This is a genomic window from Pseudoalteromonas sp. 1181_04, assembly GCF_052850545.1.
The window spans coordinates 1-84168 of record NZ_VXCS01000022.1; the positions used below are offsets into that span (position 1 = coordinate 1).

Genomic DNA, 84168 nt, shown 5'->3' on the forward strand with positions numbered 1-84168 from the left:
GTTGTATTTTTCACTTATCATTACAGCCAACTATAATTATCTTCTCGTAGTTTGTAGCTATTTGAAAAAATATTGATTCTCGTCAAACGGTGCTATAAGGAAATAGCCACTCAATACTCTCTATTTAAAACTTCTGTTTTTACAAAAAATGGACTATAGCTATTGTTATATATAGGAAAAGAAAAAACACAATTAACAGTGAGTTCTTATGAGTAATCCCACAAACGATCTCGAAGCGGAGATTGACCAGCTTAAAGTTCAGCTTGCAAACGCTAGAGCTGAAAATATAAAGTATAAGAAGTTGTTTGAAGTATCTGGGGACGCACTATCAATAATCGATCTGAAATCTGGTAAATTCACAGAATGTAACCAAGCTGCAATCAATATGCACGGCGTGGAAAGTAAAGACAACTTTATTAATTTAAAGCCTTCTGATATCTCACCTGAGTATCAACCATGTGGCAGACGTTCAGAGGAAATAGCCGCAGAACACATTGAAAATACTCTGACTAAAGGGCCACAGCTGTTTCAGTGGGTTCACTCTCGATTAGACGGCTCATCTTTTCCATGCCTTGTATCTCTGACTGTATTAAATGTGGATGGTGATGCTTTTATTTTAGCCATAGGTAGAGATATTAGTGAATTAGTTGAGACGCAAAACAAATTGCATAGTGCTTCAACAGACATAGAACGAATTAGCTACGCTTTCAATGAGGAAAAAGAAAAATTTGAACAGTTTTTTAGCTTAGCGCCGGTAGGCATTGCAATTAATAGGTTAGATAATGGTTTATTTGAGTATGTTAACAAGGAACTGAGTCGTTTTAGTGGTTATGACAAAGACGAACTAAATCAAATGGACTATTGGAAGTTGACACCAAAAAAGTACGAAGAACAAGAAAAAGAACAACTAAAATCCCTCTCAGAAACAGGCCGTTACGGACCTTACTATAAAGAATATATTCATAAAAAGGGTTATGAATACCCCGTACAATTGTCGGGCGTTATAATTAAGAGTGCAAATGGCGATGAGCTGATTTGCTCTGTCATCCAAGATACTTCCCATCAGAAACAGATAGAAACCGAATTACAAATAGCAAAAAACCAAGCTGAAACCAGTTCTCTGAGAATGAAATTGGCAAATGAATCAGCTCAAATTGGTGTGTGGGAGTGGGATGTCATTTCGGGAGAATTAATCTGGGATGAATGGATGTACAAGCTGTATGGCATTACAGAGAATTGTTTTTCTGGTGCTTATGAAGCTTGGACTCATAGTCTTCACCCTGATGATATGGAAGAGTCTAACAAACAATTAGAGGATGCCGTATCAGGTTTAGGTGCTTTTAATCCAGAGTTTAGAGTAGTACATCCAAACGGGCAGGTAAGAACAATCAAAGCTAGCGCAGAAGTTATTAGAGATAATGATGGCAACGCTCTAAAAGTCATCGGTGTAAATTACGACATTACAGATAAAATAAATGCGATAAATGAGCTAGAAGTAGCTAAGCAAAAAGCTGAGCAGGCAACCCAAACGAAAAGTGAATTTTTGTCAAATATGAGCCATGAGATACGTACGCCCATGAATGCAATTTTAGGCGGACTGCAGATGGTCAATACTGAGTATCTCGATGCCAAGTCCAAAGTAATGCTTAAAAATGCAGTATCGTCTTCTAAATCGCTGTTAACCATTATCAACGATATTTTGGATTACTCAAAGATAGAGAGCAATAAACTAAGCCTAGAGCAAGAGCCTTTCTCGATTAGCGATATAATTAAATCTGTGAAATTTGAAGTGGACAGCATAGTCAGTAATAAGGGTATTAAACTTGTCAGTAATATTGATGAAAATTTTAATGATCACTGGTTAGGAGACATTGTCCGTGTTAAGCAAATATTACTCAATCTTGTGTCGAATGCTGTTAAGTTTACTGAAAAGGGTAGCGTAAACATTCACTTGAGCGAAACTCTTTACCAAGAAAAGCAGGCTATTAGTCTTGAAGTGGCTGATACAGGAGTTGGAATGAGTGAGGAAGCTCAAGCTCGTATATTTGATCGTTTTTCACAGGCAGACAACTCAACAACACGTAAATTTGGTGGAACTGGGCTGGGTATGTCGATTACCCTCAGTCTTATTCTTATGATGAGAGGCACTATCGATGTAAAAAGCAATGTGGGTAGAGGCACCACTATAAGAGTCATATTACCATTAACTATAACCAATAAGAGTGTCAGCTCTTTCGTACAAAAATCTATGACTCCGCCGCCGTTGAGGGGAAAGAAAATACTGATTGCTGAGGATAACGAAATCAATCAAATTGTCATTCAGTCAATGCTCGAAGGCACTAATGCATCATTAACTATTGTAGATAACGGTAAACAGGCAGTAGAAGCAGCTAAAGAAAAGGACTTTGATTTGATACTTATGGATATACAAATGCCTGAAATGGATGGTGTTGAAGCAATGAAAAATATCATTAATTTCAATAAGCATATACCGATAATTGCACTAACCGCAAATGTAATGATTGATGACGTTGCTGATTATTTAAGCCAAGGATTTGATGCACATATAGCAAAACCAATTGATATTGCTACCCTATACGGTGTTCTGAGCTCATTTATAAAGTAAGTACTTGCTTTGTTTGTGCTTTATTGCCAGTTCGGCTTCGGCAAATCAACTTCCGCTCATAGCAAAAAGTAGACATAAGTCATTACAAATTATACTTATTAAAAAAGGCGCTTACCGTTATGGTAAGCGCCCTACTATTTTACTGATTACTTATTTTACGATTTTCATTTCGTCTAATAGGTTTTGTGCGTTATCTACTTTATCCATCACCCACAGCATGTAACGTGAATCAACGTGGATTGAACGATTAAGTGCTGGGTTATAATCCCAATCGCCAATAATACTTTCGTACACACCATCAAACAGTAAGCCTACCAGTTCGGCTTTACCGTTAAGTGTTGGTGAACCTGAGTTACCTCCAGTCGTGTCTACGTTTGATAAAAAGTTAACTGGTACGGTATTCATGCCACCGGTGTAATCACCAAATATTTTAGCCTTGATTTGCTGTTGCAGTTTTTCAGGCGCGTTAAATGGATCAACATCGGTGTTTTTTGCAAGTAGCCCTTCAAGTGATGTAAACGGTGTTGCTATCAAACCGTCTTGCGGTGAATAGCCTCCAACAGTGCCATACGTTACACGTAATGTGCTATTCGCATCTGCATACACAGGTTTATTTTGTGCTTCATTAAACGCTATGATAGCACTCATTAACTGTGGACGCGCCGCTTGTAGTTTACCGGCAAGTGCTTTGTCTTTGTCTTCTTCAGCTTTCATTACGGCAAAGATGGCCTTCGCGTATTGCATAAATGCATCTTGGCTTTGTTCAAGTTCAGCAAATGATTGCGTAGATAACGCGATACGAACGTCTTCATTATCTAGCGTTGAATTAGCATACATTTTTGCTAATAGTGCACTGTGCTTGGTTTTATCAAAGCCATTTTCTAATTCAAAAACTTTATCTACTTCTGCAAAACGCTCTTCTTTAGGTAACGCGGCATACAGCTCTAAAAAATGTAATAAAATGGCTTTATCAACGTTTGCATCAAAACGGCGACTCATGCGCTTTAAACCGGCTTCAAAGCGTGGTAAATCGCGTTCTTGATAGCCAGATTCACGTTCGCTATCAGGTTTTTGTTGCTCATACGCTAAGCGATATAAGCTACGTGCGGTACTGATCATTTGTGAGCGGTGTACATAGCCAAGCATACGATCACGATCATTGTGCTGTTGCGATTGAGCGACTAGCGCCGACAGTTCATTTAACACTTTACCGTATTGTTTTTTACGCTTACGGTCGCTGTTTATCCACGCAGTGAGATCTTGTTCAAATTGCTTTTTACGTTCATACATAGTGCCTTTATTAAAGCTTTCTATCATTGACCCGTAGTTTTTAATATAGTTATTGTAACCCGCAATAGTGCTTTCATAAGCAATACGCGCTTTGCTGCCATCTTCTGAATTCTCTTCAATTAAAGACACATATTTTGAATTATGCTCGCGTGATTTGGGATAGCTGGTATTAAATACATAATCAACTTCAGCAGCAATGCGGTAACGGTTAGTGCGTCCAGGATAACCAGCAACCATTACAAAGTCGCCATCTTGGACGCCTTTGGCGCTGACACTTAGATATGAATCAGGCACATAAGGTACATTTTCTTCGCTAAATTCTGCTGGCTTGCCGTCTTTACCAACATATGCACGATAAAATGAAAAGTCGCCGGTATGGCGCGGCCACATCCAGTTATCGATATCGCCACCGTACTTACCTACGCCCATGGCAGGCGCGTATGCTAAGCGTACATCTTTAATTTCTAGTGATTTGATTAAGTAAAACTCTAGACCACCGTGGAATGAATACACATTACAGCGATAATTATCGTCAGCTTCACATGCTGACACTAATGCTTTTTCGTTTTTCTCTAGCGCGTCGTAGCGCGCTTTGGCGCTGAGTTTTTCAGTGCCTTTTATTACTTTTTTGGTCACGTCGGTAACTGTTTCAGTTACATACACTCTAGAGCCGGGTGCCGCTGGTAAGTCTTCAGCCGGTGTTGTTGCTAAAAAACCATTTTCTAAAATATTGTTCTCTGGTGTTGAGTTATATTGAATCGAACCATAAGCACAGTGATGATTGGTAACCACCAGCCCTTTTGGCGATACAAATGATGCGGTACAGCCACCAAGGCTTATCACTGCATTCATTGGGAACTCGGTTAATTTAGAAATCGATTTTGCATCAATTTCTAATCCTTTGGCTTTCAGAATTGATTCTAGATCAGGAAGTTGGTGTGGTTGCCACATGCCTTCATCAGCAAATGTTGAGCCCGATACTACAATAGCAAGTGATGCTATGAGTGGTTTTAAACGCATTTTTTAATCCTTTTTATTGTTTCTATAACAGGTTACGCGTGCAGCCTTAGCAAGGTCAATATTTCTGCGACAAAATAGCCACACTATTGTGTAACAAAATACTGAAAACAAATATTTCATCGAGCTCTGTTAGCAATAAAAACAACACAACAATGCAATCATTTAGTCATTTTCAATCGTTAGGATTTAAATACTATTAGTAATGCACGGCCTAACTATGACTGCTATTTTTTTGATCAACCTCGCTCGCTCAACCGAGCGATTGGCAAACAGCCAGCGACAATTAACCGCACATGGGCTAAGTTTTGAGCGTATAGATGCAATTGATGGCGCCATGCTCACGCAAGCACAAAAAGAAATTAATTACAGTCCTAGCCTCAATACACAAGAATATCACTACCCGCTCAGTGCTGGGCAGATTGGCTGTTATTTGAGCCATCGCAAAGCGTGGCAAACCATTGTCGATAGAAAACTTGATTACGCAATTGTGCTCGAAGATGACTTTATCTTAGATTCAAGTATCGGTAGTGCAATTAAAAATATTGAGCAATTACCGCTTGCTTGGCAACTTATAAAACTCTCAGCTTATCAAAACCGTACTCGCAAAATCGCCTATCAGATACCGTTGCAGTTTGAGCAACGATTAGTGATCCATAAAAAGTTGATGACAGGATGTTGTGCTACTGCAATCAGTTATCAAGGTGCAAAACAATTATTAGCTGCCACTAAAACGTTTGCTCGCCCTGTTGATTGTGATCTACAACATATTTGGGAAACTCAAGTCGCTGGCTATTCATTACTACCGTATCCATTCTCCCAAGATTGTGAGCAGGTAAGTGATATCAAATCGCGTAGTAATGCGCGCGAAAAGAAATCGTTTTTAGCGCGTAAAGGTCAGCAACTCCGTAGTGCGGTAAACAATCACTTTGCAACGGCGGCATTTATTGCCCAAACTAAGCGTGCTTTACCCACTACTCCTAAATGCAAAAAAGGAGCCGCAGCTCCTTTTTACTCATAACCTAGCATCATTAAATAGTATTTATTTTTTAACGAGGTTTGGGTGCTCTACACCCATCCATGCTTTAAATAATGCCATTTGCTGTGCAGTTGCCTGTTTGTCAGCAACTAGCTTTTTATCTTTATCAAAGCTTTGTGCTAGCGTTATTGTGGTGCTTTGCAGTGCATCACGGCGGATAAAATCAATGGTTACTTTATCCCCTGCTTTAAATGTTTCTAAGCTTGATTTTAAATCTTTACCAACATGCTTTTTGTTAATTGCCACAATTTTGTCATCGCTGGTCAAACCCGCTTGCCATGCAGCGCCATCGCGACGCACATGAGTTAAAGTTAATAACTCACCGGTATTTTTTGCCATCGCATCAACACTGGCAACGGCTTTTGCATCTTTTGGACGCTCTAACATTAAGCCTACTTTTTTAAACAGTGCGTCAAAATCAATATCTGCTGGTGCATCAACATTATTTGCCCACCACTGGCTGTAATCGCGGCCCGTTAACTGTTTTAAAATAGTTTTCACGTCAGTTGCAGTAAAGCCATGCGGCATTTTATATTGATTGTAAAGTGCACGATGAATATCACGGTAGCTTTGCTTACCTTGGCTGTTCTCAAGTAAATCAATATCAAGGGCCATCGAAATCAATGAACCTTCTGAGTAAATATTAGTACTGTAGTTACGAGCATGGTCACCACCTTGATTTATCCATTTATCAAAACTGGTTTCGGTGGCGCTTTGTACCTCACGCCCAGGCGATGATAAATGACGGTTGACGGTTTTCGTTAACACGTTTAAAAATTCATCCGTCGTGGCAATCCCTGAGCGCACCATTAAATGATCTTCAAAATAACTGGTTGAACCTTCCGCTATCCATAATAGTTTATCGTAATTAATATGCGTGTAATCGTAAGGAACTAAACCTTCAGGTCTATATGCTTTTACGTTCCAAGTATGGATAAATTCATGTGCTGCGGTGCTAATAAATGCAAGATAGTCTTCACGCGAGCCAAAACGGTCACGCGGACGCTGAATAATCGTTGAGTTTAAATGCTCGGTGGCACCACCTGCCCCTGAGGTTGCATGTACCATAAATACATAACGTTGGTACGGGTAAGCATCCCAAATAATATTGCCTGTTGCTACCAGCTTCTTAAGATCTTCAAGCATTTGCTCAACATCATAGTTGCCCTTGCCCCAGATCACTAATTCATAATCGCGGCCATCTACGGCAAATTTATGGAGTTCATTAATACCCGTTTCAATCGGCGAATCAACTAATACATCGTAATCTGCGGCTTTAAAGCTATGTTTTGAGCCTGCATTATCCATACCCGATACTGAGCGCCATGCTTTCGGTACATCTAGCTTAACCGTCACTGGCTCTTGACGAAATGATTCACTAAACATAAAAAAGCCTGATGCATCTATAAATGCGTGGCTATCATCAATATGGCGCGCACGTTTACCTAACTCATTAGCATACACTTGATAATCAATTTTAACTTCTGTTGGTTTATCTAAATGTACCCGCCATGTACTGGCATCAATTTTTTCCCATTTTAATGCTTTACCATTATCGCCTGTTGCTTCAAAAAAACGCACACCGTTTGCAAGGTTCAAAATTTCGTAACGACCTGTTCGCCAAGCTGGCAACTTTACATCTAAATGTGCTTGTGCCGTTTGTGGAAATTCTACGCTAACGTTGCCTAAATGATGTTCAGGTTGAGTAACAGCAAGTGAATAATTAACATCGGCCCATGCCGAGTGAGATAAAGCGGCTAATACCGATAATGCTAAAAACTTTTTCATAGAGGCTCTTAATTCATATATCAAGTGATTTTATTATGCGTGAGCCTAACAATGATGATAGAAAATGTGAATTAAAAGCGATAAATACACGTGCAGATAGGTTCGATGAATAAAAATCATCAACAAATGCTAAGTTTTTGACTTACTGACTACATTTGTGCAATTTTTGTTGTAAACTTACAACCATGTAAGATTTAATCAATGGCGGTAACTATTAGTGTCACAACAGCTCGAAGTTTTAAATAAAAAACTTAAACAAGCCATTGATACTCGTATGGTAGTTGAACATGCACGTAAGCATCAAGTAGACACATTGACACACTTTGCAGCTAAGTTATCGTTAAGCTGTAAAGGTATGGACATTGAACTTGATAATCGCTTAGCTAAGTTTCGTAGTGCGCTGGCTAAAGGGGTCGATTTTGAATTATTCGCGCCACAGATCGATGAAATTCTTACACTGCTAAAAAATCAAGAAGCACAACAGGCCACACATCAGCGTGAACTTCATAACAGTGTGCTCGATGCTGGCAAGTTACTGCAGAAAACCAAAGGGTTACCAGATGATGCACGCAGAACATTGCGTCATTTACTGGATCATGAACTGAATAATGTGCAATCGACGCGGGATTTCATTCCACTCCTTAATCGTTTAGTGACGATTTATCATCAAGCCTTACAAGTAAAACTGACTATTCCTGAATGCCAGCAAACTGCTGTGCAACCTAATTTAGCAAAAGAGTTACTCAATTTAGCTAATGATTTAGTATTTGAAGATGAAGCTGCAGATCAAGTAAAAACCATCAAAAATAATATCTCTGAAACCGATTCAGTGGATGATTTATTGACCTCTGCAATCGATATTATTCGCATCATTGCCAACAATATCAGTAAAGAGCGTCAATCTGCACAAAGCTTTTTAGTGTCATTGAACCAAACGCTTGAAGAATTACACCACTCAATTGTTTCTACAAGTAAACATTCAGAAGCAATGGGGGCTGAATTTACTGCATTAAATAAGCGCATTGAAGATAAAATTAACAATCTGACAGCACAAACCCAAAATGCTACTTCAATTTCATCATTAAAAGCCTTAGTTGATAACGAATTAAAATCGTTAAGTGAAGACTTAATTGAAAAAGAGCGCCTCGAGCAGCAAGATCGCGATATGTTGCTAAACAGTTTTCAAGAGATCAATCAACGCATTGGCAGCCTTGAAACTAAATTATCTAAATATAAAAAACGCCTGCATGAGCAACGTTTTAAAAGTTTGCTTGATGGCCTTACCAAACTGCCAAACCGAGCCGCATTTGACGAACGCTTTCATCACGAATTTCATTTGTTTGCAGTACAAGAATCCGATGTCACCTTAGTGGTGATTGATGTTGATCACTTTAAGTCTATCAACGATAAATATGGTCACAGCGCGGGTGATAAAACGTTACAAGTGATTGCCAAAGCGCTGCAAATGTCAATTCGTAAATCTGATTTTATAGCCCGCTATGGCGGTGAAGAATTTGTTTTATTAATGCCAGGTATGCCCTTAGAGCATGCCAAAAAACCTCTTGAAAAACTAAGAAAAGCGGTGAAAGGGATTCCGTTTAAGTTCAGAGATAAACAAGTAGAGATAACAGTTTCCGTCGGTGCCACGCAGTTTAAAAAAGGTGATACCCCATTGGGCGCTTTTGACCGCGCCGATGATGCTCTCTACAAAGCAAAAAATACCGGTCGTGATCGCTTGTGTATCAATAAATAACAGCGACCGACCTAGTGCTTTTTATAGCAAGGAGAACGCCTATGTTAATACAGTTAAACCCGACAGGTGTGTTAGATTTACTGTCGCAGCTCGAAGTTGATTTATTAGAGCAATCGTCTACCAGTGAGCGTTATAAGTTATTTAGAAACTGTGCGCTAGCTGTTCTCAATGTTGGCAGTCATACTGACTCCAGCTCAGAGATTTACAATAAATATCAAGATTTTGATATTCGCTTATTAAGCCGTGAGCGAGGCATAAAAATTGAACTACTCAATCCTCCGACTACGGCTTTTGTTGATGGTGAAATAATCACTGGGATCCACGAACATATTTTCTCTGTTATTCGTGATATTTTATTTATTTGTCAAAAATACGAAAAAGATTTAACCGAACAAAAAGCCATTACTCATATGGTCTTTGATATGTTGCGTAATGCCGCAGCGCTTCGCGTTAATAGCGATCCAAGTATGATTGTCTGCTGGGGTGGTCATTCTATTAATGAAAACGAATATAAATACACTAAACAAGTAGGTTATGAGCTTGGTTTACGTGGCTTAAATATTTGTACTGGCTGTGGCCCCGGTGCCATGAAAGGTCCAATGAAAGGTGCAACCATTGGACATGCAAAACAACGCAACACCAATAACCGTTATTTGGGCTTAACAGAGCCAAGTATTATTGCCGCAGAGCCACCAAATCCGATCGTCAATGAACTGGTTATTTTACCAGATATTGAAAAGCGCCTTGAAGCCTTTGTACGCACCGCCCACGCTATAATTATTTTCCCTGGCGGCGCTGGCACTGCTGAAGAGTTATTGTATTTACTAGGCATTTTACTTCACCCTGATAATGCCAAACAGTCGTTACCGGTTATTTTAACTGGGCCGAAAGAAAGTGAAAATTACTTTAGCGAATTATGCCAGTTCATTGAAATGACGTTAGGTAAGGAGGCGCTTGATAAATTTGAAGTTATTATTGATAACCCCGAATTAGTTGGGATCAAACTCAAATCTGCAATGGCAAATGTTCGTGATTACCGCAAGAGTCAGGGCGATGCATATTACTTTAACTGGACGTTAAAAATTGAAAATGAATTTCAGCAACCTTTCGCGCCAACTCATGCCAATATGGCTGGGCTTGATTTACATTTAGACCAAGAAAAACAATTACTAGCCGCTAATTTGCGCCGTGCATTTTCAGGTATTGTTGCAGGGAATGTTAAAGACGAAGGCATACAAGCCATTAAACAACATGGCCGGTTTATCATTAGCGGTGAGCCGACTTTAATGAAAGCCATGGACAAACTGCTGCAAGCATTTGTTGAGCAAGGAAGGATGAAGCTCCCAGGCAGTCAATATGTTCCATGTTATGAAGTCAAAGCATAAGGGTTAATGTATTCGTGTCAGGTCAGTTACTTTTAATCGATGCGCTTAATTTAATTAGGCGCATTTATGCAGTTGATAGTAATCAAAACAAAGGCAGTGATGAGCAAATGATAAATACCTGCTGCGCGCGGGTAGCTCACGCTTGTGAAAAACTTATAAAGATCACCCAAGCAACGCATGCTATTGCTGTATTTGATGGTGATAAAAGCTGGCGGTATCATTATTACGCTCAATATAAAAGCAGCCGTGCCCCCATGCCTGAAACTCTGAAAAACTCATTAGATAAATTTAAACAGGCGATTGAGCAAACGGGTATTGTGGTGTTTGCCCCAGTAAATGATGAAGCAGATGATATTATTGCGACATTAGCCGATAAAATGGCGCAAAATCAGTTGCATAGTACAATTGTCTCCACTGATAAAGGGTTTTTACCTAGCTTAAATAATTATATTAATGTGTATGATTATTTTAAAAAAGAATATTTAGATCATCACTCTATCGTACAACGTTTTGGTGTTGAGCAAGCTCGATTAATTGATTTTTGGGCAATGGCTGGTGATAAAACCAATGATATTCCGGGTATTAAGGGAATTGGTACTAAAACAGCACAAGAGATTATTAGTAAGCACGCAGATATAACATTGGCGGTAGAAGATGAAACGCTCTCTACAGCAGTTCGTAAAAAGTTAGCGACAGGAATGGCTGACTATATTACCTCTAAACATTTGGTTGGTTTACGTACAGATATTAACCTAGGCTTTAGTTTAAAGCAGTTAAGGCTCAATTAATCGCATTCACGTAGCACTGGATTTGAACTATGCGTATACTAAATTTAAGTCTCAGCGTAAGAGTGCACAATGTTTAAGAAGGTTTTTCGCTATCTCATATTAGGTTTGGGTGTATACGCCTTGATCGCTACTTTGGTCATTACTTTTTATAAAGATGATCCACAGGCGATGATCTGGCAAGACCGAGAAGCGTTCAATAAACGTTATATCGCTAAATTAAGTGTCGAAACACCGACTAACTTAAACACAGTTTTAGAGTATTTAGGCAGTCCTGATCTAACATTCGCGAAACGTGATAAAGAGGAAGTATGGCAAATTATTTTTTACCGTACTCAACATATCAAATCAGATGGGATCACGACTATGGATGAGTGTACTGGTTTACTGTTTAAAAATGGCGAATTGATTTTGTGGGGCCCAAGTGCATTTGATGCATTTGAGCAACGCGGGTAATTAATTACTTATGGATGCACTCTGCGCACAAGATCTTGCCAGCCTATTTGAAAAAACTCACCAAATATTAAGGCGTTATAATAATAAAAGTCAGTGGCCACAAATTTATCCGCTGTTGACACAACTAGCTGAGCAATATTATAAACTCTATGATTCACATCCAAATGCACTACAAGCCCAGCTTACTCTATATGCAGAAACACAAGGTTATACAACCAACTTAGTGGTCAATCAATGTGTCATTGTCGCCGCATTTTGTCGCAGTTTAAGTTACGACAGTAAAATCAGCCAATTGCTTATTTGTGTGTGTTTAACTAACTATTTATGTGTGCAAACACAAACTAATAAGCTGGCCCTGCGCCAACCTCTTACCCAACAAGAAAAAAAGCAATGGCAGTCGCGTCATCAGCTAGCAGTAAAATTACTGCAATCAGCTAACGTTCCCACTGACCATATTGCGTGTATTTTAGCGCGCTTAAATAAGTATAAGCAGGCCTTGCTAAGCACACCAAAAATCATGATCTATGATGGACCAACGACGTTAGTTGCGTTAGCAAATATTATTGCGATGAACATTACCTATCGTACCCAAAATGATCATATTGATATCTATAAGGCAGTGGCTGATATTTATATCCGTACTCCTAACCTGTTTGCCCAACAAGCATTAAAAGCATTAATCGGTCATTTTGGCCCTTACCTGCCAGGCTCTTTAGTTAATTATAGCGATCAGCAGCTCACTTATATTGGTAAAAACCACCAGCAACGGGATTTATTAATTGCATTGCATGAGCAGCAAAAAACCAAATGGTATAGCGTTAAGGCAAAGCTAGAATCACATTCAAAACAACGCCCAAGTAAAGACAAGCGATTATTGTTTAGCGTATGGTTCAATGAGCACATAGCCCCCCCTGTTGAAATTGTAAACTTTGAAAAACAACAATTACTGATGCTGATAAGCCAAGTTAAAATACAACAAGAATACTCATACAGTGCCCTTGCTAAATTACTCAACAATCATCCAGCGACAATTGAGTTACTTCGTGAAGCAGTGAAGCCTTATAATAAAGAGCACCTAGCAGGCAAAGATTTACGCCATTGTTTATCAATGGTCGGCTTATACAATGCACCAGCGATCATTCAACGGGTGCTCTTTGAGCAATTAGTAAACTACCAAGCACATCCATTAATGCAACATATACAATTACGCTTACAGGCAATAATAAGTTTATTAAACCAGCTGGTAAGTCGTGATCAACACAACCAGTTCGAGCACCTCGCTTTGCCTATTTATGGTTACGTTAATTATTTGATTGAATACTGTAGCACCACAATTAGCCGTAAGACAGTGTATGAACACTCACCTAAAAGTGATGTAAGTATGCCGTTTGCGTGGCTATTTGGTGTCACGATTCATGATAGTGGGCATTTATCGGCTTATTTACTTGAATTGCTTGGTGACAATCCATGGACACAAGCGCTCTTAGATGCAGAGCAGCAAAAAAAACAACACTTATCTGCAGAGGCACAATTATGGGTTGCAATAAAACTCGTCGTTATTAAGGTGTATCAACCCAACGTAATACAAAGTAGTTGGCAAACACACACTTTTGAGCAAGTGTTAAAACGCTTAGATTGGCAGTCCAGCGAGGATTTTTATGCACAGCTACCAAGCCTAGGTTTAAGCAATAGCGTATGAATATTTATTAGACATAGTGACTAATTTAGTGCGTTTTCGTGGGTTTTACTGGCAAAAAGTTGAATAAATTGCTATAAAAGCCGCTTGTATTTTCAAACTCATTCACGTAAATAATCTAACAAGTAATCGCTTAATACCAATCGTGTTAAGTTACTAGCCATTTATAGCGACAGATAAATAGAGTGATAACAAGGCATAAATTTCGACATGTAGTTGTTCTACTTGAGAAATTCATAACGCAGTTAGCGCTTTATTTAGCACGCTAGAATGGTTAAATATTTAAGTCGATTGGTATAATAATGCGTCACATTTACGTGCATTTCTAACTCGTAATAGGAAAAGTTCATGGCCAAACAAACCATCACAGTGATCAAAGGCGACGGCATCGGTCCGAGTATTATTGATTCAGCCCTTGAGATCTTAACAGCCGCAGGGTGCGATTTTGATTATGAATTCGTTGATGCAGGTCTTGCAGCCCTAGAAAAGACCGGTGAATTATTACCACAAGATACCATTGATACTATTGCGCGTAATAAAATTACTCTTAAAGGCCCACTAACTACGCCAGTTGGTGAAGGTTTTACTTCAATCAATGTAACATTACGAAAGCAGTTTGGTTTATACGCCAATGTACGCCCAGTAAAGTCATTTGTTGGCACCAAAGCACGTTATGAAGACATTGATATCATCACGGTACGTGAAAATACGCAAGGTATGTATTCAGGTTTAGGCCAAGTGACATCAGAAGATGGCAACGAAGCACAAGCAATGTCTATGATCACCCGTGAAGGTGCTGAAAAAATCGTTACTTTTGCCTACGAACTAGCCGTGCGTGAAGGTCGTAAAAAAGTGACAGCGGTTCACAAAGCTAACATCTTAAAATCAACTTCAGGTTTATTCTTAAAAGTAGCTCGTGAAGTTGCTGAGCGTTATCCTGAAATTGAATCAACTGAAATGATTGTTGATGCAACCTGTATGAAACTGGTAATGAGCCCTGAAGAGTTTGACGTTATCGTTACTACAAACCTGTTTGGTGATATTTTATCTGATCTATGTGCTGGTCTAGTAGGCGGTTTGGGTATGGCACCTGGCGCTAACATCGGTGAAGATGCAGCAATCTTTGAAGCAGTTCATGGCAGCGCACCTGATATTGCTGGTAAAAACTTAGCAAATCCAACCTCTGTTATTTTGGCATCTATTCAAATGTTAGAGCATTTAGAAATGGGCGAAACTGCAGAGCGTATTCGCAGTGCTGTAGCTGACGTAATTAAATCGGGTGATCGTACCACTCGCGATTTAGGTGGCAGTCACGGTACTACTGACTTCACTCAAGCTGTTATCGACCGTTTATAAACCAAACCTAGATTATTAGCATTATAATAAAAGCCAGTATTTACTGGCTTTTTTGTCACTTAGTTTATGCTTGCCTCTTTGTTCGAAAACTGAGCGGTAGCAGTAACAATAACCAAAATATACTTCCGCCACTGGAGCCTGAACTGGCAACTTGTTTTTGCACTGTTACCATAAGCTTGCTAGACGGTAAGGTGTTTTTTATGCCTTTTGCAGAGGTATCAGTCACGATCAGTGTCACCGTATAACTTCCCGCTTGGCTATAAGTATGTGTAGGATTAGCACGTTGGCTTACAGCACTGTCATCTCCAAAATCCCAACTGTAAGTGTAATTATTAAACCCGCCTTTGGTATCACTGTTAAAATTAACCAGCAAATCTTTTGCACTGTAACTGGCCTGTGTTGTAAGTAATACATCTGCCGACACTTGGGTTGCAAAAGACTGCATAGCGCCATTTGCATCAGTTACAATAACGCTCAAGGTATAATCGCCACTGTATTCATAGCGGTAGTTAATGCTCTGCCCTTTCGCAGTTGAGCCATCACCTAATTGCCATGCATAGTCATAAGGTGCTTGACCACCTGATACAGTGACTTTTGCAGTAACATTGCCTTTCTCTATACTGGTATCCACACTAGAAATTGATAACGGCGCAGTAAGCACAAAAGTCATCGATTCTTGAAACTGCTGCCCTTGTTCATTAGTACGAGTAAAACCCACAGTGTAACTACCGTAATCGGCAAATTTATGATTTGGATTCAATTCATCACTACTTTGTCCATCACCAAACTGCCAGTTAAAACTATCGGTTGGGGTCAACGCCATTCCTTTAATTTCAAAACTCGCTTCGAGATCATTAGTAATTACATTGATCCCAGACTGTGGTGTATAGCCTAAATTCAATTCAATTGAGCTATTATTAATCGCTTGCTCAACAATAGAAAAATTAAAACCAAACGTTGAAACTTTTACACCAGAGGCCGGTTGCGTGGCAAAACTGTAATCATTATTATCATTAAACTCAGTGATTGCTGTTAACTGCGTATCGCCTAAACCTTGGCGCTGATCATAAAGACTAAAAGCAGCATCTCTTAACTGAATCGTAGTACTGGCAGGTGCGCTGCTATTACCTTTTGCAATGGCATTTTGATCGGCATCAACAACCAATATAAACCCTTCACCAATATGCTCAGGAGTATTATTATCTGTATACTGTTCATTAGCAGACCAAAGTAATAAACCCGGTGAATACTGCTCAACTTGTAAACCACTATCTATTCCTAAATAACTACGTAACTGTAAATAGTAATTGTGTGGTTTTGCATAGATGTGATCCCCCACTCGGCTAAAGCCATCAAGTTGTGCTTGTGTTGACTGCTCTGCATTATCTTGCCAAACGAAAGTATCACCTTGGCTAATGGTCATATCATCAACCACTAGACCAAAATAATGAGTATAAGTGTCCGTTTTATAGTTAAAACTAAGTGTGATTGTTTGACCAGCATAAGCTGATAAGTCAAAACGATGCCGTAAATAATTATTCGGCTGCTGAGCGTCATTTACTGAACTTGAAGACCCTGTTATATATGGACCAATGTCTCCATAAAATGGATTGACTGCTTGAGTATATTGCGAAGCAATAGGCTGTGCGTTTACTAATACTTGAGCATAATCATAATCCGTTTCAATGCTGTAATAGGCACTTAAATCAAGATAAGTAGGCTGCGTACTTGCTGGTAAATTAACTGTATATGTCATACTTTGTGAAACATTATCACCACTGCCAGAGTAGTATTGCAAGTGCCCTTCTACTGCTTGATAAAACGGTTGTAAGTTGGTTGGTAGGGTGATTTTTAACTGGTTTAATTCAGTTGATACCCCACTACTATGGCGAAGTATTTGCTGTTGATTGGTATCGATTTCGTCTAACGATATCGTCGTTTGATTAAGCCAGTTTCCTTGATAACGGTTTTGTAAGTACTCGAGTGCATAAGGACTGAACATCACCGGCTGTGAGCCACGAGGTGAGCCTGCCCAACTACCACCAGACATCACAGACCAAAGCGCAACTGGCTCCCCCAGCGCACTGCCGGTTAAATCATATTCATCAGGCAAACCTAAGTCGTGACCAAACTCATGTACCACCACGCCAATACCAGCATCGATAGGATTTATAGTATAACCAAATAAACGAATACTACTGCCATCAACCGCACTTGGCTGATTGTTTTGGTCGTACACATAAAAACGATGTGACCAAATTGCATCAGTACCCAGTACGCCACCACCGGCTTCCTCACCTATACTCGAGTGGAAAATCATAACATGGTCAATAATCCCATCAGGTTCATTGGTGATCCCATCACCATCACGATCATCCAAATCTGTTAAATCATAATCGGCTAAATTAATATTAAATTTTGCTACGGCTTTTTCTACCGCTTCATGCACTAAACTAGGGGCATCAATATCATTATTACCCCCTTGGCGAGCCCCATAACTTTTCGCATCATTATCGGCTGTTACCCAGCCATAAACTTGACCCGTAAATGCTAAGCTTTCCCCTGAGGCTTGCTGATAGTATTGATACGCTGTTTGCAACGGTTGCTGCTGTGGACCTGAGTAACCATCAGTAGCGAACAACATTTGTTGGTAATGCTGCTGACTATAGCTTGAGTAGTACATATCGCTATCAACTGCGGCTAAGCCATTATCATCATGAGGTAAGTCAGGAAAATCAACCAATATAGCCAACACTTTTACGGTATTGTGCGTCGAGTTAGGTAACTGCGAAGACACACTCGCTAAGCGCTGAGCCATTTTTCGTTGTTGGGTTAAAACTTGAGGGTTAAGCTGCCGACGTGAATGCATCGATTCACCACGGCCAATATAATCAGACAATAATTTGTCATGCGCTATTTTATCGTCAAGCTGCCCGCGTTTATCTAACCAATATAAAATTCGCTCTTTGTTAACGACCCCAATATCAGTTGGGCTACTATTTTGTGGTTTTGCCACACTCTGTTGACTTAACAATGCCAAAGTCAGGCCACATAACAATTGTGAGTATTTCACAGGATCACCTATCAACAACTCCATAACGATAATAATAGCGAATAATTTATATACTTACATTACATTTATAGATATACAGTGAATATTCCCACGCTTCACAAAAAGCATAATTTCTTTGCTTTTAACGGTTAAAAATGCAATTTAAAGCAACTTTTAAATATAAAAACAATTAATTTGGAATTTTAATGCAACATTGCCGTTTTGACTGTTGACATTAGCTGGCAAAACCTTTAAAAATAAGACTATTAAATTTGTAGACTAAATGAGTTATTCGGCTATCTCAGCGCAATAACTCATTTGAACTTATATAACAAATACCGAGAAGAAAAATAACGTTATGAAATATCAATTTCACCTAGTCACTGTACTCGTACTGGTCTTAGTTTTAAGCCCAGCGGGGATGTATTAGAAGGTGAGATAGCTTTTTAAAAACCCCCGCCCTAAGCGGGGGTTTTTTTATGCATTTAAATTATACGGTAATTGCACAGAATAAATGGGGAGTGCGTGCAATAGCACATTATTACTCATGATAATAATCAATCGGTAACAGGCACACAGAGGAATGAGGATGAGTACACAACAATATAATGGCTCCGAACTAGTTGTTCAGGCATTAAAGGCATTGAAGGTAAAATATATATTTGGCTACCCCGGTGGCTCAGTATTAGATCTTTATGACGCATTATTTCAGCAAGATGATGTAGAGCATATTTTAGTTCGTCATGAGCAAGCTGCAACCCATATGGCTGATGGTTATGCACGTGCCACAGGTGAAGTGGGCGTAGTATTAGCAACATCAGGTCCAGGTGCGACAAACTGTATCACGGGGATCGCTACAGCCTATATGGATTCTATTCCTATGGTAGTGCTATCCGGTCAAGTGCCGACTAACTTAATTGGTGATGATGCATTTCAAGAAACCGATATTGTTGGTTGCTCTCGGCCAATCGTAAAACACAGTTTTAACTGTCGTAGCGCAAAAGATATCCCTAAAATTTTGGCTAAAGCATTTTATATTGCAAGTACTGGACGCCCAGGTCCTGTGGTCGTAGAACTGCCAAAAGATATGTTAAACCCTGCACTTAAATTTGATTTTGAGTTTCCAGCAACCACAGAGCTGAGAACCTATAGCCCAAATACCAAAGGCCACCCAAAGCAAATTCGCAAAGCCGTTGCCGCTATTTTAGAAGCTAAAAAACTGGTCATTTACTCTGGTGGCGGGATTATTATTTCTAACACTTCAGAGCAACTGACTCATTTGGTTGAATCACTCAATGCACCAATCACTAATACCTTAATGGGATTGGGCGGTATTTCCGGGGTTCACCCTAATTTCGTTGGTATGCTAGGTATGCACGGGAGCCTTGAAGCAAATAAGGCGATGGCAAATGCCGATGTGATCTTAGCTCTAGGCGCCCGATTTGATGACAGGGTAACCAATAACGTGAAGAAATTTTGTCCCAATGCGACGATTGTTCATGTTGATGTTGATCCGACCTCTATTTCAAAAACGATAAAAGCCCACATTCCCGTCGTCGGTTGTTTATCAACCGTACTTGAGCAATTACAGACAGCCATAGATAAAAGTCCAATCAAAATTGATCGTAGTGCTCAAGAAGATTGGTGGCGTCAGATCATTAGCTGGCGTGAACAAAAATGTTTAAGCTACAGCACTGCGGGCGATAAAATAAAGCCTCAGGCCGTCATTGAAGCAATTTATCAAGCCACCAATGGTGATGCCTATATAAGCTCTGATGTAGGTCAGCATCAGATGTTTGCGGCGCAGTACTACCCGTTTAAAAACCCGCGCCAATGGATCAACTCAGGGGGTCTTGGCACTATGGGCTTTGGTCTGCCAGCGGCAATGGGTGTGAAACTTGCGTTCCCGGATAAAGAATCAGTGTGTGTCACCGGTGATGGTTCGATTCAAATGAACATTCAAGAACTTTCGACATGTTTACAATATAACTTGGCTGTAAAAGTGGTGTCACTGAATAACCGCTCTCTGGGTATGGTGCGTCAATGGCAAGATATGGTCTATGGCGGTCGTCACTCATCGTCGTATATGGAATCGTTACCTGATTTCGTCAAACTTGCTGAAAGTTATGGCCATGTCGGTATTCGCGTTAATACTCTTGATGAACTACAGCCCGCAATCGATAAAGCCATGTCGATCACTGACCGTTTAGTGTTTTTAGATATTCTTGTTGATGAAAATGAACATGTATACCCAATGCAAATTAAGCTTGGAGCAGTTGATGAAATGTGGTTACGTAAAGGAGTGAAAGCATAATGCGTCGTATATTATCTATTTTACTTGAGAATGAACCAGGCTCATTGTCGCGTATTGTTGGCCTATTCTCACAACGAGCTTATAACATCGATAGTTTAACCGTTGGCACAACAGACGATCATTCTTTATCACGTATTACTATCACTACCATGGGTGATGACCGTGTGGTTGAGCAAATCACTAAACAGGTTAATAAATTAGTAGATGTATTAAAGATTATTGATCTAACTGAAATGGCGCATATTGAACGTGAGCTGCTATTAGTAAAAGTATTCGCTCAAGATGAAGCTAAAAGAGCGGCAGTAACGCGAGTGGTCGATGTATTCCAAGGGACTATTTTAGACATGGGTCGCAACAGCTACACATTGCAGCTTGTTAGTAGCACAGATAAAATTGAATCGTTTTTAGATACCTTACGTCATGAGACAGACATAATTGAAGTTGTACGCTCTGGTGCGGTAGGTATTGGCCGCGGTGATAAAGCACTAAAAGCTTAAACCTTAGATTAATGAGTAGATACAAAAAAAGGGCTAATTAGCCCTTTTTTATTTAACCAATCTAATTGATTAAGGATTAACTTGATCTTTAAGACCTTTACCTGCTTTAAAGCTTGGGATAGTTGCCGCTGAAATTTGGATTTCGGCACCAGTTTGTGGGTTACGGCCAGTACGTGCAGCACGCTCTTTTACAGAGAAAGTACCAAAACCAACTAGTGCAACTGAATTACCTTCTTTTAAAGAAGAAGTAACAGCACCAGTGAATGCGTCAAGTGCACGTGTAGCTGCTGCTTTAGAGATTTCTGCATCAGTAGCGATTTTTTCAACTAATTGAGCTTTATTCATTTGTTAAATTCCTATTCGTTATTATTTTGCCTTCGCAAAACCTATCTTTATGCATTTTTTAAGTATTGGCAACAGCAAAATGCTTTTTTCGCGTAAATTCTTAAAAAATGAGTAAATTTTAAATAATTGCCGAAATAAATATTGATTTAAAGATTAACCAACAATGAATTTAAGCAGTATTTAATAAATCAATATGACAATTTGTTTATCATTCAACTTTTTCGATAACTAAGGTCACTTCCCCAACCTCAATGCCAAACTTATCAATAGCTGTACGGTTAATCAAGCGCGATTGTGTTACCAGATACATCCAATCATCTAAATTAACTTCAATGGTGTCATCTCCATAGGGTAATTTAAGGGTATATTGCCAATGAAATACACTGCCATTACTTTTTCCTTTCGCGATACCTATCACATCACCTGCAGTGCCAGTTAAAGTATTGTCAGCATTGAGTGTTATTTTCCACACTCGGCGTTGGGTTTCACCATCGTCGTAAACGAAATCTTCCTCTATAACGCCGTTATTGCCATCCCAACTCGCATTCATGTCAACGACCATCTTACGGGTTACTTCACCTTTAAAGTCTTGGACAACGCCATAGGCTTTCAATTTGCCATTAAAAAATTGTTTAAAATTAAATTCTGGCTGACTTCCTTGGTAATACTCAACATCTGGCGCAGCACAGCTACTTAATAAAAATGTGCAACTAAGTAAAAATAATATAGTAATTCGCTTCATGTTATTGCCCTATTAGTTGTTTTCGCATCTGTGGCTCAGAGGTATTAGCATCAAGCCAAATAGCTAAAAAGTCATCCGCAAAACCACTTTGCTCTATAGCCCCTAGCTTTTTATCATTAAAATAAAATGTGCCAATACCATTTTCATCCGTAATGAACGATAGCGATTCACCTTTTTTGATATCCGGCCAAAGCGCAGCTAACTGTGCATCGTATTTTTTAATGATCTCTTTTTTGCCCAAATGCTGCCATTGTTCGTTCGTCGCTTTGATTATGTCCTTGGCAGCAAAATCGCGTAAATAGGTCAATGTCAGTTTAGTGGGGTGATTGCCAAACTGATAGCTCCCCGATGGGGTTGCTAACTGCGCCTGATAAACATCCCAAAATAGATACTCAAAACGAGCCTCACCGACCACTTTAAAATCAGCAGCAAAGCTTCGGCTGCATACCAATACACTTAAAATAATTAGCCCTTTAGTTAATCTTGCTATCATTACCGGACTCCAAATTTCTAAGTTAAATAGTTACACCTGTATGTTCATTTATGTTCAGAAACTAACAGGTACTTTTTGCTGTATGTATTTATAATCCTGATAAAATTGAACATAAACGACCAAGCTAAACCATATATAAGCCAAAATTGCCAAACTACAGGATGAACCTCTAACGCCCCAAAGCGTGCACCAGCAATATAACTTGCGGGGGCAAAAACTGCACAGAGCAACAGCGCTAAATACCAAGGCGTGCGATGCAAAAATTGCATTGATGTATTGATGGTTAACAGTAAAGCACACCAAAGTAATACAAACCACAATGGAAAGGGCGATATACTAAAAGATAAAAAGCCAACCTCAACCATCAAATATTCAAAGCTTAACGAGATCATTAAGCCATAGCACAGTAACAGCATATCTTGTTGCTTTTGTTGCGACAGACATAACATCACTATGATGATTAATAAAATCGGTATGATAGCGCGCTGCTCAAGGAATAATGCTAAAAACCACACTCCTTGAAACAGCAAAAAATTAATAACTGAGCGCAATGTCATCACTTGAATGGTTAAAACGCGGTTTACGGGCAACTAAATGCACTGTACTGGTTACTCGCGCCCTAAATGCGCCTTCACAGTAAGCTAAGTAAAATAACCATAATCGATAAAAGCGCTGGTCAAACTTAACTTTGTCGATTTCTGGCCAGCTTGCGATAAACCGTGTGCGCCAATCAGCTAAGGTTCTTGCATAATGAACGCCGATATCGTTAATGCTGTGTACCACCATGTCTGATTGACTTTTTATTTGCTTATTCATTTCATCAATACACGGTAAACAACCACCAGGGAAGATATACTGCTGAATAAAATCAGAATTTTTCAGGTAATGTTGATAGCGTTGATCAGCAATTGTAATTGCTTGGATCAGCATTGCACCACTGTCTTTGAGTAAGTCATTACATTTTTTGAAAAAGCTGGGTAGGTATTCATGACCAACCGCTTCTATCATTTCTATTGACACTAGCTTATCGTAACTGCCTTCGAGTAAACGATAATCTTGTTTCAATAAGGTTATCTTATCTTCAAGCCCCAACTGGATAATTTTTTCTGCCACAAACGCATGTTGCTCATCAGAAATAGTTGTAGTAGTAACGTGGCAGTCATAATGTGTTGCAGCATGAATGGCAAACGCTCCCCACCCTGTGCCAATTTCAATAACCGTTTCACCGGGTTGTAAATCTACTTGTTGGCAGATTAAATCAAGCTTATGACTTTGTGCTTGCTCAAGAGAAGCATCTTTTGATGGGTAGACAGCGCTTGAGTAAAGCATTTCAGTGCTTAAAAATGATGAATACAACTCATTGCCTAAATCGTAATGAGCAACAATGTTTTTCTTTGAACCTTGCTCAGAATTTTTGTTTTTACGGTGATTTATTCGATTGTAAAGATTACTAATAAACGCAAACTTACGTTCAAATTGGTCCAGTTGAGCCTGATTAATGGCAAAAATTTCAATCAACTGAGTTAAGTTAGTACATTCCCACTGGCCTAAAATATAAGCTTCGCCAGCTCCGACACTGCCAGAGAGCGCAAATGCTTTATACATTGCCGGATTATTGACAACTACTTTAGCCTGTAAGTGACTTTGAGGATCACCAAAGTGTTGAACGTCGTTACCATCAACTAGGGTAATTGCGCCAACTTCAATGCTATCAAACGCACCAATAACTAACTTTTTATACAGCTTACTTAACAAGCTACTTGATGCGTTATCAGCTAAACTGGATACTTTTTCCATCTCATGACCTTCATTATTTTAGCTTATCAATTCTTGCCTGAGTGACCTAAAAAAGGCACTCGCTTACAAAATAGTTTAAACGCCTGTACGTAAATTCCTTTCATCACAGTGATGGTCATGGCAGGAAAACGTTTCAGTAACGCAGTAACCGCAGCACGACTGAGTGACTGGCGTTGTAAACGCAAACTGGCAGTAAATAATAGCGTATTATCTTTTTTATTTTCTATATGGATCATAGTATTGTGCTTTGTTAAACGCACTTTCCAGTGGTAATCCATATCTAAACTCATAAATGGTGATACGGAGAAAGCCTTTTTAAAGTTCACTTTCTTGTGTAAATCAACCAAGTAATAGTGTCGCTCGTTCCAGGGGGTATTACTCACTTCAGCAACCATATAGGGAAAATCGCCATCAGCCGTTTCATAGAAGAAAAAGTTAACTGGGCTAAAATACACCCCAAAACAGCGCAGCTGTCCGAGCATATAAACATTACTAAACGGAGCAGTAATCCCCAGCTCGACAATTTTATCAATTGCTCGTTGTTTGATTGGTTGTTGAGTATCTAAATCACGATTAAGATAATCGGATTGTTTAAATTTAAGTGCTTTAAAGCCTGTTGTTCCAAGCCAAGGGTGAACACCATCAAGTTGCTGAGGAGCATTAAGATCAACCCACATCATGTACAACTGATAATTAAAGCTATGCGCTTTAATTGCTAATCGGTGATGACGAACATCACCGATTAAAAGTGCACTATTCAAATTCAACCCCAAGTTTGCGAGCAACATCTACAGCGCTTTTCACGCCGTCTTCGTGAAATCCGTTATACCAATAAGCGCCACAAAAATAACTGTTATTGGCTCCATCAATAAGCTGTTTCTGTTGCTGAGCAGCAATAGACGTTTTATTGAATACTGGATGATGATACGTAAATTCTCGGAGTATTTTAGTTTTATCAATTCCCTCGCGGTGATTAAGCGTGACACAAAATTGCGTTTTACTTGTGATGCCTTGCAAAATATTCATTTGATAAGTTACAACAGCAGCTTTATCAAGATTATCGGTAAGTAGATAATTCCAACTTGCCCATGCGGCTTTACGTTTTGGCAGCAAAGCAGTGTCAGTATGCAAAATCACTGAATTTTCAGTGTAGGGAATGGCTGATAAAATTGCTTTTTCATCTGTGCTTGGGTTTTCAAGTAAAGCGAGAGCTTGATCAGAATGACAAGCAAAAATCACTTTATCAAATTGCTCAACAGTACCATTTTTCAATCGGATCAACACCTGCTCCGGGGTGCGAAAAATAGACTGTATATCCGTGTTCAATTTTATTTTATCTTTAAAACCACTGATCAATGGATTGATATATTCCCTTGAACCACCGGGAATAACATACCACTGCGGACGATTAGTAATATCTAATAAGCCATGATTGAAAAAGAATTTTACAAAAAACTCAACGCCAACATTACTCATTTCTTTAATACTTGTTGACCAGATAGCCGCGCCCATTGGCAAAATATAATGGTAACGAAAAAAATCATTAAAACCGTGTTGGTCGAGCAACTGACCTAGCATCTGCTCACTTTGGTAGTCGTTGTCATGATATAGTTTTTTACACAAGGTGTTAAAACGCACAATATCACTAAGTAACTTCCAAAAACGCGGACGAAATATATTGCGCTTTTGAGCAAACAAACTGGCAAAAGTGTGGCCATTGTATTCAAAACCAGTTTGCTGATTATGCACACTAAAACTCATTTCTGTCGGTTGTCGTTCAACGCCGATGCGCTTTAACAGCTTTTCAAAATAAGGGTAAGTGCGATCATTAAAAACAATAAAGCCAGTATCAATAGCACGCTTAACACCATCAACCTGTATATCTATCGTTGCGGTGTGCCCACCAATGTAGTTGTTTTTTTCAAATACCGTAATATCATACTTTTTGTGCAACAACTGCGCGCAGCTTAATCCTGCAATTCCAGAACCTATAATTGCTATTTTTTTCAACGACTTAATCCTTTTGCAAGCATGAGCCAAATTGGCAGCGGCAACATGCGTAAACATTTTAAAATAAGGGTAAAACGATAAGGAAAATGCACCTCTTTGCGGCGCTTAGCGACCCCTTTGATAATATAATTTGCCGCTTTTTCTGCAGTAACTGCCATTGGCATTGGAAAATCGTTTTTTTGAGTCAACGGTGTTTTAACAAAGCCTGGGTGCACTAAGGTTACGTCAATATCAGCTAAATCAATGGCTAAACTTTTTGCTAAGTAACTGACCCCAGCTTTTGATGCGCCATATGCTTGTGAGCGCGGTAACGGTAAATAAGTTACGCTTGAACTGACAATCACCAACTGACCACCGGACTTTATCCTCGGTAGTAAAGCCTCAAGACAATAACCCATGGAAAGCAAATTAGTAGTAACAACGCGGGTAAACAATGCACTGTCAAAATTATGCGCATCATCGATATACTCACAATTGCCAGCATTAAGAATAACGCGATCAAATTGCGTATAAGCAACAGTGCTACTTCGTATTTCTTGTAAATCAGTAGCGTCAAACTGACAACTTTCAATATTCGTTAGTTGCGCAAGTTCGTTTAGTTTTTCTTGGTTACGCCCACAAGCGATCACTGTATCCCCGGCTTGCGCATACAGTTTCGCAAGTTGTTCACCAATACCTGATGTTGCACCTGTTATAAGCGTGATCATTATTCCGCTGCCTTATTATCTATGTATTTAATAATTGAACCGAGAATAGGGATATGTCGATAAAGTAATGCACCAGCATCAAAGTAGTCTTTATGAAGGCTGATTTTGTCACCAGTGAATGTTAACTTGCTATGGCCTGCTACGGCTATTTGCTGGCCATTACTAAGCTTTGGATGGCGATAATACATAGTCCAGTAAACAAAAGCATTATCGCCTACACTAACAGCATCACTGATATCAAACGTGCATTCAATAACATTACTATAAAGTTTAGCAAAATATTGATGTAAGTCAGCTAAACCATCGACTTCATGCAATGGATCAGAAAAGTGAATGTCTGCAGCATAAATATCACTCAGTAAATGTAGATTTTCTTTACTTAGCTTTTGGTATATCGCGATAAATTTATCTGTTCTGTGGTTGCTCATATCATACCTTAAATGCATCAAGCGCTCGTAAGCGAGCCGTTTTATGATCAACGATTGCTGGCCAATAAACTGCTTTTGCTTTGCCGCTTTTCGCTAAATATTCATGTGGAAAATGAATTTGCTTATTCGGCACATTTTCCAACTCCGGTATATATTTACGAATAAAATCACCATCAGGATCAAATCGCTCACTTTGAGTAATCGGGTTGAATATTCTAAAGTATGGCTGGGCATCGCACCCGGTACTTGCAGCCCATTGCCAACCGCCGTTGTTAGACGCTAAATCGCCATCGATCAAATGCTGCATAAAGAAACGTTCACCTTTACGCCAATCAATTAACAAGTGTTTGGTAAGAAAACTGGCAACTACCATTCGTAAGCGATTATGCATCCAGCCAGTTTGAATAAGCTGTCTCATAGCGGCATCAACAAGCGGGTAGCCTGTTTTACCTTCACACCAAGCAGTGAAATCAGCCTCATCAGTTCGCCACTTTACTGGGTCATATTTCTCATTAAAATTGTTATATTTATTAAGTTTTGGATAAGCCACAATTAAATGACGATAAAACTCACGCCACACTAACTCGTTGACCCAAGTAAATAAATTGCTTTTAGAGCTACTTAAAACATCGACATATTGTTGCTGTACAAGAGCAATTAATTGCTGAACGCTGACAATGCCTAAAGCTAAATACGGACTTAAGCCTGATGTGCCTTTAATACTTGGAATATCTCGCTGATCTTTATAACTGAGTAATTTATCGCTGATAAAGCGGGCACAGATTTGACTTAATGACGCATCATCAACTGGCCACTTATGTGAGGAATCATCACCGGTAAGTAACGCTGAACCTTGCCAAGGTATTGGGCTAAACATTGTCGGGGGGGCTTGAAAATAAAAATGAGTATCTTGATATTGCTTTAGCCAGGCATTTTTAAAAGGGGTGAACACCTTAAACATCTCACCACTTTGATTCAGTACCGTTCCAGGCGGTGCAACCACGTCACCATCAAACAAGGTGACTGATACTTTAAGTTCATCAGTATGATGTAAAAATGCGTTATCGCGCTCAACTTCATTAATTTCATATTCTTTATTGGCAAATAACTGCGTTACTGAATGTCGCTGGCAGAATTCGCTTAACTGCTGCACACATCCTGCGTAATTACCCGCTTCAATGATATGCAAGGTGATGCCATTATCAGCTAGTAACTGACCTAAGAAGTTTAACCTTCGTTTTAGCAAATCAATTTGTATTGAAGCAACACCATGGCGTTGCCATTGTTGCTCAGTGATAAAAAATATAGCGTCTTTACAACCATTGTCGATTGCTTGATAAAGGGCATGATTATTAAAAAGGCGCAAATCGCGCCTAAACCAAAATACAGTGTTCATTAAATTCCGTAGCGTAATTTAAGTTCGTGAGGATAAGGGTTGAAGTAAACTTGCTTTGCTAAGTATTCGTTTGGATGTACTTTCAAATGATGTTTTAAGAGTGTCAGCGGTACATACAGCGGCACTAAACCTGAGCGATACTCATCAATTGCATCTCGTAACTCTTCTTTTTCAATTTTGGATAAATGTTTTTTAAAGTAGCCTTGTAAGTGCATTAAAGTATTGCTGTTATTTTTGCGTGAGGCAGGTCTTTTCAGCGCTGCCATTAAACCTGCAATATAATCGTCAGCAAGCTGCTCAAAATCATCGCCAACATAGGTGCCCAGTAAATTACCAAGATCTTTATATGCCTGATAATTGTGAGCCATTAACAAATACTTATATTGCGCATGAAACTGCGTTAACCTATGCAGGGTTGCTGGTTGTTGACGCAATAATTGCCAGTTTTTATAAGTAAACACTCGCATTACAAAGTTTTCACGCAAGTGCATATCATTTAAACGACCATTTTCTTCACACGGTAACAATGGGTTGTGAGCCATAATTTGCGCAGCAAAAAAACCCACGCCTTCTGATGTATTACCGGTGCCTGCTTCATTGTATATTTTGATCCGTTCCATGCCGCAGCTTGGACTTTTAGCACAAAAAACAAAGCCGCTTAATTGTGCAGCCTGCTCTGTGGCAACTTTTTTACCGTACTCTGTCAATTGTGGGCCAACATCACCACTGCCGTCAGGACGGCACACTTTAATAGTTGTGCCTACTTTAACCTGTCTAATTGTCGGTCTTGGGATCGGTAGACCTACCGCCACTTCAGGACAAAAACGCTTATATTCAACATGTTTAGCAAATTCATCCATGCAAAAATTTGATTTTTTATGGCCACTATCAAACCGAACTTTCTCACCTGCAAGGCATGCACTGATGCCTATTTGAATAGTCGATTGCTGCATATACACTCCTAGTAAATCAAATTGCCAATTGGATTGAGTAACTTACTCAGTCCTTTATTAAAGTGTAGAGCACTACTGACTACTGTGTAACATAAACAGCCTTTTTCTGTGATCGGAGTGTGTTGATGACGACCATCGAGCCACATAAAGTCGCCAGGCACATAATGATCGTCTTCATCACTAAACTCACCATCGAGTAATAAAGTCAGTTCAAAACCAGTGTGGGTATGTTCAGGGATTTCCCCACCAGCATCTATGTGTAGCAAACTCGAACGTAGCGCACCATCATCGAGAGCGATACGAGAACGTGATAACTTACCCATTTGCATAAACTTACTATGTGAAATACGGGCAAGAGCACGAGGCAATTGATAATTTTGCTGATTGACAAGGATAGTTTGTGGCGTCACTTTATATACATCATCAACACTATCGTCAGCGGTAATTGCATCAAGTAATGATAGTTCATCAATAGCTAAATCTGTAGTTTGCAGTTGTTCATTATGATGCGCAAACACATCTACAGCATTTTGCGCTTCAATGCGTTGCACTTTATCTTTACAGCAACTACACATGTCAAGATGAATAGCGACAGCAACACTGATACTCGCCGGTAATGACGCATTACAATACTGCGCTAATAGCGCATCACTTGGGTGATGTTTAATCATTGCGGTCTCCCATTTCATTGCGTAATTTTTGTAACGCTAAACGTAAACGTGACTTCACAGTACCAATTGGAATATTCAATTGATCTGCAAGTTGCTCTTGTGACATATCTTGAAAATAAACGCCTTTAACAACATCGCGTTGAGCTTGAGGTAATTTATCGAGGTAATTTTTGATTTGCTGGTTTTCAAGATGATCACTAAATTCATGGTCGGCATTATCATGTTGCTCAACTAGCGGCCAAATATCTTCGCTAATATTGTCTTCTTTGTTACTTTTCATTTTTCTGAGCATATCAAATGATGCGTTACGCATTACGGTATATACCCACGTTGTAGCTGCACCTTTATCATTATTATAAAGATGTGCTTTTCGCCACACTGAGGTAAGGGTGTCTTGCACTAATTCCATCGCTTGCGCTTCTGAATTAAATTGCTTAATACCAAAGCGTTTTATTTTCGGTGAAAAGTACGCAAATAAATAAGCAAAAGCCTGTTTATCACGATTAGCTGCAACCGCAGATAATGCATCTGCAAGTTCTTTGCTTGGCGTTTGTGGCATGGCAGTGTAATTACCTGTGTTAGGTTCACAACGTGTTGAAAGTTGTTGACTTACCATCATAATATTCCTATTAGTGTTCTTGCTTGTGCAATACGCAGAGCAACTAAAATAAGATCATATTAATTAGGAAAATTCGTTATTAATCACAGTATGAAGGAAAGAGTGGATATTCGCAAAGTCCGATTTAAAGGCAAGCTGTTGTTTTTTATCAATTGAAATAGGTAATAATTCAAGCCATCTTGCAAGCACCCAGTTCAGATCATCAAAGTGTGTCTGGCGGTATAAATCGGTTAACTCTAGATTAGCAGCAAACAACTGCTCTAGTGCCGTTACTAAATATGAATCATCGCGCTCTAAGTTGTGAGGTTGTTCAAACCAAAGAGATGTTTTAGGTGCAGATAGCTGACCGAAACGCAGTTGCTGTTTATCTTGAGTTATATCAGTTAACTCAACCACAGATTTGGCCACCACATCAATTAATAGTTGTCCTTGTTGATCTTGTGAAAAGTCAATAATATCAACTAAGCATCCATACCTAGGAACGTTGAGATAACTATCAACATCATACTGGCAAAGTACGAAACCATGATCATTTTTAAGTGATTCTTTAACCATATCAAGATAGCGAGGTTCGAAGATACGTAACCGCGTATACCCGCTTGGTAGAATAAATACCGGTAATGGAAAGATTGCACGTTTCATAAGGCTTACTACATCAGTTTAACTATGCATTACGTTACGTGCACCGCAGCAAATAAGATCAACGTTACTGATTATTACTTATCGCTATCCCCTTAGCCTATGTTTAACCACTGCCCTACGTTGCGTAATAATTCAACTGAGGCATACACACTTAATAAGCTCACTACAGGTGCTAACATTAAAGCTAATAATCCTAATTCGCTGCTCATTGCCTTAATCCTCAACTTTTACTGCATTGCTAGTTGCAACGAGTTGTGATGTATTTTCCGCAACTTTAGCTGATTGCTCACTATGCTGTGAAAGCAGTTCAGTTAACATTTTTTGCGAATCACTAAACAATGACTGTTTTAATTTGCTTTGTAATTCATCACTCGTACTTTCAATATAATGTGCAATGCTGTTTGATAGCGTTTGAGTGATATCTAATTGACCGTCATTTGCACTTGCTTGTGTAGAACCAACAACCAAAAGTGCTGCAACAGATAGTTTAATAATGCTTTTCATGATGGTATTCCCTATTGTGTTATTAAGTTAGTCGCTATTACTTAATCAAAGGTTGTGCCAACCACGAAATAAATTTTAACCAATTGTTTTTTATGCACTTTAAATCACATAAGTGCATAACCTTTTGATGATGTGAATTTTAAAACCATTCAAAGTGGTTAAAAATACTAAAATATAGTCAATAAATAAGCATTGAAAGTTTCAGCGTACACTTGTACACTCAAACCCATATTAATGTTTTACGATGAGTATGTGATGTCGGTTGAACCCGCTTATTCTAAAAAAGAAGAGCAACTTAATAGCTTGTCTCACGGCGCAGGCGTTGTATTTTCACTGTTTGTATTGTGGGAGCTTACCGGCAAGATACACACGATTGAAGCAACGGTCAGTGCAATTATTTATGGCGGTAGTTTATTGTTGCTGTTTTTATCATCTACGCTTTATCACAGCAGTAGCAGCATAGGTGCGCGGGCTTTTTATAAAAAATGTGACCACTGTGCTATTTATATTTTGATTGCAGGCACTTACACCCCTTTTTTAGTACTCTCATTAACCGGAATTTGGTCGATTTTAACGCTGGTATTTATATGGTCTTTAGCACTTGGCGGAGTGTGCTATAAATTAATGGTGAAAAAACAAAACAAAAAGGTGTCTTTATCAACATATTTATTAATGGGTTGGTTTGCAGTTGCAATTGTCTACCCGCTTTATTTAAATGTGCCAGTAAATGCACTATGGTGGTTACTCAGTGGAGGGATTTTGTATAGTCTCGGCACACTCTTTTATAGTGCTAAAAGTCGTCAATATAGCCACGCACTTTGGCATGTATTTGTGATTGCTGGCTGTGTTTGTCACTATATTGCAATCAGCCGCTATATTATTACGGTCGGTTAAATTTTTTAATTAGTCCCACTGAAATTGACGCATATTAACACGACCATTTTTAAAAATTACGCCTTCACTTTGCAGTAATTGATATTGCTTTTGGTACTGCGCTGTCCCTTCAGGAAAAGAAATTTTACCTTGGCTGTTGATTACTCTATGCCAAGGTATGCTTGAATCTTTTGGCATTAACTTTAATAACCGCCCTACTAGCCGAGCATTATTTAGCAATCCTGCCATTGCCGCTACTTGTCCATAACTGGCTACTTTTCCTGGCGGTATATTCGCCATCACAGTATAAATTTTGTCTTCTTTACTGGCTTGCATTTACGACCCTAAAAACGTTTTACTTAACTGCTTAAAATCTTGCCACACGGCTCTTGCCACGGGTCCATGATGAGTGGCATTTTGTCGGAATACTCTGATCTGTGCGCTAAACGTATTTTCTCTGTCTAGTATTTTAATTTGTTGTAATACACCACTTTCAAGTTCATTTTGACAATGCGCTAAACTCATCATTGCCCAGCCAGCTCCCGATAATAAAAACGATTTTAAAGTTGATATATCATCAATTTTCATCATGGTAGAGCCTTTTGAATACGATAAACGATCAGAGTCAAAACTCATATCACTTTCAAACATCGCTAAACAAGGAAAGTTCTGTAATTGTTGATAAGTTACTTTATCTGGCACTAATCCTGTCACACTAACAATACCAATATCGAGCTTGCCAATCGGTAAACTTTCTAAATCGCCTGTAGCATGAAACAAATCAAACCACGGACCAATCCCTAAGTCTGCTTGTCCTTTATTAACTTGCTCAAGAGAAACAAAGCGTTTTCCGCTGGTTACACTAAACTCGGTGCTGGTATGTTTAACAAAAGCATTGCAAATAATATCGTTATACAGTGCTTGGTGACATAACTGCTCATAACAAATTTTGTAATTTGCTTCATTACCAAGTGCAAGTTCACTGGCCAGTTGTGCTAAATGTGCCTGAGCATCTAATAATAATGCTGCTTCGCGATGATAAATACGACCCTTTTCAGTTAATTGCAATCGATAATGGCTACGATCTAATAATTCAAAACCAAGCTCAGCTTCAAGTTTCTTAATAGCTAACGTTAAAGCTGGTTGCGATTTATACAGTGCTAAAGCAGCTTGCGACAAGCTTTGAGTGCGAACAATGGCATCAAGCATTTTTAACTGCACTAAGTTCATAATGGTCCAACTTAAAATCATAAATTTTATTTATGATCTTTTTAAAATTTAATAATTTTTATTTTATATGTTCGCGGCGTATGCTGCACCTAATTTATGTTTTCATAGCCACGGAGAAGACCATGAAACTGTCGCCAGTTTTAATTATATCTACATTAATACTGAGTTTAGTCGCCTGTAAAGAATCAAATACCGACACTCACGTCGAACAAGCTATTCGTCCAGTAAAACTATTTGAAATTGATACTAACTCAGATCAGACAATACGCAGTTTTCCGGCAGAAGTAGTGGCAAATCAAGGCTCTTATTTGGCGTTTAGAGTTAACGGTGAGTTATTAGAGTTCCCGGCATTGGCGGGTCAACATGTTGAAAAAGATCAACTCCTTGCCAAGTTAGACCCTGAAGATTTTCAACTGCAATATGATGAGCGAAAAGCACGTTTTGAATTGGCGCACTCGCAACTTGAACGCGTACAAAAACTATTTAATAAATCAATTACCAGTCAATCCGAACTTGATCAGGCACTTGCCAATAAACAGGTAGCTGAGTCGGCATTAAAAATTGCAAAAACCAACTTAGATAATAGCGAATTACGTGCCCCTTTTAGCGGCACCGTTTCCAAAGTGTTTGTTAAAAACTTTGAAAATATCCAAGCAAAACAAAACATTCTTCGCTTAGAAACCCGTGATTTAATGGATGTGATCATTCAAGTACCCGAAAAACTAATCGCCCGTATTGATAAAGACATTGACTATCAGCCAAGCGTGGTTTTTGACGGTTTTCCAAATAAATCATATACCTTAATGATTAAAGAATTCGACACCCAAGCAGATCCAGCCACATTAACTTACAAGGTGGTATTTTCATTACCTGTGCCTAAGGATTTTAACCTGTTGGCAGGCATGACCGGCAGTGTAGATATTGATCTAAGTAAAGTTACTCACTCGCAATCACACTATATTTTACTCCCTGTTGAAGCGGTGTTCTCTGAACCAACACAGCCTACTAATAACAGCTATGTCTGGCTATACGATCCACAGACTGGCAAGGTGAAAAAGCAAGCTGTTGAAGTTGGCCAATTACATCGACGTGGTATTGAAGTGCTTGCTGGTTTAGAGCAAGGTCAAACTGTGGTCGCGGCTGGTGTTCACTACCTTAAAGAAGGCATGCAAGTACGTCCGTGGCAAAAAGAGCGAGGCTTATAAAATGAGCATTGCTGAACTTGCTATAAAACAAAAGGTCGTCAGTTGGATGTGCGCGCTATTACTATTAATCGGTGGCGTAGTATCTTATTTAGGACTTGGTCAGCTTGAGGACCCTGAATTTACAATAAAAAAAGCCATGGTGATCACCTTATATCCTGGCGCTTCACCACAACAGGTAGAAGATGAAGTTACTTTTCCGATTGAAAATGCAATTCAACAATTGCCGTATGTGGATTACGTAACCAGCATTTCATCGCCAGGGAAATCACAAATTACCGTTGAAATGAAAAGCAACTATCGCAAACAAGACTTACGACAAATTTGGGATGAGCTACGACGCAAGATTAACGATAACGCTTCATCACTGCCAAGTGGTGTATACCCAAGTACCATTTTAGATGATTTTGGCGACGTATACGGCGTAATGTATGCCGTCACTGGCGATGGTTACTCTTATGACGAACTAAAAAACTATGTTGATTACTTAAAGCGCGAACTGGTACTCGTTGACGGCGTGGGTAAAGTGACCGTCAGTGGTGAACAACAAGCACAGGTGATGGTTGAAATATCGACGCGTAAGCTGGCGCAGCTTGGTATTGCACCAACTAGAATTTATCAATTATTGCAATCACAAAATACCGTATCGAATGCAGGTAAAATACGCGTAGGCGATGAATCAATTAGACTGCACCCAACAGGCGAATTCAAAGACGTAAAAGAGCTCGAAAATCTACTGATCTCAAAACCAGGTGAAAATGAACTTATTTACCTCGGTGACGTTGCAACGGTGTTTCGTGAATACGCCGAAGTACCTAATAATGTAATCCGTTTTAACCAGCAGCAAGCCTTGCTCGTTGGCGTATCGTTTAGCAGTGGTGTAAACGTTGTGGATATAGGCGATAACATTAAAGCGCATTTAGCATCGCTTGAATATCAGCGCCCCCATGGCATGGAAATAAATACCGTTTATAACCAACCTGTTGAAGTCGAAAAATCAGTCAATGGCTTTATCATCAGCTTACTCGAAGCTGTCGCTATCGTTATTGTTGTCCTGCTTGTCTTTATGGGCTTTAAAAGTGGCGTACTGATCGGGGCAATTTTATTGCTGACCGTATTAGGTACATTCATTTTCATGAAACTGTTTGCGATTGATTTACAACGAATCTCTTTAGGTGCGCTGATCATTGCATTAGGAATGTTGGTTGATAATGCCATTGTAGTCACCGAAGGGATTTTAATAAACCTAAAGCGAGGGCAAACAAAGATAACAGCAGCGGCTAATATAGTGGAGCAAACAAAGTGGCCTTTACTTGGCGCAACCGTGATTGCGATTACTGCATTTGCGCCAATTGGCTTAAGCTCTGACGCTAGTGGGGAATTTGCCGGCAGCTTATTTTGGGTATTATTTATCTCATTATTACTAAGCTGGATCACTGCCATCACCTTAACTCCTTTCTTTGCTGACTTAATGTTCAAAGAAACAGAGCTCAAGCAGCAAAGCCATGATGAAGATCCATATCAAGGTGTGATCTTTAATCTATATAAAAGTTTATTAAGCACCTCGATGCGTTTTCGTAAAACCACTTTATTGTTGATGGTCGTTTTATTAGCTAGCTCTGTTTTTGGCTTTAAGTTTATTAAACAAGCGTTTTTTCCAGCTTCTAACACGCCAATGTTTTACGTAGATTATTGGCATACCCAAGGGGCTGATATTCATGCCACTTTAGATGGCGTCGCCAAACTCGAAGCATTCTTACAAAAAGATGAGCTGGTCGAAGAAGTAACATCAACGATAGGACAAGGCGCACCACGGTTTATGTTGACCTACGCACCTGAAAAATCATACCCAGCTTATGGTCAATTAATTATCCGTGTAAAAGACCGCGAAGCAGTGGCGACGATGATTGCAAAAGTTCGCGACTATGAATACAACCATGTATTTGATGCCAAGCTTAAAATAAAACGTATGGAAATAGGCCCTTCTACTGATGCTAAAATAGAAGCGCGTTTTTCGGGGGCTGATCCAGTAGTGCTTCGCCAATTAGCTAAACAAGCAAAAGAAGTGCTAGCAAAAGATGCCGGTGCTTATAATATTCGTGATGATTGGCGTGAACGCTCAAAACTCATTCGCCCGCAACTTAACGAACAAAAAGCGCGGCGTCTGGGTATCGCTAAAACAGACTTGGACCAACTATTATTAACCAGTTTTTCCGGTAAAAAAGTCGGCATTTACAAAGATGGTACTCAACAGATCCCCATTATTGCTCGCTCACCGGCACAAGAGCGTCTTAATGTTGAAAGCCTCCGTGACCTACAAATATACAGCCCAGTATTAGGCGTATTCGTGCCAGTTACTCAAGTGGTGGATGAGTTTGTTGTACAGTGGGAAGACAGCCTAATAATGCGCCGCGATCGCAAACGTACTATTACAGTAATGGCCGATCATGACGTAATAGGCGATGAAACACCCGCTAAACTATTTTCAAGAGTCAGGCCAGGTATTGAAGCAATTAAACTCCCTAATGGCTATGAATTACAATGGGGCGGTGAGTTTGAATCATCAACAAAGGCAAAAAAAGCTATTTTTGGCTCGTTACCTTTGGGCTATTTAGCGATGTTTGCAGTCACTGTGTTGCTATTTAACTCAGTAAAAAAACCTCTGGTTATTTGGGCCACAGTACCTTTAGCAATCATCGGTGTCAGCGCCGGCTTGCTAGTGATGAACGCCGCATTTAGTTTTATGGCGCTACTTGGGTTATTAAGCTTAAGCGGTATGTTGATTAAAAATGGCATTGTGTTGGTTGATCAGATCAACCTTGAGCTCAGTGAAGGCAAAGAGCCTTATCAAGCAGTATTTGATTCCGGTGTAAGCCGTGTGCGCCCCGTTGCGATGGCAGCAATCACCACCATTTTAGGAATGATCCCATTATTATTTGATGTGTTTTTCCAATCAATGGCGGTGACGATTATGTTTGGTTTAGGCTTTGCAACCGTGCTGACATTAATCGTAGTGCCGGTGCTCTATACCGTGCTATTTAAAATTGAGGTGCCAAAAGCAAAATAACTGAGGTTTAAATAAAACCAGGAGCACAATTTATGTTGTTCCTGGTTTTACAATTTGATCTTATTTTTTAAGGCTTAATGTGCCTGTGCGAGTGGTGCTATTTCTTCTTGCAGGTTTGGCGTTAGTTTGGTCATTTTTAGAATCAAAACGGCCTTGTTTGACATGCTTAGCAAAATCACGCTTTTTATCGTTATCTTTGTAAGGCGTGCGTGCTTGTTTAGGCTTGCTGATATTCGCAGATTGTTTGTTCTCATCCACTGATAACTCCTCGGTTTTGCCCGAGTCGGCAATCGAGTTATTAATCTCAGCCATTTCTTGCTCAGTTAAATGGCGCCACTGGCCAACATTTAAGCCTTTTAACGTGACATTCATGATACGTACGCGTTTTAAGGTGACCACTTCATAGCCCAAGTACTCACACATACGACGAATTTGACGATTCAAACCTTGCGTTAATACAATAGTAAATTGTTGCGGTCCTGTTTGTGTAACTTTGCATTTTTTCGTGACTGTATCTAAAATTGGTAAACCACCTGCCATCTTATTCACAAACTGACGATTTAATGGCTTGTCGACTGTAACAACATACTCTTTTTCATGATTATTGCCTGCACGAAGGATTTTATTGACGATATCTCCTTCATTTGTCAGGAAAATCAACCCTTCTGATGGGCGATCTAAGCGACCAATTGGAAAAATACGATCTGGGTAGTTAACCGCTTTGACGATATTACTTTGAATTTTACGCTCAGTTGTACAGGTTATACCAACGGGTTTGTTGTAAGCGATGTACGCGCGTTTCGGCACTTTTTTCAGCGGCTTACCATCAATCAGTACCGTGTCAGACAATGCTACTTTGACACCCATTTCCGGTCGAATACCATTGACAGTAACACGACCATCTTCAATATATTTATCCGCTTCGCGTCGTGAACAAAAACCAGTGTCACTAATAAATTTATTTAATCGTTTTAAGTCTGTCATGGGCCAAATTCATATTAATTTTAAAGGCCGATATTGTATACCCAAACCACCTTAAGATGCGAGCTCAGTTGAATTTAAAAGCGATTTAGACAAGGCATAGATTGCAAACAATAGAAGCCACTTGTTAAAATTAATAACGCAGTATAAAGCGCCGTTAAACCAACAATTAGCCTTTTCACAGCAAACATCTAGTCTGTTTGTTTATACTTAAACGATTGCTCTGTTTTACGGTATATGGGTTTGCGATAATTTTAACCTGCAGTGACAGTGAAAAATTACCACACTATTTACAGTAGCTTCAACTCAAGCAGCATTTGCATACTTTCGCCAAATAAATTCCATTGGACCTTGCTTAAAATAACGCGAATAAATCACACTAAAACTAAGTTGAAAAATAACTAAACCACTCACTAATACGTAATATTCTAAATGATTAAAGCTTAGCACCCAGTGCGGATAAAAAACTTTAAACAACAATAACAAGCAAATAGTTTGCATTAGATATAAAGTTAATGCGAGCCTTCCTGCACGCTGCAATGCAATAAAGTGAAAGTCATGTTTTGTCATCAGCATTACCACAAAATGAATAATTAATAGGGCTGTGAATAATGCTGCAAACCAGCTTACGGGTTCTTTTAATGCACTAATAAATAAGCTAGATTGGTATTCAAAACTGATCCTAATCGCACTTAACAGTAGCGCAATTGACAAAACTCTGATTTTGCTTAATTTAGTTAAACCAGTCTCAAACAGTTTATTTTTATAGCCATAAATACCGAATAGCATTAATCCTGCAGCCATCCACAAAGTGATCAGCGGAAGTGCAATGAGCATCACGATAAACATCACACTATTATTGACAAAAATAGTTAATGCCGATCCTTGTGAAGCATTATAACTTGCTAAAAAATCGGCCGAATCTCGATAGATAGTCAGTGTGGGGTCAACTAAGGCTATCAAAAAAGTTATCGCTGCGGCTAGTGATAGAAATTGCCAACCGCGTTTTAATAACATCTCGTCACTCGCGTCAAGGTATTGTATGACCAACCACCCTGCGCATGCATAGATAAACAAAATATCACCAGCCCACAACAAAAAGCCATGTAGTAAACCAAACACGGCCAATACTTTTAAGCGTTTTTGCAATTGCTCAACCTGCTGGTAACGCTGCCACTGAATATATAAGCCAGCACCAAAGAGTAAGCAAAATAAGCTGCGAAAGCGGCCGTCAATAACACTAAGGCTCACCCATTGAATAACATGATCCGAAAAAGGCGGGGACTGTAATGGTACGTAACCAAATTCAAATAAACCAAAGGAATAGGCATTCATGTACATTAAGCCAAGCACAGCAACACCACGAATAACATCCATATTTTGATTACGCATTATTGGGCTCGACTTATTAGTTGTGCTTATGTATGTTTGACCAGTCTAGCGCATCTCGATAAAACTTCGGCAGTAAATCACTATTTATGTTAATAAATACAACTGCTTGCTCCATAGCCCACCAGCTACCTGATTCATACGCTTTTACTGTTGCAAGGATATAATACAGGGTGTTTTTTTCTTCCATTAGAGCGTCTTTGATTGGTTCTGGAAATGGTAAACGAAGGAGTAATTGCTCCATTGGGCGATCTAATATTGCATCCAACAACGAAAAAAGACCGGTTAAAAAGGCACTATTCGCTTGCGAAGGCGCTATCTTTTTCGCTATCAGCTCACAAAATCGCGCCCGAATGATACACATTTTGATCAATTCGTTAGGTTTCGTTTGTCCAACGTGAGCGGTAATGATCAAACTAACAAACTTCTTTATATGATCATGACCTAAATAGACTAAAGCCTGTTTGAGTGACTCTATTTCTTTTTGGACAGGAAACACACCGCTGTTGATCAATCTTAATAACTTAAATGCTAACGCTGTATCTAATTGAAACAATCGCGCAATCGCATTGATATCAGGATGCTCTTTCATAACTTGTGCATAGATGGTCAATGCTAATGCATAGTTTATATCAATGTCTTTTTGTTGAATGACTACCGGCTTGGCAAAAAAATAACCCTGAAAATAATCAAAGCCCATCTTATGAGCTATTTTAAAATCATCAATAGTTTCGACTTTTTCAGCAAGCAACTTTAGCTTTTTGTATTTTTGCAGCCGTCGAATCATCGGTTCAATTTGCTGCAAAGGAGTTATTTGAATATCAAATTTGATTAATTTAACAAGTTTTAAAAACCTTTCCCACTTAGGCTCATATACAAAATCGTCAAGTGCTAACACAAAGTTTTTATGAAACAGCGCACGACATAGCTGGTAGTTTTCTTCTGTCGGCTCAATTGTTTCGAGCAACTCAAGTACCACATCTTGCGAAGGCAAAAATGCACATAAATCCATTTTTAAAGAATCAGGACCGATATTAATCAGTGCTTTTTTACCAGCAGTAATATGTCGAGTGCCAAAATTAAGCTGATTTTCCATGATCAGTTTTGCTGTTGCGACGCTTTCGTCAATATCTGGAAAACAATTATTGGTACTATTACGAAACAATAATTCATAGGCAACTACATGTTGTTGACGATTGAATATTGCTTGGCGCGCAACAAATACTTGCACTTTTTCACCCTTAAACTCGACTATTGATGGTTAGTTACGAAATAAAACACAATACTAAGTAACTAAATCATAATGTTATTGCAATCCATTATAGCTAGTAAGATGATAAATAGCAGTATTAATTATAAAGTTTACTGATATAGTCCTTTGCTACATAAGACCATGTAAAGCGAGCAGCCTTAGCATTGCTGACAATTTCATCCCATTGTTTGGGTTGTTCTTGTCTCAGAGTAAGAGTATTAGCAAAACACGTTACCAGCGCCTCGCTTTGTGTTTGTAATGTGTCACCACTAAAGCTAAAACCATTTTCCAAATGAGTAATAGTATCTTTTAAACCACCGACTTGATGTACTAAGCAAGGCTGCCCTGCTCGCATAGCAAGCATTTGGCTAATACCACATGGCTCAAAGGAACTAGGCATCAAGAATAAGTCCCCTAACTCATACAGTAATTCGCCAACGCTATTACCATAACCCTTTAAAAATAATAAGTTACTATTTCGTGCCATGGCGGCTGTCATAACATCTTCAAGGGCCGTGTCACCGGAACCTAAAATGATCATACGTCCTTGCTGTTCATTTAACTTTTCACACAATGCATCAAGCACTTGCTGGTTTTCGTAGGGTTGGCGCAGTAACAAAGCTTTTTGATCGGTTAGGCGTCCAACACTGGTGACTAAAGGCCCTTTAACTGGCTGCTCAATGAACTGCTGTAACCGTTGATGAGCTATATAGTAACTGCTTTGCAGGTTTACTTCTTTAGCCATCCAAACAAACAATGCCTGCTCTATCTCAAAGTATAATTGTGATAGCGTACTGGTTGACTGTGCATTATGCTCAGTGTACTCACAGCCATTTAATATTCCGACGACTTTATTGTTCGCCATCGCATTATTCAAATCGCGCTCTAAGCCTTCACCACCAAAAAAACCATTATGCGGTTCACTGGCTTGCAATACTTCTTGTGCGTAGCTTGGAGATACTAAATGTATCTTATCAACTAAATTGATAGCGCTGCGCATCGGATTAAAGCAATGAGGATAACGCGGATCGCATAATATCTCGCCGTTATAACTTAACGCCGGAAACCATGCTTCTAAACTTGAATCATCTCCTTTGAATGGGCGGATCCCTTGCAGTGCAATATTGTGTACTGTAAATACGCTGCGCAAAGAAGAAAAAGATGCAAACCGATGATCAAACTTTAACAATACCGCCACACACGCGCTGTGCCAATCATGCAAATGCAACACATCAGGACGAGTGATCACACCTTGCAATAGCGCTTCACACACTGCAGCATTAAATAATGCAAACTTAGTGGCATCAGTGGCAAAAGGTCGGTCACCATCATCATTACAGTATACAGCGCCATGGTGCTGACTAAATAACGGATGTGATAGTACTAATTGCCTGACTTGCTGCTGATCAACATATACTTGCCACACTTGAACATCATAGATATATCCGGCAAAGGGCACATGGAGCGTGCCTAATTGCACACGCTCTAACGTGGTAAAACCATAATCTGGAATAACCACATCAACGGTTAAGCCAAGCTCCGCTAATGCTTTGGGACAATCTCGTAGTACATCTGCAACACCACCCACTTTGGCATTTGGTAAAGCGTCATTTTCGGCCGCAACCATTAATACATGCATCTTTTTCTTACTTCCTACAACTGTATGATATTTTAAGCTAATTGTTTACTCTCACGCTCTTGGCGCTCAAGTTTTTTGGAAAGTTCTGTGAGCATTTCACGGGTCACTAACACAATACCCTTTTTAGATACTCTGAAACCATTTTCTTCGTCTGCTTTACGATCAAAACCGATTTCAACACCGGCTGGCACTTCACATCCACGGTCGATAATAGCACGGCGAATACGGCAATTACGTTGAATAATCGCACCTGGTAATATCACCGACTCTTCAATGACGCAGTATGAGCGAATATGTACATTAGAGAATAACAGTGATTTACGAACCACCGAGCCTGAAATAATACAGCCGCCTGATACGGTTGAATCTACAGCCATGCCACGTCTGTCATCATTATCAAAAATAAACTTAGCCGGTGGCAGTTGTTCTTGGTAAGTCCAAATAGGCCAAGTTGGGTCGTATAAATCCAGCTGTGGCTCTGGCATCACCAGTTCCATGTTTGCTTCCCAGAATGAGTCAAGTGTACCCACATCACGCCAATAAGGTTGGCCGTCATGACCTGGCTCTCGAAATGGAAAAGCAAATACATTATGCTCTTCAATAATTGCCGGAATAATATCATGACCAAAATCACGGCCTGAACCTTCGTTTTCTGCGTCTTTTTTTAGTTGTTCAAATAAGAACTCAGTATTAAATACATAATTACCCATTGACGCTAAACAAGTGCCCGGACGACCAGGAATTGAACTTGGCATTTTCGGTTTCTCATCAAAACGACGTACTCGTTTCTCTTCATCTACCGTCATCACACCAAATGTTTCTGCGGCTTCTTCGCAAGGAACTTCAATACAGCACACCGTCATGTCTGCACCTGTTTCAACATGTTTTGCCAATAAGCCGCCGTAATCCATACGGTAAACATGATCGCCAGATAAAATCATTACATACTTAGGTAGCTCATGACGAATAATATCCATATTTTGGAACACCGCATCTGCAGTGCCGCAATACCATTCGTCACCATAACGCTGTGATGCCGGTAATATCTCTACCGATTCACCCAGTTCTTTTTTAAAGTGGCCCCATGCACGGTTGACATGGCGGATCAGCGAGTGCGATTTATACTGTGTGGCAATCCCAACACGACGAATACCTGAATTAATACAGTTTGATAGCGGGAAATCGATAATACGATGTTTGCCACCAAAATAAACTGCCGGTTTGGCCCGCCAGTTTGTTAATTCATGTAAGCGTGAACCTCTGCCCCCTGCTAAAATCAGTGCGTAGGTTTCTCGTGTCAGACTACTTATGTAGCGATTTGCATAACTTGGCATAATTTATCTCCGTATTAATCTTTGCTGTTGCTTACGGCTGTGTCGGCCGAACTAGATGTTGTTAATGCTTCCAAATGCCAAATATCATCACTGTATTGGCTGATCGTTCTATCACTTGAAAAAGTACCACTGGCCGCAGTATTTAAAATACTCATTTGCGTCCAATGCTGTTGATCTTGAAAAGCGTGTTCAACCGCCTTTTGTGCTTGTACAAAACTATCAAAATCGTGGGCAACCAACCAAGGATCATGTGGGCTTTTGATTGCACCAATAATGTCGTCAAATAAACCAGGTTCGAATAAATTAAAGTGCCCACTTTCAAGTAATTGCATAACACTTAGTAAGTCAGGCGTATTATGAATAATGTGTAATGGGTTGTAGCTTTGTTTTATTCCCTCAATTTGTTCCGCTTGTGCGCCGAATAAGAAGAAGTTATCAGCCCCTACTGCATCGCGAATTTCTATATTAGCACCATCTAAAGTGCCAATCGTCAACGCCCCATTCATCATAAACTTCATATTACCGGTACCAGATGCTTCTTTACCTGCGGTTGAAATTTGTTCAGACAAGTCTGTTGCGGGGCAAATCGTTTCCATTGCTGTAACATTATAATTTGGTAAAAATGCCACCCGTAAATAAGGCTGAGCAAGCGGATCTTTGTTGATCACATCTGCAACATTATTAATTAGCTTAATAATGCGCTTAGCCATGTAATACCCCGGTGCAGCTTTTCCTCCTAGTAATACACAGCGTGGCACTAAATTGGCGGTATCGCCACGACGGATCCGGTCATACAAGTGAATTATGTGTAATACATTCAGTAATTGGCGCTTATACTCATGAATTCGTTTAACTTGCACATCAAATAGCATGCTAGTGTCAAATTCAACACCACAACGCTCTTTGACTAAATCAACTAGCCGTTGTTTGTTTTCAAGTTTGACGCTTTGCCATTGTTTATGGAATTTAACATCATCATAATAGCGACGCAGCTGGCTAATTTGCGCAAAATCCCTCACCCAATCTTGACCAATTTTTTCACCAATCAACTGTGTTAGTTTGGGGTTACAATGAGCTATCCACCGCCTTGGCGTTACACCATTAGTTTTATTGTTGAATTTTTCAGGCCACAATTCATAAAAAGTTTTAAACAAACCTTCTTTAAGTAATTCTGTGTGCAATGCTGCTACGCCATTAACTGAAAAACTGCCAACAATGGCTAAATACGCCATTCTTACTTGTGGATCTGAGCCTTCTTCAATTAAAGACAACGCTTGTTGTTTTGCAACATCCCCCGGCCACGCCAACGCAACTTGAGCAAGAAAACGTGCATTTATTTCATAAATTATTTCAAGAATACGCGGTAATAAACGCGCAAATAATGACACAGACCACTTTTCGAGCGCTTCTGGAAGCAACGTATGATTGGTATACGCCATGGTTTTTGTGGTGATCTGCCATGCAGCATCCCAATCCAAGTCATAATCATCAATCAGCAATCGCATTAACTCTGCAACAGCAATACTTGGGTGGGTGTCATTAAGTTGAAAAACATGAAAATCAGCAAAATCACTAAACTTTTCACCATGCTGTGATACCCATAGACCAACAATATCTTGTAAGCTCGCCGACGATAAAAAGTATTGCTGCCTTAAACGTAGCTCTTTACCATTTTCGCTGCTGTCATTAGGATAAAGTACCATGGTGATTTGTTCGGCAAGGTTTTTATGCGCGACGGCTTCTGAGTAACTACCGGCGTTAAACTCACCTAAATCAAACTCATCAGTGGCTTCTGATTTCCAGAGTCTGAGGGTGTTAACTATGTCATTTTTATAGCCAGGGATCGGCACATCATAAGGGACAGCTAATACATCTTCAGTGTCTAACCATTGTCGATGAATGCGTCCGTTCTTATCAGTATAACTTTCAACATGGCCAAAAAACTTAACACGCTTGGCTTGCTCTGGTGCGCTCAGCTCCCATGGATGCCCTTCACGTAACCAATTATCAGGCTGCTCTATTTGATGGCCATTTTCGATTGACTGGTTAAACATGCCGTATTCATAACGAATACCATAACCGGTTACAGGTAATGCTAAACTCGCACAACTATCTAGAAAACACGCAGCTAAGCGGCCTAAACCACCATTACCTAACCCAGCGTCATGCTCTGCTTGCGCAACATGTTCAATGTGAGCGCAATAATTATTAAGTGCAAGTTTGACTTGCTCTTCTAAATCTAAATTTAAAATGGCATTACCTAGTGCTCGGCCCATTAAAAACTCAAGTGATATATAAGCCGTTTTACGACGCTTTTCACTGTGCATTTGCTGTTTTGTTGCTCGACAACGAGCGACTAATCGATCGCGAATTGTCAACGCTAGTGCGTTATACAAATACAGTTGAGACTTTCCGACCTTATCGCGCCCAAGGGTATAATAGAAATGGCGTGATAAATCATCTTCAAGGGTACTTTCATCTATTAAAGGGGCATCTTGCCAACCTTTAGCAACACACATTTGTTCACCATTATTCGCCATTACATTCGTCCTCTAAATTGGCTGTAAAAACCCAACTGCTTTGTGCAGCAACCTCAAACTGTTCTGTATTTTTAACCATTGCTTGATCAACACTGCTAAGCGCTAAACGCCATACCGATAAATCGTGATTAGCAGGTAATTGACATTTAACTGCCACATTACTGGCATTCAAAATAATGAGTAATGCCGTATTTAGTTGTGTATCTTTTAAGCTATACATCAAAAACTGTTTTGAACCATCATGCCAGTCACTTTCTTGCATGGCTTGGCTTTGCTCGGTATACCAATCAACACTAAATCGCTTATCGCTATCGTGTAAAAATACACTGTGTTTAAACACACAGTGTTGCTTTCGTAAGGTCAATACATCGTCAATAAAACGAATGAGGCTGTGGCTACGCTGCGAGTCTTTCCATGCCAGCCAACTAGTGCGGTTATTTTGACAATAAGCATTGTTATTCCCTCCTTGCGAGTGCCCCATTTCACTGCCTGATGACAGCATAGGCACTCCTTTGGAAAGTAGTAAGGTAAGTAAAAAGTTTTTTTGTTGTTGTAACCGCATGGAGGTAACTTTTAAATCATCAGTAAAGCCTTCAACACCGCAATTAAACGAATAATTAGCACTGTGCCCATCGCGGTTTTGTTCACCATTTGCTTCGTTATGCTTTTGTTCGTAACTCACTAAATCGGTTAAAGTAAAGCCATCATGACTGGTTATAAAATTAATACTATTCAATGGCCCACGGTGATTATGATCAAACAAATCAAAAGAGCCATGTAAACGTTTTGCAAGATCAGCCAGCATATTGTGCTGCCCTTGCCAAAAGCGCCTAACAACATCACGGTATTTATCATTCCACTCACGCCAAGGCGCAGGAAATGCTCCCAATTGATAACCACCAGGGCCTATGTCCCAAGGCTCAGCAATTAATTTCACTTGGCTTAACACTGGATCTTGATTGATTGCTTGTAAAAAACTATGGGTTTGGCTAAAGCCATGCGGCGTCCGTCCAAGAATAGTTGCTAAATCAAACCTAAAACCATCAACACCCATTATTTCTACCCAATAACGTAAGCTATCGAGTACCATTTTCAAGCTAAATGGGTCGTCTATATTTAAGGTATTACCACACCCAGTGTCATTGATATAAACTTCAGGGTTATCGTTAACACTACGGTAATAACCAGGGTTATTTAGGCCGCGCCAAGATAACAAAGGACCGTCGCTACCAGCCTCTGCGGTGTGGTTGTAAACCACATCTAAAATCACTTCAATACCCGCTTGATGAAGTTTAGTAACCATTTGTTGAAATTCACCAATTTCATCAGTTACTAAGTAATCTTTATTTGGTGTAAAAAAATTTAATGTATTGTAACCCCAGTAGTTTTGCAGGCCTTTGGCGGTTAAAAACTGTTCGCTAATAAAACTATGTACCGGTAACAATTCTAAAGTGGTTACGCCAAGTGTACGTAAATGCTCTATAAAACTGGGATGGCTCAAGCCCAAATAGGTACCTTGTAGCTGACTTGGAATAGAGGGATGTCGTGCTGTGGCGCCTTTAACGTGACATTCATAAATAACCGTTTCTCCCCAACTATGGCCCGGTTTTTTACCTTGATAAGGCTGCAGCTGTGTGACTTTAGATTTAGGGATATCAATGGCGTTGTTTACCGTACTCAAAGTACCTTTAGGCATTTGCCCATAGTGGCGTTCACTCCAGGTAAACTCACCAAATAAATCTTTTGCATAGGGGTCAATTAACAATTTTTGGCTATTAAAAAACAATCCTTTTTTAGGTTGATATTCACCTTCTGCGCGATAACCATATAAAGTGCCCATAGCCAGTGGGGTTATATGTAAACTCCATATCCCCCCTTCATTATTATTCATTGCTAACTTTAAAACTTCGGTATGACCACTGGCATCAAATAAACACACATACAACTGTTTAGCCAATGGCGCATAAACGGCAAAATTTACACCGTTTGTTAATACACTGGCTCCCAGCGGAAAAGTTTGCCCTTTATTTAATTCAATCGATAAACTCATCAGCCACCCTTCTTAAATAAACCGTCGCAAGCGCTGGCAGTGAGAGTTTAATGCTATGTTGATGCCCGTGGCATGGAGTTGCTGTACTGGTTGTTTTAGCTGATTGCCCACACACTTGTACTCCAGAGCCAAATAGCTGTTCGTCATCGGTATTTAAAATGACTTCAAATTCACCTGAGCTTGGTACACCAATACAATAATCATGATAAACCGTTGGTGTGAGGTTACTTACCACAACCACGTAATTACTGGCTTTCTTAGCAAAGCGAATAAAACTAAAAATACTTTGTTGAGCATTTTGATTATCGATCCAGCTAAAACCTGACGGATCAGTATCTAGCTGATGTAAAGCTGGAACATCGCGATATACTTTATTGAGCTGCGCGATAGTTCGTTGTACACCTTGATGCGATAGATGCTCAAGTAAATGCCAATCAATTGATTGATCATGATTCCACTCGCTACGCTGGGCAATCTCACCGCCCATGAACAGTAATTTTTTGCCTGGATGCGCCCACATAAATGCATAATACGCGCGTAAATTTGCAAATTTTTGCCAATCATCACCAGGCATTTTTTCAATTAATGAGCCTTTACCGTGCACCACTTCATCATGGCTTAAAGGTAAAATATAATTTTCACTATAGGCATACACCATCGAAAAAGTTAATTCGTGATGATGATGTTGGCGATATAAAGGATCGCGTTGCATATAGTGAAGGCTGTCGTTCATCCAGCCCATATTCCACTTGTAACCAAACCCTAAGCCATCATGATTCACCTGACGGGTAACACCAGGCCATGCCGTTGACTCTTCAGCTACCATCATAATGCCGGGGTTATTAGCATAACAACGTAAGTTAACTTGTTTTAAACACTCAATAGCACCAAGATTCTCACGTCCGCCAAACTTATTCGGGATCCACTGTCCATCTTCACGACTGTAATCAAGGTATAGCATTGAGGCAACAGCATCGACACGTAATCCATCAATGGCAAATTCTTCTAACCAATACATTGCATTAGCAACTAAAAAGCTGCGAACCTCTGGGCGATCATAGTTGTAGATATAGGTATTCCAATCTGGATGGAAACCTTGACGCACATCGGCATGTTCAAATAAATGTGTGCCATCAAAACGATGCAAGCCATGTGGATCACTTGGGAAGTGGCCTGGAACCCAATCAATGAGTAAACCAATGTTAGCTTGGTGGCATTGCTCTACAAAATAACGAAAATCATCCAAACCGCCAAACCGACTCGTTGGTGCAAATAAGCCAACTGGCTGATACCCCCAAGAACCATCAAATGGAAATTCACTGATCGGCATAAGTTGGATATGCGTAAAGCCTTGCTCAGTGACATAATTAATTAACCGCTGTGCTAATTCTTGATAAGTTAAATAACGATCTCCCTCTTCTCGCTGCCAAGAACCTAAATGCACTTCATAAATAGAGATAGGTGCATCAATCGCGTTGCGTTTAACACGCTGACGTTGCATTTTATCAGTTAGTTTAATTGCTGCGGGCCGAGTTTGAAGTACTGAAGCAGTGCCTGGTGCTTGCTGCATTTTAAATGCAAATGGATCAGCCTTTTCGAGCACTTCGCCACTGAGTGTTGTTATAGAAAACTTATAACACTGACCTTCATTTAGCTCTGGAATAAATAAGTCCCAGACTCCAGACGCAGGGTTAAAACGCATAAAGTGTTGGCTTTGCTGCCAGTGATTAAACTCACCAATAACTGAAACACTGCTTGCATTAGGTGCCCAAACGCTAAAACGTACACCTGCAACACCTTTAAAATCAATAAAGTGGGCACCAAGATGGCGATATGCGTGCTCTAATGTGCCTTCATTAAATAAGTACATTGCACTATCATCTAGGCTGCTATCAAAACTATACATATCTTCACAAATAACCTGACAATCGCTGTAATCTACCACTAGCTGATAAGCTGAAATATCTTGATTACTAAGCTGTGCTATAAATAAATCTGAATCACCATAGCGTGTGCTAACAATCATTTGCTGAGGCAGTTTAATCGTTAATTTTGTTGCCCCGGGCATATAACAGCGTATTTCACTGTGCGTGTCAGTAATTGCATGTACGCCTAAAAAACTAAACGGATCTTTAAAACAGCCGCGCTTTAAAGCATTAACTTGTTGATCATAGTGCTGTGACTTTGCGGTTTTACGAACAATACTGTTCATTTAATTAGTCCTTATGGAATTAATAGCACTGAGAAATGCACTGTGACGAGTTAATATTTGTTCACTTGAATGCGTTAATACCCGACGCCAATTAGGGTATTCTTGATCCGTTCCAGGAATGTTTACAGGTAATGTTTGCTCATCTAAATCATCGAGCTGAATAGTAAATAACCGCGCTGGTGCAGCGGCCAAGCCTAAGGTCAGCGCCTGATAAACATCACTTGCTGTACTGTCCACAAACAAGGAGTGCTCTGCACATCCTGACAGAAAACGCAGTAGTCGTTGTTTTTCAATTTCTCGGTCTGCATGCAGTTGAGTTAACTGTTGTTCATCAATTAATTGATATTTTAATTTCAAAGTAAGATCAAGCCCCTGCCACCAACCAAAGAAAGGCGGTACATCATGGTTTGCAACCATTAACAATGATTGTGGCGCAAATGACTGAGCCGCTAAAAATTCACCTTGATAATCTTTTTCAAAATAGAATAAGCTATTTGAAAATATTGCTTTATCTGCAAGTGCAGCTTTCACCTCTGGTGGAACAACCCCAAGATCTTCACCAATGACAATACATTGATTCAAATGGGATTCTATTGTCAGTACCGCTAATAAATGCTCAAATGGATAATACACATAGCAACCATCTTGTTGCTGTTGATGCTCAAAACACCACCATAAACGGCGGATAGCCATAACATGGTCAATACGTAAGCCACCAACGTTTTCCATATTGGCACGGATCAATGCTCGGTAGTAGCTAAAATTATTATCGCTGAGCTTAATCGGATTCAATGCTGGCAATCCCCAGTTCTGGCCATGCTCTGCCCATGGATCAGGCGGTGCACCTACATAAGCAGAATCGGTAAACAACGATTGTTGATTGAGAAACTCGCTGCCATCACCGGCGCAACCCACCGCTAAATCATTGATCAAACCAATACTCATTCCCTGCTCTCGGGCGGTAGTTTGGCATAATTTTAATTGCACATATGCTAGCCATTGCAAGTAGTAAGCAAAGTCGCTGTCAGTAACTTTTAAGGTCGCAAGTGTCGAACCATGCTGTTGACAAAAATCGCTGAAGTGTTGTTTGCGGTGCTCACTCCCATGCATACAAAAATGCTGGTATAGCAAGTTAAAGGCTGCGTATTTGAATTCACTCACTGCACTGTAATTAATATACTGCGACTGCAGAGTCCGCTTTTTAAAGTCACTCGCATAGCTGCTTTGTAAATACGCAGTGATATCGGGGTTATTAATGCTGTCATCGCATAAATCAATTGATATATAGAGTGGGTTTAATAACGCGCGATTATTTGGACTGTAGGGACTTGCTCGCTCTGGTTGCTCGGAAAATAATAAATGCAGTGGATTGAGTAAAATATAATCCAGTTTATGACTTGCTGCTTGCTCGGTCAGCGATAATAAATCGGCAAAATCGCCTATCCCTAGTGCTGCATTATTTTTTAAACTATAAAGTTGAATTGAAAGCCCGCTTTGCTTTTTATCTGTCACTTGGAAACTATACTTAGGTGTCACCCACAGTTGAGTTGTCGCCGTTAAACCTGCAACGCTAATATGCGCATCATGATAACCAATTGGCAATAATGGAAGCGGAAAAATAAGCTCTAAATAAGTGACATCGTTAAATAAATAATCGCCACTGCATTGCAAATCAGCTAATTGGTGAGTAATGCTGGGCAAATCAAGCTGTGCAAATGATACGGTACATTGTTGCCCTAGCATACGCCTATCAATACGCACTTTAACGGCTGGTTGTTCAGCACATACCAAACTACACTCTGGTACTAGTTGCAGCCACTTATTGGCATCTAAGCTGATATTTAAATGCGCTATTTGAGCGTGATCTGTAACATCAACACCACAACAACTGAGTGCCGCACTGCGGGTTGCATCGCTAAAAACCACGTGTTCACCGGTATATTTGGTGTATTCATAGCCAATACCATGTAGATAAAAAAGCTGTGAAAGAGACTCCATTTACCGCGCCTTAAATACGTTGTGTATTGACTATACTATTTTCTGTACCAAAGCTGTTTGCTATGTATCCATCAGCATGGTGATCATTATCCCAAATAGTACCATTAACTAAATATCGAAAATGAAACTGTTGATCGTTCGGTAAGCGCTGTTTTAACTTAAAACATTGCTCTTTTTTATTAAACTTCATAGTAACAGGTTGCCAATCAGTAAATTCACCAACTAACTGAACTTGCTCAGCCTGAGGATGCTGAAATTCAAATGTAACTTCAGCTTCATTTTTAGTTTTAAAAAATCGTTTACTTAACATAGTGGGCTCCAAAGTAAACCTTAAGGTCAATTAATCCTTGCCACAGAAGTGCGTTCAACTACTCAACATACGCAGGGCTGTAAAATGTATTTTTATTAGGGCGTGTAACTTTTCAAGCTTGAAATTTGTTCAACTTTCAGACTGCGCTTGGTCGTTATGCTACGTTATCGCACAATCTATGTAGATAAAACACTACTATGTGCTCTGATTTGCCTAACAATCAAACATACTGCAGTAAAAGTAACCTCGAAAAATAAACACACCCTAGTTAAACAAAGTTATATTTATGCTTTATGACAGTGCAATTAAAAAAATATCGCACCAAATATGTGCAAATAAAACACAAAACACTCACCTCATTATCACCAATTAAATGAGAGCAAGAACTAAACCAAGTTTAATCACGGTCTGAATTATGACCTTTAAAGTAGTTAACAAATAACCGCTGGTAAAGTGAATTTATTTAATGATTAAATTGAGTAAAAGTTCGGCAAACATCGATAAAATAACACTTAACAGGAAAAGGGTTGCTTTTACAAGACTATTGTAAAAGAAATGTTTTGTCAGTGACTCTGACAAACTATATACTGATAAAATTATGTAATACCTAATAAAAAACTCATATAATTGGGATAAAATGGTTTAATGGAATGACTAAATTTTTTCGCTTACTCAGTATTGCCTTTATTGCTATGTTTATTTTTTGCTACGGCATGAATATTTTATTGACCAAGCAAGTCAATACCATTAACCCGCAACAATCTAGTATTGCCACTCGCGCTTTTGATACTGCTACCACCCAATTAACGATGCCCTCTTGGTATAATCCTATATTAAATGGCCATTATATTGTTCGCAAAGATGGTACGGATTATTTACTTATTAAAGCAACAGACGCACAATTTATTACTGCCCAAGTGTCATCAATGCTCAATGCCACTATTTTGTCACCCATAAACTTTATTTTATTGATTTTAATAGGTTTATTTTTAACGTGGTATTTTGGTAAGCAATTAAACATTAAACGCGAAAAACAATTAATAGAACAACTTAATACACAAACAAAAAAAGTAATCGAGTCATTTAACATTCAACTTCCTGAGCTTGAGCATGCAACAGAAGTTACCCGCTTAAGCCAAGCAATTAATGCCTTAACCAGCCATGTAGCCAATTATGCTCGTGAAACTCAAACCAGTATTTGCCAAGATAAATTGACCTTGTTAATTGACCGTCACGCTTATATTGAGCACTTAGACCGTCAACTCAGTGGTGCTGAACTCACAAACATTCACTGTGCCTTGTTATTTATTGATTTAGATGGTTTTAAGCAAGTAAATGACTCTTTTGGTCACAGTTTTGGTGATGAAGTATTGATTCAAGTAGCCGAACGCCTCGCAAGCGTATTACGCCATCACAAGCTTAATGATATCAATCCCACCAGTCTGCTAGAGCAAAATCTAGCACGTTTAGGGGGCGATGAATTCTCTATTTTTATTAATAACATTGATTCCAGTTCTAAAAGTTTGGATGTTGCACAGCATGTATTAAACGAAATAGAGCGAGACTTTGTACTAGGCAATAAACTAATTAAGATCAGTGCCAGTGTCGGTATTGCGGTTTATCCTGAGAGTGCATCAACTCCCCATGCTTTGTTGCAAATGGCGGATGTGGCTATGTATCGTGCTAAAACCGATGGACGTGGTATTTTTAAAGTCTATTCGCCAGAAATGGGCAATAAAATGCGTCGCTACCACTACTTACTCGAAGAGCTGCGTTTAGCGATTGCGTGTCATAATTTTCATTTATCATTTCAGCCTATTGTGCATGTTGAAGATTGCGCCATCGATTACTTCGAAGCATTAGTGCGCTGGGATCATCCTGTTGAAGGGGCTATTTCTCCAGTAGAGTTTATTCCGATTGCCGAAGAATCAAACCTTATATTAGAGCTTGGTGATTGGATAATGCTAGAGTCATGTCGACAAATGGCAGCTTGGCATAATGCTGGTATGCGCAAAGTTAAAATCTCAGTTAATGTCTCAGGCATTCAACTCAAACATCGCCCTATTCACGAATGGGTAATGAAAAAACTCGCAAAAACGGGTCTCCCGCCTACTTCTTTGATGTTAGAGATCACCGAATCAACATTGATCACCGCAAGTCACACTATTATTAATGAATTAGAAAAATTACGAAAAGAAGGCGTCACTATCGCAATTGATGACTTTGGTACCGGTTTTAGTTCTTTAAGCACCTTAGCTGATCTACCTATTGATGTGATCAAAATTGATAGATTATTCATAGCCCAAGCTAATGAAAACCCGAAGTATAATGAAATATTAAATTCAATCAGTGAGTTAGGCTCGAAGCTCGGCCTTAAAATCGTTGCTGAAGGGGTGGAAGAAATCGCCCAGTTTGAATTAGTGAAGCGTATGGGTATTAGCTGCGTGCAAGGGTATTTGGTCAGTCGTCCGCAGTCATCTGTGAGTGTTGGCAGCAAAGTACTACAAGGAAATGTTAATCATATCGCGGCGACAGGCACTGGCGTATGGAGCCTCGAAACTTAACGATTATTCATTTATAGTCTTATTGGCATGGAAATTCACCTTAAAATAGATAATAATACTCAATAACTTAGTATCAGATTCTACTTCCTCCATGCTTAAAAAAAGTATTTATTCATTAATCTCAATCATCATTTTGGTGAGTATTGTACTTACCAGCATTTCAATTTATACCTTATACAGCAAAAAGAAACTCAGTGTTGATCCTAAACTCAAAGAAATATCGGGGATCGAATTTGATAAATTCAAGCGCTTGTGGGCAATAAATGACAGCGGTGATGATCCAAAACTTTATCGCCTCAACGAAGATGGCTCTATCGCCAAAGAGGTCCTTGTTACTAATGCGAAAAACATTGATTGGGAAGATATGACTCAGAATGACTTTGGGCACTTCTTTTTAGGTGACTTTGGTAATAATAAACAAGAACGTAAGTGGCTCACTATTTATAAAATAGAAAATCCCATCGACATCAAAACTGATACCACCGAAGCTGAAATTATCAAGTTTACTTATCCAGAACTTGACGGTAGCCCTATCACACCAGATAAGCGAAACTTTGATCTAGAAGCATTTGTTGCCTTTGGCCGTCACTTATATTTGTTTACTAAAAACCGTACTGAGCCGTTTGATGGCATTACTAATGTTTATAAAGTTGGCGATCATGCAGCTAATTTTGATGCGCAGTTAATAGATTCATTTAAAACCTGTACAACAATGGAAAAGCTTTGCTGGATAACCTCTGCAGCACTGAGCCCCGATCGTACAAAGTTAGTATTATTAGATTCAACAAGCATTTGGTTATTTGAAAACTTTACTGGTGATAAGTTTTTCTCAGGGGACGTATCACGAATAGATTTGGGGATTGTGACTCAAAAAGAAGCGATTACTTTCTATGATGAAAATACCATTGTATTTACCGATGAAGAATTTAAAGGAATTGGCGGTAACGCTTATGTCATTAAACTTGATGAAGTAACAAAAACTATCATTAAGAAAATACCAAAGGCGTCAGATTAAAATAAATCTATATCCGTGCTTTTATCATTTGAGTCAATCAAGTTGTTCTCCATTAACTGTTCATAAAAACACAGCCTATTGCGACCATTTTCCTTTGCGTAATAAAGTGCCTTGTCCGCATTTTCTAACACATTAATAGGAAAGTCGTAAGGGCTGATGCGACACATGCCAATACTAACGGTCATATTTTCAACAAATGGAAAATGAGTTTCTCTGATCATCTCCATAAACTCATTCATTTTCTTTTCAATCGACTCAAAATTGGTGGGTTCAAACACGATCACAAATTCCTCTCCACCAAAGCGAAAAATCAAATCGGTTGAGCGTAGAAAGTGGCGCATTTTTTGTGCAAGCAGCAATAAAACTTCATCACCACAAACATGACCAAAGCTGTCGTTTATTTTTTTAAAGTGATCAATATCAAGCATTGCCAGCCAAGATGTTGAGCTGAGCCTACGCTTGCGATTGTTATCCATTTTTGCTGTTTTATGCTGTTTTATTACTTGCTTTTCAATTAGCTGCTTTATTTTTTTATCAAATGTTTGTCTATTTAACAGACCAGTGAGTTGATCCCGTTCATTTTCATGCAAGATAAATAAATAATTTTCATAGATACGGCAAAAGGCATTAAGCAACACTTGATCCGCACTTTTTAAATCTTTACATACAACCGCAATAGCGCCTATCGGCTTATCTTGCAAAGAAATTGGTAACCAACGCTTCTCAATGCCATCCGCTGATTGTACAGTAATAATGCATGCTGAGCGCAAACATGACAACAGTTCTGGCTCTGGTGAATCGACTACTTTACGTTGTGCCCATTCAAACTGATTACCATTAATTACTTTTAACGATATGCTGCGCTCAATCGTTAAATCAGTGTGTACGTCTAAATCCTTATAAACTACAATTTCTGTACAACCAACAAATTCTTGGATCGTCGAGATCAAGCTATATTCTAATGAATCTACATCACGGTTTTTAGTTATTTTAATAACAGAATTTAATAAGTTTTCTTCCATAGGGATCCTATATTCAAATAACTGAAGATTCTTAATTATGATTAATTACCCGAACATAAGTTCTAGAAAATATAAACCAAATAAAAACGCCAATAAAATTAGGGAGCATAATTACATTAACGAGTAAAAAACCCAGCGCTAGTCGTAAGTGTAGTGCGTAAATACTGTTTTGTTTAGTCGTAAAGATAGAAAATAATTTAACCTCAATACGCTACGCAGCAAAAAATAATATATATAAAGTATGACATTCTGTATTTGTGGTCAATTTAGCGTTTAAACTTTGTTTCTAAAATAACAGAGGAAGTCGTACGTTCAACCCCATCTAAGTTACCAATGTCATCGAGTAAATGGCTGAGTTTTTCTAAATTTTGTGCTTGTACAACGGCTATCAAATCAAACTCACCACTAATAGCATACAATTGTGAAATAGCATCAATCTGCTTGAGTTCAAGGTTAGTTTTAGTGGTTAGTTTTTGCTTTACCTTAATTGATACATGGGCCGATACCATGGCACTTAAGTACGCATCGCCATAGTCAACACTGTAGCCCTTTATCACCCCAGTTTCTTCTAGCTTTAACATCCTACTTTGTACAGTTGAGCGCGATAAGTTAAGTGCCCTGGCAAGATCAGAAATACTCGCTCTGGCATTCGTGCGAAGTATAGAAAGTAGCTTTTCGTCTTGTATAGTTATCATATTGATTATTAACCTCGTCATTTTGTGTTTTATTTTAATCATTTTTCACAAAATAGCACTGCAAATTTAAGCTTTGAACTCAGATAATAGCGGTAGTAAATAAGAAAAATCATTAAAGCACATTATTGCAGGGTAATAACGGCTTGATTAACCCATCAAATGCAATTTGTTTTTTTCATATTAAGCCAGAATTAGGTGTAACAAATGCAAGTAACAAGAGAATTATTCAACGACGTAATGGTCCCTAACTATAACCCATCAGAGGTTATTCCGGTGCGTGGCCAAGGTTCTCGTGTTTGGGATCAAAACGATAAAGAATATATTGACTTTGCTGGCGGTATTGCGGTCAACTGTTTAGGTCACTGTCACCCAGCCCTTGTTAATGCGTTAAAAGAGCAAAGCGAAAAAATCTGGCACTTATCCAATGTGATGACTAATGAGCCAGCACTTCGATTAGCTAAAAAAATCACCGACGCAACATTTGCAGACAAAGTTTACTTTGCAAACTCAGGCGCAGAAGCAAATGAAGCAGCGCTAAAACTCGCGCGTCGTTTCGCATTGGATGTACATGGTGCTGATAAAAGCCAAATAATCGCATTTAACAAAGGCTTTCATGGTCGTACCTTTTTTACCGTAACTGTGGGTGGCCAAACCGCATATTCTGACGGTTTTGGTCCTAAACCAGCCGCAATTGATCATTGTGACTACAATGATTTAGCAGCTTTTGAAGCACTGATCAGCGATAAAACCTGTGCCGTAATGATGGAACCTCTGCAAGGTGAAGGCGGCATTATCTCTGCAAATAATGAATTTATCAAAGGTGTGCGTGCTTTGTGTGATAAACACAATGCATTGCTTATTTTTGATGAAGTACAAACGGGTGTAGGCCGTACAGGCTCACTATACGCATACCAAGAATTAGGCGTGACACCAGATATTTTAACAACAGCAAAAGCGTTAGGTGGCGGTTTCCCTATTGGTGCGATGATCACCACGACTGATATTGCAGCACATCTTAAAGTGGGCACGCATGGTTCAACCTATGGCGGTAACCCGTTAGCGTGTGCAGTGGCAGAAGCGGCATTTGATACCGTGAATACCGAACAAGTGCTAAGCGGCGTTAAACAGCGTGAACAGCTTTTCCGTGATGGTTTTGCAGCGATCAACGCAAAATACGACGTATTTAGTGAAGTACGCGGTAAAGGTCTATTATTAGGCGCCGTACTAAACAGCAAGTTTGAAGGGCGCGCTCGCGACTTCTTGGTAGCAAGTACTCAACAAGGACTAATGAGCTTAGTTGCTGGTACTGATGTTATTCGTTTTACGCCTTCACTGGTGATCCCACTTGAGGACATTAAAGAAGGTCTAGCGCGCTTTGAAAAAGCCGTAGCAGACGTTGTAAACGGTTAACCTAATTTAACGCCCTGTTTAGGGCGTTAATGGAGCACTTTTAAATGCAAGTATTACGTCCTATAACCGCAAATGATTTTGACTCACTAAAACAAATAGCAATAGAGTCAGGCCATGGTTTTACATCATTACCTGTTGATGATGCCTTGTTGCTAGAGAAAATTGAACGAGCAGAAAGGAGCTTTGCAAAAAACATTAATAAGCCTCAAGACGAGGGCTACCTATTTGTATTAGAAGACAGTGAAACAGGTCAAGTAGTCGGCACTACCGCGATTGAAGCGGCGGTCGGTATGAACGTTCCTTTGTATCACTATCATTTAGGTAAAACGGTTCATCATTCTCGCACTCTTAACGTATATAACACCGTTGATATTCTCAGTATGTGTAATGATTACACCGGCTGCTCAGAGATATGCACACTGTTTTTACGTGAAGATAGCCGCAAAGGGCTAACAGGACGTTTCTTATCGCGTTCACGCTTTTTGTTTATGGCTCAACACAGTGAGCGTTTTGCCGATACCATCATTGCAGAAATGCGTGGCGTTAGTGACGAAAACGGCCATTCTCCATTTTGGCAATGGCTTGAAGAACATTTTTTCAGTATTGAATTCCCACTAGCCGATCATTTAGTCGGCTTAGGCGATAAAGTATTTATTAGTGAATTAATGCCCAAGTACCCTATTTACGCCAATCTGTTAAGCAAAAAAGCGCAAGCTGTAATTGGTAAAGTACACGAGCACACTAAACCTGCACTAAAATTGCTTGAAAAAGAAGGTTTTGAGCATCGAGGTTACGTTGATTTATTTGATGCTGGGCCAACAGTTGAAGCCAAACTTGGCAATATACGTAGCATCCGTGAATCTCAAGTATGCCCTATTACCATAGGTGAACTTGATCATATTAATCAACAAAGTTCCGACACCTTAGCTATTTGTAATCAAGGCGTGAATGACTTCAGAGCCACTTTCACAAAACATGCACATTATAATCATGCTAAACATACCTTGATTATTAGTAGTGAAGTTGCAAAAGCACTTAAATTAAAACAAGGAGATGCAGCGCGGTTTTTCCGTCTGTAAACCTCTGTAGGAGTTTCTATGAGCGTTAATACGCACAACAGCCAACTAATCAATAACCAATGGCAAACTGGCTTAGGTCATGATTTCAGTTCAATAAACCCAAGTAACGGTGATATTGTTTGGCAAGGTAAAGCGGCAAGTAAAGAACAAGTAGACGCAGCGATTAAATCAGCTCGTCAGGCACACATTACATGGGCAAATACCCCAATTACAGAGCGTATTGCGGTTCTTGAGCGTTTTGTCAGCCAGCTAAAAGAAAATAGCGAAGAGTTTGCGACTATCATTGCCCGCGAAACAGGTAAACCACTATGGGAAACACGCACCGAAGTGGGTGCTATGACAGGCAAAGTGGCGATCTCAATAAAAGCTCATAATGAACGAACAGGCACTACTGAAAATCCAATGCCCGGCGCTAAAGCTTTTATTCGTCATAAGCCGCATGGCGTAGTGGCTATTTTTGGCCCTTATAATTTCCCAGGCCACCTCCCTAATGGTCATATTGTGCCGGCAATTTTAGCGGGTAATACCGTCGTTTTTAAACCATCAGAGCTAACCCCTCTTGTTGCTCAATACACACTTGAGTTATGGTTAAAAGCAGGCCTGCCAGCTGGGGTGATCAACCTTGTTCAGGGTGAAGTTGACACCGGTATTGCACTTGCTAGTCACCAAGATACCGATGGCTTGTTTTTTACTGGCAGCTCAAACACAGGTCATTTATTACATAAGCAGTTTGCTGGACATCCAGGTAAAATTTTAGCGCTAGAAATGGGGGGAAATAACCCGCTCATAATTAAAGATGTGGCTGACGTAAATGCTGCCGTGCATGACATTATCCAATCCGGCTTTATAACTTCTGGTCAGCGCTGTACGTGCGCCCGTCGGGTATTTATTGCAAATACAGCTAATGGTAATGCTATTTTAGAAAAGCTGATCACCGCAACTAAAAGTATTAAAGTTGCAGACAGCTTTAGCGAAGAACAACCTTTCATGGGGGCTATGATCAGCGAAAAAGCCGCGCTTGGGATGGTCGCCGCTCAGCAACAATTGATTGATATGGGAGCTGAACCTTTAGTTGAACTAAAACACTTAAAACCAGGCACCGGTTTTGTAAGCCCTGGTATTATCGATGTAACAAATGTGGCCAGCATCGCAGATGAAGAACACTTTGGCCCATTAATTAAAATTTATCGCTATAGCGACTTTGACAGTGCAATTGTGGAAGCGAACAATACCTCATTTGGTTTATCGGCTGGGCTTTTAAGTGACTCAAGTGAAGATTATGAGCACTTCTTAAAGCACATTCGCGCCGGTATTGTTAACTGGAATCGCCCAATTACCGGTGCATCAAGTGCCGCGCCATTTGGTGGTATTGGTGCCAGTGGTAACCACAGAGCGAGCGCCTATTACGCCGCAGATTACTGCTCATACCCAGTAGCCTCTGTTGAAGCACCAAGCGTTAGTTTACCAAGTACCCTTGCGCCGGGCTTAATTATTGAATAATCAGTCTGCAGCTTAACGGCTGCAGAAATTAAATTAAGGAATTAAAAATGCACACAGATGTAAATGCCCTTTTTGACAACTTATGGCAAAACTACCTAGCGGTAACACCGTCAGCTGTAAAAGTTCATGAGCTACTAGGCTCGACACAACAAGATGATGTGATCAACGACCATATTGCACTACGCACTTTCAATCATGAAAAAATTGGTCTGGAAAAGTTAGCCGCCCATTTCTTAGCCGTCGGTTATAAAGAATGTGGTGAATATCATTTTGAAGCTAAAAAATTGTATGCTAAACATTATGAGCATAGCGATCCAAAGCAACCAAAAGTATTTATTTCTGAATTACTTGTAGAGCAATGTTCTGAGCAACTGCAAGCCATCGTTAATGAGCTGGTTGCCAGCATAGATGCAGATGCCGTAACCGCAGAAAACTTCTTATACTCAGGCACCCATTGGCAAGTAAGCTCTGAAACTTATAAACAGTTACTGGCTGAAAGCGAATATGCAGCGTGGATGTCAGCATGGGGTTACCGTGCTAATCATTTCACCGTGAACATTAATGAACTTGCCAAATTTGATAAAATTGAAGACGTTAACCAAGCGCTTAAAGATGCCGGTTTTGCCCTTAATATTTCAGGCGGGGAAGTAAAAGGCTCACCTGAGGTATTACTTGAGCAATCATCAACCCTTGCCGATGACTTTGCCGTAGAGTTTAGTGACACGACGATGAGCGTACCTAGTTGTTTTTATGAGTTTGCCCTGCGTTATGCGAAACCTGATGGTGAACTATATACCGGTTTCGTTGCTGCATCGGCCGATAAAATTTTTGAAAGCACCAATGCACGTTAATTATATAAAGCCCGCAAGGGCTTTTTTTAAAAGACAAAATTAAAGTTTCTTGTTATTTTAATAATAACAAAAAGGAACTTGTATGAAAATTCTGCTACTCATTTTCTGTGCTTTTATGCTGCCGAGCCTTGCCTATGCAAAGCAAGCTGTTACCCTTTTGTCTTATGAGTATTTTCTCACTGCAGAAGAGAAATCAATTGCTGATGAGCGCTACCTTGCTGCTTTTACACAAGCACTCAGTCATAAATTTAAAGTAGAGCAATACACAACTAACGTTGCTCGCCTGCTAAAGCAGCTCTCTGGTCAAACCGATGTGTGTAGTTTTAATATATTGAAAACACCTCAGCGCAAAAAACAATTTATTTTCTCTGCTATGCCCTCTTCCATGTTCTTGCAACGCAGAGTATTTGGACTGAAAGACACACTCAAAGATTTGCCTGAACAAGTTTCAATATCAAAGTTACTCGCAAATAAACACACCTTTGCCATACTTACATCTACTAGTTATCAAGAACTTGATAGTATACTGACAATGTACCAACATCAAATTGTGCCCATAATTGGTTCGGGTGATTTTTCCCGGTTAGCAAAACTACTCCTACATAAGCGTGTTGATATGATCATTGACTATGACGTGAGTGTTAAACACTTTTTAACTCCGCAGCAATATGCTGAACTAGATAGTCGTGAGATCATAGAATACCCAGAGTTTAATAGCGGCTACTTTGCCTGTAGCAGAACCCAAGTTGGCGCTGAAATGATTGAGCAAATAGATACACTTATGCAAAGTGCTAAAATGCACCAGCCCATAAAGCAATATCACTATGCTAATTTTGCTCCTGAAATCGCTGAACGAATTATGACTATTTATAAAACCTACTATAAACCAGATATTTATAAAGATTAATTTTACTTGTCGAAAACAAAGCAAAAAACACTTTCAACTCAATGATTATTAAAGAATCGACCGCAAGCGACTACGTTTATATGAGCCCTAACTGAGCGCCGTGCTTTTCTTTACTATCTAATTCGATTAGCTGGTTTTGCACATACGCTCTGATCGTACCTTCGTTTGCATTTCCTATCATTTCTTCAAAATAACTCTGAGTCCACAACTTACCACAAAAAAGTATCGCCTCTTTATGTCTGAATAAAGTCGAAAGAATTCTCTCGCCGAAATACTCTTTACTACCTGCATTATTTTACTAGGTGACATTTTCGGCTCACTTAGAACTACCATATGAATATGATCTTATGGTATTTCTAACTCAATTATATCAATATCATATTCGTAACCAATCTTTTGAATAATTGCTTTCATCTCTGATTTATAAGGTTCTGAGAACACTTTATATCGATATTTTGATATTTTGATATCCACACAAAATGGGACATTATCCTAAAAACGTGATGCGTATTTCTTTGAAGTTCCATGTTTTCGATAGTACAGACTGGGACAAGCCCCCCGAGATTTTCGCTACGCTCTGTTAAAATAAAAAATCTTATTTACTTTTTTGATATTTCTATTTTAGAAAGTAAACACTGCTTTTATTATCATGGCGCGTCATGAATGGTTCTTCACTGTGAAGCTGTACGTCAACAGTAAAGTGCTCTTAGCTGCGCATTACCTTACATTTTGCACTTCATCATACGCGGCTGTTTTTGCGTCCTACTGGAAGAAGGTCTAGCTTTGACTTAGCAACAAGCTGTGAAGTTGATTTTGTTGTCAGCCAAGGTGGAACAAGTGAGTATACTATTCATACCCTCCAATTAAGCGTGATGCGGATATTCGTGATGCACTTGAGCTTTAATTAATGATGCGCTTGTACAGCTACGAGAAACGGGACGTGCAATTGTAGAGCCAGAAGCTTTGATGGTTGCCAGCTGCGTAACCAGCGCTCTATCAGTAATGGATCAAGCTATTCGTAAGATCAAACATTGGTACTACTTAGATATCGGCATTTATGATTCATTCAGCGGTTTAATGTTAGATAAAGCAGCTTATCCAATAAACTCAATAAAAAAACACAGAGAGCTTATTGAATCTGTATTAGTAGGTCCAACCCTAAACAGCATTGATGTTGTGAGTGAAGCTATTGTGCTACCAAAATAATAGTGATCTGATCATCAGTCATATGATGGGCGCATATTCTCTAGCAACGGCAGCTGAGTTTAACTTCTTCAAACGTGCAAAAGTTGTAATATTAAATGCACAAGTTCACAGCCAAGTACTGACTAGTTAATTGGCAAGCTATTATTTCTTTGGTCATAAATAAATTAGCTTGGATCTATACATCGAAAGCCGCAGTTGCATATAACTGCGAATTTTATACCTCAAATATACAGCCATTAATAGCAACATTCCAATTAACAAAACAATAACGTCAATTTCTTAACTAGAATATTGATTTTGACGATTAAAAAAACACCTTTCTTATTAAACTTATTTATTAAAAACAAAGCCATACAAAGTTATAACTTTGCTACTTAGCAATTTACCTGACACTATAATTACTCACCAGACATGATTATTATTTAACAAACAACAGCAATAAACATTCTACAAAACAAAAAAACACCAATAGATTCACACTTAAAAATCATAAAAACTAAATATTTACTTTATTAACATTTGTGCTATTTTAATTAATGACATGTAATGTAAATTCTAATAAAAATATTTAGGGAAAATATAAATGAAGAAATTCAACAAAAAATTACTAGCGGCAACCGTCGCTGCAGCTGTTAGTATTTCAAGTAATGTATATGCTGCTGATACAGGTGGTTTAAAAATAAGAGTGACTGATAAACAGGGGCAGCCTATAGCAGGCGCAACTGTATCTGCGAAATCTCCTGAAAGTTTAATTGGAAAGCAAGCTGTTTCAGATAGTAATGGTTATGTATCATTACGAGGCTTAGACCCGTCAAGTCAATATATAATTGACATTACAGGTGCATCTATCCAGCCTTTTGAAGCAAAAAATGTTCGCGTTATTACTGATAAAAACTTAAATTTAAACTACGCTGTTGATGCTGCTAATGGTAACAGCGACATTGAAAAAATAGTTGTTTCAGGTCGTTCAGTTACTGCTATCGATACAACGTCGTCATCTACAGGTCTAGATGTAACGCTAGATATGACAGAATCACTCCCAACAGGCAGGAACTTTCAAAGCTACTTACAGTTAGTCCCTGGCGTTAAACCTTCAACAAATGGTAATCCATCATCTAAATCGGGTGTGAACTATGTTGATATAGGCGGTGAAGCAGGTAGTTCATCTGATAACGTTTATTATATTGATGGCGTAAATGTTACTGATAATGCGGACGGTACAGCTGGCGGCAATATAAATTCAGAAATTATTCAAGAGCAGCAAGTTTTAACTGGCGGTATTGAAGCTAAATATGCTGGCGGAGCTGGCTTAGTATCTCGTGTTATAACTAAATCGGGCGGTAACGAATTTCATGGTTCAATAAACTACTACTTCCAAAATGATAGCCTTGTTGGTGATTATGACAATGAATCAAAAAGTAAAAATAAGTTTTCGACCTATGATACTGCTATCACGCTTGGCGGCCCAATTATTAAAGATAAACTATGGTTTTTCGCATCTTACCAGCTAAAAAACCGCGAAGACGATATAACGAATACAGAAACGGGTGAGTTTAGCCATACTGTAGAAGATGATACAGATTTAGGATTTGGTAAAATAACTTGGCAAGCGACAGACAGAGACCGCCTTGTTTTTACTTACTTCAATGACCCAAGAGATTTATCAGGATCACGTTCAACAACAACCGTATATAACCGCCAAAGAACACAAAAAACGGGTGGTGACAATTATAAAATAGACTACTCTCATTCATGGGATGACTTTATTATTAATGCTGGGTATATGGAGCACGAAGCGGAGTTTTCTACTGTCGCTTTAGATAAATCAACACGCAGTGATATTGCTTTTTTAAGTACCTCACCTTCACAGTCACAAACAGATATTGGTGGTTTAGGTGCCGATACAATTCGTGAGCGAAATAAAAAAGCTGCTTACATAGATTTTACGTATTACTTAGACACTGACTTTGGTGATCATACTTTTGAGGCTGGTTATTCTGTAGAGACTAATGAGAATATTTCTAATAGTGTCTACAATGGTGGACCTCAATATAATTCAATAGCAGCATCAGACAGTGGCGTAACATTTGAAACATATGCGACGGGCCAATGGACGGGTGAGAAAGGATTAGCAGCGGCTGATTATACTCGTGTAGCACAAGCTTTGAATGATAGTGGTAACTTACATGGCGCAGACCTAAATAATGATGGTGTTATTAGCGATGATGAAGTAAAAGCCATTGTTTTTGACAGTACTGCAAATAACCCTACAGGTGATGTAAATGCATACCAAATAGAGCAAGTTCAGCAAGCTACTTCAAAATTAGAAACCAAAGGCAAAATGGCTTTCTTACAAGACACTTTTACAATTGATAACGTAACGATAAAAGCAGGCTTAAGAGCTGAGAAATGGGATCATATTGCATCAACAGGGGAAACTATCTTTACTTTTGATTGGGAAGTTGCGCCTCGCTTAAGTGTTATTTACGATATTTTTGGTGATGGTGACTCCAAAGTGTGGGCATTTGGTGGGCGTTACTACGATCCTCTTCGTACTGATATGACTTCATTTGCTGGTAACCTAACAGGATCTGTATTAGAGGAAAGAGTTTATGTTAATGATGATTGGGTAACGTTTAGAACGCGCGGAGGTGCAAAACAGCAAGATGCATTTTTCTCGCCAAGTACAAAAACCCCTTATACTGATGAGTATTTAATTGGTTATTCTACTAACTTAACAGACAGTACAAACATATCAGTAACATATACCAAGCGCACTACCAAAGATATTATGGAAGATTATGACTTGAGTATTTATTCTGAAGATGGCTACATGGCTGGTACAAGTCTTGAATTGCCACTTTCTTATTTTGGTTACGATGAGAATCCAGGTTCAAACTACGTTATTGGTACACTAGCAGGTGCTAAACGAGATTATGAAGGTATTGAGGTCACATTTAAAAAACTACGCGCTGATAACTGGTTTATGTTAGCGTCTTATACTCATAATGATGCTAAAGGTAACTCTAACTCAGATGGTAATGCTGATTTCCAAGGTGACTGGGAAATTCTAGATCCAAGAGCACCGAACATGTACGGTAAGCAACCTGGTAATGTAGAGCATCAATTTAAGATATTAGGTACGTACTATTTCGATAATAATTTTGAAGTCGGTGCTGTTTATAATTGGAACTCAGGTACCCGCTACAGTAAAGCACAACTGATTTCAGGCCGTTATTTACCACTACAAGTTGATGAGGCCTATGAATTTGGCGGTTATGAAACTAATTGGGTGGCTGATAACTCTGTAGGTAGTGAGGTTACTCCATCATACGGAACATTGGATATCCGAGTTAAATATACTCATGACTTTGATCAATATAAAGCCGAGTTTTTCTTAGATATTTTCAACATTCTGGATGACCAAGCCACTACAGTAGAGCAAGGATTAGCGAGCGGTGATGGTAACTTTGCATTTGGTGAAGCAACTGATTGGGTAGAACCGCGCCGTTTTTATCTAGGTGCACGCCTTTCATTCTAATGTGTTAATTTAAAATTATTAGCAATACTAAATACCCTTTTTCAATCAGATAAAGGGTATTTTATTTTATTTCAACTCAAATACCTATTGCGAAATACTTATAGATAAACTGATTAGATAAACCCCATACTCCCAAGACTTTCACACTATCATTTACCAAGTACAATAAAGTGGATTGAGTTAAATAACGGGTGTCAATAAACCACATAATAAGATGACACGTAGTTACATGATACATTTGAGCACTTGCTACAGTACTGTGTAAAAATATAAATAGCTGTAGGTTGAACTTTTTTCACACCTAAAGCCCCACTTATCAACAATTGAATAGTTATCATGCTCCACATGTATTGTGTAAAATAAATTCGAGCGGATAGTGAGATAATTATTGATATAAAAGTTACTTTTATCCCCCTTTTCAGAGGGTAATTCAAGAAAGCATTTTTTAAAATGGTCTTTTACTTATATAAATCAAATAAATAGTGGTTTATAGTCGTTTTCTAACTGTTCAAATGACAAATCACCAATAAAACGGCCAAAACTAAGCCACGTTGCTAAACCGCGTAAATCTTTAAAATGTGGCGGAACAAACTTAGGGTCTTCAATTACACCTAAATCATGTAATTGCGATATTAGTCTAAAGTCATCAATCGAGATTTTACCCACTAACAGCAAAGGTAATTGATCGATGCGGCCAAGTTGTATCGCAACCCGAATTAAATTGTAAACCAATACAAACCCTTTGATATAAGCGATATCTTTAGTAAATGGCAAGCCTGTTGCGGTACTGCCACGAAATACTCGCTGGGCCAATGTATAGCTCTCATCTTTACTCAAGCCTTGAGCAACATAATCACGATATATATCAACAAACTCAGCCCCATCAATTACCTTGGTCACCGCTTGAATACGATTTACTAACTTCGCTAAACGACGAGGGGTTGATTTAAGGGTGATGATTTCGGTTAGTACCGCCAGCCCTTCTTGTGTCACTGTTGAACTTGGCGTGCCTTTACTTAAACAGGTTAAGTATGGCTGAGCTAAACCATTTTGGGTTGTACCGACGTGGATCCAGCCCTCATGTACTTCTAAAATATCAAGCTCACGTTGAGAAAACTTTACGTCTTGATTTAGCTTAATATTATTAGCACCAGCAGCTGCATCACTGACGATCCCATCACTAATAACCACTTCAACATCGATACCTGGCATGCTTAAACGTACTTGTTCAGCAAGAATTCGAACGGCTTCATCAGCATCTATATTTTTAGGATCATCTGGTAAAATATCGGCCGCCAATAGATTTTTGAGCGGTAACTCAAGCATATTTGCAAGCTCTGATAACGATGGCTCACCGGCATGAAATAAATCTTTTGGATGACCAAACAACTCTACAGATAAATCATGAAATTCAGCAGTGCCACGGTATTCAAGCATACTCAATACTGTTTTGTACTCGCTGCACATTTTACTCATATATTGAGCGATAGGATTGAGTTGCCCAAGCTGGCTAATGATATTACGGTTTAGATCAGAAAATGCTTGGCGTAGCTCGCTAGGTACAAAACCTAGATCCCGTTGCTGATAATAGGCTTTATCAACCAGTGGATTTTTTTGACATTTTTGTCTAAAAAACTCTTCTTTTATGCTTTTATCCCAATTTATCGCATCTAAGATACGAATAGGGGTTTGTAGGGCGATTAATCGATCTGATAACTCGCGAGTTTTAAGTAATAACGCCTTATCTATCATGCTCTAAGCTCACTGATGAATGAGCCTAGAGGATAGGCTAGATTTGCTCATTTTCAAAGCAAATTATTACTTACTTTGCAAATTTACAGGGCTAGAAAAATCGCTGATACGATTGACCATGAGTCCATTTTTATAAATGACCAAGGTAGGCACACTACTGATTTTATTATCAATAAATAAATCATTACCGTGATCAATGTACACCGGATGTATGACTTTAAATTTTTCGATATATTCATCAACAGCTGCTTGATCTGTCCATAATTGGCTAACCCTAGCTTCAGTATCAATTCCCTGATTGGTTAATAGATTGATTTGCTTTTGAGCTGCGGCACAGTTTGTTGCCATCTTCGGGCGAGTATCAGCTAAATACCAATCACACCACGTTGCCGTATATAATATTGCCTTTAAGCCATGCTCTGGAATAACTAAAGCAGTCGCAGCTTGCTTATTACCTTCATCTAACAAGTGGGCCTTTGCCACCATGCCGTCATGTGATAATAATCGCAGTGTATTATCAAGTGCTTTATCTGCTTCATGGCCTTGAAAAATCACTTTGCCCGTTTTATCGAGTAATACATGAAAAGGAGTGCCTATAAATTGATAATGCTGAGCAACTTTTGCGGTATGATCACTCATGATAGGCATGGTTAAATTAAACTGTTTTTTAACAGCTGCAACAGCAGTAGGATCATCATTTAGATCAATGTTAATCGCTATTGTATCAATTGTATCTCCATACTGTTCATAGGCCTGCTGAAAGTGTGGCATTTGCTCCATACAAGGCTTACACCACGTTGCCCAAAATTTTAAATACACAGGCTTTTTGCCAACGATTTTATTCAGCTCGAACAGTTCGCCCTGTTGGTTTTTTAAAACCAAATTTGACTCATTTGCTAACAAATGTTGACTGCTTGAAAAGTACAAAAAGACCCACAACAGCGTAATATATTTAGACTTCATCATTGTTATCCCTAAAATAAATACACCTTAGCATGGTCGCTTTCTTAGCTGATTGTAATTTTGCGACATCGGTGAACTTTTCGATCATTTATCATTACATGGTATAAACTAAATAGAGTTAGGTTTCGTATCAATTTAATTATCAAAGCAACATTTGGAGTAGTGATGAAAAATGACATCGAAGGAAAACAAATATTAGCTGTCTATGAGCAGATCATCCAACATGGTGAGATAAATAATGAAGGAAAACACTATAAAGGATTAACCGCATTTTCAGATATTGATGGTTATACCATTTACCTTAAAGGCAGTGGCGTGTTGCTTCGATTTGGTTTTCATAACACCTATCATCTCGATTATGAACATGAAAAGCATAAAGATGACTTCCTTAAAAAGCTGGAAAATATAATCAATGAGGTGTAATTGTGTATAACAGCAAACCGCGCATTCGCCCAGCTAATAAGCACAACCAACATACAGATTTTATAGCCAAGGTTGTGCAACAATTACGCGACGATGAAAGTAAGCTTGCCATAATTAAAGGTAATCTCGAGGAGTATCGGCAACAACGGTTCCTAAAGCGAGGATTTTTAACTGCAATTGAACGATTCGACTGGGTGTTTGAAGCTTCTGATGATATTGAAGATATTTGCCAGCAAATCTTAGCGGATGACTATATTGGCCAGCGATTACGTCGCTATCCGTTACTATTCAAAGGAATTCTATAGCCTAATTAACAGTTTATCGTACCCATCTGGTAAACCACCGTTTATTAATGATAATCATGCTTAAAAATGATAGATTGCGGAAATTTTTCAATTTTAAGAGCCTTGCTATGTCAAAAGCCGTCGACACTGCCGACTCATCGAGTGAAGAAAAACAATCGGGATTATTTAACCGATTTTTAGCCTCGGTTGAGTTTTTGGGGAATATGTTACCCCACCCAATCACCTTGTTTGCCCTATTTTGTGTGGCCATTATTGTTTTCAGTGGTATTGCTGATTGGTTTGGATTAAGTGCAATTGATCCTCGCCCAATTGGCTCCGCCGGTCGTGAACCTGACGGCGTTATCGAAGTTGTGAGTCTATTAAGTGCTGAAGGCTTACAACGTATCGTCACCGGTCTTGTTACTAATTTTACCAGTTTTGCCCCTTTAGGAACTGTGCTTGTTGCACTATTAGGTGTCAGCGTTGCCGAACATTCAGGGCTATTATCTGCTGCAATGCGTGGCATGGTAATGGGGGCATCTAAACGCTTAGTTACCTTTATGGTGGTATTTGCCGCTATATTATCTAATACCGCATCTGAACTTGGTTATGTTGTATTAATTCCTTTAGCCGCAATGATCTTCCATAGTTTAGGCCGTCATCCATTAGCGGGCTTAGCCGCAGCTTTTGCCGGTGTATCGGGCGGTTACAGTGCTAATTTATTGTTAGGTACGATTGATCCATTGCTTGCAGGTATTACGACTCCGGCAGCACAAATGATTGATCCAACTTACCAAGTTGGCGCTGAAGCAAACTGGTATTTTATGATGATTTCAGTTTTACTGATTGCCGTATTAGGCACCTTCGTGACTGAAAAAATCGTTGAACCCCGCCTTGGAAAATACAACCCCGATGAAGCCAGTGCTGATCTGGCGCAAAATAATATAGAAGGCTTAACAGCTAAAGAAAAATCAGGCTTAAAATGGGCTGGATTTTCTTTATTGTTAGTATCGCTACTACTTGCTTGGACAATCGTGCCTGCAGATGGCATTTTGCGCCATCCTGAAACAGGTTTATTTGCCCACTCGCCTTTTTCTAAAGGGATTGTGGTATTTATTTTTATTACCTTTGGTATACCCGGTTTCGTTTATGGCCGTGTAGTAGGCACCATGAAAAATGATAAAGACGTGATCAACGCGATGAGCAAAAGTATGAGCTCAATGGGCATGTACATTGTATTAGTATTTTTTGCCGCGCAGTTTGTTGCCTTCTTTAAATGGACTAACTTAGGGACTATTTTAGCCATAAATGGCGCTGCTATGTTACAAGCCCTCAATCTGACTGGTCCTGAAGTATTTGTGTTATTTATATTAATGTGTGCATTAGTTAATCTAAGCTTAGGTTCTTCATCTGCACAATGGGCAATCACTGCGCCTATCTTTGTACCTATGCTCATGTTAATTGGCTATGCGCCAGAGACCATTCAGGCGGCTTATCGAATTGGTGATTCTGTCACCAACTTGATCACCCCAATGATGAGTTACTTTGGCTTGATACTCGCCGTTGCCACTAAATATAAAAAAGACATGGGAATAGGCACTTTAGTCGCCACCATGCTGCCTTATAGTATGATTTTCTTTGTCGGTTGGGTTGCTCTGTTTTATTTGTGGGTGTTTGTATTTGGTCTGCCAGTAGGGCCTGGCTCACCAATTTATTACACACCTTAATAACCGATAAATAATGCCAGCTGTTGCTGGCATTATTATTAAGTGACTCTAACGTGTTTGAAAAACTAAACTATCTGCTTTAATAATAGTAACTACTTATACAATTGTCACATTATTAGCAACTTCAACGAGATCTAACATCATGAAAATAGTATTTTTTATTATCACTTTAGCATGTTCTTTGATCAGCATAACAAGTTATGCGCAGCCACTCCCATCAGTAAATATAAGGTCCGTTGCATTAACTAATTATGCGCACCCGCAACAACACATCTATACTGCAGGACAACCTTCTAAAGAGCAATTTCAGCAGCTTGCAAAGCAAGGTATAAAGTATGTGATTAATTTACGCGGGGATGGGGAAAATAATTGGGATGAACAGGCTTTAGTGACCAATTTAGGACTGCAATACTTTTCACTGCCCATTTCATCAAGAGCCGATATCAATATCGAAAATGCAAAAAAACTGCAGCAATTATTAGCGCAAGCATCTGAGAGCCCAACATTACTGCATTGTGCAAGTGGTAACCGAGTTGGGGCACTGATTGCACTTTATAACGCAATAGAGCTTAACCAACCAATTGAAAAAGCGATTGAGACCGGTAAACAGTGGGGATTGAAAAGTCTTGAACCTGTGGTAAGAGACGCCATAGCAGCAACCTATGCAATAAAAGAGCATTAAAATAACACATTAGATGTATTGAAATATTCAACTATGACTTTAAATAGATCTAACAACAAAAAGCCCTTAGTTAAATACTAAGGGCTTTTTTTAAATGTAATTTAAAGCTGCCATGCATAACTTAATTTAGTAAAGAAAGTACGTTGATCGCGTTCTATACTTTTTAATGAGTCATCTTGATAGCCTTTATCTGAATAACCCAAGTAAAATAATGTTTGTGCATTAATTTTATATGAGTAAACAAGCTGACTGCCATAATCTCGGTTGATGTGATTTACAGCAAAGTAATAAGCATTTTGATTTCGGTCGATATCTTCAAACTGTAAAATCAGTTTCAGCATCGAGCGCATATTAAATTTATAATAAATTCGTAAATCGGTTAGATTCGCTGTAAATACATTTTCACCTTGTGGGTTATCTAAACGGCTATAACTGTGTTCAAGCTGTAGTTGCCAATGATCATTGATGTCCCAGGTAAGTTCTGGCTCTAGAGTAAATAAATCACCTAACTGCTCATTACTGTAATCTATTTTACTACCAAACTCACTATAGAGCGTAATACGTAAATCTTTGCTTGGGTTAAAACCACCATAAATAAAGCCGATATTTTGATTATAAAAATCATCTTTATAGCTCTCATTACGATGGATCAAACCAAACTCTAAGGATGACTGTAATTGGCCTTTTAAAAAAATATACCCTTCGTACTCTTCTTCAAGCAAGCTACCATCTTGCGCCCAGGTTTTGTCCCAATCAACATTATAAGAATATTCGGTTATCATCTCACTTGCGTCTAAGTACCAAGTTTGCCCGCCGCCTAGTAACGCTTTTTTATAATCCACTTTTTCTTGATAGCCAACATCGGTACGATAATCCTCACCAATATCTTCGTAACTGGCAAGTAGCTTATAATCCCTTTTCTCGCGAGAAAACTCGAGCTTATAAGCTTGATCAGATTGGTTTTTCTCCAAGCCATAGTTATCAGTTAAAAAGGCGGAGTTTTTAGTATCAGAGGTAGCAACTTGATACAACACACTATCTGTTTGATTAAACCAATAACTACCATCTACAGACAGTACGGTATTGTGATAGTCATTCGCTTCACGGTGGGTACTCATCACTCCTATAGTGCCCTGCTCGCCAATGTCGTATTGATACCGGCCAACCGCTGACTTTGATTTTTCAGCTAAATTAGCAAAGCCAGAACCTTGGTTAGTCGGTAAAAAAAGACTGGTATTTTCATCATCGGCATACATAAAGGCATAACTATGTGCATCTGTTTTACCGGTTATTTTGGCGCCAATTTCAGGCTCGGCAATTGTACGAGTATATAAAAGCTCAAATAAACTGCTTTTGAAATACGATGCACCATCTAAAAAGAACGGGCGTTTCTCAGCATAATAAATAGAGTATGTAGTATTGACATCCAACTCTAAACTATCGGTCTCTACTTGCGAGAAATCGGGATTAATGGTGGCATTAATAACCGCATCTTGGCTGATACCCCAACGTAAATCGAGTCCAGCTTCAGTCTCAATATCACCATTTTTCCAGTCCCTCGGTACAGCCTCTTTGGCATCATTGCGAAGAGCGGTCAAGGTCGGTGTTAATTGAATATTTTTGCTCGGTTCCATGGCATTAAAGCCTGTTATTTTATCAAACTGGCAAAAACTGCATTTCACGTCGCGATCAAAACCTACATTGGATAATTGATATAAAACATCTCGAGGATAATTACGCCACAGCGCAACCCCCCAAGTCATATCGGCTTTATTTTTAGGAAAACGCAATGCAGTGAACGGAATGCGCATCTCTACGGTATAACCTTGGTTAGTTATTTGCCCCGCACTGTCCCAAATCGCATCCCACGATGGGTCTTCAGTCCAGCCATCGGTATCGGTCATGCGCATATCACCTTGTGCACCGAGTGGGTTTACGTAAAACTCATAACCTGTTCGCTCATCGTTGAAGGTATCAATCATCAATGCGACATTATCATCCGACCATAATGTATCGCGATCTCGAAGTGCTGCACGTATTTGACTGGCATCATTATCATAAGCAACAAAACCAAGATATAAATAGTTGCCATCTTCATAGATATAAGCGTCTGTTTTTACAGGTGGTGTGCCTTTTTCATTGGGTTCATTTTGATAGCGTAAAGGGATTAAAGTGGCTTGTTGCCAGTGCGGTTCGCTCAACTGCCCATCAAGATCAATACCTTGCTCAATGTGCGCTAAACTAAATTGTTGTTGCTCAGCGTGTGCAAACGTACTACATAAAGCGAAAGCTAAAATCCAGACAGGTAACGTTATTAATTTTATATACTGCATAAACATCCATTTAATACTCAGTTACTCGGATGAGTAAGTTAAGTAGCAATTGTAATTCACGCAGGTACATTTGTTAATATTTTGATTGCAAAAATGTTATTTTAATTAACTAACCAAGGCAAAAAGCTGAGATTTTAGGTCTCAATTAACTTTAATTTATCGGCCACACCATTCCAGGTATCGGCATCTTCAGGGGCTGGTTTTACATCAGTGATACGCGGCCAAATAAGGGCAAGTTCGGCATTCAGTTCGGTGAATTCTTGTTGCGAATCAGGTAATTCATCTTCTTGATAAATTGCTTCAGCGGGGCATTCTGGAACACATAAACCACAATCAATACAATCAATCGGACTGATCGCCAAGAAATTAGGGCCTTCATAAAACGCATCAGCTGGACACACTGCTACACAGTCAGTGTATTTACACTTTATACAGTTTTCAGTGACTACAAATGCCATTTTAACGTTTGCCTAACATATCTTAATACAGCTGGAGATCATACCCAACCACAGCCAAAATACAATAAATAATCGCTGCCATCGAGGCTTAAATTAACGTAAAATAGTCCGCTATTGTGAGCAACTCGCGTCAGCGATTGCTAAGACACCTAACAGAGACTAAATATGATACGTTTAACAGAAATTAAGCTGCCACTTGATCATGGCGAAGATGCCATAAAGCAAGCAATTATAACTAAACTTGGCATTGATAACAGCCAACTCCATAGCTTTAATGTCTTTAAACGTGGTTACGATGCCCGCAAAAAAACCGCCATTTTACTTATTTATACCCTCGACATTGAGGTTGATAATGAAGCGCAATTATTAATTCAGTTTGCTAAAGACCAACATGTAAAACCAGCCCCTGACACCAGCTATAAATTTGTTGCTCAAGCACCAGCAACAATTCAAGAACGTCCTGTGGTAATAGGCTTTGGCCCTTGTGGACTGTTTGCTGGTTTAATACTGGCGCAAATGGGGTTTAAACCCATTATTTTAGAACGTGGTAAAGAAGTACGTGAACGTACCAAAGACACTTTCGTTTTTTGGCGAAAACGTACTCTAAATACCGAGTCAAACGTGCAATTTGGTGAAGGCGGCGCAGGAACATTCTCTGACGGAAAACTTTACAGCCAAGTTAAAGATCCAAAGCATTATGGTCGTAAAGTGATCACTGAATTTGTAGCTGCGGGCGCACCAGAAGAAATTATGTATGTCAGCAAACCGCATATTGGTACTTTTAAGCTGGTTACGATGATTGAAAAAATGCGTGCAAGTATTGAAGCGCTCGGCGGTGAAATTCGTTTTAGCACCCGCGTTGATGACATCCTACTTGATGATGGCCAAGTAACAGGACTGAAATTATCCTCCGGTGAACAACTTGATACCCGTCATGTTGTGCTTGCGGTAGGTCACAGCGCACGTGATACATTTAAAATGGTATACGATAAAGGGATTTACGTTGAAGCAAAACCGTTTTCAGTTGGTTTTAGAATTGAGCACAAACAATCTATGATCGATGAATGCCGTTTTGGTGATAATGCTGGTAACCCGATCCTTGGCTCTGCAGATTACAAACTGGTTCACCATTGTCACAGTGGCCGTACTGTTTACAGTTTTTGTATGTGCCCAGGCGGTACTGTGGTCGCAGCAACCTCGGAAGAAGGTCGCGTGGTAACAAATGGCATGAGTCAGTATTCTCGCAGCGAACGCAACGCTAACAGTGCCATTGTTGTGGGAATTTCTCCTGAAGAAGATTTCCCAGGTCATCCATTAGCCGGTATTGATCTGCAGCGAAAACTAGAAGAGCAAGCCTTTGAACTAGGTGGTAGTAATTACGATGCACCGGCACAGTTAATTGGCGACTTCTTGAAAGGTAAAGATTCAAGTGACTTAGGCGATGTAAAGCCTTCATACACACCAGGTATCAAACTCACTGATCTAGCAAATGTGTTACCTAAATATGCAATTGATGCCATTCGTGAAGCAATTCCTGCATTTAATAAGCAAATTCGTGGTTTTTCATCGAACGATGGTTTATTAACCGGCGTTGAAACCCGTACCTCATCACCAATTTGCATTAAACGAGATAAAAGCATGCAAAGTATCAATACCCAAGGCCTATACCCTGCCGGTGAAGGTGCGGGTTATGCAGGTGGTATTCTTTCCGCAGGCATTGACGGTATAAAGGCCGCTGAAGCATTAGCGTTATCTATGCTTGAGAAAAATAGCTAAGTAGTTTTTCACTGTTCACAAAAAAGCCTCATTTATTGAGGCTTTTTTGTGTTAATGACTTAACTTATACCATTATTTCTTTAACGAAAGTTTGGCACCTTTGAGGGTTTTACGTACGTTTGAGATACGTGAACGGTTTTTAGCTCGCGCTTCACCAGTTGCTTGACCTGATGGTTTATTTGAATGGCTACGACGCAAATGCGATGGTTTTTTGCCAATTTTATCAATCAGTACTTCACGGTTACTTACTTCATAACCCGGCAAGTATTCACGCTGAATTTTTTGACCGATTAAGGTTTCAATTTCAAACAACATATTTTCTTCTTCGCGGCTAACAAATGAGATTGCTTGACCTTGTTTACCGGCACGACCTGTACGACCAATACGGTGTACGTAATCTTCAGCAAGCCATGGTAAGTCAATATTAATTACACGTGGTAGGTCATCAATATCAATCCCGCGAGCGGCAACTTCTGTAGCCACAAGCACACGTACTTTACCCGCTTTGAAATCACTTAATGCACGACGACGGTTACCTTGGGTTTTATCACCATGGCACACAGCAGCCGGGATACCATCTAAGTTTAATTCTTTAACTAGCTCATCAGCCGTTTCTTTCATGTTGACGAACACTAACACTTGCTGCCAGTTTTTCTTACCGATCAATTCAGAAAGCAACTCTTGTTTACGGCGCTCTTCAACTGGATAAACCACGTGATGAACGGTTGCAGCAGTGCTGTTGGTTTGATCAACACGGACAATTTCAGCTTGCTTGAGTACTTTGCTAGCAAACTGTTTAATTGCCGCTGGGAATGTTGCAGAGAACAACAAAATTTGGCGATCTTCAGCACAGCCATTGATCACTGTTTGCATATCACCAATAAAGCCCATATCAAGCATACGGTCAGCTTCATCGAGCACAAGATGTTGTACGTCAGCAAGGCTTAGATTACCTAAACGAATATGATCCAGTAAACGACCCGGTGTTGCGACTACGATATCGACACCCGCTTTTAAGCCATTAGCTTGACCTACCGTACTAACACCGCCAAATAAACTCACAGTTTTAAGCTTGGTGTACTTTGCAAAATCAGTAAAATTATTGGCAATTTGCTCTGCAAGCTCACGGGTTGGTGCTAGCACTAAGGCACGTGGCGCATTAGTTTTTGTGTATTCAACTTCAGATAATTTTTGAATAATTGGTAAAGCAAAAGCAGCTGTCTTACCGGTGCCTGTTTGGGCACTGGCTAAAACATCTTTGCCTTTACGTACTGCTGGAATAGCATTACGTTGAATGGGCGTAAGGGTGTGATAGTTAAGTTCATCTAACGCCTGAAGAAGTTCAGGGGCAAAACTAAAAGATTTAAAATTCATGCTGTATAACCTGCGGCCACATTATCAAGGGTCGCAAATTATACAGCAATTTAAGGCAAACAGTTAGTTTTTAAATATATAAACCAACTAGAATTACCTTTTCTCTTCTACAGCCATTTTTGTGTTTGACCTTTTCAAAGCATACTTTGCTAAGCAATAACAACAATGGTTGGCGATCTTTTAAAGCCCAAACTAAATTATGGCAGAATAATTGTATTTTCTAAATTTAATGGTGTGGCTTTAGAGCCACCTACAACAGCAACATCATCAAGTTGATTGATCAACGTAACCCCTTGCACTTGCTGCTGCTCATTTAATGGCACATAAGGTAATCTAAATACAGGCTTGACTGCACCTGTCATCATCAATGCAGTATTAATTGCAATTGGATTTGGCTCACAGAACAACCAACTGATCAAAGGTTGTAATGACGCGTTCAGCGCGTCGCTTTTGCTGTCCATTAATTGACGATACAAGCCAGGAATTAAATTAGAGGTTACCGAGATCACGCCATGCGCTTTATAAGTATGGCGAGCATCATGTGCTTCATCGTCATTACCAGACCAACAGGCAATACCTTGTTGCTCATAGTGATTAATGCGCTCATTACCACCGCACTCTTTTACGCCAATAAAGTTTTCATGTTGTGCCAACGGCTCAATAATGTCAGGGGTTAAATCTTGTCCTGTACGCCCTGCTACGTTGTAAATAAATGCCGGACCAATTGCCAGCACTCGTTTGAAGTGTTCAATCACACCGGCAATCGATGTGCGGCCATAATAAGGGTTAATTTGTAGCGCTGCGTCCATACCGCTGGCAAAGCCATACTCAGTCGCTTTAACGGCTTCGCGGGTATTGTTACTGCCAGTGTTACCAACAATCACCAACTTATCTGCATACTTATTAACGCTGTGCGCAATCAGCATTAAATGCTCTTCCCAGTTCATTAACTGGCCTTCACCTGTGGTTCCACCGACCACAATACCATCAACACCGGCGGCGATCTGCTGTTCAACTAAATAATCATAGGTGGCTAAGTCAATTTCACCACTGGCTAAATAAGGCGTTTTAATTGCTGTGATGAGGCTTGCTTGTTTAATTTGTTCTAGGGTGCGCATAAAAAATTAATCTTAAAAAAACTTGCCGTAGTTGTAACATAAAAGCAGGCGTTTTCCGAGTGTTGCATAACTAATTAATTAAATTACTTGTGTTGTAGAGGTGCTTAGTCCAAAATAAACAACTGTATAAATGAACAGTATATTTATTTTCTAACCTTGAGTGCACTTTTATGCGTTTATCACGATTTTTAGCAACCCATTTTTATCACAGCGAAGAGCTTTGTCATGCCTTAGCAATCGATGAAGATACTCTTGCAATTTGGCAACAAAACGGGTTATTTCCAAAACCCAGTTACTGTATTAAAAATCAGCTTAGTTGTAGCTCTTACTCTGGTTTATATGAATGCGAAGAATACGACGACTTCTATCCAAGAGGATGCGTTAACTGGGGACAAGGCTTAGCCAAGCAAAAAATTGATTCATCCAGTCAAGCCTTCAACTACTTTGCACAGCAATACAGTGCAAGTTTAACGAAGTTAGCTCAACAAGGGTTTGAATTTAACGAAGAGCTATTTGGTTGTGAATTAGAAGAGCACCTACAACAAGTATGGCAACAATTTTTATGCAGTAAATACGGTGTGCTAACTCAAAATGGCTTAATTGAAGAAATCGCCGCCGTTGATATTGGTCGCTTAGTTGTAGATGATATAACCGAATTACGCACAAAGCCAAACCTCACACAAGCAGAGCGAAGCAAATTACACCCTGCTTTAAAACTATTAAATCGCGCGCTTAGTCATGGTGCCGAACACGAAAAACAACATACCCTTCGTGCCCGTTATATTGATGCACTGGTGCTTAAATATGATTTATCGGTTAAGTGAAGAAAAAAAGTTTTAGGTTTTAGGTTTTAGGTTTTAGGTTTTAGGTTTTAGGTTTTAGGTTTTAGGTTTTAGGTTTTAGGTTTTAGGTTTTAGGAAAAACAATAGTGCCACATCACAGTTTTGCATAAATGTAACCGCAATATGATGATTTTTAAGAGTAGTGTAACCAAACTTACTGAATGAGTACTTTGAGCGCGATGAAGATGGCCACTCTAGCGCATTTCTG

General features: G+C 39.3%; 66 protein-coding genes and 1 pseudogene. 28 read left to right on the forward strand and 39 right to left on the reverse strand.

The window, feature by feature from the left end:
• The first annotated feature begins 208 nt into the window (after positions 1–208).
• Positions 209–2626 (forward strand): PAS domain-containing hybrid sensor histidine kinase/response regulator, encoded by a 2418-nt coding sequence (locus FW757_RS17410; RefSeq protein ID WP_182734172.1) that lies wholly within the window; start codon positions 209–211, stop codon positions 2624–2626.
• Positions 2627–2776: 150 nt separating this feature from the next.
• Here the strand turns inward: FW757_RS17410 and FW757_RS17415 are convergent, their stop codons facing one another.
• Positions 2777–4936: a S46 family peptidase gene (locus FW757_RS17415; protein WP_446441521.1), complete on the reverse strand. Its 2160-nt coding sequence runs from the start codon at positions 4934–4936 to the stop codon at positions 2777–2779.
• Positions 4937–5153: 217 nt separating this feature from the next.
• Between FW757_RS17415 and FW757_RS17420 the strand changes: the two genes are divergently transcribed.
• The gene (locus FW757_RS17420) at positions 5154–5954 is read left to right on the forward strand and encodes a glycosyltransferase family 25 protein (RefSeq protein WP_182718665.1); all 801 of its coding nucleotides are present in this window, start codon (positions 5154–5156) and stop codon (positions 5952–5954) included.
• Between the two features lie 21 nt (positions 5955–5975).
• On the opposite strand, the gene FW757_RS17425 is transcribed toward FW757_RS17420, so the two are convergent.
• Complete coding sequence (locus FW757_RS17425; RefSeq protein WP_182718664.1) at positions 5976–7760, reverse strand: M61 family metallopeptidase; 1785 nt, start codon at positions 7758–7760, stop codon at positions 5976–5978.
• A gap of 217 nt (positions 7761–7977) precedes the next feature.
• On the opposite strand from FW757_RS17425, the gene FW757_RS17430 reads away from it, so the two are divergent.
• The 6 genes from FW757_RS17430 (at position 7978) to FW757_RS17455 (ending at position 15191) form a co-directional block, all read left to right on the forward strand.
• Positions 7978–9513, forward strand: coding sequence for a GGDEF domain-containing protein (locus FW757_RS17430; protein WP_404687826.1), 1536 nt, complete (start codon positions 7978–7980; stop codon positions 9511–9513).
• A 41-nt stretch (positions 9514–9554) separates the two neighbouring features.
• On the forward strand, positions 9555–10898 hold the full coding sequence (gene ppnN / locus FW757_RS17435) for a nucleotide 5'-monophosphate nucleosidase PpnN (RefSeq protein WP_149980187.1): 1344 nt from the start codon (positions 9555–9557) through the stop codon (positions 10896–10898).
• A gap of 14 nt (positions 10899–10912) precedes the next feature.
• A complete protein-coding gene (gene xni / locus FW757_RS17440) occupies positions 10913–11686 on the forward strand; it encodes a flap endonuclease Xni (RefSeq protein WP_404699229.1) in 774 nt (257 codons plus the stop codon).
• Positions 11687–11755: 69 nt separating this feature from the next.
• Positions 11756–12139 (forward strand): DUF3192 domain-containing protein, encoded by a 384-nt coding sequence (locus FW757_RS17445; protein ID WP_149980185.1) that lies wholly within the window; start codon positions 11756–11758, stop codon positions 12137–12139.
• 10 nt (positions 12140–12149) lie between these two features.
• Positions 12150–13838 carry a hypothetical protein gene (locus tag FW757_RS17450; protein ID WP_182740053.1) on the forward strand — a complete coding sequence of 563 codons (1689 nt, stop codon included), beginning with the start codon at positions 12150–12152 and terminating at the stop codon, positions 13836–13838.
• Positions 13839–14183: 345 nt separating this feature from the next.
• On the forward strand, positions 14184–15191 hold the full coding sequence (locus tag FW757_RS17455) for an isocitrate dehydrogenase (protein WP_182718661.1): 1008 nt from the start codon (positions 14184–14186) through the stop codon (positions 15189–15191).
• Positions 15192–15255: 64 nt separating this feature from the next.
• Here FW757_RS17455 and FW757_RS17460 read toward each other — a convergent pair whose 3' ends face one another.
• The gene (locus FW757_RS17460; RefSeq protein ID WP_446441522.1) at positions 15256–18288 is read right to left on the reverse strand and encodes an immune inhibitor A domain-containing protein; all 3033 of its coding nucleotides are present in this window, start codon (positions 18286–18288) and stop codon (positions 15256–15258) included.
• Between the two features lie 544 nt (positions 18289–18832).
• Here FW757_RS17460 and FW757_RS17465 point away from each other — a divergent pair.
• Together FW757_RS17465 and ilvN are read left to right on the forward strand one after the other, a co-directional pair.
• Positions 18833–20557: an acetolactate synthase 3 large subunit gene (locus FW757_RS17465; RefSeq protein ID WP_182767906.1), complete on the forward strand. Its 1725-nt coding sequence runs from the start codon at positions 18833–18835 to the stop codon at positions 20555–20557.
• Positions 20557–21054, forward strand: coding sequence for an acetolactate synthase small subunit (gene ilvN / locus FW757_RS17470; protein ID WP_182767905.1), 498 nt, complete (start codon positions 20557–20559; stop codon positions 21052–21054). Before FW757_RS17465 ends, ilvN begins: the two co-directional genes overlap by 1 nt.
• Positions 21055–21123: 69 nt before the next feature.
• On the opposite strand, the gene FW757_RS17475 is transcribed toward ilvN, so the two are convergent.
• The 15 genes from FW757_RS17475 to FW757_RS17545 all read right to left on the reverse strand — a co-directional run bounded on the left by FW757_RS17475 (position 21124) and on the right by FW757_RS17545 (position 32361).
• A complete protein-coding gene (locus FW757_RS17475; RefSeq protein ID WP_145235830.1) occupies positions 21124–21399 on the reverse strand; it encodes an HU family DNA-binding protein in 276 nt (91 codons plus the stop codon).
• 208 nt (positions 21400–21607) lie between these two features.
• Positions 21608–22141, reverse strand: coding sequence for a DUF3833 domain-containing protein (locus FW757_RS17480; RefSeq protein WP_149980180.1), 534 nt, complete (start codon positions 22139–22141; stop codon positions 21608–21610).
• A gap of 1 nt (position 22142) precedes the next feature.
• Complete coding sequence (locus FW757_RS17485; RefSeq protein ID WP_182718659.1) at positions 22143–22634, reverse strand: chalcone isomerase family protein; 492 nt, start codon at positions 22632–22634, stop codon at positions 22143–22145.
• Positions 22635–22678: 44 nt separating this feature from the next.
• Entirely contained in the window at positions 22679–23149 is a 471-nt protein-coding gene (locus tag FW757_RS17490; RefSeq protein ID WP_310737467.1) for a DUF2878 domain-containing protein, read from the reverse strand.
• A 19-nt stretch (positions 23150–23168) separates the two neighbouring features.
• The gene (locus FW757_RS17495; protein ID WP_446441523.1) at positions 23169–24431 is read right to left on the reverse strand and encodes a class I SAM-dependent methyltransferase; all 1263 of its coding nucleotides are present in this window, start codon (positions 24429–24431) and stop codon (positions 23169–23171) included.
• Between the two features lie 26 nt (positions 24432–24457).
• The gene (locus FW757_RS17500) at positions 24458–25192 is read right to left on the reverse strand and encodes a DUF1365 domain-containing protein (protein ID WP_149980176.1); all 735 of its coding nucleotides are present in this window, start codon (positions 25190–25192) and stop codon (positions 24458–24460) included.
• On the reverse strand, positions 25185–26441 hold the full coding sequence (locus tag FW757_RS17505) for an NAD(P)/FAD-dependent oxidoreductase (RefSeq protein WP_182794301.1): 1257 nt from the start codon (positions 26439–26441) through the stop codon (positions 25185–25187). The genes FW757_RS17500 and FW757_RS17505 overlap by 8 nt, the downstream gene beginning before the upstream one ends.
• Positions 26438–27148 (reverse strand): SDR family NAD(P)-dependent oxidoreductase, encoded by a 711-nt coding sequence (locus FW757_RS17510; protein ID WP_182718654.1) that lies wholly within the window; start codon positions 27146–27148, stop codon positions 26438–26440. The genes FW757_RS17505 and FW757_RS17510 overlap by 4 nt, the downstream gene beginning before the upstream one ends.
• The gene (locus tag FW757_RS17515; protein WP_145235859.1) at positions 27148–27576 is read right to left on the reverse strand and encodes a nuclear transport factor 2 family protein; all 429 of its coding nucleotides are present in this window, start codon (positions 27574–27576) and stop codon (positions 27148–27150) included. Before FW757_RS17515 ends, FW757_RS17510 begins: the two co-directional genes overlap by 1 nt.
• A 1-nt stretch (position 27577) precedes the next feature.
• Positions 27578–28972, reverse strand: coding sequence for a deoxyribodipyrimidine photo-lyase (phrB, locus tag FW757_RS17520; protein ID WP_182740058.1), 1395 nt, complete (start codon positions 28970–28972; stop codon positions 27578–27580).
• The gene (locus FW757_RS17525) at positions 28972–29925 is read right to left on the reverse strand and encodes a YbgA family protein (protein ID WP_145235868.1); all 954 of its coding nucleotides are present in this window, start codon (positions 29923–29925) and stop codon (positions 28972–28974) included. Before FW757_RS17525 ends, phrB begins: the two co-directional genes overlap by 1 nt.
• Before the next feature lie 8 nt (positions 29926–29933).
• Complete coding sequence (locus FW757_RS17530; RefSeq protein ID WP_182761711.1) at positions 29934–30596, reverse strand: ChrR family anti-sigma-E factor; 663 nt, start codon at positions 30594–30596, stop codon at positions 29934–29936.
• Positions 30589–31212 carry a sigma-70 family RNA polymerase sigma factor gene (locus tag FW757_RS17535; RefSeq protein WP_182740069.1) on the reverse strand — a complete coding sequence of 208 codons (624 nt, stop codon included), beginning with the start codon at positions 31210–31212 and terminating at the stop codon, positions 30589–30591. The genes FW757_RS17530 and FW757_RS17535 overlap by 8 nt, the downstream gene beginning before the upstream one ends.
• A gap of 66 nt (positions 31213–31278) precedes the next feature.
• Positions 31279–31857 (reverse strand): LON peptidase substrate-binding domain-containing protein, encoded by a 579-nt coding sequence (locus FW757_RS17540; RefSeq protein ID WP_182794299.1) that lies wholly within the window; start codon positions 31855–31857, stop codon positions 31279–31281.
• Between the two features lie 213 nt (positions 31858–32070).
• Entirely contained in the window at positions 32071–32361 is a 291-nt protein-coding gene (locus FW757_RS17545) for a hypothetical protein (protein WP_149980170.1), read from the reverse strand.
• Between the two features lie 255 nt (positions 32362–32616).
• Here FW757_RS17545 and trhA point away from each other — a divergent pair, with 255 nt between their 5' ends.
• Positions 32617–33255 (forward strand): PAQR family membrane homeostasis protein TrhA, encoded by a 639-nt coding sequence (trhA, locus tag FW757_RS17550; RefSeq protein ID WP_182740059.1) that lies wholly within the window; start codon positions 32617–32619, stop codon positions 33253–33255.
• Positions 33256–33264: 9 nt separating this feature from the next.
• Here trhA and FW757_RS17555 read toward each other — a convergent pair whose 3' ends face one another.
• Positions 33265–33570, reverse strand: a complete 306-nt coding sequence (locus FW757_RS17555) for an MGMT family protein (protein WP_145235885.1) — start codon at positions 33568–33570, stop codon at positions 33265–33267.
• On the reverse strand, positions 33571–34464 hold the full coding sequence (locus tag FW757_RS17560) for a LysR family transcriptional regulator (RefSeq protein WP_145235888.1): 894 nt from the start codon (positions 34462–34464) through the stop codon (positions 33571–33573).
• Positions 34465–34586: 122 nt separating this feature from the next.
• Between FW757_RS17560 and FW757_RS17565 the strand changes: the two genes are divergently transcribed.
• Positions 34587–35669 (forward strand): efflux RND transporter periplasmic adaptor subunit, encoded by a 1083-nt coding sequence (locus FW757_RS17565; RefSeq protein WP_145235892.1) that lies wholly within the window; start codon positions 34587–34589, stop codon positions 35667–35669.
• A 1-nt stretch (position 35670) separates the two neighbouring features.
• A complete protein-coding gene (locus FW757_RS17570) occupies positions 35671–38733 on the forward strand; it encodes an efflux RND transporter permease subunit (RefSeq protein ID WP_182718649.1) in 3063 nt (1020 codons plus the stop codon).
• A gap of 60 nt (positions 38734–38793) precedes the next feature.
• On the opposite strand, the gene rluF is transcribed toward FW757_RS17570, so the two are convergent.
• The 10 genes from rluF to FW757_RS17620 all read right to left on the reverse strand — a co-directional run bounded on the left by rluF (position 38794) and on the right by FW757_RS17620 (position 54438).
• Positions 38794–39717 (reverse strand): 23S rRNA pseudouridine(2604) synthase RluF, encoded by a 924-nt coding sequence (gene rluF, locus FW757_RS17575; RefSeq protein ID WP_149980166.1) that lies wholly within the window; start codon positions 39715–39717, stop codon positions 38794–38796.
• 303 nt (positions 39718–40020) lie between these two features.
• Entirely contained in the window at positions 40021–41106 is a 1086-nt protein-coding gene (locus FW757_RS17580; RefSeq protein ID WP_446441524.1) for a DUF418 domain-containing protein, read from the reverse strand.
• A 16-nt stretch (positions 41107–41122) separates the two neighbouring features.
• Positions 41123–42334, reverse strand: a complete 1212-nt coding sequence (locus FW757_RS17585; protein WP_182718648.1) for an EAL and HDOD domain-containing protein — start codon at positions 42332–42334, stop codon at positions 41123–41125.
• Positions 42335–42452: 118 nt separating this feature from the next.
• On the reverse strand, positions 42453–43994 hold the full coding sequence (locus FW757_RS17590) for a glycogen synthase (RefSeq protein WP_446441525.1): 1542 nt from the start codon (positions 43992–43994) through the stop codon (positions 42453–42455).
• Between the two features lie 32 nt (positions 43995–44026).
• On the reverse strand, positions 44027–45328 hold the full coding sequence (glgC, locus tag FW757_RS17595; RefSeq protein ID WP_149980163.1) for a glucose-1-phosphate adenylyltransferase: 1302 nt from the start codon (positions 45326–45328) through the stop codon (positions 44027–44029).
• A gap of 14 nt (positions 45329–45342) precedes the next feature.
• Positions 45343–47868: a glycogen/starch/alpha-glucan phosphorylase gene (locus tag FW757_RS17600; RefSeq protein ID WP_404699233.1), complete on the reverse strand. Its 2526-nt coding sequence runs from the start codon at positions 47866–47868 to the stop codon at positions 45343–45345.
• Positions 47858–49918, reverse strand: a complete 2061-nt coding sequence (gene glgX, locus FW757_RS17605; protein ID WP_145235917.1) for a glycogen debranching protein GlgX — start codon at positions 49916–49918, stop codon at positions 47858–47860. The genes FW757_RS17600 and glgX overlap by 11 nt, the downstream gene beginning before the upstream one ends.
• Positions 49902–52130 carry a 1,4-alpha-glucan branching protein GlgB gene (glgB, locus tag FW757_RS17610; protein ID WP_446441526.1) on the reverse strand — a complete coding sequence of 743 codons (2229 nt, stop codon included), beginning with the start codon at positions 52128–52130 and terminating at the stop codon, positions 49902–49904. The genes glgX and glgB overlap by 17 nt, the downstream gene beginning before the upstream one ends.
• Positions 52131–54128, reverse strand: a complete 1998-nt coding sequence (malQ, locus tag FW757_RS17615) for a 4-alpha-glucanotransferase (protein ID WP_182784493.1) — start codon at positions 54126–54128, stop codon at positions 52131–52133. It lies immediately after the preceding gene.
• A 10-nt stretch (positions 54129–54138) separates the two neighbouring features.
• Positions 54139–54438 carry an isoamylase early set domain-containing protein gene (locus FW757_RS17620; RefSeq protein ID WP_182718642.1) on the reverse strand — a complete coding sequence of 100 codons (300 nt, stop codon included), beginning with the start codon at positions 54436–54438 and terminating at the stop codon, positions 54139–54141.
• 650 nt (positions 54439–55088) lie between these two features.
• Here FW757_RS17620 and FW757_RS17625 point away from each other — a divergent pair.
• Together FW757_RS17625 and FW757_RS17630 are read left to right on the forward strand one after the other, a co-directional pair.
• Complete coding sequence (locus tag FW757_RS17625; RefSeq protein ID WP_446441527.1) at positions 55089–57002, forward strand: putative bifunctional diguanylate cyclase/phosphodiesterase; 1914 nt, start codon at positions 55089–55091, stop codon at positions 57000–57002.
• Between the two features lie 91 nt (positions 57003–57093).
• Positions 57094–58017, forward strand: a complete 924-nt coding sequence (locus FW757_RS17630; protein WP_182718640.1) for a hypothetical protein — start codon at positions 57094–57096, stop codon at positions 58015–58017.
• On the opposite strand, the gene FW757_RS17635 is transcribed toward FW757_RS17630, so the two are convergent.
• Both FW757_RS17635 and FW757_RS17640 read right to left on the reverse strand, forming a co-directional pair.
• Positions 58014–59039: a GGDEF domain-containing protein gene (locus FW757_RS17635; protein WP_182740066.1), complete on the reverse strand. Its 1026-nt coding sequence runs from the start codon at positions 59037–59039 to the stop codon at positions 58014–58016. The genes FW757_RS17630 and FW757_RS17635 overlap by 4 nt on opposite strands.
• A gap of 266 nt (positions 59040–59305) precedes the next feature.
• A complete protein-coding gene (locus FW757_RS17640) occupies positions 59306–59734 on the reverse strand; it encodes an Lrp/AsnC family transcriptional regulator (RefSeq protein ID WP_145235943.1) in 429 nt (142 codons plus the stop codon).
• A 204-nt stretch (positions 59735–59938) separates the two neighbouring features.
• Between FW757_RS17640 and FW757_RS17645 the strand changes: the two genes are divergently transcribed.
• From FW757_RS17645 to FW757_RS17665, 5 genes are all read left to right on the forward strand, one after another.
• Complete coding sequence (locus tag FW757_RS17645; RefSeq protein WP_149980154.1) at positions 59939–61144, forward strand: aspartate aminotransferase family protein; 1206 nt, start codon at positions 59939–59941, stop codon at positions 61142–61144.
• A 44-nt stretch (positions 61145–61188) separates the two neighbouring features.
• Positions 61189–62223: an arginine N-succinyltransferase gene (gene astA / locus FW757_RS17650; protein ID WP_149980153.1), complete on the forward strand. Its 1035-nt coding sequence runs from the start codon at positions 61189–61191 to the stop codon at positions 62221–62223.
• Positions 62224–62241: 18 nt separating this feature from the next.
• Positions 62242–63723, forward strand: a complete 1482-nt coding sequence (gene astD, locus FW757_RS17655) for a succinylglutamate-semialdehyde dehydrogenase (protein ID WP_182718638.1) — start codon at positions 62242–62244, stop codon at positions 63721–63723.
• A 47-nt stretch (positions 63724–63770) separates the two neighbouring features.
• Entirely contained in the window at positions 63771–64574 is an 804-nt protein-coding gene (locus FW757_RS17660) for a DUF1338 domain-containing protein (RefSeq protein ID WP_149980151.1), read from the forward strand.
• Positions 64575–64656: 82 nt separating this feature from the next.
• Positions 64657–65481: a transporter substrate-binding domain-containing protein gene (locus FW757_RS17665; protein ID WP_182784487.1), complete on the forward strand. Its 825-nt coding sequence runs from the start codon at positions 64657–64659 to the stop codon at positions 65479–65481.
• A 76-nt stretch (positions 65482–65557) separates the two neighbouring features.
• Here the strand turns inward: FW757_RS17665 and tnpA are convergent.
• Positions 65558–65895: pseudogene (tnpA, locus tag FW757_RS17670) on the reverse strand (IS200/IS605 family transposase).
• A gap of 552 nt (positions 65896–66447) precedes the next feature.
• Here tnpA and FW757_RS17675 point away from each other — a divergent pair.
• Together FW757_RS17675 and FW757_RS17680 are read left to right on the forward strand one after the other, a co-directional pair.
• Positions 66448–66687 (forward strand): hypothetical protein, encoded by a 240-nt coding sequence (locus tag FW757_RS17675; RefSeq protein ID WP_259399680.1) that lies wholly within the window; start codon positions 66448–66450, stop codon positions 66685–66687.
• 583 nt (positions 66688–67270) lie between these two features.
• Positions 67271–70228: a TonB-dependent receptor gene (locus FW757_RS17680; RefSeq protein ID WP_182784485.1), complete on the forward strand. Its 2958-nt coding sequence runs from the start codon at positions 67271–67273 to the stop codon at positions 70226–70228.
• A 471-nt stretch (positions 70229–70699) separates the two neighbouring features.
• Here FW757_RS17680 and FW757_RS17685 read toward each other — a convergent pair whose 3' ends face one another.
• Together FW757_RS17685 and FW757_RS17690 are read right to left on the reverse strand one after the other, a co-directional pair.
• The gene (locus FW757_RS17685) at positions 70700–71980 is read right to left on the reverse strand and encodes a flavohemoglobin expression-modulating QEGLA motif protein (protein ID WP_145235968.1); all 1281 of its coding nucleotides are present in this window, start codon (positions 71978–71980) and stop codon (positions 70700–70702) included.
• A 66-nt stretch (positions 71981–72046) separates the two neighbouring features.
• Entirely contained in the window at positions 72047–72946 is a 900-nt protein-coding gene (locus tag FW757_RS17690; RefSeq protein ID WP_446441528.1) for a redoxin family protein, read from the reverse strand.
• A gap of 162 nt (positions 72947–73108) precedes the next feature.
• Between FW757_RS17690 and FW757_RS17695 the strand changes: the two genes are divergently transcribed.
• The 4 genes from FW757_RS17695 to FW757_RS17710 all read left to right on the forward strand — a co-directional run bounded on the left by FW757_RS17695 (position 73109) and on the right by FW757_RS17710 (position 76059).
• The gene (locus FW757_RS17695; protein ID WP_149980149.1) at positions 73109–73366 is read left to right on the forward strand and encodes a DUF3081 family protein; all 258 of its coding nucleotides are present in this window, start codon (positions 73109–73111) and stop codon (positions 73364–73366) included.
• Positions 73367–73368: 2 nt separating this feature from the next.
• Positions 73369–73671, forward strand: a complete 303-nt coding sequence (locus FW757_RS17700) for a hypothetical protein (RefSeq protein ID WP_182719554.1) — start codon at positions 73369–73371, stop codon at positions 73669–73671.
• Between the two features lie 107 nt (positions 73672–73778).
• Positions 73779–75377: an AbgT family transporter gene (locus FW757_RS17705; protein WP_182740899.1), complete on the forward strand. Its 1599-nt coding sequence runs from the start codon at positions 73779–73781 to the stop codon at positions 75375–75377.
• Between the two features lie 142 nt (positions 75378–75519).
• Positions 75520–76059: a fused DSP-PTPase phosphatase/NAD kinase-like protein gene (locus FW757_RS17710; protein WP_182740898.1), complete on the forward strand. Its 540-nt coding sequence runs from the start codon at positions 75520–75522 to the stop codon at positions 76057–76059.
• 101 nt (positions 76060–76160) lie between these two features.
• On the opposite strand, the gene FW757_RS17715 is transcribed toward FW757_RS17710, so the two are convergent.
• Positions 76161–78392 (reverse strand): carbohydrate binding family 9 domain-containing protein, encoded by a 2232-nt coding sequence (locus tag FW757_RS17715; protein ID WP_182768315.1) that lies wholly within the window; start codon positions 78390–78392, stop codon positions 76161–76163.
• Between the two features lie 134 nt (positions 78393–78526).
• Positions 78527–78850: a ferredoxin FdxA gene (fdxA, locus tag FW757_RS17720; protein ID WP_145235999.1), complete on the reverse strand. Its 324-nt coding sequence runs from the start codon at positions 78848–78850 to the stop codon at positions 78527–78529.
• Positions 78851–79015: 165 nt separating this feature from the next.
• Here fdxA and FW757_RS17725 point away from each other — a divergent pair, with 165 nt between their 5' ends.
• Positions 79016–80626, forward strand: a complete 1611-nt coding sequence (locus FW757_RS17725) for an NAD(P)/FAD-dependent oxidoreductase (protein WP_446441529.1) — start codon at positions 79016–79018, stop codon at positions 80624–80626.
• Between the two features lie 72 nt (positions 80627–80698).
• Here the strand turns inward: FW757_RS17725 and FW757_RS17730 are convergent, their stop codons facing one another.
• Both FW757_RS17730 and dapA read right to left on the reverse strand, forming a co-directional pair.
• Positions 80699–82000, reverse strand: coding sequence for a DEAD/DEAH box helicase (locus FW757_RS17730; RefSeq protein WP_145236005.1), 1302 nt, complete (start codon positions 81998–82000; stop codon positions 80699–80701).
• A gap of 197 nt (positions 82001–82197) precedes the next feature.
• Positions 82198–83118 carry a 4-hydroxy-tetrahydrodipicolinate synthase gene (gene dapA, locus FW757_RS17735; RefSeq protein ID WP_182719557.1) on the reverse strand — a complete coding sequence of 307 codons (921 nt, stop codon included), beginning with the start codon at positions 83116–83118 and terminating at the stop codon, positions 82198–82200.
• Positions 83119–83288: 170 nt separating this feature from the next.
• Here dapA and FW757_RS17740 point away from each other — a divergent pair, with 170 nt between their 5' ends.
• Entirely contained in the window at positions 83289–83942 is a 654-nt protein-coding gene (locus tag FW757_RS17740) for a DUF6058 family natural product biosynthesis protein (protein ID WP_145236013.1), read from the forward strand.
• Positions 83943–84168 lie beyond the last annotated feature (226 nt).

Bases quoted from the DNA above. Each gene is read 5' to 3' on its own strand.
- fdxA (WP_145235999.1), bottom strand. From the start codon at position 78,850: ATGGCATTTGTAGTCACTGAAAACTGTATAAAGTGTAAATACACTGAC.
- FW757_RS17740 (WP_145236013.1), top strand. From the start codon at position 83,289: ATGCGTTTATCACGATTTTTAGCAACCCATTTTTATCACAGCGAAGAG.
- FW757_RS17640 (WP_145235943.1), bottom strand. From the start codon at position 59,734: ATGATAACTATACAAGACGAAAAGCTACTTTCTATACTTCGCACGAAT.
- FW757_RS17480 (WP_149980180.1), bottom strand. From the start codon at position 22,141: ATGAAGCGAATTACTATATTATTTTTACTTAGTTGCACATTTTTATTA.
- FW757_RS17410 (WP_182734172.1), top strand. From the start codon at position 209: ATGAGTAATCCCACAAACGATCTCGAAGCGGAGATTGACCAGCTTAAA.
- FW757_RS17680 (WP_182784485.1), top strand. From the start codon at position 67,271: ATGAAGAAATTCAACAAAAAATTACTAGCGGCAACCGTCGCTGCAGCT.
- FW757_RS17625 (WP_446441527.1), top strand. From the start codon at position 55,089: ATGACTAAATTTTTTCGCTTACTCAGTATTGCCTTTATTGCTATGTTT.
- FW757_RS17690 (WP_446441528.1), bottom strand. From the start codon at position 72,946: ATGATGAAGTCTAAATATATTACGCTGTTGTGGGTCTTTTTGTACTTT.
- rluF (WP_149980166.1), bottom strand. From the start codon at position 39,717: ATGACAGACTTAAAACGATTAAATAAATTTATTAGTGACACTGGTTTT.
- FW757_RS17695 (WP_149980149.1), top strand. From the start codon at position 73,109: ATGAAAAATGACATCGAAGGAAAACAAATATTAGCTGTCTATGAGCAG.
- FW757_RS17725 (WP_446441529.1), top strand. From the start codon at position 79,016: ATGATACGTTTAACAGAAATTAAGCTGCCACTTGATCATGGCGAAGAT.
- FW757_RS17565 (WP_145235892.1), top strand. From the start codon at position 34,587: ATGAAACTGTCGCCAGTTTTAATTATATCTACATTAATACTGAGTTTA.
- FW757_RS17450 (WP_182740053.1), top strand. From the start codon at position 12,150: ATGGATGCACTCTGCGCACAAGATCTTGCCAGCCTATTTGAAAAAACT.
- FW757_RS17660 (WP_149980151.1), top strand. From the start codon at position 63,771: ATGCACACAGATGTAAATGCCCTTTTTGACAACTTATGGCAAAACTAC.
- FW757_RS17715 (WP_182768315.1), bottom strand. From the start codon at position 78,392: ATGCAGTATATAAAATTAATAACGTTACCTGTCTGGATTTTAGCTTTC.
- FW757_RS17530 (WP_182761711.1), bottom strand. From the start codon at position 30,596: ATGATTAAACATCACCCAAGTGATGCGCTATTAGCGCAGTATTGTAAT.
- FW757_RS17600 (WP_404699233.1), bottom strand. From the start codon at position 47,868: ATGGCGAATAATGGTGAACAAATGTGTGTTGCTAAAGGTTGGCAAGAT.
- FW757_RS17445 (WP_149980185.1), top strand. From the start codon at position 11,756: ATGTTTAAGAAGGTTTTTCGCTATCTCATATTAGGTTTGGGTGTATAC.
- FW757_RS17570 (WP_182718649.1), top strand. From the start codon at position 35,671: ATGAGCATTGCTGAACTTGCTATAAAACAAAAGGTCGTCAGTTGGATG.
- FW757_RS17425 (WP_182718664.1), bottom strand. From the start codon at position 7,760: ATGAAAAAGTTTTTAGCATTATCGGTATTAGCCGCTTTATCTCACTCG.
- astA (WP_149980153.1), top strand. From the start codon at position 61,189: ATGCAAGTATTACGTCCTATAACCGCAAATGATTTTGACTCACTAAAA.
- ppnN (WP_149980187.1), top strand. From the start codon at position 9,555: ATGTTAATACAGTTAAACCCGACAGGTGTGTTAGATTTACTGTCGCAG.
- FW757_RS17525 (WP_145235868.1), bottom strand. From the start codon at position 29,925: ATGCAGCAATCGACTATTCAAATAGGCATCAGTGCATGCCTTGCAGGT.
- FW757_RS17510 (WP_182718654.1), bottom strand. From the start codon at position 27,148: ATGATCACGCTTATAACAGGTGCAACATCAGGTATTGGTGAACAACTT.
- FW757_RS17705 (WP_182740899.1), top strand. From the start codon at position 73,779: ATGTCAAAAGCCGTCGACACTGCCGACTCATCGAGTGAAGAAAAACAA.
- FW757_RS17415 (WP_446441521.1), bottom strand. From the start codon at position 4,936: ATGCGTTTAAAACCACTCATAGCATCACTTGCTATTGTAGTATCGGGC.
- FW757_RS17545 (WP_149980170.1), bottom strand. From the start codon at position 32,361: ATGAAAAGCATTATTAAACTATCTGTTGCAGCACTTTTGGTTGTTGGT.
- FW757_RS17560 (WP_145235888.1), bottom strand. From the start codon at position 34,464: ATGAACTTAGTGCAGTTAAAAATGCTTGATGCCATTGTTCGCACTCAA.
- FW757_RS17420 (WP_182718665.1), top strand. From the start codon at position 5,154: ATGACTGCTATTTTTTTGATCAACCTCGCTCGCTCAACCGAGCGATTG.
- FW757_RS17665 (WP_182784487.1), top strand. From the start codon at position 64,657: ATGAAAATTCTGCTACTCATTTTCTGTGCTTTTATGCTGCCGAGCCTT.
- FW757_RS17535 (WP_182740069.1), bottom strand. From the start codon at position 31,212: ATGGTAAGTCAACAACTTTCAACACGTTGTGAACCTAACACAGGTAAT.
- glgB (WP_446441526.1), bottom strand. From the start codon at position 52,130: ATGAACAGTATTGTTCGTAAAACCGCAAAGTCACAGCACTATGATCAA.
- FW757_RS17645 (WP_149980154.1), top strand. From the start codon at position 59,939: ATGCAAGTAACAAGAGAATTATTCAACGACGTAATGGTCCCTAACTAT.
- glgC (WP_149980163.1), bottom strand. From the start codon at position 45,328: ATGCCAAGTTATGCAAATCGCTACATAAGTAGTCTGACACGAGAAACC.
- FW757_RS17455 (WP_182718661.1), top strand. From the start codon at position 14,184: ATGGCCAAACAAACCATCACAGTGATCAAAGGCGACGGCATCGGTCCG.
- FW757_RS17580 (WP_446441524.1), bottom strand. From the start codon at position 41,106: ATGCGTAATCAAAATATGGATGTTATTCGTGGTGTTGCTGTGCTTGGC.
- glgX (WP_145235917.1), bottom strand. From the start codon at position 49,918: ATGAGTTTATCGATTGAATTAAATAAAGGGCAAACTTTTCCGCTGGGA.
- FW757_RS17485 (WP_182718659.1), bottom strand. From the start codon at position 22,634: ATGATAGCAAGATTAACTAAAGGGCTAATTATTTTAAGTGTATTGGTA.
- dapA (WP_182719557.1), bottom strand. From the start codon at position 83,118: ATGCGCACCCTAGAACAAATTAAACAAGCAAGCCTCATCACAGCAATT.
- FW757_RS17555 (WP_145235885.1), bottom strand. From the start codon at position 33,570: ATGCAAGCCAGTAAAGAAGACAAAATTTATACTGTGATGGCGAATATA.
- FW757_RS17620 (WP_182718642.1), bottom strand. From the start codon at position 54,438: ATGTTAAGTAAACGATTTTTTAAAACTAAAAATGAAGCTGAAGTTACA.
- FW757_RS17495 (WP_446441523.1), bottom strand. From the start codon at position 24,431: ATGGAAAAAGTATCCAGTTTAGCTGATAACGCATCAAGTAGCTTGTTA.
- malQ (WP_182784493.1), bottom strand. From the start codon at position 54,128: ATGGAGTCTCTTTCACAGCTTTTTTATCTACATGGTATTGGCTATGAA.
- ilvN (WP_182767905.1), top strand. From the start codon at position 20,557: ATGCGTCGTATATTATCTATTTTACTTGAGAATGAACCAGGCTCATTG.
- FW757_RS17685 (WP_145235968.1), bottom strand. From the start codon at position 71,980: ATGATAGATAAGGCGTTATTACTTAAAACTCGCGAGTTATCAGATCGA.
- FW757_RS17540 (WP_182794299.1), bottom strand. From the start codon at position 31,857: ATGAAACGTGCAATCTTTCCATTACCGGTATTTATTCTACCAAGCGGG.
- FW757_RS17460 (WP_446441522.1), bottom strand. From the start codon at position 18,288: ATGGAGTTGTTGATAGGTGATCCTGTGAAATACTCACAATTGTTATGT.
- FW757_RS17590 (WP_446441525.1), bottom strand. From the start codon at position 43,994: ATGCATGTATTAATGGTTGCGGCCGAAAATGACGCTTTACCAAATGCC.
- phrB (WP_182740058.1), bottom strand. From the start codon at position 28,972: ATGAACACTGTATTTTGGTTTAGGCGCGATTTGCGCCTTTTTAATAAT.
- FW757_RS17465 (WP_182767906.1), top strand. From the start codon at position 18,833: ATGAGTACACAACAATATAATGGCTCCGAACTAGTTGTTCAGGCATTA.
- FW757_RS17730 (WP_145236005.1), bottom strand. From the start codon at position 82,000: ATGAATTTTAAATCTTTTAGTTTTGCCCCTGAACTTCTTCAGGCGTTA.
- FW757_RS17515 (WP_145235859.1), bottom strand. From the start codon at position 27,576: ATGAGCAACCACAGAACAGATAAATTTATCGCGATATACCAAAAGCTA.
- FW757_RS17630 (WP_182718640.1), top strand. From the start codon at position 57,094: ATGCTTAAAAAAAGTATTTATTCATTAATCTCAATCATCATTTTGGTG.
- FW757_RS17635 (WP_182740066.1), bottom strand. From the start codon at position 59,039: ATGGAAGAAAACTTATTAAATTCTGTTATTAAAATAACTAAAAACCGT.
- trhA (WP_182740059.1), top strand. From the start codon at position 32,617: ATGTCGGTTGAACCCGCTTATTCTAAAAAAGAAGAGCAACTTAATAGC.
- astD (WP_182718638.1), top strand. From the start codon at position 62,242: ATGAGCGTTAATACGCACAACAGCCAACTAATCAATAACCAATGGCAA.
- FW757_RS17675 (WP_259399680.1), top strand. From the start codon at position 66,448: ATGGTTGCCAGCTGCGTAACCAGCGCTCTATCAGTAATGGATCAAGCT.
- FW757_RS17710 (WP_182740898.1), top strand. From the start codon at position 75,520: ATGAAAATAGTATTTTTTATTATCACTTTAGCATGTTCTTTGATCAGC.
- FW757_RS17475 (WP_145235830.1), bottom strand. From the start codon at position 21,399: ATGAATAAAGCTCAATTAGTTGAAAAAATCGCTACTGATGCAGAAATC.